This window comes from Enterococcus sp. ARL09-542, assembly GCF_005234805.1.
Taxonomy (GTDB): Bacteria; Bacillota; Bacilli; order Lactobacillales; family Enterococcaceae; genus Enterococcus_D; species Enterococcus_D gallinarum.
In genome coordinates this window covers 1-88,585 of sequence record NZ_QPQX01000013.1, presented here as the reverse complement: position 1 = coordinate 88,585, position 88,585 = coordinate 1, and the positions used below count along the sequence as shown (strand labels likewise).

At 39.1% G+C, this 88,585-nt stretch carries 78 protein-coding genes, 8 tRNA genes, 1 rRNA gene, 1 pseudogene and 1 riboswitch; of the genes and pseudogenes, 16 read left to right on the top strand and 72 right to left on the bottom strand.

The window, feature by feature from the left end:
* The 6 genes and pseudogenes from DVW06_RS13310 to DVW06_RS13285 form a co-directional block, all read right to left on the bottom strand.
* A pseudogene (locus DVW06_RS13310) lies at positions 1-632 on the bottom strand (hypothetical protein); the annotation flags it as partial.
* Between the two features lie 860 nt (positions 633-1,492).
* Positions 1,493-1,897, bottom strand: a complete 405-nt coding sequence (locus DVW06_RS13305; RefSeq protein WP_060814982.1) for a PTS sugar transporter subunit IIA — start codon at positions 1,895-1,897, stop codon at positions 1,493-1,495.
* Positions 1,898-1,911: 14 nt separating this feature from the next.
* Entirely contained in the window at positions 1,912-2,394 is a 483-nt protein-coding gene (locus DVW06_RS13300; protein WP_082709565.1) for a PTS system mannose/fructose/N-acetylgalactosamine-transporter subunit IIB, read from the bottom strand.
* A 19-nt stretch (positions 2,395-2,413) separates the two neighbouring features.
* A complete protein-coding gene (locus DVW06_RS13295; RefSeq protein ID WP_060815002.1) occupies positions 2,414-3,226 on the bottom strand; it encodes a PTS system mannose/fructose/sorbose family transporter subunit IID in 813 nt (270 codons plus the stop codon).
* A complete protein-coding gene (locus tag DVW06_RS13290) occupies positions 3,219-4,004 on the bottom strand; it encodes a PTS mannose/fructose/sorbose/N-acetylgalactosamine transporter subunit IIC (RefSeq protein ID WP_060814983.1) in 786 nt (261 codons plus the stop codon). Before DVW06_RS13290 ends, DVW06_RS13295 begins: the two co-directional genes overlap by 8 nt.
* Positions 4,004-6,079 carry a glycoside hydrolase family 31 protein gene (locus DVW06_RS13285; protein WP_060814984.1) on the bottom strand — a complete coding sequence of 692 codons (2,076 nt, stop codon included), beginning with the start codon at positions 6,077-6,079 and terminating at the stop codon, positions 4,004-4,006. The genes DVW06_RS13290 and DVW06_RS13285 overlap by 1 nt, the downstream gene beginning before the upstream one ends.
* A gap of 307 nt (positions 6,080-6,386) precedes the next feature.
* Between DVW06_RS13285 and DVW06_RS13280 the strand changes: the two genes are divergently transcribed.
* On the top strand, positions 6,387-7,553 hold the full coding sequence (locus DVW06_RS13280) for an ROK family transcriptional regulator (protein WP_060814985.1): 1,167 nt from the start codon (positions 6,387-6,389) through the stop codon (positions 7,551-7,553).
* Between the two features lie 591 nt (positions 7,554-8,144).
* On the opposite strand, the gene DVW06_RS13275 is transcribed toward DVW06_RS13280, so the two are convergent.
* From DVW06_RS13275 to DVW06_RS13265, 3 genes are read right to left on the bottom strand one after another with little or no spacing between them, the layout of a single operon-like run.
* On the bottom strand, positions 8,145-8,624 hold the full coding sequence (locus DVW06_RS13275; protein ID WP_060814986.1) for a PTS sugar transporter subunit IIA: 480 nt from the start codon (positions 8,622-8,624) through the stop codon (positions 8,145-8,147).
* Positions 8,625-8,635: 11 nt separating this feature from the next.
* A complete protein-coding gene (locus DVW06_RS13270; RefSeq protein ID WP_060814987.1) occupies positions 8,636-10,138 on the bottom strand; it encodes a PTS transporter subunit EIIC in 1,503 nt (500 codons plus the stop codon).
* Positions 10,131-10,838: an N-acetylmannosamine-6-phosphate 2-epimerase gene (locus DVW06_RS13265; protein ID WP_137264749.1), complete on the bottom strand. Its 708-nt coding sequence runs from the start codon at positions 10,836-10,838 to the stop codon at positions 10,131-10,133. Before DVW06_RS13265 ends, DVW06_RS13270 begins: the two co-directional genes overlap by 8 nt.
* Positions 10,839-11,001: 163 nt before the next feature.
* Here DVW06_RS13265 and DVW06_RS13260 point away from each other — a divergent pair, with 163 nt between their 5' ends.
* Entirely contained in the window at positions 11,002-11,820 is an 819-nt protein-coding gene (locus DVW06_RS13260) for a MurR/RpiR family transcriptional regulator (RefSeq protein ID WP_137264748.1), read from the top strand.
* Positions 11,821-13,228: 1,408 nt separating this feature from the next.
* Here the strand turns inward: DVW06_RS13260 and DVW06_RS13255 are convergent.
* The 4 genes from DVW06_RS13255 to DVW06_RS17240 all read right to left on the bottom strand — a co-directional run bounded on the left by DVW06_RS13255 (position 13,229) and on the right by DVW06_RS17240 (position 16,354).
* The gene (locus DVW06_RS13255; RefSeq protein WP_137264747.1) at positions 13,229-14,209 is read right to left on the bottom strand and encodes an ornithine cyclodeaminase family protein; all 981 of its coding nucleotides are present in this window, start codon (positions 14,207-14,209) and stop codon (positions 13,229-13,231) included.
* A gap of 12 nt (positions 14,210-14,221) precedes the next feature.
* On the bottom strand, positions 14,222-15,100 hold the full coding sequence (locus DVW06_RS13250) for a sulfite exporter TauE/SafE family protein (protein WP_137264746.1): 879 nt from the start codon (positions 15,098-15,100) through the stop codon (positions 14,222-14,224).
* Between the two features lie 15 nt (positions 15,101-15,115).
* A complete protein-coding gene (locus DVW06_RS13245; protein ID WP_137264745.1) occupies positions 15,116-15,916 on the bottom strand; it encodes a TrmB family transcriptional regulator in 801 nt (266 codons plus the stop codon).
* A gap of 285 nt (positions 15,917-16,201) precedes the next feature.
* The gene (locus DVW06_RS17240; protein WP_174784183.1) at positions 16,202-16,354 is read right to left on the bottom strand and encodes a hypothetical protein; all 153 of its coding nucleotides are present in this window, start codon (positions 16,352-16,354) and stop codon (positions 16,202-16,204) included.
* A 746-nt stretch (positions 16,355-17,100) separates the two neighbouring features.
* On the opposite strand from DVW06_RS17240, the gene DVW06_RS17705 reads away from it, so the two are divergent.
* The 3 genes from DVW06_RS17705 (at position 17,101) to DVW06_RS13225 (ending at position 19,743) form a co-directional block, all read left to right on the top strand.
* Entirely contained in the window at positions 17,101-17,235 is a 135-nt protein-coding gene (locus DVW06_RS17705; protein WP_274543595.1) for a hypothetical protein, read from the top strand.
* A gap of 1,051 nt (positions 17,236-18,286) precedes the next feature.
* On the top strand, positions 18,287-18,445 hold the full coding sequence (locus tag DVW06_RS13230) for a helix-turn-helix domain-containing protein (protein WP_137264744.1): 159 nt from the start codon (positions 18,287-18,289) through the stop codon (positions 18,443-18,445).
* 71 nt (positions 18,446-18,516) lie between these two features.
* Positions 18,517-19,743, top strand: a complete 1,227-nt coding sequence (locus DVW06_RS13225; protein WP_137264743.1) for a tyrosine-type recombinase/integrase — start codon at positions 18,517-18,519, stop codon at positions 19,741-19,743.
* Positions 19,744-19,830: 87 nt separating this feature from the next.
* On the opposite strand, the gene rpsI is transcribed toward DVW06_RS13225, so the two are convergent.
* Complete coding sequence (rpsI, locus tag DVW06_RS13220) at positions 19,831-20,223, bottom strand: 30S ribosomal protein S9 (RefSeq protein WP_003128901.1); 393 nt, start codon at positions 20,221-20,223, stop codon at positions 19,831-19,833.
* Between the two features lie 15 nt (positions 20,224-20,238).
* Positions 20,239-20,685, bottom strand: coding sequence for a 50S ribosomal protein L13 (gene rplM / locus DVW06_RS13215; RefSeq protein ID WP_301337271.1), 447 nt, complete (start codon positions 20,683-20,685; stop codon positions 20,239-20,241).
* Between the two features lie 399 nt (positions 20,686-21,084).
* On the opposite strand from rplM, the gene DVW06_RS13210 reads away from it, so the two are divergent.
* On the top strand, positions 21,085-22,299 hold the full coding sequence (locus DVW06_RS13210; protein WP_137264742.1) for an argininosuccinate synthase: 1,215 nt from the start codon (positions 21,085-21,087) through the stop codon (positions 22,297-22,299).
* A gap of 59 nt (positions 22,300-22,358) precedes the next feature.
* Entirely contained in the window at positions 22,359-23,738 is a 1,380-nt protein-coding gene (gene argH, locus DVW06_RS13205) for an argininosuccinate lyase (RefSeq protein ID WP_041120323.1), read from the top strand.
* Between the two features lie 44 nt (positions 23,739-23,782).
* Here argH and DVW06_RS13200 read toward each other — a convergent pair whose 3' ends face one another.
* Positions 23,783-24,271 (bottom strand): Dps family protein, encoded by a 489-nt coding sequence (locus DVW06_RS13200; protein WP_137264741.1) that lies wholly within the window; start codon positions 24,269-24,271, stop codon positions 23,783-23,785.
* A 140-nt stretch (positions 24,272-24,411) separates the two neighbouring features.
* On the opposite strand from DVW06_RS13200, the gene DVW06_RS13195 reads away from it, so the two are divergent.
* Complete coding sequence (locus DVW06_RS13195) at positions 24,412-25,062, top strand: hypothetical protein (protein WP_113850265.1); 651 nt, start codon at positions 24,412-24,414, stop codon at positions 25,060-25,062.
* A gap of 43 nt (positions 25,063-25,105) precedes the next feature.
* Here the strand turns inward: DVW06_RS13195 and rpoC are convergent, their stop codons facing one another.
* Together rpoC and rpoB are read right to left on the bottom strand one after the other, a co-directional pair.
* Positions 25,106-28,756, bottom strand: a complete 3,651-nt coding sequence (gene rpoC / locus DVW06_RS13190; protein ID WP_137264740.1) for a DNA-directed RNA polymerase subunit beta' — start codon at positions 28,754-28,756, stop codon at positions 25,106-25,108.
* Between the two features lie 93 nt (positions 28,757-28,849).
* On the bottom strand, positions 28,850-32,467 hold the full coding sequence (gene rpoB / locus DVW06_RS13185; RefSeq protein ID WP_005469779.1) for a DNA-directed RNA polymerase subunit beta: 3,618 nt from the start codon (positions 32,465-32,467) through the stop codon (positions 28,850-28,852).
* Between the two features lie 439 nt (positions 32,468-32,906).
* Between rpoB and DVW06_RS13180 the strand changes: the two genes are divergently transcribed.
* The gene (locus DVW06_RS13180; RefSeq protein ID WP_005469778.1) at positions 32,907-33,866 is read left to right on the top strand and encodes a biotin--[acetyl-CoA-carboxylase] ligase; all 960 of its coding nucleotides are present in this window, start codon (positions 32,907-32,909) and stop codon (positions 33,864-33,866) included.
* A gap of 100 nt (positions 33,867-33,966) precedes the next feature.
* On the opposite strand, the gene menA is transcribed toward DVW06_RS13180, so the two are convergent.
* The 3 genes from menA to pplA all read right to left on the bottom strand — a co-directional run bounded on the left by menA (position 33,967) and on the right by pplA (position 37,207).
* Positions 33,967-34,926: a 1,4-dihydroxy-2-naphthoate polyprenyltransferase gene (menA, locus tag DVW06_RS13175; protein ID WP_086268921.1), complete on the bottom strand. Its 960-nt coding sequence runs from the start codon at positions 34,924-34,926 to the stop codon at positions 33,967-33,969.
* Between the two features lie 13 nt (positions 34,927-34,939).
* Positions 34,940-36,016, bottom strand: coding sequence for an FAD:protein FMN transferase (locus tag DVW06_RS13170; protein WP_005469775.1), 1,077 nt, complete (start codon positions 36,014-36,016; stop codon positions 34,940-34,942).
* Between the two features lie 249 nt (positions 36,017-36,265).
* Complete coding sequence (pplA, locus tag DVW06_RS13165; RefSeq protein WP_003128866.1) at positions 36,266-37,207, bottom strand: extracellular electron transfer flavoprotein PplA; 942 nt, start codon at positions 37,205-37,207, stop codon at positions 36,266-36,268.
* A gap of 268 nt (positions 37,208-37,475) precedes the next feature.
* Between pplA and DVW06_RS13155 the strand changes: the two genes are divergently transcribed.
* From DVW06_RS13155 to DVW06_RS13140, 4 genes are all read left to right on the top strand, one after another.
* Positions 37,476-39,419, top strand: coding sequence for an NAD(P)/FAD-dependent oxidoreductase (locus DVW06_RS13155; RefSeq protein ID WP_003128862.1), 1,944 nt, complete (start codon positions 37,476-37,478; stop codon positions 39,417-39,419).
* Between the two features lie 165 nt (positions 39,420-39,584).
* Positions 39,585-40,001, top strand: a complete 417-nt coding sequence (locus DVW06_RS13150) for a NusG domain II-containing protein (protein ID WP_003128860.1) — start codon at positions 39,585-39,587, stop codon at positions 39,999-40,001.
* Positions 40,002-40,011: 10 nt separating this feature from the next.
* Positions 40,012-40,572: a Gx transporter family protein gene (locus DVW06_RS13145; RefSeq protein ID WP_003128859.1), complete on the top strand. Its 561-nt coding sequence runs from the start codon at positions 40,012-40,014 to the stop codon at positions 40,570-40,572.
* A gap of 11 nt (positions 40,573-40,583) precedes the next feature.
* Positions 40,584-41,570: a polyprenyl synthetase family protein gene (locus DVW06_RS13140; protein ID WP_003128857.1), complete on the top strand. Its 987-nt coding sequence runs from the start codon at positions 40,584-40,586 to the stop codon at positions 41,568-41,570.
* Positions 41,571-41,730: 160 nt separating this feature from the next.
* Here the strand turns inward: DVW06_RS13140 and gor are convergent, their stop codons facing one another.
* The 18 genes from gor to DVW06_RS13050 all read right to left on the bottom strand — a co-directional run bounded on the left by gor (position 41,731) and on the right by DVW06_RS13050 (position 61,918).
* Complete coding sequence (gene gor, locus DVW06_RS13135; protein WP_003128856.1) at positions 41,731-43,077, bottom strand: glutathione-disulfide reductase; 1,347 nt, start codon at positions 43,075-43,077, stop codon at positions 41,731-41,733.
* A 212-nt stretch (positions 43,078-43,289) separates the two neighbouring features.
* The gene (locus tag DVW06_RS13130) at positions 43,290-44,531 is read right to left on the bottom strand and encodes a peptidase U32 family protein (RefSeq protein WP_034705350.1); all 1,242 of its coding nucleotides are present in this window, start codon (positions 44,529-44,531) and stop codon (positions 43,290-43,292) included.
* 12 nt (positions 44,532-44,543) lie between these two features.
* Complete coding sequence (locus DVW06_RS13125; protein WP_003128854.1) at positions 44,544-45,464, bottom strand: peptidase U32 family protein; 921 nt, start codon at positions 45,462-45,464, stop codon at positions 44,544-44,546.
* 299 nt (positions 45,465-45,763) lie between these two features.
* Positions 45,764-48,238: an ATP-dependent Clp protease ATP-binding subunit gene (locus DVW06_RS13120; RefSeq protein ID WP_005469758.1), complete on the bottom strand. Its 2,475-nt coding sequence runs from the start codon at positions 48,236-48,238 to the stop codon at positions 45,764-45,766.
* 5 nt (positions 48,239-48,243) lie between these two features.
* A complete protein-coding gene (locus tag DVW06_RS13115; protein WP_003128852.1) occupies positions 48,244-48,711 on the bottom strand; it encodes a CtsR family transcriptional regulator in 468 nt (155 codons plus the stop codon).
* A gap of 239 nt (positions 48,712-48,950) precedes the next feature.
* Positions 48,951-50,942, bottom strand: coding sequence for a Stk1 family PASTA domain-containing Ser/Thr kinase (pknB, locus tag DVW06_RS13110; protein ID WP_137264739.1), 1,992 nt, complete (start codon positions 50,940-50,942; stop codon positions 48,951-48,953).
* Positions 50,935-51,678 carry a Stp1/IreP family PP2C-type Ser/Thr phosphatase gene (locus tag DVW06_RS13105; protein WP_003128850.1) on the bottom strand — a complete coding sequence of 248 codons (744 nt, stop codon included), beginning with the start codon at positions 51,676-51,678 and terminating at the stop codon, positions 50,935-50,937. The genes pknB and DVW06_RS13105 overlap by 8 nt, the downstream gene beginning before the upstream one ends.
* Before the next feature lie 15 nt (positions 51,679-51,693).
* Positions 51,694-53,052, bottom strand: a complete 1,359-nt coding sequence (gene rsmB / locus DVW06_RS13100; RefSeq protein ID WP_005469754.1) for a 16S rRNA (cytosine(967)-C(5))-methyltransferase RsmB — start codon at positions 53,050-53,052, stop codon at positions 51,694-51,696.
* Positions 53,042-53,995: a methionyl-tRNA formyltransferase gene (fmt, locus tag DVW06_RS13095; RefSeq protein WP_137264738.1), complete on the bottom strand. Its 954-nt coding sequence runs from the start codon at positions 53,993-53,995 to the stop codon at positions 53,042-53,044. Before fmt ends, rsmB begins: the two co-directional genes overlap by 11 nt.
* The gene (def, locus tag DVW06_RS13090) at positions 53,988-54,479 is read right to left on the bottom strand and encodes a peptide deformylase (protein ID WP_137264737.1); all 492 of its coding nucleotides are present in this window, start codon (positions 54,477-54,479) and stop codon (positions 53,988-53,990) included. Before def ends, fmt begins: the two co-directional genes overlap by 8 nt.
* Before the next feature lie 10 nt (positions 54,480-54,489).
* Complete coding sequence (priA, locus tag DVW06_RS13085) at positions 54,490-56,889, bottom strand: primosomal protein N' (RefSeq protein ID WP_003128844.1); 2,400 nt, start codon at positions 56,887-56,889, stop codon at positions 54,490-54,492.
* A 131-nt stretch (positions 56,890-57,020) separates the two neighbouring features.
* On the bottom strand, positions 57,021-57,326 hold the full coding sequence (gene rpoZ / locus DVW06_RS13080) for a DNA-directed RNA polymerase subunit omega (RefSeq protein WP_005469752.1): 306 nt from the start codon (positions 57,324-57,326) through the stop codon (positions 57,021-57,023).
* 5 nt (positions 57,327-57,331) lie between these two features.
* Positions 57,332-57,946, bottom strand: coding sequence for a guanylate kinase (gmk, locus tag DVW06_RS13075; protein ID WP_003128842.1), 615 nt, complete (start codon positions 57,944-57,946; stop codon positions 57,332-57,334).
* A gap of 119 nt (positions 57,947-58,065) precedes the next feature.
* Entirely contained in the window at positions 58,066-58,347 is a 282-nt protein-coding gene (locus DVW06_RS13070; protein ID WP_003128841.1) for a hypothetical protein, read from the bottom strand.
* A gap of 12 nt (positions 58,348-58,359) precedes the next feature.
* Entirely contained in the window at positions 58,360-59,244 is an 885-nt protein-coding gene (locus tag DVW06_RS13065; protein ID WP_003128840.1) for a YicC/YloC family endoribonuclease, read from the bottom strand.
* A 13-nt stretch (positions 59,245-59,257) separates the two neighbouring features.
* The gene (locus DVW06_RS13060; protein WP_003128839.1) at positions 59,258-59,473 is read right to left on the bottom strand and encodes a YdbC family protein; all 216 of its coding nucleotides are present in this window, start codon (positions 59,471-59,473) and stop codon (positions 59,258-59,260) included.
* Positions 59,466-61,124: a patatin-like phospholipase family protein gene (locus DVW06_RS13055; RefSeq protein ID WP_137264736.1), complete on the bottom strand. Its 1,659-nt coding sequence runs from the start codon at positions 61,122-61,124 to the stop codon at positions 59,466-59,468. Before DVW06_RS13055 ends, DVW06_RS13060 begins: the two co-directional genes overlap by 8 nt.
* 80 nt (positions 61,125-61,204) lie before the next feature.
* Positions 61,205-61,918, bottom strand: a complete 714-nt coding sequence (locus DVW06_RS13050) for a class A sortase (protein WP_003128837.1) — start codon at positions 61,916-61,918, stop codon at positions 61,205-61,207.
* A 229-nt stretch (positions 61,919-62,147) separates the two neighbouring features.
* Here DVW06_RS13050 and DVW06_RS13045 point away from each other — a divergent pair, with 229 nt between their 5' ends.
* Entirely contained in the window at positions 62,148-62,930 is a 783-nt protein-coding gene (locus DVW06_RS13045) for a hypothetical protein (protein WP_003128835.1), read from the top strand.
* A 39-nt stretch (positions 62,931-62,969) separates the two neighbouring features.
* Here the strand turns inward: DVW06_RS13045 and thiT are convergent, their stop codons facing one another.
* From thiT to ispE, 8 genes are all read right to left on the bottom strand, one after another.
* The gene (thiT, locus tag DVW06_RS13040) at positions 62,970-63,512 is read right to left on the bottom strand and encodes an energy-coupled thiamine transporter ThiT (protein WP_042620412.1); all 543 of its coding nucleotides are present in this window, start codon (positions 63,510-63,512) and stop codon (positions 62,970-62,972) included.
* Positions 63,513-63,604: 92 nt separating this feature from the next.
* Positions 63,605-63,706, bottom strand: a riboswitch (TPP riboswitch).
* Positions 63,707-63,848: 142 nt separating this feature from the next.
* Entirely contained in the window at positions 63,849-64,823 is a 975-nt protein-coding gene (locus DVW06_RS13035) for a ribose-phosphate diphosphokinase (RefSeq protein WP_003128833.1), read from the bottom strand.
* Positions 64,824-64,924: 101 nt separating this feature from the next.
* Entirely contained in the window at positions 64,925-66,313 is a 1,389-nt protein-coding gene (gene glmU / locus DVW06_RS13030; RefSeq protein ID WP_003128832.1) for a bifunctional UDP-N-acetylglucosamine diphosphorylase/glucosamine-1-phosphate N-acetyltransferase GlmU, read from the bottom strand.
* A gap of 125 nt (positions 66,314-66,438) precedes the next feature.
* On the bottom strand, positions 66,439-67,263 hold the full coding sequence (purR, locus tag DVW06_RS13025) for a pur operon repressor (RefSeq protein ID WP_003128831.1): 825 nt from the start codon (positions 67,261-67,263) through the stop codon (positions 66,439-66,441).
* 136 nt (positions 67,264-67,399) lie between these two features.
* Entirely contained in the window at positions 67,400-68,233 is an 834-nt protein-coding gene (locus tag DVW06_RS13020; protein ID WP_003128830.1) for a metal ABC transporter permease, read from the bottom strand.
* Positions 68,206-68,886 carry a metal ABC transporter ATP-binding protein gene (locus DVW06_RS13015; RefSeq protein ID WP_003128829.1) on the bottom strand — a complete coding sequence of 227 codons (681 nt, stop codon included), beginning with the start codon at positions 68,884-68,886 and terminating at the stop codon, positions 68,206-68,208. The genes DVW06_RS13020 and DVW06_RS13015 overlap by 28 nt, the downstream gene beginning before the upstream one ends.
* 12 nt (positions 68,887-68,898) lie before the next feature.
* Positions 68,899-69,843: a metal ABC transporter substrate-binding protein gene (locus tag DVW06_RS13010; protein WP_003128828.1), complete on the bottom strand. Its 945-nt coding sequence runs from the start codon at positions 69,841-69,843 to the stop codon at positions 68,899-68,901.
* A 235-nt stretch (positions 69,844-70,078) separates the two neighbouring features.
* Positions 70,079-70,930, bottom strand: a complete 852-nt coding sequence (gene ispE / locus DVW06_RS13005; protein WP_003128827.1) for a 4-(cytidine 5'-diphospho)-2-C-methyl-D-erythritol kinase — start codon at positions 70,928-70,930, stop codon at positions 70,079-70,081.
* 169 nt (positions 70,931-71,099) lie between these two features.
* Between ispE and DVW06_RS13000 the strand changes: the two genes are divergently transcribed.
* Positions 71,100-71,507 carry an Hsp20/alpha crystallin family protein gene (locus tag DVW06_RS13000; RefSeq protein ID WP_005469744.1) on the top strand — a complete coding sequence of 136 codons (408 nt, stop codon included), beginning with the start codon at positions 71,100-71,102 and terminating at the stop codon, positions 71,505-71,507.
* 68 nt (positions 71,508-71,575) lie between these two features.
* On the opposite strand, the gene DVW06_RS12995 is transcribed toward DVW06_RS13000, so the two are convergent.
* From DVW06_RS12995 to DVW06_RS12985, 3 genes are all read right to left on the bottom strand, one after another.
* Entirely contained in the window at positions 71,576-72,328 is a 753-nt protein-coding gene (locus DVW06_RS12995) for a DUF6681 family protein (protein WP_005469742.1), read from the bottom strand.
* 8 nt (positions 72,329-72,336) lie between these two features.
* Positions 72,337-72,762: a hypothetical protein gene (locus DVW06_RS12990; RefSeq protein WP_003128822.1), complete on the bottom strand. Its 426-nt coding sequence runs from the start codon at positions 72,760-72,762 to the stop codon at positions 72,337-72,339.
* A 169-nt stretch (positions 72,763-72,931) separates the two neighbouring features.
* Positions 72,932-73,483, bottom strand: a complete 552-nt coding sequence (locus tag DVW06_RS12985; protein ID WP_137264735.1) for a hypothetical protein — start codon at positions 73,481-73,483, stop codon at positions 72,932-72,934.
* Between the two features lie 126 nt (positions 73,484-73,609).
* Between DVW06_RS12985 and DVW06_RS12980 the strand changes: the two genes are divergently transcribed.
* Complete coding sequence (locus DVW06_RS12980; protein WP_029487366.1) at positions 73,610-74,131, top strand: type 1 glutamine amidotransferase domain-containing protein; 522 nt, start codon at positions 73,610-73,612, stop codon at positions 74,129-74,131.
* Between the two features lie 120 nt (positions 74,132-74,251).
* Here the strand turns inward: DVW06_RS12980 and DVW06_RS12975 are convergent, their stop codons facing one another.
* The 22 genes from DVW06_RS12975 to rrf form a co-directional block, all read right to left on the bottom strand.
* Positions 74,252-74,545, bottom strand: a complete 294-nt coding sequence (locus tag DVW06_RS12975; RefSeq protein WP_005469722.1) for a hypothetical protein — start codon at positions 74,543-74,545, stop codon at positions 74,252-74,254.
* Positions 74,546-74,677: 132 nt separating this feature from the next.
* Positions 74,678-75,826 carry a mannitol-1-phosphate 5-dehydrogenase gene (locus DVW06_RS12970; protein ID WP_003128816.1) on the bottom strand — a complete coding sequence of 383 codons (1,149 nt, stop codon included), beginning with the start codon at positions 75,824-75,826 and terminating at the stop codon, positions 74,678-74,680.
* 12 nt (positions 75,827-75,838) lie between these two features.
* Positions 75,839-76,276, bottom strand: a complete 438-nt coding sequence (locus DVW06_RS12965; protein ID WP_003128815.1) for a PTS sugar transporter subunit IIA — start codon at positions 76,274-76,276, stop codon at positions 75,839-75,841.
* Between the two features lie 12 nt (positions 76,277-76,288).
* Positions 76,289-78,052, bottom strand: coding sequence for a PTS mannitol transporter subunit IICBA (locus DVW06_RS12960; RefSeq protein ID WP_117474764.1), 1,764 nt, complete (start codon positions 78,050-78,052; stop codon positions 76,289-76,291).
* Positions 78,053-78,210: 158 nt separating this feature from the next.
* Positions 78,211-78,648 (bottom strand): PTS sugar transporter subunit IIA, encoded by a 438-nt coding sequence (locus DVW06_RS12955; RefSeq protein ID WP_029487365.1) that lies wholly within the window; start codon positions 78,646-78,648, stop codon positions 78,211-78,213.
* Positions 78,649-78,661: 13 nt separating this feature from the next.
* Positions 78,662-80,692, bottom strand: coding sequence for a BglG family transcription antiterminator (locus DVW06_RS12950; protein WP_005469717.1), 2,031 nt, complete (start codon positions 80,690-80,692; stop codon positions 78,662-78,664).
* On the bottom strand, positions 80,679-82,349 hold the full coding sequence (locus tag DVW06_RS12945; RefSeq protein ID WP_041120311.1) for a PTS transporter subunit EIIC: 1,671 nt from the start codon (positions 82,347-82,349) through the stop codon (positions 80,679-80,681). Before DVW06_RS12945 ends, DVW06_RS12950 begins: the two co-directional genes overlap by 14 nt.
* Before the next feature lie 144 nt (positions 82,350-82,493).
* On the bottom strand, positions 82,494-83,807 hold the full coding sequence (locus DVW06_RS12940; protein ID WP_081131188.1) for a C40 family peptidase: 1,314 nt from the start codon (positions 83,805-83,807) through the stop codon (positions 82,494-82,496).
* Between the two features lie 187 nt (positions 83,808-83,994).
* Positions 83,995-84,504 (bottom strand): rod shape-determining protein MreD, encoded by a 510-nt coding sequence (gene mreD / locus DVW06_RS12935; RefSeq protein ID WP_021150867.1) that lies wholly within the window; start codon positions 84,502-84,504, stop codon positions 83,995-83,997.
* Between the two features lie 2 nt (positions 84,505-84,506).
* The gene (gene mreC / locus DVW06_RS12930) at positions 84,507-85,364 is read right to left on the bottom strand and encodes a rod shape-determining protein MreC (RefSeq protein WP_005469711.1); all 858 of its coding nucleotides are present in this window, start codon (positions 85,362-85,364) and stop codon (positions 84,507-84,509) included.
* A 146-nt stretch (positions 85,365-85,510) separates the two neighbouring features.
* Positions 85,511-86,143: a thiamine diphosphokinase gene (locus tag DVW06_RS12925; RefSeq protein WP_003128805.1), complete on the bottom strand. Its 633-nt coding sequence runs from the start codon at positions 86,141-86,143 to the stop codon at positions 85,511-85,513.
* Between the two features lie 3 nt (positions 86,144-86,146).
* Positions 86,147-86,794: a ribulose-phosphate 3-epimerase gene (gene rpe, locus DVW06_RS12920; protein WP_034707063.1), complete on the bottom strand. Its 648-nt coding sequence runs from the start codon at positions 86,792-86,794 to the stop codon at positions 86,147-86,149.
* A gap of 14 nt (positions 86,795-86,808) precedes the next feature.
* Positions 86,809-87,693 (bottom strand): ribosome small subunit-dependent GTPase A, encoded by an 885-nt coding sequence (gene rsgA / locus DVW06_RS12915; protein ID WP_003128803.1) that lies wholly within the window; start codon positions 87,691-87,693, stop codon positions 86,809-86,811.
* 101 nt (positions 87,694-87,794) lie between these two features.
* Positions 87,795-87,868 (bottom strand) — tRNA-Pro (locus DVW06_RS12910).
* 30 nt (positions 87,869-87,898) lie between these two features.
* A tRNA-Arg gene (locus tag DVW06_RS12905) sits at positions 87,899-87,972 on the bottom strand.
* A gap of 11 nt (positions 87,973-87,983) precedes the next feature.
* Positions 87,984-88,069, bottom strand: a tRNA-Leu gene (locus DVW06_RS12900).
* Between the two features lie 16 nt (positions 88,070-88,085).
* Positions 88,086-88,157: transfer RNA gene (locus DVW06_RS12895), tRNA-Gly, on the bottom strand.
* Positions 88,158-88,167: 10 nt separating this feature from the next.
* Positions 88,168-88,240 (bottom strand) — tRNA-Thr (locus DVW06_RS12890).
* 7 nt (positions 88,241-88,247) lie between these two features.
* Positions 88,248-88,329: transfer RNA gene (locus DVW06_RS12885), tRNA-Leu, on the bottom strand.
* Positions 88,330-88,343: 14 nt separating this feature from the next.
* A tRNA-Lys gene (locus DVW06_RS12880) sits at positions 88,344-88,416 on the bottom strand.
* A 3-nt stretch (positions 88,417-88,419) separates the two neighbouring features.
* Positions 88,420-88,492, bottom strand: a tRNA-Val gene (locus DVW06_RS12875).
* Between the two features lie 16 nt (positions 88,493-88,508).
* A 5S ribosomal RNA gene (gene rrf / locus DVW06_RS17845) occupies positions 88,509-88,585 on the bottom strand; the annotation flags it as partial.

Here is an 88,585-nt window from a genome sequence, read left to right as displayed (position 1 = left end):
TCTCCACCAAGATCGTATCTTACTGTATAGCCATTTCTTACTCCGTCTGTTTCGATGCCATAATTTACTTCTTTTTTAATGCCATCTTGTTCGGTAAATGTTACCTCTCCGTTAGCATCTACCTGTTTCTTAAGTACTTCCGTTGATCCATCTGTTAAGTTTCTTAACCGTACTTCTTTTCCCGCTTCAAGTGGTAATCCATTTGTATAATGTGCTTTTACCTTTAAACTAAGTGATAACTTGGATCCTGGCAAATTCACTGTTATGTCCTTCTCTTTTTCTCCACCAAGATCGTATCTTACTGTATAGCCATTTCTTACTCCGTCTGTTTCGATGCCATAATTTACTTCTTTTTTGATGCCATCTTGTTCGGTAAATGTTACCTCTCCGTTAGCGTCTACCTGTTTCTTAAGTACTTCCGTTGATCCATCTGTTAAATTTCTTAACCGTACTTCTTTTCCCGCTTCAAGTGGTAATCCATTTGTGTAATGTGCTTTCACCTTTAAATTAAGCGGTACTATAATTTCTGCTGAATTTGTTAAACTTTCTGCACTAGTAATTTGTGGGGATTGTAGTGAAACGAAAGCTGTTGTAGATAGTAGCAAACCGCCAAGAATTATCTTTGATTTCATAATATCATTCTCCTTAAATTCTATTTATTAAGCTCAAAAAATAGTTTTTATGTTAATATTCTAGCTATTAAAATTCTTAATACTACAAAAGGAAACCATTGTTTTATTGAATAGAAACATGTCCCTATCTCCTCTCTAATTAGTTTTTATAAAACGTAACTATTACGTTTTATAAAAACGATTTTACAAATTTACTTAAAAAATGTCAATAAAAATGAAGGTTCATTTTTTATTGAAGTGCCAAAAATAGATTAATATAAAATTCAACTCGATTTTTTTCAGATAGTTAAAAATGCAACTTCAGCTTTATTAGCTAAAAAGTTGCATTTTCCCCGTATAATAAATTTTATAGTCTAAAGCATTTCTAGAATTTGATTGGACAACATTCATATATATATCAAAAAAACTTTAACACAACTATATAATATTTGCATATAGATCATATCCCACCGCTGTTAAGATTGTTACATCTAGAATTAGTACCTACTCTGGCACTAATTTCCTAACCGTCTCATTGAAAATACCACTTATACTTGAAAGCATCTTCAATCTTAGATTGTCCTCCAAATAGTACACTCGAACCATTATTGCTTTACTATTTAACTATTTGGTTTTTATAGCAGTTCAAGCACTAGCTATACCGTGCTATTCCAAAAAGAGCCCTTTTAACATTCCTCTATTTCGCTAGTATTAATTATTTAAGATTATAATGAAAAAAACATATTTCTTACTATGGCTTCGTATCTAATTTTGATATTATGTAGAAAACGAATCATATTAATATCGAAAATAGCTTTCCTTTTGTTTTGATTTAAACTTTTTCAATTGAGATTAACAGAACTATTCTTCCTTCATTATAATTACTCTTCTCCACCATCCATCTGTATCTCAGGTATTTTAATACTACTTTTACCTATTTCTATTAAATGCTCAGCAAGTTTTTCTTCATTAATTTTAAAGTATGATTCTAATACCATCCCTAGATTCATTCCAGTTACTACTTGAATTCTTTTATCCATACTTGCTTTCATCATAGCTACATTTGCAGGTGTTCCTCCCATTAGGTCTACTAATATAATAATATTTCGTATGTCACTTGTTTCTTCCAGTATTTTATTCAATTTATTTATTGTTCCTTCAATACCGTCATTTTGTGCCATAGAAACTACCGGATAATTAATCTGGTTTCCAAGTATCATTTTAGCTGAATTTAATATTTCCTCAGCCATTAAACCATGACTCATTAAAATTATTTCATTAGTCATCGCACTTATTCCCCTTATAAAATATCTTTTAAGTAAGTTTTTTTATCGTCTGGTGTCATAATTGTAGTAATTTCAACACCAAGATTTAATAGCTTCTCGAAGGCATTTCTTTCTTCATTAGTAACGCTAATATTAGGACGTAAAACCGTTGTTCCTTTTCGATTAGACATGTTGCCAACGTTAATCCTATCTATCTGTAAATCATTTTCGATAAACGATAATAAGTCTACTGGGGATTTGACTATTAAAAGCACATTTTGCCCTTCATATTTTCCATTTTTGATATTGGTAATCGCTTTCTCTTCAGTTATAATTGAAGAACTGATTCCTGCAGGGACTGCCATCCTTAGCACCTGTTTTTGTATATCATTATTTGCAACAGTATCATTTACAACCATCAAACGAGTCACACCTAATTTATTACTCCACATTGTAGCTACTTGACCATGAATTAATCGATCGTCAATTCTAATATTTTTTATACCCTTCATTTCCACAAAAATTTCCTCCTATCATTTATTTTAAAATGCCTAGAGTAGCTAAAACAATAGACAGAACCATCACACCAAGAATTAAATAAATAGGTTTTACATTTTTTTTCAAAGACCAGTAAACTAAACCAACTAAGAGTGCAGGTAATAATCCTGGCATTATTTGATCTAGTATTTCTTGCCCTCTCATAGAAAAATCACCTTGTTTAAAATCTAAGACTACATTTGTTTTAACAACAGATGGTATTAATGCTCCAACAACCATTAATCCTAAAATTGAAGTCGATTCAGTTAAAAGTTTTAAACTTTTTTCAATAGTAGTAATTAATTTCGTACCTGAAGTATAGCCTATGCGAAATAATGGTATACTTATCATCTTTAAAGCTACACTTACAGCAATCCATAAAATAATTCCTACTGGACTACCATCAATTGCCATATTTGCTGCAATAGCCCCAAATATAGTCCATGGAATAACTACAAATAGACTATCACCTAATCCAGCTACTGGCCCCATAAGTCCTGTCTTAATCGATGTCACTGCTTCTTCAGTATTTTCATCTGAATTTTCTTCCATAGCTATATTAATACCTAAAATATACGGTGCAACCCAAGGATTTGTATTGAAAAATTGTAAATGATTTAGTACTGCTTTTTGTAACGCTTCTGGTTTATTTTTATAAGTAACTTTTAAGAATGGTAATACAGCGTAACAATATGCTAGAGCTTGCATCTTTTCATAATTTGAAGAAACTGAGCTTGTAAAAAACCATCTCCATAATACACTCTTTTTAATTTTGGAATTAACACCAAGTTTTGTCGTCTCCAAGCTATTCATCCTCATCCATACCTCCTATTGTATTAACAACGGTATTATTAATTACATTCTGACTATTTTTTTTATAAATAATTAAAGCTATAGCAGCGCCTATTAATGCTACTCCTAATAATGGCATTTTTAAGTAAACAGACATTACAAAACCTATAACAAGATAACTGAAATATTCTTTTGCAGGTAAGTATCGAAGCAATAAACCAATACCAACAGCTGGTAATAATCCCCCAGCAACTGTTAACCCATTTGTTAACCATTCAGGAGTATGAGCAAGAATAGTATTAATTAAAGATGGTCCAAAAATTACTGCCAACGCAACCGGTATGCCCGTTGTTGCCGCCGTTAAGAATACTCCAAACATTTGCATCTTGGAGATCATACTATAATCTCCTCGCTTTACACCTGCTTCTGCTTTATGAACCATCCAAATACCAATTGTATTTCTAATAATATCTAATTGAACCATTAATAGTGCTACTGGTATACCAATAGAAATCCCTACCGAAGATTCCTGACCAGTTGTTATGGTGATAAAAGTTGCGACAATACTTGCAGTTTGATAGTCTGGTATAGAAGCTCCTCCAAAATTACTAATTCCTAAAGACAATAATTGTAAGGTTCCCCCAATAAAAAGCCCAGTTTTTATATCTCCAAGTATTAAACCAGTTACAAATCCCGCTGTTACAGGTTGGTAGGTTCCGAACATTGTTGAATTCTTCTCAAAATTAATAAAAAAACCATATAACACAATTAAACCAAGTTGAATAACACTTATCTCCATTAGATCTCCTCCTTAATTATACTTAATAGTTTTGAAAATTTATCTTTTTGATTTGTCTTTATAAAAACAGGTATCATACTAATATCTGCTTCAACATCCAACGTTTGTCCACCATCATATTCTTCACCTGTCCATATATTGGTCCAGTTTTCATTTATTGGTAAGTAAACTTCTCTTACTGTTTCCTTATAATTTACAATCGGTGCAATTAGGAACGTATCTCCAAATAAGTAAGTATCTTCTACAGCCCAAGTATTATTATCTGAAGGATATTCATAAAATAGCGTCCTCATGATCGGATCTCCGAATCTATGAGCTTTATCCATCAAAGTACTGATATACGGTTTCAACGCTTCACGTATTTTTATATACTTAGTTAATATCTGCTCAACTTCTATACCGTATGACCATATTTCATTTGGTGCACCAGTAACCATCGAACCTCCACCATGATCCGATAAGGGTTTACTATGGGGTAATCGGTCACCGTGCATTCTTAAAATTGGTGAAAAAGTAGCATATTGAAACCAACGAATTAGCAATTCTCTAAACTCCGGATCTTCTGGATTTCCGCCATGAAACCCACCTATGTCAGTTGTCCACCAGGGAATCCCTGCTAAACCTACATTTAGTCCAGTATTAACTTGATTTCTAAATGCTTCAAAACTAGAATCAATATCTCCAGACCACAATAATGCACCGAATCTTTGTGCTCCAGCCCATCCTCCTCTAACAAGAGTAATTACAGGCTGTTCATTACTTAATTCTTCATAAATCATTGAAAGATAATCGATTGGATATAAATTACCACTATATAAATCAGTCCCCTTTTTATAACGATAATTATCAAAGTCATAAACGGAATATCCCGGCTCAGCTACATCTAACCAGAAATAATTAATCCCTTTATCAACATAATTCTTTTTAATTAGACTCCAAACATATTTCCGAGCTTCACTATTTGTCATATCAATAAAAATAGTGTTTCCTTGAATTTGCATGGTTAATCGAACTCCACGATTAACTTTTACTAGATAACCATTTTCTAAATATTTTTCATAATTTTCTGCATCAGTTTGTACTGTAGGCCAAATTGAGATTATTGGTTCCACTCCGTAATCAGTTTTCAAAGTCTTTAAAAATTTTTCTGGATTAGGCCAGTATTCCTCATCAAAACAATATTCTCCTTGCTTTGGCCAGTGAAAATAATCAATAGCGATAGTTGAAAGCTTTATTCCACGTTTATGATACTTTTCTACTACATCCATCACTTCCTCTGGTGATCTATATCGTAATTTGCTCTGCCATAATCCTAATAAACTATCTGGCATTTTAGGGACTTTTCCAGTTAGATTACTATAGTTTCTAAGTATTTCCTTTGGTTCATTTCCTGAAATTATTACATAATCGATATAATCAGAAGAATACATTTTCCATCGAGTTATATTTTTAGCAAAAGAAACTTCTCCAATACCAGGATTATTCCATAAAAAACCGTATCCAAGACTAGATATATAGAATGGAATTGACACCTGTGAGTTTCTTTGCGCTAATTCTAAAACAGTGTTCTTCAAATCAAGATAAGAATGTTGATATTGACCCATTCCGAATATTTTTTCTTTTGGATCTGATTCAAATCTAGTAGTTACTTGAAATTTACCATCCATATTGGACCGATATTCTCTTGACTTTAATTTCAATGTAGAATTAAAATCCTTTGTAACTTCAACTGAACCAGCATCTTCACCACCATCATCATGTTTAACAGCTCTTAATCTAATATATTCTTTTAGTAAGACATCGTTTTTTTCATTATAAAAAGTTAAACGATCACGATGATCTAGTACCGCTCTTATTTTCCCGTTAATTAATTCTGTTTTATTTTCATATTGATTTATTATCACTTTATTTAGGGAATTAGGCTTATCAATTAAGGAGTTTTGTCGGTCTTCATAGTTCATGTCTACAAATGAACGTATTCTAATAGCATTTTCCCCCCATGCTTCAATAATCAGTAATTCATCATCAAATTTTCTTGAAAAATAATTTGATTCAATGTTTATCACTTCTTTCATCCCACTTTCCTTTTCTTCTTAATTAGTTAACTCTTATTACAACACTAGCAATTGTAATCGCATACATATACATATCAATTTAATTTAAGTATTTTGACTAGAATTCTGCTTTTTAATTTGTTTTCTCGATAAACTAATTATCAAAAAAAAAACTAATAACAAAAAACACTTAATTACTTGAACTAAAATTGTTTGTACGTTAAACTAATTAATAAATAAAATATAAAATAAGCTATTTAAAATGTCAACTGTAAACGCTATATTTTTTTTGCATAGGCTATTTTATTTTTAAATTGAGGAGAAATTAATGATTTCAAGTAAATATACAATTAGAGAACAAAACGAGGCAAAAATACTTAATCAAATAATTAGACATAAAGAAATATCTAGAGCTGAATTGAGTAAAATAACCTCTTTAAACAAAGCATCTGTATCTTCTATTATCAATAAATTGATCGATGACTCGCTTGTAATTGAAAATAGAATTGGAGAAGCAACAAATCGTGGCCGAAAACCCATTATGTTAACTTTTAATGGAGTATCTTCGGGCTTAGCAATTGCAATTGATCTAGGATATAATTACATTGATGGAATGGTAGCTTCATTAGATGGAAAAGAAATTGCAAGAATACAGCTTACTGATACTTATGTTAGTAAAGACAACATACAAATGTTAATTCGTAAAATTATAAAAAAACTCACCGATAATCTTCCTTATACGCGACATGGAATAATCGGTATGACAATTGCTGTTCAAGGACAAGTTCTAAATAATAAAGTACTTAGTACAACTTATAACGGTCTTGAGGAAATTGATTTAGTAAAATTATTAAATCAAGAGTATAGCTTTCCTGTTTTTTTACAAAATGAGGCAAACTTATCTGCATTAGGTGAATATACTTTTTCTTCTGATATCGAGAATTTAGTATCAATTAGTCTTCATAGTGGAATAGGCGTTGGAGTAGTAAAAAATGGTAAACTTGACATTGGTAATAAAGGATATGCTGGTCAGTTGGGACATACAATTCTATTTCCAAATGGCAGAAAATGTGAATGTGGTAATTATGGTTGTTTAGAAAAATATTGCTCTACTCAAGTAATTTACCAAGAGATTTCCAAAGAAAAAAAACTAGATAAAATTAATTCGGATATAGTGGAATATCTTTATAGCAACAAGGATCAAAAGGTTGTAGAGATGATTGAACTATATGCATACTATTTATCGATAGGAATTAACAATATAGTTATGCTCTATGCTCCTGAGTTAGTGATTTTTAACAGTCCTTTAACAAAAAAAATTCCGAACATAATTAATATAATCAAAAATTTTTTGAATAATCAATATACAAAAGAAATTCATATCATTAACAGTCCTATAGAGTGGAATCCTGTTCTTAGTGGAGCAATTTCGTTTTCAATTCAAAAATTTTTAAATATTGAAAAGTTGAAACTCAGCTCTTATGCAAAAAATTAATTTAATTTAGTGGAAACTAGTATGTGAAATGGAGAAATTTTAACATACTAGACGGCTCACCAGTACTCTCTCCTTAAAAAGAGCTTTTTATATAGTTATGAATTTCTCACCGCTCTACCTCTTTTTCAAGAGATAAAAAAATTAATACAATGCTTATTACTTAAACTATTTCTAACTCAATAATCTATCAAATATTCTCAATTTTTTTCAATTGTCTTTTTGTTTAATCAAAGCATGCTTGCATATTATCCATTTGGCCTATACTTTAGGGTAAAATTTTACAATTTCATCTAAATTATATACTAAACTTTTATCGCTATTAAAAGTAAAAACAGCTTCGCCCACGTATAGAAACGTATATCTTTTTGTTTCTACACGTGGGCGAGCTGACTAAAATCATATAATCAAAAACTTAATAAAACGAGGTTCACTCCAATCATATTTCATTTTTCAAAACTATCACATTAATCTCTTGTCAATCAAAATTATTATACATTGAGAAAGTTACAACTTATATACTACTTCTTTAAACCCTAAAACTTCACCAATGAGTTTCTAATAATTAGATCTTATTAATCTAACTATTAATCATTATGATAAATTTAAATACCCACAAAGAACACCATGTAAAACTCTTCCTGTATATAAATCGAGATTATCAATTTGACTAGATTCAGTAAAACAAATGATTACTGATGAGTCTTTTTTAGCCAATTCAAGCTGTTTAAAATCAACCTTAACTAGTGGATTTTCAGGTGTTATATATTCATTTTCATCAACAAGAATTGAAAAAGGTTTTCCTTCTAATTCTACTGTATCTATCCCAATATGAATCAAATAATCAATTCCTGAATTACTCTTTATACTAATAGCATGTTTTGTTGGAAAGATAGTTGTGACCTGACCAGCTAAAGGAGCATAAATTGTCTGCTCTTCTGGAATAACAGCAAAACCTTCCCCTAATAATTTTTGTGAAAAAACTGGATCATTTACTTCTGATATAGGAATAACTTTTCCCGAACATGGAGAAAATAGTTCCACTTGTTTTTTCTTTCTTAAAAACTTAATCATATAAATTCCTCCTAATTATCTCTTTTCAAAATTTGATTGATTTCTTGACTAAGTAAATCAGCTTTTCCTCCAAAAACTGCTTGAATCCCACCTTTTACCTCAAAAACTGCAGTAGCACCTAATTGTTTTATAGCTTGTTTGTCAACATTTTGTCCATTCTTCACAGCAACACGCAAGCGAGTTGCACAGGCTTCAACAGATTCAATATTCTCTTCACAGCCAAGTGCTTTTATAATCATTAAAGATTCTTCATGCAAAGAAGTATTTTTATTCAAGGTAATTTCAGAGACTACCTCTTTTTCTTCTATCATACCAGGGATCGCTACTTTGAATTTTTTTAAAAAGAAAGTAAAAACGATAAAGTAAATAATAGCCCAAGCAAGTCCAAAAGGAATCAATTTAAGCCAGTTAGTTTTGTCATTTCCTTGAAGTACACCAAATAATAGAAAATCAATTAGTCCACCTGAAAAAGAATTTCCTACTCGAATATTCAGGATATCCGCAAAATAAAAAGATAGGCCGTCTAAAAATGCATGGATGACATAAAGCCATGGAGCCACAAACAGAAACATATATTCTACAGGCTCAGTGATTCCTGTTAAAAATGAAGTTAATGCACCGCTGAAATAAAGACCGCCATTTTTCTTACGGTTTTTTTTAGGAATTGCACGATACATCGCATAACAAGCAGCAGGAAGGCCAAACATCATCGTGGCAAATCTTCCAGCAAAAAAACGAGTCCCATAAGTAAATAAGCCTGTGTGATTCGGATCAGCTAATTGAGCAAAGAAAATATTTTGTGCCCCAGAAACTGTAATTCCCGCTACACTCTCAGTTCCCCCTAACGAAGTGTACCAGAAAAGTGGATAAATTGTATGATGAAGACCAACAGCACCAGTTAAACGAAGTAAAAATCCATAAAGAAATGTTCCTAGACTCCCCATTTGAGCAATATGCTCTCCAGCAACAACTAATCCATTCTGAATCGGTGGCCAAATTAGATAAAAGAAGGAACCAATAATAATTGCAGCCAAACTAGAAATAATTGGAATAAAACGTGAACCACCAAAGAATCCTAAAAACTGCGGTAATTCTATTTTTCTATAGCGATTGTGTAAAAATGCGACAATTCCGCCAATGGCAATTGAACCTACAACTCCAGTATCAAGAGTTGCATCTTTGACAGAAAATAATTCAAGAAAACCACTAATTGTTGCTGTATAAACTAAGTAAGAAACACCACCAGCTAAACCAGCAGTTCCTTTGTCACCATTTGCAAGCCCCACTGCGATACCAATCGCAAATATCAATGCTAAATTAGCAAAAACGGCGTTACCAGCATAACTCATGATACTCAAAATCGTATGAAGCCACGGTTGAGCTAATATGGGATAAGCATTTATGGCGCTTTCATTTGTCAGTGCACCGCCAAGACCTAAAAGTAAACCAGCAACAGGTAAAATAGCGATCGGCAACATAAATGCCCGACCTAGTTGTGAAAATTTTTTAAACATTTTTCTCTTCCTCCTTCAATGCATTGACGAAACGTTCTGCAATTTCTTGTGGACGAGTGATCGCGCCACCAACTACGATTCCAGAAACACCTAATTCCCTAATTTTTTTTGCCTGCTCTGGGGTATGGATTTTTCCTTCTGCAATAACACAAATTTCTGCTTGAACGAGCTGTTTCATCAAGTCAATCGCTGGCCCTTCTTGCTTTCTACTTTCATTAGTATATCCGCATAACGTGGTTCCGACAAAATCAACGCCAGCTTCATAGGCATTTTTACCTTCTTCAAAGGTAGAGATGTCTGCCATTAATAATTGTTCAGGATACTTTTCTTTGATCTGAGTAATGAAAGTGTTGATAGACAAATTATCATGGCGTTTGCGCAGCGTGCAATCTAGCGCAATAACTTCTACACCAGTAGCAACTAATTCATCGACCTCACGCATCGTTGCGGTAATAAATGGTTCTTCAGGAGGATAATCTCGCTTAATTATCCCAATCATAGGTAGAGAAACTTTTTCTTTAATCTCTAAAATATCTCGAACAGAATTTGCTCGGATACCAACTGCACCAGCTCTTTCAGCAGCTAGAGCAAAATAGGACATAAGACCTCCTTCTTCTTTATAAAATGGTTCACCAGGTAATGCTTGACAAGAAACAATCAGTCCACCTGAAATTGCATCTAAAAATATTTGTTTCTCCATTCTCCTAAACACTCCACTTTAAATTAATTTTTCGGATAATAACTCCAAATAAAATATAGCACGCGCTTTCATTGATGTAAAGTATGAAAATGGATAAATTCGGAGATTTTTTTATTTTTTTGGAGTATAATGGAGTAAAAATTTTTACTTTAAAGGAGTTCATATGAATTACATCTATTTAATTAAAGAGCATTATCCTTTATTGACTAAATCTGAAAAAAAAGTAGCTGATTTAATCCTAGATTCTGGGAAAGCAATTATTTATAGTACAATGAGCAATATCAAAGAAAAAACCCAAGTTGGAGATGCAACGATTATTCGTTTTTGCCAAAAATTAGGGTTTTCAGGTTTCTCTGATTTGAAAATTGAAATTGCGAAAGAAGATTTCAGTAAAAAAAAAGAATGTCCGTCAAGCGAGAAATATTACGATATAATTGCCACTCATCTAACTGAGGCACTCTATTCTACAGCACATTTACTAGATGAAAAAAAACTAGATCAGGCAATCCAACTCATCAGTCAAGCAAAGAATCTTTATATATTTGGGGTGGGCTCTAGTGGAAACACAAGCCTTGATTTAGAAAGTATGTTCTTACGAGTAGGAGTTCAAGCTAAAGCTGTTCTGGATCCTCATTTTCAAGCTCAAGTAGCTTCTTTGATGGAAGAAGACGATGTAATTATTGCTTTTTCATTATCCGGAAAAACAAAAGATACCTTTGATTCTGTAGAAATTGCAAAAAAAAATGGTGCAAAGATCTTAGCAATTACCAATTACCTTCATTCTCCAATAGGGCAGACAGCAGATGTTATTTTGCAAACAGCAATCGAAGAATTTTTAAATGGTGGTTCTTTGGCAGGGAAGATCTCTCAATTGTACCTTTGTGATCTACTTGTACAAGGTTATGAACAAAAAAATAATATTAATGCAGTGGAATTGCGTGAAAGAGTATTACGCTCTATCTTAGATAAAAGCTTAGATTAACTATAGTATTAAATTCATATTGTATAATAATTCTAAATTTCATATCAAAGTATAAATTTTATTGCAATAATTAATATTCTAAAAGGGAAAATCTAATTAACTCGTACCTTTTTTAGTCTCATCTTGTCAGTTCTTTATCAACAAGAACTGACAAAATATGTAAAATATAAACTTATATAGAATGAGGTTTATTCTATATAAGCTCTTTTGTTGTTTTACTTTGATTAATCAAAAAGACTCTTGTTTTCAAATGATTATACGTTGTAGCATGCAAATTTTATTACAGGTATTGCTCGTTTTTATTTTTATATTTGAGTAAGGATAGCTCCTCACATTGATGATACGTTCTTCATAAATAAGTTCTTCTGTGTTTTTTGTCAGATTTATTTCATAATCTTTCTGGAAGTTCTAAATAAATCCTGACTCTTTGCCTCTAAATACTTTAACACACTTGTAAAAAAAGATACTTCCCCTCTAGAAATACGGGCAAATCAAGCAAACTATCTATCATTACTTTGACTTTGATAAAACATATTTTATGAACTGACAGTATATGAGGTTCGCGCATATAACTAAGAACTGTTTTTCAAAAACGGTTCAGTTTTATAACTAGGTTATTAGTTGAAACAATTTATATTCAGGTAAAATATCGATTAATTAGCGGGTCTCACAATTTTCACAAACAACCTCCATCTTGCCTTCAGATAAAGTATTAAAAAGAAAAGTATCAACCATCAATACTTTGGGAAAATTCTTTTTATAGGAATATGATTAGTAGCTTTCAATATACAATAATCATTATCGAAGATAACTGACAACTTTTAGCAATAAAATACAAAACATTTTTTTAGTCAGTATCTAAATATAACAAATCTATTTCATAAAGCAAAAAATAGCTAGACAAGAGAGATGTCTAGCCAGTTACATTTATCACCTATATCATTTAGTAAATAACGGATAGTAAAACCGAACCACGATAGAGAATAATTATTTTTCACTCATATATCGTAAGGAGTGTAAGAAATCATAGCAAAATACCTTTAGTTCACCAACATCATTAAAACAAGCTTTTTTACTTTTAATTTTTAGTGTTGCACTTAAATTATGCATTCTAGAGGTGTAGGAAATTTCTTTTCGAGAGATCAAGCTTTATGGAATAAAAATATTTATCACATTTTTTATTGTACGTTCCTTCAAATACCAGTGAAAAAGCTAAGGTGGTAAATACAACAAATACAATTATTACTCCTCTCTACTTAAAGTCAAAAGACAAGTGCCTTTAACTAATCCGATACAGTTATAACTATGATAATTTTCTCCCAAATAAAAAAGTCTGAAATCATAATTGATTACAGATTTTTTTAAACTATTTTTTATAAATTTACTGATAAAAGTTTTATTTTTTTACTCAGGAAATCAATTTTCCAAGATAATTTTTTTTAGATTTCTTAACGATTTCTGCCGCAACTACCACATCTAGCACAGCAGAGCCAACTGTTTTAAAAATCGTAATTTGTTCTTCACTTGTCCGACCGACCAATTCTTCATTGATCAATTGGCCTAGTTCTCCATGATAGCTGTCTCTTTGAATATATCCATCTTGTAACGGTGAAATGAAGTCCCCAGCTTCTTTTAAGACACCATCCATAGTATCAAAAATAACAACATCAGCGGCTTTGATTATTTCTCGTGGAATTTCACACATTTCCGGTGTGTAAGCACCCACTCCATTAATGTGTGCCCCTTTTTTAACCCACTCGGCAGAGAATGTCGCACATTTTGAAGTTGTTACACTTGTAATGATATCTGCACCTTCAACACATTCTTGACTGGTTTTTGTTGGGCGCATCGTTGCAGAAAATTGTTTCCTCATTTCTTCAGCAAATTGGCTGGCACGTTCAAAATCAATATCAAAAATCCGAACTTCTTCTAATTTACGAACGGTCAACATCGCTTCTAATTGCGACTGTGCTTGTCCGCCGGTTCCGATCAGTGCACCGATTTTAGAATCTTCTCTTGCCAGAAGTTCTGTTGCTGCTCCTTGAACAGCACCTGTTCTTAATTGTGTCAAATAAGTACCATCCAAACAAGCAGATACCATACCCGTTTCTGGATCCAATACGATCATCGTTGCTGGGACACTTGGTAAGTTTTTCTTGATATTTTCAGGATAGACGGAAACGATTTTGACACCTAACGCACCTTCCTCACCTTCTACATAAGCTGGCATATACAAGCTTTGTCCGTTGCTTTTTGACACATCGATATTGGTGCGTAGAGGCACGCTTGCCTTTCCTGCTGAATACAATGACAATGCTTTTTTGTCCGCATCGATGGCTTCTCTCATTGAAAAACTTTTGATAATATCTTCTTTTTTAAGAAATAACATTTGAATCGCTCCTTAATTAGTTGCTGAAACTTTTTTTATTTGACTGCCCAACATCGTATATGCACTATACAGCAAGACAAAGATTACGATCCATTTAAGTACATACGTGTCTAAAGATTTAACTAAAAATACTGCAACAAGTACACCAAATACACCAAAGGTTGAAGTGAAAAGCGTAATTTTTCTGCTGTATTCATTAAATTTAATAAATTGAACACTGCCGATCGGTACTGAGAAAGTACAAGCACCCATCATAATAGGAAATGCTGCAACTGGATTCAAGCCTAGCAAATAGACAGTTACCATTGTTAAAGCATAAGAACCAATACCGATATTGTTCAATGCGCCATAGACAAAGAGTAAAAATCCGGCCAAGATTAATTTTCCGCCATACAATTCACTGGCTGTTCCATTTGATGGTATCCAGTTCATTTGTCCTGCAAAAATCAAGAATGCAGCAATGACCAATCCTATGCCGACAAACAGTTTGATCGTTTTCTCTGGTAACTTCACAACAAATCTCGGACCTAAATATGCACCGATAATTTGGCAGATGATACAAACTGCTAATGTCTTGATCCCTACATTGATGGCAGTTATATAAGATAATGCCATGACGGCTACCGGTATGACACATTGGGTATTCAACGTTCCGGGTAATTTTTTCATGCTGACCCATTTCAGCTTTGGATAAAGAACGGTTCCGATAGCAAAATCGGAAACACCAAATGTTGAGAGAAAGAAGGTGATAAATGACGTGAACGGCAATAGACGTATATCCCCAGGTTCTTCTTTAAAATTTTGTTTGTTTTTGAAAAGGTCTCTTAGAAAGTAAATAATAAAATATAGATTGATTGCGACAATTAGTGTCAACAAAATACTCCGAATCATAAAAATTTCCTCCTACTAGTAAATCTTCCTGATTCCCTCAAAGTTCTCACCATATTTTACTTTAAGTTCTTCAGAAGATTCTGCAATCACTTTTAGTGTATATGCATCATGTTTGACATATTCTTTTGCTAGATTTACCATGGCATGGTTTTTTGTCCAAGTGACATCGGTTGATTGCAGCTCTTCGTTAATGGTACCAAATACGACTTCTTGCTCATCGGCAACGATGTTGATCCATTTTGCCCCAAAGTCAGCAAGTTTGGCTGTTTCAAAGCCATGAATGTAATACTTTTTTAAGGGAAGATCATATTCATGGGTAAAACTGAATAAAATCAGTACAAACTTATTAACTCTTTTTTCCGCTTGCTGCAGTGCCTTTAATAGTGAATCCGTGAGGTTCTCATGCCAAACTTGGATGAGCAAACTTTCTTTTGCGTTTTTCACTAAATGTTCCGCTTTGTCTTGAACATACTCGATACCATCAACTTTCCACAGCATTTCTTCTTCATCTTTTTCTTTGATCATCCCAAGATTTTGGGTAAGAAAAGAGAGATCATTTTTAACACTTTTTTCCAATTTCTCTAAAAACTCATTTGCCGAAATAGCATGATAAAGCTTAGGTTCTGATTTATTGACGACAATCAAATTCTTTTTTAATAGTTTTTCTAAAATGTTATATACTTTAGAGCGTGGCACACCTGAGACTTTACTTACTTCATATCCTGTAAGATTACCTTTTTCTAATAGTGTGGTATACACTCTTGTTTCCATCTCTGAAAAATCGTATTTCTTCATAATTTGAATAATCGTTTCCATTGGTTAGTCCTCACTTTACATCTAGTAGCTACTACGGTAACAACTATAAATCCTTTTTAATTATCTGTCAAGAAATAGTTCATTAAAACACATATAATAAATAGCTATAAAACAAACTATTAATTAAATTAAACTATTATTATATAAATGTTTGTGAAATAAATACTATAAATGAGATATTTATTTGCAACGAATTATATAAAAATAACCCCTTCAATAAAAAATTAACGATCGCTGATTACTTATAAATCTTTACGCTCTAGTTTCACAACAGTTCCATTCTTTCTAAAAAACATACTCATTTTTTTCTTTTCTAGAATTCATTTTTTGATTCTTTTCTTTTAGTTCTTGACCTTTTCCACCTTCAAAATATTTAAACAAACCTCTTTCAAAAGCATTTTTAGGTTTTGGACAATAAGGAATCCCTTTTTTCTTCATATAAACACCTCATTAAACTATTTAATCTATTTTACACCATTACATTATAAAAATAACAAATGTATTAAAAGATAAATTTTTATTAAAACCATCTTGACCTTTTAGGAGATTTCATTGTGATTTCTTTTTATTCTCCTGTATTTTCCTACTTTTTTTGTTGAACAATTTCATATACCCAATCTAAGTGACCATCGGTGAGGGTGCTTTTACAACGAAAGGCCAAACAATACAATAGGCGGAAAAACTTTTCCCTACAGTATCCCCTTGTTTTGTCCTAGCATACGTTATGATCCAAAATCACGTCGATGAACGCTTAGCTATACGAAAATGACTAACCAAAATAAAAATGAGATAAATAGAAACAACAAAATGAAATCTCTCAAAAGATCGCCCGCCTTAGAGACACTTGCTTCCTTTCTTCTTTTACTCTCCTATAGCTTAGCAATTAAGGGGGCCACTCGTGTCATCTTGCTAGCTAGTTATGAATGCCGTAATAAGCCTCCTAATATATAGGCAGACTGCCAATTATATCTGATTCAATCCACATTATGATAAAATCCCTCTTTTCGTTTCATATACGTTGAAATATCACATATGTCAAAAGTGCACGAGTCTTTGCATTCAGTTCTTTGTAAATACTCAAAATTATTCCTTTTCACTTTGAAAAAAGATAATTAGTACAAGATCAGAACAGAGGAAAGTATTCGAATGGACTAGAAAGAAGTTGTTGAATTTGTTGCAATAGAATGGTCATATATCATCAAAAACTAGGTGAAGTTTTATTCATCACTGTACCTACTGTTTCCCAGAGAATAAAATGTTTAGAAGATACTAGTCAGTTACTGTATTCTCAAGTGGCAATTGACCACGAACATGCTTAATTACTAGCCAAAGCGTTTATCTACCTGTTGATTAAATCAAAATCAAAAATCAGGTTTTACACTTTCATAAAAACAATCCCCAGTCTACTCGAACGTGACTGTATCATAGAGCCTTATTCGATGTTAATCAAAATAGTTCTTACTTCTACCGAATCATTGGACAGTTTTATCAATAATTTATTAAAGTTTAGACGAACCAACGCTAAAATCGTTTTCTCGACTCTTGTTTCCTTAAGGGGTTATCCGTTCTGGCATGCTTACCATGCGCTTTTATTAAAATAGAAAAAAATATTTTTTCATACGACAAAGCAGTGATCATTTACTGACACATGTAATCTTTGTCGATCTATTTTTTTTAAATACAATATAGTTTTGTTGGTATCTCATAAAATGTAAATTTATGGTGAATGAGTCTTGAGCAACCATATCACTAGAATAGCCCCTAGTATGACATAGTCTCCTGTAATTAAGTCAAACTCAATCACGTAAGATCTTTCTGAAATAAGAGCGTAGAAAACTTCTTTATCTTTTATTTACTCACATAAAAATTATCAAAATGAACTAGATACAAATGACTTTGATTGGCTCATTCTTTATTTAGTTTTGACCCAGAAATCTTTAAATACGTAGTCATAATTTATCTTAACAACCAAATAATTTTGCTTAGTATCATATTATCTATATTGAATTCTCTGAATCAAGATAAAGTTTTTTTCTATTTTTGTTTCTTTTTTTTTCTTCATCTTGTTATTAATAGTGATTAGGATGATATTCCTATATTGATCTTTGATAATTAGATATAATTTTTGAATAACGTTCCCTGCTATTCGAGCTAGAAATACAAGTACGCCATGACCTAGTTAGCGAAAACTACTTAGAGATTTCTTTTGTTCTGGGACGACAAAATGCCATGACAATAGCAGTAAATAATGATACTTCCGTAAGGCTCGCCGTAAACTGGGGAGAGGTGAAATTCCTATGTACTTACCCAAAGTAATTCAAAAATTCATATACTATTTGGGAGATGATTTTTATTAAGTCGAGAATGTACTTGAATAAAAAACAAACCTGTGAATTTCTTGGAATTGATAACAATACTTTAGATAAGTGGATTCGTGTATATAATTTTCCGATAATAAAAATTGACGGTGTAGTTCGCTTTGCTGTAGAGGATATCAAAGATTTCATGAATGCATTCAAAAAAATTTGAAATTTATTGATAGCTGCATATACTAATAATAGCGAAATATGCTGCCTTACTTTTTAAAGGAGTGAGGAAATTTGCCTACAAAACTTTCAAATGGGAAGTACAAAACCAATCTGAGGTATCCAAAAAAATTCAGAGAAATCACTGGAATAGCATCAGAAAAGTATCAAAAAGTATTCCCAACTAGGCAATCGGCTATTAAAGCCGAAAATGAAATGAAAAAGAAGATTGAAAGAGTCTTAAGAGAGGAGAATGCAAATTCATTTGAATTAAAAGGACAAATGAAGTTTAAGAATTTCTATGAATTAAAATGGCTTCCTAGATATGAACTAGGTCAAACCACTAGATCAAATAGGGCACCGAGTAATGTAACAATTAGTAATACTAAAGATATATTCCGTTTGCACATCCTTCCAATGTTTGGTGAATATCCAATGAATTATCTAAATGCAAATACTGAGATAATATCAGATGAATTAACGAAGAAATCAAAAGAATACGCAAATATAAAAATAATCAAAGGTTATGTTCGTTCTGTGTTCGATGTCGCAGAAATACTAAATTATATCGAGTTTAATCGAACTACTAAAATTATTCAATGTATTACCGCACCTAAAAAAGTTGCTTTAGAAGAAAAAAGGATACGGGACGGTAATCAAGCGTTATCATCAAAAGAGCTGACTGATTGGATGAAAGCAGTAAACACAGACTTGAGTAATAACTTACTTTCCCTTCACGACTATACACTTTTCATGCTTACTTTATATCTCGGTGATAGGAAAAGTGAAACTTATGCTCTGCAATGGAAGTATATTGATTTTAATAAACATACGGTTCGTCTCAAACATGCTTTAGATAAATACCAAAGAAAGACATATACAAAAGGCCGGAAAGATACCGTTATTCAAGTACCAGAAATTGTAATGACATTATTAAGTGAATGGAAATCGGCTCAGGCTGAACAATTGTTGGAACTAAAAATTATACAAACACCTGACCAGTATCTCTTTACTTACTCCAAACCTTCTGGAGAAGTAAATTGTCCTGTACACCCTGACTACCTAAACTATCGAATTAATTCAATAAAAAAAAGGCATCCTGAATTGGCTCACTTATCTCCACACAAACTTCGTCATACCTATGCAACTATAGCTAGGCAAGGCGGAGCAAATATGAATCAAATTTCTAATGCTTTAACGCACTCGGATATTTCTACTACAAAAATATACGTGAACACACCTGACGTAGTTGATAAATCCGTTTTTGAAGCATTCCAAAAAGGATTAAATAATTGTGATTAATGTGTGTTCTCAAATGTGTTCTTATTATAAAAAAGACACTTTCCAAATAATTGAAAAGTGTCCTGAAACATTGATATAAATAGAATACTAACGTTTTGAGAACTGTGAAGCTTTACGAGCTTTCTTAAGACCTGGTTTCTTACGTTCGACCATACGTGCGTCCCGAGTAAGTAAACCAGCGCGTTTAAGAGCTAGACGGAAATCAGGATCTACTTGTAGCAATGCACGTGCGATACCGTGACGGATTGCACCTGATTGTCCAGCATATCCACCACCATTTACGTTTACAAAAACATCATATGATCCTTTAGTTTCTGTAACGCCGAATGGTTGGTTGATTACTTCACGCAAGTCAGCGTGTGGAATGTATTCTTCAACATCTTTTTTGTTAACAGTAATTTTACCAGTACCTGGTACTAAACGTACGCGAGCTACTGCATTTTTACGACGGCCTGTGCCGATATATTGAGCTTGTGCCAATGAAATTCCCTCCTATTAGATTAAGTTTGTGATGTCCAATACTTCTGGTTGTTGTGCAGCATGTGGGTGTTCAGCGCCAGCATAAACATGAAGTTTCATTCCTTGTTTACGTCCTAAAGTGTTTTTAGGAAGCATGCCTTTAACAGAAGTTTCGATCAAACGACGAGAATTTTTAGCACGTAGTTCTCCCGCAGAGACTGATTTCAATCCGCCTGGGAAGTTTGAGTGACGGTAATAAATTTTATCGCTTGCTTTGTTACCTGTTAATTTGATTTTTTCTGCATTAATGACGATTACGAAATCACCTGTATCCACATGAGGTGTGAATGTTGGTTTATTTTTACCACGTAAGATAGATGCCACAACTGCTGAAAGACGTCCCATAGGAACATCCGTTGCATCTACTACGTACCATTTACGTTCTACTTCGCCTGGTTTGGCCATATATGTTGTACGCACGATTTTTTTCCTCCAATTCAATTTCACGAATGTTTGACATACACTTGAGTTTCCGGGGCTCTCGTGGGGCAAACAATACCATATAACATAATACCGTCTTAAGAGCCACATGTCAACGTGTTTCGCAGTTTTTTTGAAATTTCCCTTCAATTCTTTTCCGAAAACTTTCAGTTGTTATTCTGACCAAACAGCCTGCACTTTTATACACATTTTGCGCATAATTTGTATACTTCCTGCAATAAGTATCTCTGGTTTTTATTATTATATCAATCTGTATCTATATCCTTGCTAAACACAAGAAGAATTCATTGTATAAATATTTACTTTTTCTCTTGATTTCTTATTTTTATTCTGTTACGATAGCTTCATCTTACTTGAATTTAAGGATGGGAGTTAATCATTATGAAAGAAAAAGTAATTTTAGCGTATTCTGGTGGACTTGATACGTCTGTTTCGATTAAATGGCTGACAGATCAAGGATATGATGTGGTAGCGTGCTGTTTGGATATTGGCGAAGGCCGTGATACACAATCGATCAAAGACAAAGCACTCGCTGTGGGTGCCATCGAATCCTATGCGATTGATGCCCGAGAAGAGTTTGCTCAGGACTTTGCATTGATTGCCTTACAAGGGAATACCTTCTATGAGAACTCCTATCCGCTGGTCTCTGCCCTTTCTCGTCCGCTGATTGCCAAGAAACTAGTAGAATTAGCCATCGCTACAGGGGCGACTACCGTTGCTCATGGCTGTACTGGTAAAGGAAATGACCAAGTCCGGTTCGAGGTCGCGATTGCCGCATTAGCCCCTCACTTGAAAGTCATTGCTCCGGTTCGGGAATGGAAATGGTCCCGGGAAGAAGAGATTGCCTATGCCGCTGAAAAAGGGGTGCCGATTCCTGCCGATTTGGATAACCCTTATTCGATTGATCAAAATCTTTGGGGCCGGGCTTGCGAATGCGGGGTCTTAGAAGATCCATGGGCGACTCCCCCTAGAGGCGCTTATGCCATTACGCAAGAATTGGAAGATACTCCTGATGTACCGACGATCGTTGAGATTACTTTTGATCAAGGGATTCCTACCGCATTGGATGGCGAAACACTGAATCTGGCCGAATTGATTATGAAAATGAATCGTCTAGCCGGCGAACATGGTATTGGTCGGATCGACCACATCGAAAACCGTTTAGTGGGAATCAAATCTCGTGAAGTCTACGAATGTCCGGGAGCGATGGCTCTAATGACAGCTCATAAAGAATTAGAGGATTTGGTTTTTGTTCGCGAGTTGGCCCATTTCAAACCAATCATCGAGCAGCAACTGGCCCAAGTAATTTATGATGGCCTCTGGTTCAATCCCTTAACCGATGCCTTGATCGCTTTTCTAAAAAACACACAAGTCTATGTCAATGGGATCGTACGTTTGAAATTGTTCAAAGGCAATGTCATCTGTGAAGGACGTAAGTCAGAGAACAGTCTTTACGATGAAAACTTGGCGACTTATACGTCTGCCGATACCTTCGATCAACACGCGGCGATCGGATTCATCAAATTATGGGGACTGCCTAGCAAGGTCCACGCAGAGATTCAGGCACAACAGCAATTAACAGAAACACTGATTTAGTCAATAAGGTGACTTTTTCCTTTTGAGGGTGAAGTCAAGTTTCTTTCGAGGTGAGCAAAATGGCAAAATTATGGGGCGGTCGTTTCGACGGCAAAAATGAAGCATGGATCGATGCCTTTGGAGCGTCGATTCCTTTCGATCAATTATTGGCAAAACAGGACATCCAAGGCAGTTTGGCTCACGTCAAAATGCTGATCCACACGGGGATCATTGATGAAGCAGATGGCAACAAAATCATTCAAGGCTTGTTAGCGATCCAAGAAAAATTAGCGGATGGTGAACTGACCTTTTCGATTGAGAACGAAGATATTCATTTGAATATCGAGACCTTTTTACATGAAGAAATTGGACCCGTCGCTGGCAAATTGCATACGGCCCGGAGTCGGAATGATCAAGTTGCGACGGATATGCACTTGTACTTGAAGGATGTGGTAAAGGAAGTCATCGACTTGATTGCGGCGTTCCGTCACGTACTAGTGGAGCAAGCTGAAAGCAATATCTACACGATCATGCCCGGCTATACTCACCTGCAGCATGCACAGCCGATTTCTTTTGCCCATCACTTGTTAGCCTATTACAGCATGTTGACCCGCGATCAAGAACGGTTTACAGAAAGTCTCACTCGGATCGATATCATGCCTTTAGGCAGTGCTGCATTGGCTGGCACCACATTCCCTATCGACCGTGCCTATAGTGCGGAAGCATTAGGTTTTGGCTCGATTTACAGCAATAGTCTGGATGCCGTTAGTGACCGTGATTTTATTCTGGAATTTTTGAGTAATGCCGCGATTTTGATGATGCATCTTTCTCGTTTTTGTGAAGAGTTGATTCTTTGGTGCAGTCATGAGTTTCAATTCGTGGAATTGACGGATACTTTCTCTACAGGTAGTTCAATCATGCCGCAAAAAAAGAATCCTGACATGGCGGAATTGATCCGCGGCAAAACAGGACGTGTCTATGGCAACCTTTTTAGTTTATTGACGGTCATGAAAGGTCTGCCTTTGGCTTATAACAAAGATTTCCAAGAAGACAAAGAAGGCATGTTCGATACCACCGAAACCATTGTGAAAAGCTTGCAGATCATGACCGGAATGATCCAAACGATGCAAGTCAACCATGAGCGAATGAAACGTTCGACAGAAAAAGACTTTTCCAATGCCACTGAACTGGCGGATTATTTAGCAGGTAAAGGAATTCCTTTCCGACAAGCCCATGAAATCGTTGGTAAATTGGTGAGTGAGTGCCTCAGTAAAGGCATTTATCTACAGGATATCCCACTAGAAGAGTATCAAGCAGTCCAGCCAGTGATCGAAGCTGACATTTACGATAAACTGGACTCTTATACGGCAGTCAAGAACCGGCATTCTTACGGCGGTACCGGATTTGACCAAGTCAAACAACAGATCGAAGCCGCCAAGCAATCCCTGGCATTGGCATAAAAAAAAGCGAAGATTTAGGTCTTCGCTTTTTTATGCTCACTGAATCAATGACGCACACGTGATTTTGCTGGATCGATTTGAGGCGCTTCACCTAGGTGCGCTTGGATCATCCAGATACGTTTTTCAGTATCTGTTTTGAAGCCGATAAAGATATCTTGTGTTGAATCATCGCCTTCTTCACCACTGACTTCAATCCCTTTTTGGTATAAGTCAGCTAGATAACGATAACCTTCAACAAGTGTAGCTAAACGTTCTGGGATCGTACGGTCCCAGTTGCCGATTTCATCAGGGATTTGTGTATTGTCTGCCATTTCCCGTAATGTTGAGTAGGGTGAGCCATCTAATGTGATCAAGCGTTCAGAGATCACATCTAATTGGTCGTTCAAATCATCCATAAAATCATCCATCATTGGATGTAAAGTTAAAAAGCCAGGTCCTCGCATGTACCAGTGTGTTTGGTGAACGACCATTGCCATTTGACTTAAGTCAGCAACGAGTTGATTCAACACTTCTTTTGTTTGTTCAAATTTCATTACGATTCCTCCTTTAAATTCTCTATTTCAAGCATAGTATGAATCTAAAAAAAAGTACACCAAAACCTACTACTTGAGAAAATTTCTCAGCTTTTCACGTATTTCTTTATGAGGCAAAGGAGGAGGAGACAGTGTATCTGATGTGGGGGTATATTTTAGGTGCAGCGGTATATGCGTTTATTCAAACCATTTACTGGCAGGATGATCCAAGCAAATATTTTGATGATTTTCATAGAAAACCTCCTATTTTCTATTCCGTGGCCCAACAGCCATTTTTTCCTTTTATCAAGCATGCTCAAGTTTTATTGGATTGCACTGCTGCTAGTTTATTGGCAAAAAGCGTTTATGCTTGGCTGATCTGGCTTGCTTTCCTACAACCATCCGTAGGGGAGTGTTGGCTGGCGTTGGTCTGGTTGAACAGTGCTTACCTCCTCACTTTGACAGATCTCTACGATTATAGTGTCAAGGGAGAGATTCTCTATCCTTCTTTGTTTTTATTGGCTTTTACCAATCTCATGAACGCACAGCCTTTTCATTGGCAGAACTTCCTCCTGCTTCTGCCATTATTCTTTTTCGTTTGGCAAGAACAGCTGGGAGATGGCGACTTATTCTTGATTGGTGGTTGGGCGCCTTGGCTGTCTACTCACCAACTCCTGTGGCTGTTGATTATCGCTAGCTGCTGCGGGCTCTTGTTTTTTTCATTGCATAAGCTGTTTGTCAGAAACCAATTACGAATGCTGCCCTTTGTTCCTTGTTTGAGTTTAGCATTAGTCATCGTGCGTTTCCTTTAACAAAAAAGCCCGCTGTTTCATTAGCGAAACAGCGGGCTTTTGTTTAGTTTTGGTTGTTCAATGCATCTTCTGCAGCCATTTGCGCTTCAATGTCGGAAATACTATAGACATTTTCACTCGCAACAGTGACTTCTTTTGGTTCCATTTCACGGTAGCGAGCCATACCAGTACCTGCAGGAATAATCTTACCGATGATAACATTTTCCTTCAATCCTAGTAATGGATCTTTCTTCCCGCGGATCGCAGCATCTGTCAACACACGTGTTGTTTCTTGGAAGGATGCAGCAGATAAGAAGCTGTTTGTTTCCAAGGATGCTTTTGTGATACCAAGTAAGACTGGGCGGCTGGTAGCAGGAACCCCGCCGGCAACTAATGTGTTGTAGTTGCGGTCTTTAAAGTCAGCGATATCCATCAATGTTCCTGGCAAGATGTCTGAATCACCTGGATCCATGACACGAACTTTACGCAACATTTGACGAACCATTACTTCGATATGTTTGTCGCCGATTTCTACCCCTTGCATACGGTAAACGCGTTGTACTTCACGCAATAGATAGTTTTCAACAGACAAGACATCACGTACTTGCAACAATTGTTTTGGATCGATTGATCCTTCTGTCAATGGTGCACCACGATGGATAAAGTCTTCTTCAACCACTTTCATACGTGCGGTAAATGGTACAGTATAGGTCCGAGTATCAGTTTCCCCTTTGATCGTCACTTCTTTCGTACGAGTAGACGCATCTTCAGAGATATCGATTACTTCACCGGTAACTTCAGTGATGACCGCTTGACCTTTCGGATTACGGGCTTCAAAGATTTCTTGGACACGAGGCAGACCTTGAGTGATATCATCACCGGCTACCCCACCGGTATGGAATGTACGCATGGTCAACTGAGTACCTGGTTCACCGATTGATTGGGCAGCGATCGTACCAACTGCTTCACCAACTTCAACTTCTGAACCAGTTGCCAAGTTACGGCCATAACAATGTTTACATACACCATGTTTTGTATTACATGTAAAGACGGAACGGATCGAAACAGTTTCGATTCCTGCGTCAACGATTTCTTTGGCAAGGTCTTCAGTGATCAATTGATCTGGTCCGACAATGACTGCACCAGTCTCTGGATGGATCGCTGATTTACGTGTGTATCGTCCAATCAAGCGTTCTTCCAATGATTCGATGATTTCGTTACCTTCACGAATAGCTTGAATATCTAAACCACGGTCGGTTCCGCAATCTTCTTCACGAATGATGACATCTTGCGCCACGTCAACCAAACGACGAGTCAAGTAACCAGAATCGGCTGTCTTCAAGGCGGTATCGGTCATTCCTTTACGAGCCCCGTGAGTAGAGATAAACATTTCTAAGACAGAAAGTCCTTCACGGAAGTTTGAGATGATCGGCAATTCCATGATTTGTCCATTCGGCGCAGCCATCAATCCACGCATCCCAGCAAGCTGAGTAAAGTTGGAGATGTTACCACGGGCTCCAGAATCAGACATCATGAAGATTGGGTTTTTCGCTTCCAATGATTCCATCAGTTTCAATTGGATCTCATCTTTCGCGGCATTCCAGACACCGATTACGCGTTCATAACGTTCATCATCAGTGATCAAACCACGACGGAATTGTTTCGTGATCGTTTCAACTTGTTTGTGGGCATTTTCGATGATGTCATGTTTTTCATGCAAGTTCATGATATCTGCAATACCTACAGTGATACCGGCCATTGTAGAATGGCTATACCCTAAGTCTTTCATGCGGTCAAGCATCCGTGATGTTTCAGTGATGCGGAAACGTTTGAAGACTTCAGAAATAATATTTCCTAAGTTTTTCTTCTTGAATGGTCCGACTAGTTCTTGTTCTTTGATGAAAGCAGGAATATCTGTTCCAGCTTCGACAAAGTACTTATCTGGTGTTTGGACTGTCAAATTGAAATCTGTTGGTTCATTCAAGTAAGGGAATTCTGTTGGCATGATCGAGTTGAAGATCACTTTCCCAACAGTCGTTACCATCAAGCGTTCTTTTTGTTCTGCAGTAAATGGTTTGTCCCCTAATGTGTTTGGATTGATCGCAATACGGGTGTGTAAATGCACGTAACCATTGCGCCAAGCTGTTACTGCTTCGTCCATGTCGCGGAAGATCATGCCTTCCCCTTCGCGGCCTTCTTCTTCCATCGTCAAGTAGTAGTTCCCTAGGACCATATCTTGAGATGGTGTTACAACTGGCTTACCGTCTTTCGGATTCAAGATGTTTTGTGCTGCTAACATCAACATCCGTGCTTCGGCTTGCGCTTCTTCATTCAATGGCACGTGGACAGCCATTTGGTCTCCATCGAAATCGGCATTGTAGGCTTCACAGACTAGTGGGTGCAAACGAATCGCACGGCCTTCAACCAATACAGGTTCAAATGCTTGAATTCCAAGTCTGTGCAACGTAGGTGCCCGGTTCAAAAGAACAGGGTGTTCTTTGATGACGTCTTCTAGGACATCCCAAACTTCATCTTCTTGGCGCTCGATTTTACGTTTCGCATTTTTGATATTTGACGCGATTTCACGAGAAACCAATTCACGCATCACAAATGGTTTGAACAATTCGATCGCCATTTCTTTTGGCAATCCACATTGATACATTTTTAGGAATGGACCAACGACGATAACGGAACGACCAGAATAGTCAACACGTTTACCTAGTAAGTTTTGACGGAAACGACCTTGTTTCCCTTTCAACATATGAGAAAGAGATTTCAATGGACGGTTACCTGGTCCAGCAACTGGACGACCGCGACGACCATTATCGATCAAGGCATCCACTGCTTCTTGGAGCATCCGTTTTTCATTTTGAACAATAATATTCGGTGCATTTAAGTCTAATAGACGTTTCAACCGGTTGTTCCGGTTGATTACACGGCGATAAAGATCGTTCAAGTCACTTGTTGCGAAACGGCCACCTTCTAATTGGACCATTGGGCGCAAATCAGGCGGGATAACTGGAATAACATCCATGACCATCCAGCTTGGTTTGTTTCCTGAAGCACGGAAAGCTTCTAAGATATCTAAACGACGGATCGCACGTGTCCGTTTTTGTCCGGTCGCGTTTTTCAATTCTTCTTTTAGTTCAGCCACTTCGCCGTCTAGATCCACACCATCCAACAATTGTTTGATGGCTTCAGCACCCATCGCTGCTGAAAATTCTTGACCGTATTGGTCACGTTTTTCACGGTATTCCCGTTCAGTCAATAATTGTTTCTTCTCAAGACTAGTGTTTCCTGGCTCGATCACGACATAAGAAGCAAAATAAATGATTTCTTCCAAGGCACGTGGGCTCATGTCTAACACTAGACCCATCCGTGAAGGAATGCCTTTGAAGTACCAAATATGTGATACAGGTGCCGCTAATTCAATGTGACCCATCCGTTCACGACGAACTTTTGAGCGAGTGACTTCAACACCGCAACGGTCACAAACGATTCCTTTATAACGAATTCGTTTGTATTTTCCGCAGGCACATTCCCAGTCTTTGGTTGGGCCGAAAATACGCTCGTCAAACAACCCTTCGCGTTCAGGTTTCAACGTACGATAGTTAATGGTTTCAGGTTTTTTTACTTCACCGTAAGACCAGCTTCTGATTTTTTCAGGAGAAGCCAAACCGATTTGCATACTTTCGAATTTATTTACATCGATCAAAAAAGGTTCCCTCCATTTCATTTCATGGACATATCCGATAGAACACGAGGTTGAGACCTCCGTCTGATTTTGACGGGTGTCCCCTCGTTTCTATTATTGCAAGCGATCTTCTGCTGTCTCGATTTGTTGGTTCAAATCATCGGCGGCATTTTTAGCTTCTGTTTGTGCTTGTTGCTCAATTTCACGAGCATTTTGTTGTTCGGCAAATTTTGTTAAGGCGTCCACGGTGATCAAGTCATCATCGTCATCATCCATATCACGCAATTCAATCTCTGCATCATCAATGTCTAAGACACGCATGTCTAAACCAAGTGATTGCAATTCTTTGACTAATACGCGGAATGATTCTGGTACGCCTGGTTTTGGAATTGGTTCCCCTTTAACGATCGCTTCGTATGTCTTCACACGACCAACAACGTCATCTGACTTGTACGTCAAGATCTCTTGCAAGGTATAAGCAGCACCGTATGCTTCCAGTGCCCAAACTTCCATTTCCCCGAAACGTTGTCCACCAAATTGTGCTTTACCACCCAATGGTTGTTGCGTAACCAATGAGTATGGTCCAATTGAGCGGGCATGTAATTTATCATCGACCATGTGGGCCAATTTGATCATATACATGACACCTACGGAGATTCGACCATCAAATGGTTCTCCAGTACGGCCATCATACAAAACGGTTTTGGCGTCGCTAGCCATGCCGGCTTCTGCAACTGTTGCCCAGACATCTTCATCGCTGGCACCATCAAAGACTGGTGTAGCAACGTGGATTCCTAATTGGCGGGCAGCCATTCCTAAGTGTAATTCCAATACTTGTCCAATGTTCATCCGTGAAGGCACCCCTAATGGGTTCAACATGATATCAACTGGTGTACCGTCTGGTAAGAAAGGCATGTCTTCTTCTGGCATAATGCGAGAAACGACCCCTTTGTTTCCGTGACGGCCGGCCATTTTATCCCCTTCATGGATTTTCCGTTTTTGAACGATATACACGCGAACGAGCATATTGACACCTGGTGACAATTCATCGCCAGCTTCGCGGGTAAAGATTTTCACATCATGGACGATTCCACCACCACCGTGAGGTACGCGCAGAGAAGTATCGCGGACTTCGCGGGCTTTTTCACCAAAGATTGCATGAAGCAAGCGTTCTTCTGCAGATAGTTCCGTTACCCCTTTAGGCGTTACTTTACCAACCAACAGATCGCCATCTTTGACTTCCGCACCAATGCGGATGATACCCATTTCGTCTAGATCTTTCAATGCGTCTTCCCCGACATTCGGGATTTCACGAGTGATTTCTTCAGGTCCTAATTTTGTATCACGAGCTTCTGATTCATATTCTTCAATATGCACAGAAGTGTAGACATCATCTTTCACCAAACGGCGGCTCATGATGATGGCATCTTCATAGTTGTACCCTTCCCAAGTCATGAATGCGACTAGAACGTTTTGTCCTAATGCCATTTCACCATTTTCCATGGATGGGCCATCTGCAAGGATGTCGCCTTTTTCTACTTTTTCGCCAAGGGCTACAAGTGGGCGTTGGTTGTAACTTGTTCCTGAGTTAGAACGACGGAATTTCGTTACCGAATAAACATCTAATGCGCCATTGTCGCGACGAACGCGAATTTCAGCAGCATCCACATATTCGACGATTCCATCTTGTTTACACAATAATGCAGCACCTGAGTCATGGGCTGATTTGTATTCCATACCAGTACCAACCCATGGTGATTTAGGGTTGATCAATGGAACTGCTTGCCGCTGCATGTTGGCACCCATCAAGGCACGGTTGGAGTCATCGTTTTCCAAGAATGGGATACAAGCTGTTGCGACTGCGACTACTTGTTTAGGTGAAACGTCCATGTAGTCCACTTTGTCGATCGACACTTCTAAGTTTTCAGAAGTCGCACGAGCCATAACAACATCATTCACGAATGTACCGTCTTCATTCAGCAAACTGTTTGCTTGGGCAACGACGTAATGGTCTTCGATATCTGCAGTCAGATAGTCGATTTGATCTGTCACACGGCCAGTCTCCCGATCAACACGACGATAAGGGGTTTCGATAAAGCCATATTTATTGACTTTGGCATAAGACGCCAAGCTATTGATCAACCCGATGTTCGGTCCTTCAGGCGTTTCGATCGGACACATCCGGCCATAGTGGGAATAGTGAACGTCCCGTACTTCATATCCAGCACGGTCACGCGTCAAACCACCAGGTCCTAAGGCTGATAAACGACGTTTATGGGTCAACTCACCCAATGGGTTGGTCTGGTCCATGAACTGTGACAACTGAGAAGAACCAAAGAATTCTTTGATACTTGCTACAACAGGACGAATATTGATCAATTGTTGCGGTGTCAATGTTTCTGTGTCTTGGATTGACATCCGTTCACGAACGACACGTTCCATCCGAGCAAGTCCGATTCGGAATTGATTTTGCAATAATTCCCCAACTGAACGAATGCGGCGGTTTCCTAAGTGGTCGATATCATCAACATTGCCGATACCTTCCATTAAATTGAAGAAGTAGCTCATAGAAGCAATGATATCCGCTGGACGTACTGTACGAACGGTCGTATCTGGATAGCCATTACCGATAACATTCACTTCTTGTTCTGGATCTTTTGGTGAAAAGACTTTGATGACTTGAACAGTCATTGGTTCTGTAACAACACCGTCTTCTGATGGGTAGTAAGTAACACTATTTAAACCATTATCGATAAAGGCACCTAATGTTTCCATCACTTGGTGAGTCAACACAGTTCCTTTTTCGACGATGATTTCGCCAGTTTCAGGATCAACCAATGTTTCTGCTAATGTCAAATTCAATAGACGTGTTTTCAAGTCTAATTTTTTGTTTACTTTGTAACGACCAACATTTGCTAAGTCATAGCGTTTTGGATCGAAGAAGCGAGCATTCAACAAGCTGCGTGAGCTGTCAGCCGTTTTGGGTTCGCCTGGACGCAGACGTTCGTAAACATCTTTCAGTCCTTCTTCTGTCCGAGAGTCGCTTGCATTTTTGTGCAAGTCTTTTTCGATTGTGTTGCGTAACGAATCACTGTCTCCAAAAATTTCAAAGATCGTGTCATCTGAACCAAACCCTAAGGCACGCACTAACACAGTCAAAGGAATCTTCCGAGTACGGTCAATACGTACATAAGAGATGTCTTTCGCATCTGTCTCCATTTCTAACCACGCACCGCGGTTAGGGATCACAGTTGAGCCGAATCCTTCTTTTCCGTTCTTATCGACTTTCCCATGGAAATAAACACCTGGTGAACGGACTAACTGAGAAACGATGACCCGCTCTGCCCCATTGATGATAAACGTACCTTGTTCCGTCATTAATGGAAAATCGCCAAAGAAGACTTCTTGTGACTTGATTTCGCCAGTTTCACGGTTTGTTAAACGCAATGTGACATGCAAAGGTGCCGAATAGTTGGCATCATGTGCACGAGCTTCTTCCACTGTATACTTAGGTTCTTTCAATTCATAGTCTACAAATTCTAGGGACAAATTGCCGTTAAATCCTTCGATTGGCAAAATATCTTCAAACATTTCTCTTAGGCCCTCATCTAAGAACCATTGGTAAGAGTCGGTTTGAATTTCAATCAAATTCGGTAATTCTAATACTTCACTGATCCGTGCGAAACTTCTACGTTCGCGGTGCTTTCCGTATTTTACTACGTGTCCAGCCAAGCTCTTCACCTCTTCATAAAGTCTTTCAAAAAGGCTATCCGATTATTTACAAAACTGTAACAAATATTAAATATATATTACAGAAAGCATTTTTTGCGGCTTTTAGGCAAAAAAAAACCAAAAATAGAACAGATGCAATGGGCATTTTCTACTTTTGTTTCCTTATTCCCAAGCCGAAACGGACAATATTTCGTTTCTGCTTTTTTCTTTCAGATAGTTTTTGCAACTCCTTATTATACAGATGAAGCACATTGATGTCAAGCTTTCATTGAAAGTTGCAACGCTTTTCCGATGCATGCAAATTCTAAGTTTTCTTTAAGAAAGGATTTTCTAAAATTAGAAAAAATGACGAGAAATTTCTTTGCATTTTCTTGTTTTCTTGCTATGCTAGCAAAAAAAGCATGAGCGTTACACGTGAAACATTTTGAAAGGAGCAACTATGACAACTAGAGAAAAGATTTTGGCATTGTTGCAACAAGAAACCTCCGTTTTATCCGGAGAAAAAATTGCCCAAAAATTGGACATATCACGGACTGCCGTCTGGAAAGCGATTAAAGAATTAGAGAAAAAAGGCTACCGCTTTGAACATTCAGCCAGCGGCTATCGCTATTTATCAGCAGATCGTTACGAACAACGCACGTTACAGGAAGCACTGCCGATGGTAGCAACGATCCAGATCGCTGACCAAGTTGAGACCACGATGAAAGAAGCAAAGCTAGCTGCTTTATCTGAACTTTCGACTCCGGCTCTATTTTTAGCAGAAACACAGGTAGGCGGGCATGGTCGATTCAATCGTCCTTTCTTTTCACCCAAAGGAAAAGGAATCTATATGAGCTTATTGCTGAAGCCAAATCATACCTTCAGCGAGTTGCCTCAATACACATTATTGGCAGCGGTAGCTGTGGCACAAGCAATCGATGAGTTGACCGGCAAAGAAACACAAATCAAGTGGGTCAACGATATTTACTTAGAAGGAAAAAAAGTCTGCGGTATTTTATCTGAAGCCACTAGTGACTTTGAAAGTGGCCGCATCGCTTCGATCGTCATCGGCATAGGCATCAACTTTGCGATCCCTCAGACAGCTTTCCCAGAAGATATCCAGCAAAGGGCAACCTCTCTCTTTCCAACTGGGGAAGCTCCTGTCAATCGTGCGCGCTTGATCGCAGCAGTATGGACACGCTTCTTTGACTTGTTGGATCAATTACCGGCTGATGATTATCTAACTATTTATCGTCAGAAATCATTTGTTCTTGGTAAAACCGTTTGCTTCACACAACAAGGCATCCGCTATGAAGGAGTCGCAGAGTCCATCACTGCTACTGGTGAATTAGTGGTTCGGACAACAGATGATGTCAAAGTCCTTTCTTCTGGTGAAATCAGTCTGGAGAAATATTCTTAGCAGCATTTTTTTCAAAAAACCAAACAAAGACCCGTCAGATCAAGAAAGACTGCTCTTACGATGCAGCCATTCTTTGTCTGACGGGTTTTTGTCTTGCTATTTAGTGAACGAGCATTTGCCAGATCAGGCATAAAATTAGGCCTAGAGCATAGCTACTGTTAAATAAAATCATGTTTTTGATTGAATAACCAAAGCTTCTTGGGTGAGGCAAACTTGCTTGATGCTCTTTCAAGTTTTGGCGAATCTTCGGTAAGGTTAGAAAGACGAGTAAGATCGGCCACTGATAAAGACCAAACAAAAATCCGATCAAAATCGCACCGTAGGATGCCAGCATCAATCCTTGGAAAAGATGAATGCCGTTGGTCCGACCAATGTAATAAACCAATGTGTACCGGTGGTTCTCAATATCTGTTTCTAAATCACGCAAGTTATTTGCCAACATAATATTGGCAATCGTAAATACAAGGGGCAAGGATGCTAATACAATGGCACATACCGCCCACAGATGACCCACTAATCCGAAGGTTCCGGTCGCAAAATCAATGTCTAAATAAAAAACTTTTTGTGTGACAGTGTTCAGATAGATGGTGATGGCAAAAATACCTAATCCCATCGTCATTCCACTAAAGACTTCCCCCAATGGCATCCGAGATAAGGGAACCGGCCCAAAGGTATAAAACACCCCGATAAAGCATACGACTAATCCCATCAGCAATAAAAGCCAGCCTGTCATCCAAGTCAGATAAAGACCGATCAACAACGTTAGCGCCAACATGCCAAAAATCATGTTCCGTACAAGGGTTTCGGGAATCTTTTCCCGACCGATCACATTTTGTTCATACTTATAAACCTTAGACTTTGCTTTTTTGAAATCCATGTAGTTATTGATCGATGTTGTCGTTAAATCAAACAAGATCATCCCTACAAAAAATATAACGGTGTTCAATGGATGGAATTCATGGAAGTATACGAGAGAAAACAAGATTCCCATAATAAACGGAAAAATACTTGCAACCTTAGTCCGAATCTCAACAACTTCTAAAAATACTGCAAGAGACACAAGATCCCTCCTCTTATTTTAAATCGGCACGATCGCCCATCGTGTAACCTGATTCTTCAGACAGCTTAAAGGTATCTTTGATTCCATCCGTAACATAGACGATCCCTTCTTTCGTGATGAAGATCGCATCTGTTCCTTTGTCGGTGTGCTGCTCGATATATTCTAAACCAGCTTTGATCCCTTTATCAAAAACCACCGTCGTCAAACCATCGCCATCGATCGATTTATCTGTGATCACAGATACACTGGCAATGTCATTGTCATACGGATACCCTGTTTCTGAATCAAAGATATGGTGATAGGTTTTGCCGTCGACTTTCAAATAGCGTTCATAGATTCCTGAAGTGACCACCGTTTTGTTGGTTTCTTTGATACTGCCAATAATGGAACCGCGGGCTTCGTTGGGATCTTGGATCCCCACATTCCAAGGTTCGTCTTCACCACGATTGCTATGTCCTAACACATAGACATTGCCGCCTAAGTCAACGATTGCCGAGGTAACCCCTTGTTCCTTCAATACTTTGACTACTTCATCCGTGATATATCCTTTAGCGATCGCTCCTAAGTCAATGATCATATCTTTGTCTTTTAAATAGACGGTCTTCTCATCATCATTGAACTCAACTTTCCGATAATCGATATGTTTTAGTGCTTCATCAATTTCCGATTGTTCCGGTTTGCGAGCATCATCAAATCCAATCCGCCACAATTGGGTGATCGCACCGATAGCCATATTGAACCCGCCATTAGATTTTTTGCTATAGTCATAGGCATCCTTCAATAGAAAATAAATATCATCAGAAACTTTGACTGGTTTGATTCCAGCTTGGGCATTGATCTCGTCAACTTCTGATCCTGCTTGGTTGATCGTAATCTTGTCTCCCAATTCTTTGATGCGGGCAAACGCTGGTTTCATCGCAGATTCTTTGCCTTCATCGTAAATTCTGATGCGTGTATACGTGCCTAATAAAAATTCTTCTTGAAAATATGGTTCGTCTCTTAATTGAACAGTTTCTTTTTCACTGCCGCAAGCGGATAATATTGTGATAAAAAAAACAATCAATGCAAAAAACGGTAATTTCTTTTTCATGGTCTTCCTCTTTTCTGTTGTATTCAATTTTATTATAATAGCTTTTTTTTTCTAAAATGAAAAGGGTTGGCGCCAGAATCTTAGTTTCTTTTGCGATTCTTTAATCTCTTCTGTTTCTTTATCAGACAGAGGGAGTCCACGTAGGAAGGTTTTCTACTAGAATTTTTTTATTATTGGTAGGTTATTTAGCGCTTTTGAACATAAAAAAAGCGGTACTCTACATCAGAATACCGCTTGTTCATTTATGAATTATTCAGTGACGATGTTGTCCACTTGGATAGGTGTTTCGTCCCCTTTTTCTGCTGCGTTCAACAATTGTTGTGCATAGATCACGAAGCTGTGGAAGCTGTGTGTCGCACCAGAAACAACATCCATATCAGCAACTGAACCATCTTCAGCATTTACTGCTGTCACGAATGCTTCGTTGAAGTTTGGAATAAATTCTTCTGGGTTTGTACCAGATTTTGCTTTCATGTTTTCGTTGTATTCCGCATCATCTTTTTTAGATTTGCCATCTTCGTTAACATAGTCATAGTTAGATTCAGACACTTTGCCGTCTTTGACAGTGATTGAGAATGCTACACGGTAGCCATTTGAATAGTTCTTTTCTTCTAAGCTATACGTACCATCTTTCAAGTCTGCACCGTTGTCGATCTCGATTGTATCTGTGTTGCCTGCTTGAGCAGCTTGGATCAATTGTTGTGCATAGTTTTGGAATGAATCGAATGAGTGTGTCGCACCAGAAACAACTTCAATTGCTGAAGGGCTTTGTGCCGCAACCAATTCTTCATTGAATTTAGGAATAAATTCTTCTGGACTGATTCCTGCTTTGGCTTTCATGTTTTCGTTGTATTCCGCATTTTTTGTTTTTGATTCGCCGTCTGCATTGATGTTGTCATATTTAGATTCAGTGATTTTGCCATCTTTAACAGTGATTTCAAAAACTACGCGGTAATCGTTTGAATAATTTTTTTCTTCTAATTTATATGTGCCATCTTGCAATGGTGCTCCTGCGACTACTTTCGCTTCTGATTCAGAAGTTGCTGTTGCTGATTCGCTGCTAGCGACTTGTGAAGTACTTTCTTTTGTTGACGAAGAAGCTGACGTGTTGTTGTCAGATCCACAACCTGCTAATACTAACGCTGAGAATGAAAATACCGCCATACCTACCATTAATTTCTTTGCTTTCATAATGCTCCACCTTTTACTAATTATTTTCCCACAAAAAAAGTTTGTGATTCATCTAACATTTTAAAGTAAATTAGAAATATGTCAACCGCTTCCCTATAGCTTTTGTGAATATTTTTGAACTTTTTTTGATTTTCGCAAATTTTCACGAATTTCATGAAATATCGTATTTTCCTATCAGAAAAGTTAGACAAACGATGGATTTCTATATATAATAGGAACGATTGTGTATTTATTATCATAGATTATTTTTTTTAAGGAGAGATTTGCAATGGCAAAGAAAAGCATTGTCGTTGTCGGTGCAGGCTATGCCGGTGTTTCAGCAACCAAGTACATGGCAAAAAAATTGAAAAAAGACAATGATGTAGAAATAACATTGATCGATCGTCACTCTTATCACACCATGATGACCGAACTGCACGAGGTTGCCGGGGGACGTGTCGAGCCGACCGCAATCCAATATGACTTGCAACGTTTGTTTTCACGTAAGAAAAATGTTCGCTTAGTAACCGACACGGTAACTGCTATCGATAAAGAAAAGAAAGTCGTACAAACAAAACAAGGCAGCTATTCCTTTGATTACTTGATCTTAGGTATGGGTGGCGAACCAAATGACTTCGGCACTCCAGGAGTAAAAGAACACGGATTTACTCTATGGTCATTTGAAGATTCTGTTCGCATTCGTGAACACATCGAAAAAACTGTTGCTAAAGCAGCAATCGAGCCTGATGCAGCACTTCGTAAAGCAATGTTGACTTTCGTTGTCTGCGGTTCTGGCTTTACCGGTATTGAAATGATCGGTGAACTGATCGACTGGAAAGAGCGTTTGGCTGAAGACTACAAATTGGATCCAAGCGAAATCACGTTGAAAGTGGTCGAAGCAATGCCTACGATCCTTAACATGTTGGATCGTAACGATGCTGCCAAAGCAGAACGCTACTTGAAACAAAAAAATGTCGAATTAGTTCTGAACGCACCAATCGTTGAAGTGGCTGAAGATCACATCAAATTAAAAGATGGTTCAACGATCCCAACTTATACACTGATTTGGACAGCTGGTGTGAAAGGAACGAGCGACGCTGCAGACTTTGGTCTAGAAACTGCTCGCGGTTTCCGCCTTGTTGCTAACGAATATATGGAAGCAAAAGGTTATGAAGACAAAAATATCTATATCATTGGTGACTTGGTCTTCTATGAAGAATTTCCAAATACACCAACACCACAAATCGTTCAAGCCGCTGAACAAACTGGTCATACAGCTGCATCAAATATCGTCGCAGCGATCAAAGGTGGCGAAAAACACAAATTTAAAGGAAATTACCAAGGATTCATGGTGTCGATTGGCGCTAAATGGGGCGTAGCCAACTTATTCAATAAGATTCACCTTAGCGGTTTCTTAGCAATCATTATGAAACATATCGTCAACTTGAAATACTTCTTTGATATTCGTTCTGGCTACTACATGTTCCAATACTTGATGCATGAAATCTTCCATATCAAAGATGATCGGACAGTGGCGCGTGGTCATACTTCACGTTACGGAAACGTTCTTTGGAGTGTTCCACTGCGAATCTTCTACGGTCTGGTATGGTTCGTTGAAGCTTTCAAGAAAATTCTAGGTACAAATGGTGAAGTCTTTAAGCCAGGAACTTGGTTTGGCGAAGGTTCTTGGTTCCAAGGAAACAGCGTATTCCCTTGGACTTGGGAATATCAAACTGTTGCTGATGCAGCAAGCGGCGCGAGTGAAGCAGCTGACGCTGCCAGTGCGGCAAGCGGTGCAGGCGATGCTGCCGGCGCAGTAGCAACCCAAGCAGCTCACTTTGGTTTAAGTTATGCCTACGGCGAACAACCAATGGTCGTGATCGAAAAATCACCAGATTGGTTTACAAAAGTGATGCAATTTATTATGCCTAACAACGATGTAGCAATGTTCTTCCAAAAATTCATGGTCTTCTTTGAAATTGCTTTAGCTTTAGCATTGATGGCTGGTTTGTTTACTTGGTTAGTGAATGCAACGACAATTGTTTTAGTCTTGACATTCTGTATGTCAGGTATGTTCTATTGGGTTAACATTTGGTTCATCCCAGTAGCCTTTGCATTAATGAACGGTTCTGGCCGTGCCGTTGGTTTGGATCGTTGGGTGATCCCATGGTTACAACGTACACTTGGTAAATGGTGGTACGGTACACCGCGTTCCTTATACGGTAAAAAATAATCGCTTTTTAAACGAGACTGAGGCAGCCTGATCCTTTGATCAATGTCTCAGTCTCTTTCCAAGTTAAGCACTTTTTTATCTACTAGAAAAACCTTCTCTTAAAAGTAGTAGAAAACCAGCGGATTATGCTAGAATGAGACACAGAACTTCAAAGGAGTCTTTCTGATGAAAGTAAAAGAATTTATCCGTCGTGCCCACCTGAAGCCTTGGGACGGGGTCATCATTCTGGTACTGATACTTAGCTCGTTTTTACCAATTTTGATTTTTGGGCAATCACAAAGTACCCCTACTGCCGCCAAACAAGCTGTTTTGCGAGTTGATGGCAAGGAGATCAAAGAGTTTGATTTGATCGAAGGACAAGATAGCTACACGTATCGATACGAAGATCCAGATGGTGATTACAATCTCATTGAAATCGCTGGTGACCGCATCCGCATCAAAGAAGCTGACTGTGGCGATCAAATTTGCGTCCGCCGCGGCTGGGCCTCAAAAAATGGCGAAACAATCGTATGTTTGCCACATAAATTAGTGATCGAAGTTCGTGCAACAGATGGGAGTGAGACAGACGATCTAATCTACTGATCGTGATACTATGAGTCGTTTACAGAAAATCATTTTCATCTCATTATTAGTTGCTCAAGGAGTCGTTATCGGTTTGATTGAAAATATGATTCCGTATCCTTTTGCCTTTGCTCCCGGAGCTAAATTAGGTTTGGCCAATCTGATCACGATCATTGCTTTGTTCACTATGCCTAAACGAGACAGTTTTTTGCTGATATGGCTACGTTTAATCTTAACTACACTCTTAGGCGGAACTGTTTCAACATTCTTATATAGTATGAGTGGTTCACTTTTGAGCTATTTCGGTATGTTGCTAGTAAAACAACTAGGACCTAAGCGCGTCAGCATTATCGGGATCAGTGCAGCTGGTGGTTTTTTACACAATGTTGGCCAATTGGTCACAGCTTCTTGGATTGCTCAATCCTGGAGTGTCATGCTTTACCTACCCGTTCTCGCATTTTTCGGTATTCTATCAGGGATCGCCATCGGCATCGCCGCCAACTATCTTTTGCAAAGAGTAGACACATTACGGCGATTTCAGCTTGATTATGAACGGCAAACCAATGTCAAGTGGCGTTCTGATTCAAAATAAAGGAGTCATTTATGAAACTTCATCCAATGTGGCAAGCATATCCTGCGTTGCAAAACGATTTATCTGAATCGCTGCAATTAATGGAACAATCCTTGAAACTAAAAAATAAAGCAGTAGAACAAGCGATATTAGCGATGATCCATTCTGGCGGCAAGATGCTCCGCCCGGCCTATCAGTTGTTGTTCTCTGAATTCGGAGAAGAGAAAGATTCTCAAAAAGCAGTAGCACTATCCGCAGCGATCGAAATGCTCCATACTGCTTCACTGATTCATGATGATATTGTTGATCAAGCCGATACTCGGCGAAGCTTGCCTACTATCCGTGCACAATTCGGTAATGATGTCGCCGTTTACGCGGGTGATTATCTCTTTGTATGCTGTTTTAAACTACTGGCGGATTACGCTGGTTCTCTCAAAAGTCTGCAAATCAATTCTCGCAGCATGGAAACAATTTTAGCTGGAGAATTAGGACAAATGAGCAAACGCTACGACCTGAATGTGACGATTGAGGACTATCTGGAAAACATTTCTGGTAAAACAGCTGAACTGTTTGCTCTAAGCTGCTTTATCGGGGCTTATGAAAGTGGGGCTTCTCTACGTTTAGCCAATCAGGCAAAAACGATTGGTCAATCCATCGGGTTAGCATTTCAAATCATGGACGATATCCTTGATTACAGCCAAAGCGAAAGTGCCTTGGGTAAGCCTGTCCTTGAAGATGTCAAGCAGGGGGTCTACTCACTGCCGTTGTTGTTGGCACTGAAAAAAGAGCGGGCAGTGCTAACACCATTACTGGAGAAAAAAGCCGAGATGACCGATCAGGAAGCGCAGCAAGTCTACCAAATCGTTCACAACAGCCATAGCGTTGAAGAAGCACATCAATTAGCTGCTCGTTATACAAAAAAAGCCCTGCAAGGAATCAAGAAATTACCTGATCCTGGAAAAAATACCAAAGACTATTTGTATCAGATCACAAACCAAATCCTAGCTCGCACAAATTGAGTGGTTTTTCTATAAATAATAGTTTGATAAGTGATTTAGAGGTAGCTGCTTTCAACTAGCTGTCTTTCAGACAAAAAAGAACGATCTCCGATTGATTAGACGACACGTCTTCTATAATCGGAGATCGTTCTTTTTCTTTACTTCACTTTCTCTTGACTGTTTATCGCATTGTAACGAACTCTTCTGCTCCAGTCGGATGGATTGCAACGGTATTGTCGAAATCTGCCTTAGTTGCTCCCATTTTGATGGCGACGGCGAATCCTTGCAGCATTTCATCAACACCAATTCCAATACCGTGTAGACCAATGATCTTCTCTTCTTTTCCTAAACAAACAAGTTTCATTTCACATTTTTGACGATAGTCATTCAATGCAAAGTACATTGGTGTAAAGCGTGAATGATATACTTTGATTTCTTCTTCGCCATATTTTGCGATTGCAGCTTCCTCTGAAAGACCGATCGTTGCAATTGGTGGGTGCGTAAAAATGACTGTCGGCACCAGATCATAATCTAAATGTGCCTCAGTTTGACCATTGAACAATCGTTCAGACAAGCGACGACCCGCTGCAATCGCTACTGGCGTCAACTCTAATTTGCCGATCACATCTCCAACTGCAAAGATCGATTCAGCAGTCGTATTTTGGTACTTATCAACAATGACAAAGCCTTTTTCATCTAGAGAGACATCTGTATTTTCCAAACCAAGGTGTTGGGTATTGGGCACTCGTCCCCCAGCAAACAATACACAGTCCCCCGTCAGTGTTTGACCATTTTCAAAGAAAACCGTATATTGTCCATCACGTTCTTCGATCCTTTCAGCTACATAGCCGGAATAAAGGTCCATTCCTGCTTCTCGATAAATTTCTACTAAATTATCAGTTAACATATGATCAAACGCCCGTAATGGACGTTCTTTACGATAAGCCCAAGAAACGTGACTGCCAAATTGCTGACTCATTCCGCTAAGTTCTGCCGCAATGTACCCTGCTCCTAAGACGATCATTTCTTTAGGCACTTCTTCTAAGGCAAAAAAGCCATTGGAATCAATCGCATGTTCACCACCAGGAATTGACATGACACTAGGTTTTCCTCCTGTAGCAATTAAGATCTTTGGCGCTCTGTATTCTTGTCCATCGACCGTCACAGTATGGTTATCCACAAACTGTGCATAACCGTGGATAACTTCTACTCTGTTGCTATCTAAGCCTTTTTGATATGCTGTGTGTAAAAAATCAATATATTTTTCACGGTTATCCACAAGTTGCTTGAAATCAAATTTATCCACATGTGGATAAATACCATAGCTCGTGGCATCACGCTTAATCATTTCTAACATTTCACTTGCTTGCCACATCACTTTTTTGGGTACACAGCCCACATTGACACAAGTACCCCCCAGCTCATTGCCTTCAATCAATAAAACTTTGGCTCCATGCATTCCTGCACGGTTAGCAGAAGCAATCCCGCCACTGCCACCGCCAATCACTATGTAATCATACTCTTGCATTATTGGTCTCCTCCTTAGGAACAACTTCATTTTGGTGTATATCGAAGGATTTTTCAAATCTTACAAAAAAATGCGACAGAAAGCACCGAGTCAATGATAAAGGGAGAGGAACATAACATGTACGAAATTCAAACTCGCTTTTAGCACAGTGCGCTACCCCTCGAATCTCATTATTTTTCCTTTATCAGCCTTGGATACTTCTGTCACAGTTTTTATTTTTTCTTCCGGATCATGTCGCCAACCTGAACAGGTTCAGCGACGGGCATCGTTAGAAGCATCATCGGATTTGGTGCGCGATCGATCGATTCACCGTCTTCATTATACATGACTTCCACCTTTTGATGGAAATGATGGAATCCAGGTCCATAAAACTCGATCTCGTCCCCCACCGAAAACAAATTCCGCTGCCGGATCGTGGCCATCTTTGTTGCGTCATCATAGGCCATGACTTCCCCGATAAACTTGTATTGCGGGATTTTACGCCGAGGACCAAATAATTGCTCATTTTCACTCGGTGTATGGTAATAAAATCCGGTAGCTAGTTCTCTTTGCGCTACCTTCCATAATTCATCAATCCACTCTTGTTTGCAGACATAGTTCTCTGGATCTTCCATATAACTGTCAACTGCCGCTTTGTACACATTCGCAACAGTTGAAACATAGTGGATCGATTTCATCCGTCCTTCGATCTTAAAACTATCGACGCCGTTTTCAATCAAGTCAGGAATATGTTCGATCATGGACATGTCGACTGCACTCATTGAGAATTCTTCTTCGATCGTTCCATTCTTTGTCAAACTCTTTCTTTCTTGTGCAAAAGGCATATCAAAAAGATCATATTTCCAACGACAAGATTGTGAGCAACCACCACGATTGGCATCTCGCATCGACATGTGATTGGACAATGTACAACGTCCAGAATAAGAGATACACATCGCCCCATGAATAAAAGCTTCAATCTCCACACTCGTATTTTTGCGGATTTCGGCGACTTCTTCCATGGATACTTCTCGAGCCAAGACAACTCGCTCAAGCCCTTCTTCTCGCCAAAATTCTAGCGTTTCATAATTTGTCGCGGAAGCTTGCGTTGAAAGATGGATCGGCAATCCTGGTGCTTCTGTCGCACAGATCTCGATCAAAGCAGGATCAGACACGATCACCGCCGAAATTCCCACATTCCGCAATTGACGGAAAAATTCCCCAGCTCCTTCTTGATTGCCTTCATGGGTGACCATATTTGCTGCTACATATACTTTAGCATTATGAGCTTTAGCAAATGCAACCCCTTCAGCCATCTCTTCATAGGTAAAGTTTCCGGCACGACTTCGTAAGCCATAGGCGTTGCCGCCTATATAAACAGCATCCGCCCCGTAATGAATGGCTGTTTTTAATTTTTCTAATGTACCGGCTGGTGCCAATACTTCTGGCCGTTTCAATTTTTGTTTGACTGTCATTTCCATTGCTCCTTACTTGATATCCTCTGGATTGATCGCATAAAAACCGGTATCTAACCCCCGTTGAGCTGGATGTAGCTGACGTACTTGTTCACTCAAGCTAGCTGCTTGTTCAGCAGTCCATGTGCCTTCAGTAAGCAATTGCTTCGCCTGTGCAAAACAAGCTACGATCGAGACAAACGCTGTCCCTGGAGTAAATAAACCGTCTAACTTCCAAGTCTGGTACCCCGTTTCAAAAAGAGACTGCAATTCATTCATCAAATTGATGTCATTATTGGCGAAAATATGCGTGCCATGACTGTCTTCATAAATCGAGTAGTGGGTATCCTCCTTCTTGGGTTCTGATAAAAATAAACCTCGCTCACGAGATTTTTCATCTTCCTGTTGCGTATAATTATAATAATTTTGAAGCAATGGACGTTTCGACTGATGGATGCACGTTGCCCCATAGACAAGCACTTCCGCAGGAATCGTTAGCTGTGGTGCTAAAACTGTCATTTCTCCAAAGGGGACTTCTCTTGCTAAAACTGCTCCAATCGCCCCTTTTTGCCCCCAAAAATTGATTTGTCTAGCACTGGTGACCAGCGTCTCTCCATCGTATACAAACGGCAATGCCAATTCCGGATTCTTTTTCATACGATAAATGATTCCTGGATCGCCGATAGAAATTTTATCAACATGGTTGGCCTTCAAAAAAGCCAAGTATTCTGGAACTAGCGTCATTTTTTGCGGGTGCATGATGCCATTGACTGCCGCCATCGCTTGTTTTCCTTCTGCTTGCGCTAAGCGGATCAATTCGCTTTGTTCCTCTCGTGAGAAAGATGTCGGCAAACGCAAACCGAAAGTTTCTTCTCCGAAAAAAATAGTATCTACATAAGGTAAGAGCTGTTTTGCTTGTTCGATCGACTCCACCGTTGCGATAATCTCAACCATGATATTCCTCCTCTATAACTCACTAATAGTATCACAGGCAACACGGCTTTCCAAGACTTCCTTTTGAACTTTTTTCACTAAAAAAAGGAATACTCAGCGATGAGAACTGGTAATACAACTTTAACACTCTTTTAAATTTGTGAACTTTATGAGTTTTTATCTCCAGTTCAATTGTTCGAATTCCAACAAATACTATTTGCCCACAAAAAAACTATCCAAGCAGCAAACGATGGTTCAGCCTGCATTCTGCTGACCATCAGTCGTTTGCTAGTTAGATAGTTTTATTTTTCTTTATGAGCTTATACTTGTTGAAGAATACGAGATTGGCCTTCTCTTACATTCAATGTAATTGAGCCTTTCGATGCCCCAATCGTCACCCGGTCACCTAAATGGATTTGTCCCGACAATAGTGCCTCGCTTAAGCGGTCTTCGACCTCTTTTTGCAATGCTCGACGAATTGGGCGAGCCCCATATTCTGGATCAAAACCAGCTTTACCGATGACATCAATCGCTGCAGATGTGATCTTCAGTTGAATGTCTTGATCACTGAGACGTTTGATGATCGCTTTACTCATGATTTTAACGATTTCATGAATTTCATCTTCACCTAATGAACGGAAGACAACTGTTTCATCCACCCGATTCAAGAACTCAGGACGGAATGCTTTCTTGAGCTCTTCGAGAATCCGTTTTTGCATCGCTTGATGGTCTTTGCTAAGATCCACCACATTGAAACCTACATTCTTTTCTTCACGAATCTGTTGTGCGCCGATATTTGAGGTCATAATCAGGATTGTATTACGGAAATCGACTTTCCGCCCTTTGGCATCTGTCAAATGACCATCATCAAGGACTTGTAAGAGAATATTGAAGACATCTGGATGAGCTTTTTCCACTTCATCTAGTAAAATCACTGAATAAGGTTTTGAACGAATCTTTTCAGTTAATTGTCCACCCTCATCGTAACCAACATAACCAGGAGGGGAGCCAATCAAACGACTTGTACTGTATTTCTCCATAAACTCAGACATATCCACACGAACGAGTGAATCCTCACTGCCAAACATTGCTTCTGCCAAGGCTTTTGCCAGCTCTGTTTTTCCGACACCCGTAGGACCTAGGAACATGAATGAACCAATTGGACGATTCGGATCTTTTAGACCACTACGTGCTCGACGAATCGAACGTGCGACTGCTTTCACAGCTTCTTCTTGACCAACAACTCGCTGATGCAGGATTTTTTCTAGATCGAGAAGCCGTTCACTTTCTTTTTTCTCCATTTGCTGTAAAGGAACGCCCGTCCATTGCGACACGACTGCCGCAACATCTTCGCCAGTGACACTGTCTGCGTAGCCGGAAGCTTCTTTCACTTCCATGAATGCAACTTCAGTCAACTGCTGGGTCAATTTCTTCTCTTTGATGCGCAAACGAGCTGCAGCTTCAAAGTCTTGTTGGCGAATCGCTGCTTCTTTTTCTTCAATCAGATTGGCGATTTCATTTTGCAAATCGGCCAACTCAGAACTTTCGTCTGTTTTATCCAAGCGCACTTTTGCTGCCGATTCGTCCATCAAGTCAATGGCTTTGTCCGGCAACTGCCGTGAATTGATATAGCGTACCGACAATTGGACAGCGGCATGCAGGGCATCATCTGAAATCTCTACGCCGTGATGCTCTTCATAACGGGGACGTAATCCTCGTAAAATTTCTTCTGCTTCTTCTGGCGTTGGCTCATCCACTTGAACACGGGCAAACCGTCTTTCCAATGCAGAATCTTTTTCGATATACTTTTGATATTCATCTAAGGTCGTAGCACCAATTGTTTGTAATTCTCCGCGGGCTAATGCAGGTTTTAATATATTCGATGCATCGATAGCACCTTCCGCACCACCAGCACCAATCAGTGTATGCAGCTCATCAATAAATAAAATGATCTGTCCATCTTGGTAAATTTCGTCGATGATTTTCTTCATTCGATCTTCAAACTCACCGCGATATTTCGTGCCAGCTACTAAAGCACCCATATCTAACATCATTAAGCGTTTGTTCTGCATATCTTCTGGTACTTCACCGTGAATGATTTTTTGTGCCAATCCTTCAGCAATAGCTGTTTTACCAACCCCCGGTTCCCCTACTAAAACAGGGTTGTTTTTGGTCCGGCGGCTTAGGATTTGAATCAATCGTTTCACTTCTTTTGCTCGACCCACTACTGGATCTAAGCGTTTATCTCTTGCCAATTTTGTTAAATCTCGAGCTAGTGAGTCCAGCGTCGGCGTTCCTTGTGCTTTTCCTTGAGGACGACGACGACCCGCACCACCGGCATTTTTTGTGTCATTGATACCCATTTTTTTCTTTAATAACTGCCGCATTTTAGCCAAACTCAAACCTAAGTTCAACATGATTCTTGAGGCTAAAATATCTTCATCCCGAAGCAATCCTAACAAAAGATGCTCTGTGCCGATTTGAAGAGCGCCTAAACGCTTAGCTTCATCTCCAGCGTAAGCAAATGTTTGCTTCGCTCGTGGGGAATAGGCTAGATAGGCATTCTCTGGATATTGGCGAACAGTTCCGTAACCTGTTAAATGCTCGATTTCTTCGCGAATATCATTTTCAGTGATATTCATTTCCCGTAACGTTTTGCCGGCAATGCCATTTTGTTCAATGACTAAGGCAAGCAAGATGTGTTCTGAACCTACGGACTGATGTTTAAAGTACTTTGCTTCTTCCTGTGCGATCGTCAGCACAGCTTTCGCTCGTTGTGTAAATAGTTCATCCATCTCATTCACTTCCTGTCTTCATAACTTAAACGTTCTAAAATTGCATGGAGCAAGTCTGCTCGTGTTCGATTTTCATAAGGAGAACGTCCTAATACTGACTTCGCAATGACGGTCAACAATAAATTGCCCTCACGCTTCGACAGGATTCCTTCCTCATAAAGTTTTTGGATTATTGCATAAGCATCTTTTTCCGAGATGGTTTCATCAAATAATTGATTCATTTCTTCAAGGTAGTGGTGGTTATCCGTGATCTTTACTTTTTCGATACGGATATATCCTCCGCCTCCACGTTTGCTTTCAACAGTATACCCTCTTTGAATAGTGAAACGGGTATTGATCACATAATTTATTTGTGAAGGCACACAATTGAATAAATTCGCCATTTCAGCTCGGCGAATCTCGATTGTTTCGCTGTCTTCAAGAATTTTCTTCAAATATGCCTCAATCAAATCGGAAGTGTTATGATGATTCAATTCATTCCCTCCCTTGACTAATTCTGACCTTCATTATACCCAATTTTTGAAAACTTGAAAAGATGTACGCCTAGAGATGCGGAATTACTAAAAGAAACTTAAACAGCTAGCTCTTTTTTCGCATCACAAAAAAACTATCCGCATCTTCAAGTGGTTACTTCTACAGTCTTTGGTTGCCATCTCACTGCGACCTATAGAGTAAACTTAAAAATCATTCGGATAGTTTTTTCAGCTATTGATTAATCTTCAGAGCTCGTTGAACTCGTACTTGTTGATTCACTGCTAGCGGAGGATTCACTCGTAGAGGACTCTGATTTTGGTCCTTTAGAAATAGTAACATTTACTGAAGAACCAACAGCCACCGAAGTCCCTTCACCTGGCGAAACATCTGTGACTTCTCCAGCCGGAACAGAATCATTGTAGCCCGATTCTTCTTTGATCGAATATTTTAACCCAGCCTCATTTAGTGCTGCTACAGCATCATTTCGACTCTGTCCAATGATTCGTGGCACATTAACCATCTCTTGACCGCTGCTGACTGTCAGCGTGATAACAGTTTGAGAGGTAATGACTGATTCTCCTGCTCCTGGCGCTTGATTAATGACAGTCCCCACCGGTTCATCGCTTGGCGCTGATTGTTCATAAATATTTTCGGTTGGAACTCCTTTTGAGGTCAATGCCGCCCGTACATCTTCGATTCGCTGACCATAATAGTCTTCCATTGCAAACGATTCAGGTCCCGTGCTGACTACAAAAGTAATGTCATCCTCTTTCGGAGAAACTTTCTCGCCGACATCTGGTGATTGGCTAATGATCAGACCTTCTCCGATAGCATCACTGGATTTGGTCTCTTCTTTGATTTGGTCTTCTGAAAAACCTAACTTGATCAACTCGGCTTTTACATCTTCAAAATTTTTCTCTTCATAGTTTTTTAAGGTGATTTTTTCAGTCCCTGAGCTGATATACAAAGTGATCTCGCTATTTTTTTTGACTTCGGTTCCTTCTTGTGGATCCGTTTTAACGACATTGCCTTCTTCAATCTCATCGTCAGCAATTTCTTCGGTTTCATCAGCAACTTTTAATCCTGCTGCTTCCAGCTTTTCTCGAGCAACGGTCTCTGTGTCTCCGCTGACTTTAGGGATCTCAACATCGCCGCGCCCTCCGCCAAAAACAAAATAGCCGCCAATGACCAGCAGCGCTGCAATAACTAGTATTGGCAGGATCAGCCACCATTTCTTCCGCTTCTTCTTTGGTTTTTCTTGTTTCTGGTCTGCGGTCTCTTCTACTTCTGGCTCCGTCACTGCCGGTTCTGCAGGCTGTTCAGCTATCATTTCATCGGTAATAGGGGTCAGCGCTCGAGTTTCATCGTTTAGCGCATGTGGCTCCCACCTTGGTTCATTCAAGCGCTCAGGTGACAGGGCTGTTGAAAGATCTTCTCGCATTTCATCAGCGGTCTTATAACGATCGGCTTGCTCTTTCGCTGTTGCCTTTAATACGACATTCTCTAATGATTGAGGAACATTTTTATCATAGATACGAATAGAAGGGATCTCATCTTGAAAATGTTTTAAGGCAATTGTGACAGCGGACTCACCATCAAAAGGAACTTTCCCCGTCAGCATTTCATATAGGATGATTCCAATCGCATAGATATCAGATTGGTTAGTAGCCATACTTCCCCGTGCTTGCTCTGGCGATAAGTAGTGCACAGAGCCTAACATCGAGTTGGTTTGGGTGATCGATGTTTCCGATAAAGCAATCGCGATCCCGAAATCCGTGATCTTAACGACGCCTTCTTCATTGATCAGAATGTTTTGTGGTTTCAAGTCCCGATGAATGATTCGATGTTGGTGAGCCAATGCCACTGCTGACAAAATTTGTTGCACGATATCGACAATCTGTAGATAAGGAACTGGGTAATGGGTTTGAATATATCGCTTCAAGTCCATGCCTTTGACATATTCCATCACCAAAAACTGCATCCCATCTTCTTCGCCTACATCATACACTGTTACGATATTGGGATGAACCAACTCTGTGGCAGCCAATGCTTCACGCTGAAAGCGGCGAATCGCATTTTTATCATTTTGGAAGTCAAATCGCAATACTTTGACGGCAACTTCTCGATCAAGAATCAAATCATGAGCCAGAAATACATTTGCCATGCCGCCACTGCCGATATTGCCAATGATTTTATAGCGGCCATTTAACTTTTTCCCTATTTCAATCATGGGTAGTTCCTCCAACTTTGATCAGTAACACTGTGATATTATCGACTCCGCCTTGTTGATTGGCTGCATCGATCAACTGCTGAACCGCTTCTTTAAGGGACGACGCGCCTTCAATGATGGCTGCGATCTTTTCATCTGCCAACATGTTTGTCAGTCCGTCTGAGCAAAGAAGCAAGTAATCACTTTCAGCAAAATAATGAATCGCTACATCTACTTCTACTGTATTAGGCATTCCAACAGAACGAGTCAAAACATTTTTGCGTGGATGGTTCAGTGCCATTTCAGCAGTAATTTGGCCAGATTTCACCAATTCATTGACAAGAGAATGGTCTTCAGTAATTTGTATCAACTCATGATCCCGCAAAATATAGGCGCGGCTGTCGCCAACATTCGCAATCGTAAATTGATCCTCAAAGAGTGCTACAGCAATGATCGTTGTTCCCATGCCATTCAGCGCCTCATCCTCGATGCCTTTTTCATAGATCGAGACACTTTCTGCCTGGATTTTTTGGATCAGCCATTGAGCAGCCTTTTCACTATCTGTCAATTCTGTTTTTTCCCAAGCGGTTCCCAAGCCACTCACAGCCTGACGACTCGCTACATCACCTGCCCGATGTCCTCCCATCCCATCAGCTAAGATCGCCAATGTGATACTTTTTTTGTTGACATACACAGCAGCAAAGTCTTGGTTCGTATTCCGACGTTTACCAACATCTGTTTGAAAATGGATTTCCAACTTCTTTTCACCTCATTACTTTTTGCGAAGGCAGCTTATGAAAAAGCCATCTGTCATAAAATCTTGCGGATAAATCGTTAGCATCTGATCATTGATATTCGCAGCAATATCAGCATTTACCGATACATCGATTCGTTCGAATTCTGGATGATCCGCTAAGAATGCCTCCACTACTGCCTGATTTTCTTCTAGCATTATAGTGCATGTACTGTAGATCATTATACCCGAATTTTTTAGCGTTGGGGCGGCACTTTCTAAAATCGCTAACTGAATTTCGGGTAAACGCTCTAGATCAGCTGCCTGCTTGTTGTATTTGATGTCTGGTTTACGACGCATCAATCCTAGACCGGAGCAAGGAGCATCCACTAAGATTCGATCAAACTGTTGTTCCTCAAAATGTTGAGCGACTTCCCTTGCATCCATCACTTCCGCTTGAACCACCTCTGAGACCGCAAGTCTTTCAGCATTTTCAGTGATCAATTTAACTTTATGAGGATGAATATCCAATGCAGTGACTTTCCCACCTGCTTCTGCAGATAGAAAGGACGCGATATGGGTTGTTTTACCTCCAGGCGCTGCACAAGCATCCAATACTTGGTGCTCTGGTGCAATGTGCAGTGCCGGTGCTACTAACATCGAACTTTCATCTTGTATTGTCAATAATCCGTCATGATATAAAGAAGAGCCGGCTAAAAATCCTTTATCAGCCACAATCCCATACGGAGATAGTTGGCTTTCTCGAGCTTCGATTCCTTCTTCCTGTAGTTGAAGGATGGCTTCGTTGCGAGTAATTCTTTGTAGATCAAGGCGTCCACTAGCATGGCTAGGTACTAGTAAAGACAGCCCTAACTCCCGGGTTTTATCGCTGCCGATCTGCGCTACGAATCTTTCAGTTAGCCATAATGGCATACTGATTTCTATAGCTAACCGCTCCAAGGGATCTTTGATTTGATCAAGTGCCGGCACACCCTCTCTTTGAATCGTACGCAACACGCCGTTAACAAATTTTCCGATTCCTGGATTTCCTTTTGCTTTCGCGATTTCCACGGCCTCATTTAAAATAGCATGATTAGGTACTTTGTCCAAGTACAGCATTTGGTAAAGAGAAAGACGCAATAATGATCTGACCCATGGATCGACTTTTTTTGCATTCTTGATAAAGTTCGCTAAATAATAATCCAATAGCAGCTGCCGACTAATGGTTCCATAGACCATTTCTGTCAATAAACGTCCATCTTTATCATTTAAACGGCCTTGATTCATCAGTTCTCTCAATAATAAGTTCGAATAGGCACCGCCTCTTTCGATACGAACTAAGGCCTCTAATGCAACAAAGCGAACAGTATATTGGATTTTTCCTATTTTACGCTTCATGAGTACCAACCTTATCACCTAGTTGAATGTGTTGCCCAGTGCCATTTAGAAAAGCCGCAATGGATTGACGACCTTTTCCAGCTGGTTGTAGCTCTTCTAAAGCTAAAACTGTCTGTTGACCACAAGCGATCCATAGCGCCTTTTTCGTTCGTTGTATGATGGTTCCTGGCGCGGCATCTGTTGTTTCATCGACTACTGCTACTGACCAAATCTTCCAACGGCTCCCTTGGTAAGTCGTGAAAGCAATTGGCCACGGTCGCATCCCTCGGACCTGATTGTCGATCTCCTGTGCTGTCTTTGTCCAATCAATTGCTTCTTGTTCTTGCGTAATATTGGGGGAGAATGTTGCCTGCTCTTCAGCTTGAGGCATTGGTTTCAGTTCTCCTGATAGGATCTTAGGTAATGTTTTCAGCAGTAATTCTTTACCCAATAAACTTAATTTCTCAAACATAGTCCCCACATCGTCTTGATTAGTGATCGGCAGTTTAGCTTGAGAAAAAATACCCCCAGCATCCATTTTTTTAATCATTTCCATGATGGTGACACCTGTTTCCGGTTCGCCTTTCATGATGGCATAGTGCACTGGGGCACCACCCCGATACTTTGGTAATAAGGAGGCATGGACATTGATCGCTCCAAATTTTGGTACTTGCAACAGCTTTTCCGGTAAAAATTGGCCAAAGGCCGCAGTGACTAAAATGTCTGGTGCTAATTCTTTGATCGTTTCCATTTCAGGTGAACCGCTGATTTTTTCTGGTTGCAAAACCAACAATTGGTGCTTCAATGCTGCTTCTTTGACAGGCGTTGGCGTGATTACTCGTTTTCGACCTACGGGCCGATCCGGTTGGGTCACTACCGCTGCAATTTCATAGCCTTCTGCCAGCAATCCTTCTAAGATTGGTACAGAAAACGCGGGGGTTCCCATAAAGACAACTTTAGTCATTTTCGTGTTCCTCCATATATTGTTCTAGTTCAGATTCTGGGATCTTATCGATCATTTTATCAATAAATAAGACACCATTCAGATGATCAATCTCATGCTGGACAGCCCGAGCCAAGTAGCCAAAAGCTTGAACCTCCATTTCTTCTCCTTCACGGTCAAAGTAGCGAACCGTAATCTCATCTGCTCGCTTGACCGTACCATAGGTATGAGGAATACTCAAGCACCCTTCTACATCAACAGATTCTCCTGATGACTCGATGATTTCTGGATTAATCAGTTCGAAACGATCCTCTTCATCTACTTCAACGATTGCCACTTGCAGGTTTTTACCAATCTGAGGGGCCGCAATACCTACGCCGTCATGCGCCACCATTGTTTCATACATGTCTTCTAGTAGTTGTACCAGCTCATCTGTAATCATAGATACCGGTTTTGGTTTTCGACGAAGCTGATCGTCGGGATGAATAATAATCGGATAGCGCATAATATCTCCTTTAAATAAAATTCAACGGTTCTTGGTCAATGGAAACATAGAGTCCTTTTCGCTGATCGATCTGACTTTGTTCCAATAACCGGGTCAACAGTTCAGGCAAATGTGGTTCATTTTTGTATTTAATAATCAGTTGGTAGTAATAGCGATTTTTGACACGCATGATCGCGCTAGGTGCCGGTCCAAGCAAAATACTTTGACCCGATAATTCTTTTTGTACTTCTTGGTAAATGGCAAACATCTTTTGGGCAGCTGCCTGCTCTTCGAGATGACTGCAGGTAATTTTTACCGTGTAGTAATAAGGGGGATATCCGCTTTGATGCCGAACCCACATTTCTTGTTGGTAAAAAGCTTCATAGTTTTGGGTTTGTGCTAGCTGAATCGCATAGTGTTCCGGATTAAATGTCTGAATGATTACTTCGCCGGCTTTCTCCGCCCGGCCAGCTCGGCCGCTTACTTGTGTCAGCAATTGAAATGTTCGTTCACTAGAACGAAAATCTGGCAGATTCAATGCTGTGTCAGCATTTAAGACCCCTACCAATGTAATATCCGGAAAGTCTAACCCTTTGGCAATCATTTGTGTTCCTAGTAAAATGTCTGCTTTCTTTTCGCCAAATAAAGTAAGTATTTTTTCATGTGCTCCTTTTTTGCGGGTAGTATCCACATCCATCCGCAATACCCGTGCTTCTGGAAATCTAGCAATTAGTTCTTCTTCAACTTTCTGCGTACCTGTTCCATAGTAACGGATCTTATCTGCATGACAACTAGGACAGCGGTGAGGGATCTTTTCTTCATGCCCGCAATAATGACAGCGCATCGTCTTGGTATCCATATGAAGCGTCAAAGAAATATCACAGTTCGGACAAGGCAGAACATACCCGCAATCACGACACATAACAAAAGAAGAATACCCGCGTCTATTCAGCAGCAAAACGATTTGTTCTTGTTTATCTAAGCGATCTTGAATTTTTTCCTGTAATTGGCGAGAAAAGGTCTGGTAGTTTTTGTTGGCAAATTCTTCCCGCATATCTACTACATTGATCTGCGGCAAACGAGCACTGAGTTTTGCTCGTTGATTCAAACGCAACAATTGATAAACGCCTTTTTGCGCCCGAGCCCGTGACTCGAGAGAGGGAGTGGCACTCCCCAAAACAACAGGACAATGATGATATCCTCCGCGCCATATCGCTAAATCACGCGCATGATATCTTGGTGCCTCCTCCTGCTTATAGCTTGCTTCATGTTCCTCATCGACAATAATGACGCCAATGTTTTTTAAAGGAGCAAAAATAGCTGAACGTGCGCCGACTACTACTTGGGCTTCTCCCCGTTCAATTTTTCGCCATTCATCATATTTTTCCCCTTGTGACAGTCCACTGTGAAGCACAGCCACAGCGTTACCTAAGCGGCTCTTGAATCGTTCCACCATTTGTGGGGTTAAAGCAATCTCTGGCACCAGCATAATGGCAGTCTTTTTTTGTTCCAACAGCTCAGCGATCGTTTGAAGATAGACTTCTGTCTTCCCACTGCCAGTGATGCCTTCTAAAAGAAAGGTTTGTGCCTCTTGTCTTTTTGCTGCTGACAGAATTTTTGAAACCGCATCGGTTTGTTCTTCGTTCAATGCTAATGCTGCAGTTTGGGGAAATGATCGATCTTTGAAGGGGTCCCGATATGTCTCAACCTCATGAAATTCAAGCCAGCCTAATGCTTGCCCTTGATTCAAGACAGCTGTCGAAATGCCTGCTTCTGCAAAAAATGAAACAGGAAGCTGATCAGATTCTTGTAAGACTGTCAATAGTTGTTGTTGCCGTTTAGCCCCTTTCCTGATTTGCTTCATTGCCTCTGGAATTGCTTCTGGAGAGATCAGGCGTTTCACCATACGGATTTTCTTGGCTTTATTTTTATTTTTTACCACATATTGCAATTCAACGACTGCTTCTTCACGCAATACTTTCAATTGCGACAATAATCCCGCTTCCTCAGCAGCTTGCCAGCTCAGGCTATTCGTCTCAGGAAAATGCGCTTTTATTGGGTGCGTATCATCCAATAAAAGAATATTCTTCTGGTATTCTGCTTTCATCACACTAGGCAACATGGTCTGCAAGCAGGTAATCTTAAAAGCAAATGTCGTTTTTTTCATGTAATCAGCTAACTGTAATAATTCTTCATTCACCACAGGAGAAAGATCCAGCAAGCGAAGAATAGGTTTCAATGGTTGACCTGGCGGTGTATCCGTCAATCCTACGATAAAGCCTTGGATATGCCGATCCCCATTACCAAATGGCACTTCGACTCGCATGCCAGTCTCTGCTACAGCGCGCAAATATTCAGGTATTTCATATGTAAAAGGTTGATCTGTCTGCATCGTTGGTACATCCACGATCACTTCTGCTGCATAGGTCATCTTCTCTCCTCCTCCAGGCTTTATTTTACTAAAATGACAGACATTTGTCTGTAAACCTTACGAAAATTTAACGGCTATCGACTCAAAAGAAAAAGCCAGAACACGCATTGTGCTCTAGCTTTTTTAATTGTCTACAGATTCTGTTCGTCACGAATCCGGGCTTCCAGTTCTTTTTGCTCTTGGTCTTTTTGCGCTTTGCGCTCTTCTTGTTCCATTTTCAAGCGAGCACGTTTGATTTCTGGATGCGGATCATTAACAACAAGCTCTGCTTCGATTTCTTCCAATGCTTGTCCTACGCTTTTCACCGAATCAAATTGTTCCAATGTTGCTTGGGCGCCTGCATCTAGTTCATGCGCGCGTTTGCTGGCTAAAATCACAAGGGAATACTTTGAGTTCACACGATCCAATAATGAATCGATTGAAGGTTTTAACATCATTCGTTTTACAGCTCCTCTAACATTTTGATATACTTGCCGATTACTCGATCAACGCGAAAATGTTCACTTGATATAATTTCTCGAATCCGTTGTACTGCTTTAGATACTTCATCATTTACGACTGCGTAGTCATATAAAGCCATCATTTCGATTTCTTCTCTGGCAACACGCATTCGTTCATCGATCACTTCAGCAGAATCTGTCCCCCTGCCAGTGATACGTGAGCGTAGCTCTGCTAAATCAGGTGGGGTAAGAAAAATAAAGACCCCATCAGGCACTTTTTCTTTGACTTGTTTAGCTCCTTGAACTTCGATTTCCAAGAAAACATCTTTCCCTTGGTCCAATGTTTTTTGAACATAAGACAACGGGGTGCCGTAGTAATTGCCAACGTATTCTGCATATTCCAACATTTCGCCTGCTTCGATCAAGGCTTCAAATTCCTCACGGGTGCGGAAATAATAATCAACGCCTTCGATCTCACCTTCACGCTTGTTGCGTGTTGTCATCGAAACAGAATATTGAAAATCGTTGTCATCACTTTCAAAAATTGCTTTTCGCACAGTGCCCTTGCCTACACCGGAAGGTCCTGATAAAACTATTAGTAATCCTCGCTCTGACATAATGACGTCCTTTCACTGACTTTTGCTTAACGTCTATTTTGCACTTTTTTTCAGCAACTTTCAAGAACTACTTTATTATAATGGGAAATTCATGAAATTACTACTCATCTCTCCTACTTTTAGAACCCCATGTTGCTTAGCGTATTGATCACACCTGCCAACTCATCTTTTGTCGTGATAGCTTTCTCCGTAGGATCTTCTACTTCCTGGCAATCAATCCGAACGATATACCGACGATTCAACGATACCGCATTTCCATTGACCAAAATTTGCAAGAACTCTTGATCAATCGCGACACAAGCATCTTGCCAAGCATCAAAGTTTGCTTTATCTGATGGGACGCTCCGCTTGATGACGTTTTTTCCGCTTAATTCATGAAAAGTAATATCATAGTATTTCATTGTTGATCACTCCTATTCGATATTTTGGACTTGTTCTCTTATTTTTTCAATAATCGTCTTCATCTGTACTACACTATTCTTGATTTCAATTGGGCTTGACTTGGAACCTATGGTATTTACTTCTCGGTTCATTTCTTGAATCAAAAAATCCAGCTCCCGGCCGATCGGCGATTTTGCCTCTAACAAAGTAGTCATAGAATCTAAATGAATCATCATTCGATCCAACTCTTCATGAATATCTCCCCGCTCCAACAGGATGGCCATCTCGGTCAACAAACGTTCTTGATCTACTTGCTCGCCTAAATATTCCGTCAGCTTTTTCTCAAAACGTTGGCGATGATCGGCTTCATAAACGGCAATAAACGTCTGTAATTCCATGATTTTACCAAGTAATTGCTGCTGATTTTCTTTTAACACTTGATAAATCCCTTGTCCTTCAATTTCACGGCTTTGATCGATAGCTGTTAGAGCCTGAGACAAAGCATCTAACACACCTTGCTCTAACTGGGTATCTTCTTGTTGTTTTTCTCGGATATCAAGAAATGCTTCATGGACGATTAATTTTTCCAAAAGATTTTTTTTCGACAGCTCTTTTATATCCAACCTTTGAGCAGCTTCTTCTTCGACCTGCTTCAAAAAAGGCACCAATAAATCCCATTGGACTATAACTTCTTTATGAGCCGCATTCTTTTCGTTCAATGTCAGATAAAGCTCCACCCGACCACGCTGTAATACTTTTTTGACTTCTTGTCGAATTAGTGCTTCCAAATCATTCAATTGTTTGGGCATGCGCAACTGCAAATCCATAAATCGCTGATTGACACTTTTAATCTCAATCTCTATTTGATAATCAGCTGTTTCTCCATTCCCTTTTCCAAAACCTGTCATGCTTTTCATTCATTTCTTCCTTTCACATAGAAAGCAGTGCTTTTTTTAATTCGGTGAATTCTTCATTTGATAACGTTAAGCCTTTACCCATTTTTTCATGTCCTGGACTCCAGTCACGCAAGTCAAACTTAGGCGGGCGACCATTCCAGCTGACTAAATTAAGCTCTTTACGCCACCCTTTAGGATTTTCCGAAAGAACGGCGATCTCCTCTACGATCTCATAAGAAAAATTATCCATTGTGTTCCTCTCCTTTTAAAAAATAAGCCAGATAGGCTGACAGCACAGCCAATTCTGGATACCGCGCACGAATCTGCTGAAATGCCGGTGTTTCAATTTGTTGGGTTCGATAGAAAAACAAGAACCGTTTTTGTTCAGATAACAAAAAGAACTGTTCGCGATAGTAATACAACCATTCTGACACTGACCATACTTCTGTTTCTTTCGTTGGTTCTGTCATGATTTTCTCACGTATCGCTTGCAGGAAAGATTCCTTTGTATAAATGACGGTCGGTGTAAGATGTAGTAATCTGCCTATGCATTCAAAAAAGACGCGCCCACAAATTTCCAAGGGGACCTCTTGCTGATATAACTTACGCACTTTCTTCCAAAATTCCTTTTTTTTCATAAATGCGTACAATCGCGGTGCATCTTGTCGAAGCAAATGAACGAATGGCTTCCACGAATCGTTGAAGACCTCTTCATCAAAAGTATACCAATAGCCACTGAACTTGCCAAAGTATTTCATCGTTTCTAAATACCCAAGAGTCATGTTTTCTAGAGAACGTTTGGCATCAAAAATCAAAAAACTACCTAGAGTCCAAGGTGAAGCAATTTGAATCTGCGCAATTGATTCTGAGACCTGAACCTTCTTATTGATTCCAGGCCCTTGGACATCGACGGCAATGACTTCTGTAGCGCCTCGCTCAATGGCTACATCAATTGGCAGATTGTTGCGGTACCCTCCATCAATATAATAGATCCCATCAATCAATTGTGCCTGCATTGCTGGATAAAAAGACGCTGATGCTAGCAACCATTGCAAACTATAATCAATTTTGCTGGAATCAAACTGATAAACAACCTCTTTGAAATCCGGCAGACGAGTCGTACAAAGTAAGAGCTGGCTTTTGCTGGCATTAAATTTTTCTGCATCAAAAGTCGCTGCTAACAGCTGTGCTAATGGTTTTGTACTCGCACCATTGTCTTTAAGTGCTGTCTTTACGAGTGAGCGTAATTGCTCCATCATATCTAATAAGGTTTCTTTTTTAGCAGCAGCTTTTGGGTATTGGAGGACCTGTTCACTAGAAATATTCGTCCATAATTGCTCAGCAGCTTCAATATCGTCCATTAAAACCAATGCACCATTCAATGCACCAACTGACGTCCCCGCTACCCACTCAAATATGATTCCATGTTTTTTCAGCGCTTGCCATACGCCAATTTGATAGGCGCCATGGGCGCCTCCTCCACCTAGGACGAAAGCTGTATGGTAGTCCAGTTGCTTGTGGTACCCCTGTGTCACCCTACCATATCCACGTCCCACAAACCACTGATCCATGATGGGGTTTCTTGTCATTTCCCAAACTATCTGGTCTACGAAACGGCTTCTAGCAAAACTCTCAGTCATCGAAACAAGTGTCTCCCAAGTAAATGCATCACTTGGCACCTGCAACAAATTCTGAATGGTCAGAAGCGGCCCTTCATGGACACAAGACAGATAGACTTTGCCGTGTTGATTCGTCAATCGCCACCCCTGTTCGTTGACCACTGATTGAAAAGCGGCTCGCGCCTCCAAATGACTAGAAAAAAAAGGGAAAACTAGTCGGCTTTGTTGAAACACATCTTGGGATACATATAAATCAGAAAAATAAATTTTTGTTGTCTTCATCCGACTCCTCCTCAAATGCAAAAAAGAAACCACGGATGATCAATGAAAATTTCTGACATCATTCGTGGTATTCTTATCATTTAAAAAGTCCGCTGTTCCATATTGAATGCGGCCCGCATCTCGTCTGTCGCATCAGCAACTGGTGTAACCGATTCAAGATCACCCTGAACCACACGTCTGGTTACTCCACCCATTTCACCACATGTAATTAATGTGATCATTTTTCTCCCTGCTACTTCATCCAATAAATAAACATCTGTTGGTTGAACCCGCACGGTTGAAGTTGCTGTATATGTATAAATATTTTCTAAATCCGTAATATAAATTGTTGCGCCAATAGCCACATCATCTAAAGGTGTGAACAAAAGGTCTGGCGACTGCGCACGATGGCTAGCTAGTGCATAATTTCCTTCGCCCATTTTTTGTGTTGGGCTAAGAGTTCCTGCTCCATATAGCAAAGCTTCATTCGATAACCCCTTAAAAATCGGCAAATTAATCGCTACGCTAGGTATCGCAACACCACCGATCACTGGTAATGTGCTGTTACTTAGTTGCGCTTTAAGAACTGCTTCTGAGCTGGCCGGTTCAACGGCATCAAAATCAAAAGTAGTGTCTGCCTCCATATTTTTTTTGACATCGGCTCTAGAGATCTCGGAAACTGCGTAAGCATCTCCGTTGTGTTTGATCAGAAAATTTTTGATTTGATTATTAAAAATCAAAGCAAGACCAATCAATAACAAAAGGACCAAAAATAGATTCGAGAGCCAATGGAACAAAGTTCGTTTCTTTTTCATCGTTTTTCGTCTCCAATTTTTATTACTCCTATCATAACAAAATCATTGCAGAAGCGCCAATTTTGGATTTTTTTTAATAAAAAAGCAAAGTTTTTTGCTTCATAAAAAAACGTAATCTTAAAAATTGTTTTTTCCGTTATTTTGTAATATAACTTTAAACGAAAAGATACAAGCAATTTGATACACTTTATTGTAGAATGAACTTATTATCAGGGAGGGATTAATTGGCATGTCGAACACGATTTATGTACATATTGATACAACCAGCAATGCCGTTTCGACTCGCGGAGTGGATGCTCAAGATTTCAACAAGAGCATCGTTCACCAGCCAAAAAATCTGTTGTTGCTTGATCCCTCTAGTGAATTTGGTGAATTTGAGTCGCATACAGGGCTAAAGATTATCCGAGGCATTGAAGATGTCCACCTTTTCTTTCAACAACTCAACCGCGGACGGATCACAGAAGAAATCAAATGGATCGACTTTAATGATTTAGAAATGGTAAAGGAGCTAACACCGCTAGAAATTTCAGAATTGTTATATTTTGGGCATATGAAAACGCATCTTCATTCTCCGTTTTTCTACAAACTGCAAAACAACTTTGTTTATTTCGACCTCAAAGATCAGCGTTCCCGTGTTTACTACCGCTACCTGGAAGAATATTACCGAATTTTAGCTGACAAAATCACGCACATCGTTCTAGAAAAAATAAATGATCGACTTTCTTTCTTCAAAAAGCCTACTCCGGTCTCTAAACTTGATTTAAATCTTCTCAAAGACTTGCGGGGGGTCATGCAGGAAGGAATCATCTTATGTTTCCATCAAGAACAATTGGTCGATAAAACCTACACAATCCCGATTTACTTAGTCGAGGAATCTGGGCTCAAAAATAGTCACCTCTCTCTGAAAGAAGACTATCAAGTGGCAACGCTTCGCTACTTTGCAAATAAAAAAGAATGGCAGTTGGAATTGGATCAAGATGATCTAGCTTTTGGTTTTATCGATAAAAAATGACTTGCTCTCCTATTTTGATTTTGGAGAACAAGTCTTTTTTTACGCAGTCCGATTTAAATAATCGTCCTTAGGTACAAATACCTCTGGGGATGTTCGATAAGCAATTAGTAAGATAATTGCCGTGACGATTGCCGTAGCAAGTCCGCTGGCGGTATTCATTACCAGAGAGAAAAGCCAAGGTTTCATCCCCCAGAGAGCATATGCGCCCCAGTAAACCCAACCGGCAAGGAAATGCCAAAAATAACGAGCAAATGCGCCTGTGAATGTTGCTTGTACAAGTAGTCGTTGCACGCTACCCTTCGAACCATTTCTAATCGCCAAATGAATTTTATTTGCATAAAGTCCGGCAAAACCAACAAATGTAAAAGCAAATGGGTACTCAATCAATACTTGAAGAACACTCAAAAACCAGACTTTACCTAATGGGAAATGCAGCAATCCCCAAACCAATCCGGCCATTAATCCTGGCTTCCAGCCTCTACGGATAGCAAATATTGTTAATGGAATCTGTCCTAAAGAAATTGAAAAACTACTTCCAAAGTCTAAAGGAATCAGCGATAGTACCATCGCCAGTGCCGCCATAATCGTTCCCTCTATCCAAATTTTTGTACCATTTCCCACAAAAAAACTCCTCCTTTAGAATCATCACAATTCACAAAGGAGAAGTGTTAGACACTTCAACTCGTCACAATTCCTACGTTCGCATGATCGAAACAGGTACGAAGGGTTTAGAGTACTCTCATTCTCAGCCTTTTCAGACTCCCCTTTGTGATTAGATTCTATTTTATTTTGCTTGCACTGCTGCAAGTCATCTTCAAGAATACCACAAAATAAAAAAAAGAAAAGAAAACTCGCTCTGATAAAAAAAGAAACATCTCAACCGCGTCTAGACGAGATGCTTCTTTTGGGTTATCATTTTTAAATCGATAATTTTGATTCAAACAGTGGACTAACAGGTTTATTCTCATGGATTCGTTTGATTGCTTCTCCCATCAATGCACTAACACTGATTTCGTCAATTTTTTCAGATTTACGATCTTCTGGCAAGAAAATTGAATCAGTAACTACTAAGTGCTCGATAGCTGAATCTTCGATCCGTTGCAAAGCAGGTCCTGATAAAACAGGATGAGTACATGAAGCATAAACACTTTTTGCACCAGCTTGTTTTAATGCGTTCGCTGCTAGAGTAATTGTTCCGGCCGTATCGATCATGTCGTCGATCAAGACACACGTTTTGCCTTCTACGTGACCAATGATATTCATTACTTCAGCAACATTTGCTTTTGGACGTCGTTTATCAATGATCGCAATTGGTGATTTCAAGAATTCTGCTAATTTACGCGCACGAGTCACTCCGCCGTGGTCTGGTGAAACGACTACAACGTCATCTCCTTGAATATCTCTTTCCAAGAAATAATTAGCAATCAATGGTGCACCCATCAAGTGATCTACAGGAATATCAAAAAAACCTTGGATTTGTGAAGCATGTAGATCTAAGGTAACCATACGATTTGCGCCAGCTTTTTCGATCATGTTCGCCACCAATTTAGCAGTGATTGGTTCGCGGGAACGAGCTTTACGGTCTTGTCTCGCATAACCATAGTAAGGCATCACTACATTGATTGTTTTCGCACTTGCACGTTTCAAGGCATCAATCATGATCAGTAGCTCCATTAGGTTATCGTTTACTGGACTGCTTGTGGATTGAATAACATAGACATGTGAACCACGGATACTTTCTTCAATGTTAACTTGAATCTCGCCATCGCTAAATTGGTTCACTGAACACTTACCTAATTCCACACCTACTGCAGCTGCGATTTTTTCAGCTAACGGACGATTAGAATTCAGCGAAAAAATCTTCAATCTTGGATCAAAATAATGATTTGACATGAGAACCTCCACTTTCTTTGCGTTCATCTGGCAAAAAGACTACTAGTTCACCAGAATCTTCTTCCTAGTAAATAGTAGTCATTTTTGCTAAATAAATCAAGTCATTTCGCAGTTTCTTCATTCAAATAAGGCAATTTTTTTGCATAGCCTTCTTTGTTTTCCTGCCTTGCTCGGGCAATCGCCATGCTATGTTTAGGAATATCTTTTGTGATTGTAGAGCCAGCAGCGATCATGGTTTCTTCCTCAATCTGCAATGGCGCCACTAAATTCGAACCAGAGCCGATAAAACAATTGTCTCCGACAACTGTCTTGAATTTATTTTTGCCATCATAATTTACAAAGACGACGCCGCAACCAACATTGATATTTTTCCCTAGCGTTGCATCTCCGACATAAGAGAGATGCCCTACTTTTGTTCCCTCACCGATCGTTGCATTTTTTATTTCTACGAAATTACCAATATGGGCTCTTTCTTTAATGTCTGCTTTTGGACGCAGATGTGCATTTGGTCCGACATCTGCCCCGTTGTAGATTCGACTTTCTTCCACCACAGATGCCTTGATCGTTACATCATCACCGATTTGACTGTCTATGATTTGAGAAGATGCAGTGATGACACAGTCTTCACCAATTTTCGTTGCACCTTTGATGACGACACCAGCTTCAATCAGTGTGTCTGCTCCAATTTCCACGCCATCATCAATATAAGTAGTATCAGGGTCAATCAATGTCACACCATTGCGCATATGCTGCTGATTGATACGCTTGCGCATCAAACGATTCGCTTCTGCCAGCGCTAATCGATCATTGACTCCTAACGACTCATTGAAATCATCCGTTTGATAAGCAGCTACAATCTTCCCTTCTGCTTTCAAGATCTCAATAATATCTGTTAGATAATATTCCCCTTGTGCATTATCGGTATCTAATTTTGCCAATGCATCAAATAATAATTCATTGTCAAAACAATACGTTCCCGTATTGATTTCTTGGATCATCGCCTCTTCCACAGAGGCATCTTTTTGTTCCACGATTTTTTCTACGACACCCATTTGATTGCGTACAATCCGACCATATCCGGTCGGATCTTCAGCTTGCGCAGTTAAAATCGTTGCTGAGGCTTTTTGTTCCTGATGGAACTCAAAAAGATTATTCAATGTCTCAGTCGTTAACAAAGGGGTGTCTCCACTGATTACTAACGTTGTTCCCCGTTTTTCTCTTAAGAAAGGCTCTGCTTGAACAACTGCATGGCCAGTTCCTAACTGTTCTGCTTGTAAAGCATACTCACTGCGGTCCCCTAATTGTTGCTTGACCATTTCTGCTCCATGTCCGACGATTGTTACGATTGCATCAGGTTCTGTCTCCACTACGCGATTCATGATATGTTCTACCATAGGTTTTCCGCAAACGGGATGCAAAACCTTGTATAACTTGGATTTCATTCTAGTACCTTTGCCTGCGGCAAGTATAATTGCAAAACGTGATTCCACGTGTTCCACTCCTATCGATTCCGACTGATTGATTTCTGTATATGTCCAGTTTAGCCCAACTAAGGATGGTTTTCAATATATAAGGAAAAACACAACTAGACCAATTAAAAAAGACTGATTCAAAATCAGTCTTTTGTTTCAAAATAATTCCCCGGCACGACCGAGATCGTTTTCGTCTGAGTATCAACGTCTTCAACAAACAGCAGCGAACTATAATCAGAAATAGCACGTTTTCCTTTGAATTTAGCTTCCGCAAAAACCGTTATGCCAACAAGTTCAGCTTCAAATTCTTCGATCAAGCTCTTCATACCGTTCACAGTGCCGCCGCCTTTCATAAAGTCATCTACGACTAAGACTTTGGAACCGCGTTTTAAGCTACGCTTTGATAATTCCATTTTCTCGATTCGTTCAGATGACCCAGAAACATAGTTCACGCTGACTGTTGACCCTTCCGTAATTTTAGAATCTCGCCGAACGATCACAAAGGGAACATTTAAATAATAAGATACCGCTTGTGCGATTGGCACTCCTTTAGTAGCAACAGTCATGACTGCATCAATTTGTTTATCCAGATACTTCGAAGCAATGATACGGCCTACTTGCCGCAGTAGCTCAGGTTCTCCAAGCAAATCCGAGAGATAAACGTAACCACCAGGCAGCAGTCGATCTTGCTCAGAAAGGCGTTCCGCTAACCCTTCAACATAGGCATAGGCTTCTTCTTTTGAAATCTCAGGCACAAAAAAAACACCGCCAGCTGCACCTGGAATTGTATCGAGAGTTCCCGTACCACGTTCTTTGAAGGTCTTTTTGATAATCGCTAGATCTTCACTGATCGATGATTTAGCAGAAGCATAGCGTTTTGAAAAAAATGACAATGAAATCAATTCATGCGGATGATTCAATAAATAATGTGTCATATCTATCAATCGTTCACTTCGACGAATTTTCACACATGCCCACTCCTTTAATTTATTCGTCTTATTATAAGGCTTTTTGCGTATAAATGCGAGCATTATCTTGAAAATCTAAAGAATTGTTCGCTTTTCATTCAATCAAAGAAAAAAAGAAACGAAAAATTTTCGTTTCTTATCGTTTTAACCGTTGTTTTCGTTGGAAAAGAATGACAATACGCTTGACCACATTGATGACTAAAAACAAACCGATAAATACTAATGTGATCGTAGCGCCTGGAGGTGTATCGAGATAAAAAGAGCTAGTCAATCCCGACAGCATACCGAATAGACCAATCAAGACACTGATCAAAATCACCGCATTAAAACTCTTGCCTAAACGCATACTGATTGCAGCTGGCAATACCATAATCGCAGAAATCAGTAACGCACCAGCGATGGGAATCATCATAGCGATAGCAATCCCTGTCAAAACATTAAAAAGCATCGACATTATCCGCACTGGCAAACGGTCTACATGAGCCGTATCCTCGTCAAAAGTCAGGACATACATCGGACGTTTGAATAGAAAGAAGAGAACGAATACAGCTAAAAATAAAAAGCCTAGAAACCAAACTTGATCCTGAGTAATGGTCACGATGGAACCAAAGAGATAGGATTGGATACTGGTCGCTGAGTTTCCTCCACTCAGATTCATAAGGACCAATGCTAATGCCAAACCGCCTGACATCAAAATCGCAATTGAGATCTCTGAATAACTCCGATAAAGTGTTCGTAAATATTCCAAAATGACCGCGGCGATGATTACGATTAATAAGGTCGTGAGATCTGGATTCAAATTAAGAAAAAAGCCTAATGCTACACCAGCTAATGAAACATGTGAGAGTGTATCGGCCATCAAAGACTGTCTTCGGATCACAAGAAACACACCTAGCATCGGTGCGATTCCGGCAATAAAAATTGCAGCCAAAAAAGCACGCCTCATGAATTCATATGAAAGCAACGCCATGGTGAATCCTCCTTTCGAACCAACCGAATTTGTCGATCCGCATACTCCTTAATATCTTCGTGATCGTGGGTGATCATCAAAATCGATTTCCCATGATCGTGTGCATTGTGACGCAGTAATTCATAAAATAAATTTCGTGATTGCTCATCCATCCCTGTCGTTGGTTCATCCAAAATAAATAAATCTGGATCAGTCGCAAAGATACGTGCTAAACTGATTCGCTGTTTTTGCCCTCCGGACAGTTCGCCAATCCGTTTTTTGCGCATTTCCCACATACCTACTGCATCCAATGCTCGCCGAACATGTTCATGATCCCGCTTTGTCAGCTTCTTAAACCATCGGTCTTTCGGATAACGGCCAGATTGGACCAATTCTAAGACTGTACTTGGAAAGCCTACATTGAACGAGGCAATCTGTTGTGGAATATAGCCTACACTTAGCTTTTGTCCTTCTCTGTTTTTGGTAGCCAGTATTACTTCTCCCTTTGATGGTTTCAACAACCCTAATGTTGCTTTAATCAAGGTAGATTTTGCAGCCCCATTTTCTCCTGTTAGAATGACGAATTCCCCATCTTCAACAAAATAAGAGATATCCTCTAATACAGGCTCATCATCATAATAAAACGTTAGTCCTTTTACATCGATATAACGCACAGATGTGCCTCCTTACTTGATACTTTTTTGTAAAGCTTGCAGATTTTCCTTCATTACTGTGAGATATGTTTCTCCATCACTAATCTGTTTTTCCGTCAAACTTTCTAACGGATTCAATACAGCCAATTCAACCCCAGTCTCATTCGCTAAAGTTTCCGCGACTTTAGAAGAAGCATTTTCTTCAAAATAGATAACTTTGACTTGATGATCCTCAACATATTCTTTTAGCTCTGCTAACCGACTAGGAGTTGGTTCTTGATCTGGAGATAATCCAGCAATCGATTCTTGGACTAGATCATATTGTTTTGCCAAATATCCAAAAGCGGCATGTTGTGTGACAAATGTTCGATTGACCGCATCTTTCAAAGCAGCAGTGTACTCTTGATCCAATGCGTTCAATTGCTCAATATAAGCAGCGGCATTCTTTTTAAATGTAGCTGCTTTCGTTGGAAATTTCTCGCTTAACTGATCTCGAATCGTTTCAACTTCTTTGATTGCCATTACTGGATCTGTCCACACATGCGGATCTAATTCATGGGTATGGGCGTCTGTCCCATGTTCTGCTTCTGCTTCCGTTTCTCCATGATCTTCATTTTCAGCTAAATCAATCTCTTTGGCCGCTTCGATCACAACTGTTTTGTCAGTATCGATCGAATCTGTCATTGTTGGCACCCATGTTTCCAATTCCGGACTATTGTACACAAAAGCATCTGCATCCATAATTTTTGCCATATCTTTCGCACTAGGTTCATAATCATGGGGTTCTGTGCCCGCCGGTATAAGCAAAGATACTTTACCTGTATCTCCAACAACCTCTTTGGTAAACTCATACATTGGATAAAAAGTCGTAATAACCTGCAAATCCTGACTTTCTTCTGCGACTTGTTCTGATCCTTTTCCGCAAGCCCCTAATAAAACAGTACTGGTAAGCAAAAATAGAGCTAGTAATTTTTTCATGATGATTCCTCTTTTCTTATTAAAACGGAACTAATCCGATTTATCAGCAAAAATTACTCTACCAAAGGAAACCTCATTCGTCAAGACAAATCGTATGTTTTCCGATTTAGAGCGTTCCTCTGCCAGTAAATCGGAAAACATGGGAAAATTGATTCATATATCCGCTAAGCAAAAAACAGATGTCACATTTTTTGAATGTGTGCATCTGCTTTTTAATTTGTCCTTTTGTTTCCTACTATTTTAATGTGCGAACTAGATAAACCTCTTCACAAAAACCTTTTAAAGCATTATACACTCGCTGAGCCCGTGAGTATTTCTGGCACAAGGCAAAAACAGTCGGTCCACTTCCAGTCATCAGTGCCACATCCGCACCATATTTCATCATTCGTTCCTTGATTTGTTGTACGACTGGATGCTTAGGAATCGTGATCGATTCCAAACTATTTCCCATTGCAGCAATCATTCGTTGATAATCTTCAGCAAGAATTGCATCAGAAAGTTCTTGAATATCTGGATGATGCAACTGATCTAGATCAACTTCTTGAAAAATTTTACCTGTTGAAACACTTAGTCGGGGCTTGACTAAGACCACCCAGCACTGCGGCATCGGGCGCAACGGCGTGACTTTCTCTCCTTTACCAGAGATGAACGCAGTCGTCCCATAAATGCAATAAGGGACATCAGTACCTACTTCCATTCCTATATCGATCAATTCCGGCATCGTCAGACCTAATTGCCATAAGCGGTCCATCCCCCTTAGCGCTGCTGCACAATCTGTACTGCCACCGCCAAGGCCTGCTGCTACAGGGATATTTTTCGTGATCCGAATCAAGATACCTTTATTGATACCATAGCGTTTTTTGACAATACTGGCTGCTTGATATACATTATTGCGTTTATCGATCGGCAAGAAGGCCTTATTGGTTTCGATAATGATTTTATCTTCTTCTAGCTCTTCCATTATCAGACGGTCGGCTAGATCAACACTGGACATCACCATTTCCAATTCATGGTAACCGTCTGCTCGCTTACCCAAAACATCAAGTCCTAGATTTATCTTAGCAGGCGCTTTTTCAATAATTTCCATCTTATTCACCCAATCATCTGATAGTTAACTAGTTCTATCATAGCAGATTCTTTAGAGATAGTTGAGATATTTCTCCTGTTTTTGATCTTTATCAGCTTTTGGGTTGCTCTTTGAAATCGTTCCTCGTAAAATAAGAGTAACAAATTTGATCAAGAAGGCAGGGGAAATTATGGCAAATCTAATTCCTAGAGATCTACCTGGTGGAGAAGAACTATTAGGCAAATTGATGAACAGTTTCTGGCAAGAACGACAAATGAATACAGATATTAAAGAATATGAAGATCATTATGTAGTCAAAGCTGATCTTCCTGGTATAAAAAAAGAAAATATCCGTGTTAGTTTCGTGAATGATACTCTAACAATTTCTGCTTCCCAAATTGAAGAAAGCGAAGAGAAAGATGATCTTGGTCACTACTTGCGTAAAGAACGATCTAGCAGTGCTTATCAACGTGCATTCACTATACCTGACATTGATGAAGAAGCGATCAAAGCACGGTTCGAAGATGGTGTCCTTTCCTTGAATTTACCAAAGGCAAGTTACAAAGACGCGCCAGGTAAGCATATTCCAATCGAATAATTGAATTATCGCAAAAAGTAAAAAAGACTTCAGAAATATCAGTTTCTGAAGTCTTTTTTGTTGTATTTCTACCTTGCCTTACCAGTTTGACGATAAGCTTGTCGAGTTGTTGCTGTGGGTATTTCTTCTTTTTTGACATAAAGCTTCAAACTATAAGGTTCATGATATTTTACATCATTTTTGACAAAATCTCCGCCAGTAATGAACAACCCAACTGGTTCCAAAGCTTTTTCCCCGTTCCAATAAATACGGCCAATTGTTGTTAAGTCACTATAGCTCGTACCAATTTGCAACGAGTATTCAGAATCTGACCGTTGTTTGACAAAGTAGTAGGGATAAAGGGTATTTTTAGGAATCACAAATCCTTGTGCGATAGCATTCGTTGCTAATTCATCTTTTGAAATGAGTTTCTGTAAATAGTCAGCCAATACCAGTTGATAGTCTTCTTCAAAATCAATAACTGCTTTCTCTGTTGATAAACGATCGATTTGTGTGGTGCTAATTTTTTCTCCTTCAATATTGAATACTTCATCAGGTAAATACTTCACAAAAAGCTGAGTAATATCTACCTTAAGATTTTTATCAAAAAAGTAATAAAAAATATTTAGAACCCAGAAATAGAGCAACACGCAGAATCCTATCCCGTATAAAGCCATCTGTAAATAATTTTGATTGAGATAGAGACCATAAACAATACGCAGAATATAAGCCGTTGGAATCAAACTAAGTAATGTATAGGCCCGATTCAAGTATTTAGGACTAATATCCAGATAACCTAAGAACTTATGAATCCCATTGATCATATCTAATAAAAAAGTCATTTATTCACCTACTCATTTTCTTGATCCTCATTGATGACTGCTTCTTGGTCAGCCGCATTCTGATCCTGACTTGACGGCGTCGTTTCCTCGCTTTGCCCGTTCTCTGAAGAAGGGACATCTGTAGCTGGTGGTGTAGAGCTATCCTCTATCGAAGATGAAGGAACAGTTCGCTGATTATTTGTTGTGGAAGATGTAGTGCCTCCATGATCTTCAGCTGATGTTGAAGGTTCTGTGCTTTCAGACACAGGTTGACTGTCTACCGATTGCGAGTGACTAACATCGCTGGTTTCGGTCGTTTCAGTAATCTCAGTCGAGTGACTAGTTCCATTTGACTGCCGATAGCTACTGGAATTCACAACACCAGTTGCAGTAGCGATGATGGTTGAAATGGTCAAGAGAGCAATTGGTTTCAAAATAGGAGGTACTTTTCGCATAATTTTCCATCCTTGTCTTGATTCTTATCTTTTTTGCACTCATTGAGTACTTACTTTCTTTATAGTTCTTTCCTTGGAAATGGTCAAGACTACGAAGGATTAACGGAACAGATTTAAAAAAAAGTAAAAATGTTTTCGGTTACAAACAAAAACTAGCTTCTGCTAGGCTCTAAATAAGAAATTCGTAAAACTTTTGTACAGAACGAGTTAACGCAGAGTGATAATCCACTATCAGCTCTTTTAATAAGATCGATTCTTGTAGCTCAAATGGCTCAGTCAATTCTAAAGTGATCCGAGTACCGTCGATGAAATAAGCATAGGACAGTTCATCATCAGACAATTCGGCTAGTTGATTGCTCCACTCTTCGAAGAATTTCTCCGCGAGCACATCTCCAACTTCCTCAAGAACAGGTTGGAGAGTCTCTTCTACTTGATAAAAAGGTCGTGACAAAATAGATGCCGTTGTCTTTGAGTGGGTTGTATTTTGAAAATCCAAATAAAGCAAGTCAATGTAGTCTTCTTCTTCACCTGTTTCTTCCAGCCATAGAATGCCTTGCTTGACCAATGAGACACATGTAGATTCTACTTCCTTTGATAATTCTATAGTAGCATCTTTGAACCTCAGATTCTTTTCGACTATTTGCTCTTCACCCATAAATTGCAAGACAGCTTTTTCAAAAACGAGCGGCTCATCTGTAATAAATAATTGAATTGTTGCCATTTTTTTCTCTCTTTCTTTTTTATCTAATTTATTTTTGCTCTAAACAGATTATTTGTCAGCGGTATGAATCTTCGTTAGCATAGAAATTGAAGATGAATAAAAGCTAATTTTTAAGGAGGAGATTTGATGAGTAAAATTGCCACTATCATTACCGATCTAGTTGAAGATATTGAAGTAACCTCACCAAAAGAAGCACTGGAAAATGCTGGACATGAAGTTGTCATTATCAGTAATGAAGGCGTGGACACTGTCACAGGAAAAAAAGGAACCACTTTTGCAGTTGACGCGTCTATTGATACAATCAATTTTTCCGATTTTGATGCTTTGTTGATTCCTGGTGGCTTTTCTCCAGACCAATTACGTACAGATGAACGCTATGTCACTTTGACCAAAGAGTTTCTGACATCTGAAAAACCAGTTTTTGCTATCTGTCATGGACCTCAACTCTTTATTCAAACCGGATTGACAAAAGAATTAACATTGACTGGCTATGATTCCATTCGTCCAGATTTAACATATGCAGGTGCTACTGTCAAAGATGAGCCTGTGGTGATTGACGACACGCATCATTTGATCACTAGTCGTAATCCTGATGATTTGGATGCATTTAATCAAGCCATTACAACAGCACTTGAAGGCAACAAATAAAGCCTAAATTTTAAACGAAGAACTCACAAATAGGGTGTACGAATATCGTACTCCCTATTTTTCTATCCTTTAGCGATTTTACCTGCTGTTTTTGTTCGCAAGTTCTTTTAATTAATATTTCTATTCATCCATAGAAATGTCAAAACCATCAAATGTCTCACCATCATAATATTTAAGTAATTCATCGAGTGATAGCAAAGAAGAAGTCATCTCCTCTTCTTCCGTTTGTTGGTGTTTTTCCCAATAGATCTGATAGGCTTCCGCCAATTGTCGATAGACATCTTTCCGTGAACCACCTTCTGCCTGCAGCATTGGCAATTCTCGAATAAACGCACTATAACAAGGACGACCATCTTGCCAACTGATAGGTAATTCAATCACATGTAGTTGGGCTTCTTCAAACCATCTCTCCATCCCGATCCCTCATTTCTCCCTTTATTATCACGTGAATGATTCAGAAGGTCAAACTTCCTGTCAAAATAGACTAAAAAACACTGGCTACCGATGGCTTATCCATGATTTGGAATAGCAATCGGCAGCCAATGATCATGCAGCTACATAAGCATATTTTTCAATGTTTTGTTTGATCTTCTCAATGATTCTCTGATCCTCTACACCTGTGACTTCTGTGATCACTTGAGAAAGATTAGCTGCTTCCAATAACTCTCTCAATTGTTGACTTTGCTCGTCCTCAGGATCATGATAGTTGAAAATCATACCAATCGTTTCATAGAGATGGAACGGTTGCACATTTCTCATTTGCAATTCAAGGACGGGGCGGATAAATCGTTCTTGTGCGCTTAATTTTCGCAAAGGGGTGCGGGCTACTCGAGCAATAGCATCCGAAATGTAGTTATTTTTGAATCGTTGAATAATTTTTTCAATATACTGTTCATGTTCATCAGGATCAAAATCCCATTTGGCGACTAAAAGTTGACCAGTTTCTTCTAGAACGGATTTCAGCTGAATCACAACTAGATGGTCACGCATGGCTTCATCGATGGTCTCATAGCCTTGTAGAGCTCCTGTATAAGCTACTGTAGCATGACCTGTGTTCACACTAAACAATTTACGCTCGATATAAGGTTTCAGATCTGGTACGTATTGTACGCCTTGTAGACGAAGCACTGATTTCATTGCTGTTTCTTGAACTACCCACTCACAAAATGGTTCTACTTGAACCAACAAAGGATCATCATGTTGTTGCATCGGAACAATGCGATCCACTGCTGCATCTGGAAAACCAACACTATTCTCCAGGTAAGCGAGTTGTTGGCTATACTTTTCTACTTCCTCTTTTAGAAAAGTGGATCCACCGATCATATTTTCGCAAGCGATGACATCAATTGCTTGCTCCTTTTTCTTGATTGCTCGCTGATCCAGCCCTTTTGCAATGAGCGGTGCAATGCGAGGCAATACTGCAGGACCAATGGCAGTGGTTAAAATATCGGCTTCGACAATTGCTTGAACAACCGCATCCGGTTCTTTTGCGTTATTGATTCCTGTCACGTGTTCAATAAAAATCTGTTCGCGGTTCTCATCTGCTAATTCAATTGTATAGGATTTACGTTGCTGAAGCGCAGCAATAATCGTTTCATTTACATCAACAAAGGTTATTTCAAAACCGTTTGCTGCCAAAATCTCTCCGATAAACCCTCGACCAATATTCCCTGCACCAAAATGAACTGCTCTCATCTTTTTCCCCTCCTATGCCACTGTTAGATTAGCGGCGACTTCTTCTTTGCTCAAAGCATCCGCTAATTCGACCACATTATCGATATCGCTACAGAAGAGAGCGATTTGTTGTACCAACTGCAAATGATCTTCACCTATTCCAGCAATGCCAAATAATACCGTAACGATTTTTTCATCCTCATCTGTCCCGAAATTTACGCCTTCAGGCACTTGAACAATGCAGATACCAGATTTTTTGACATATTTTTTTGCTTCATCTGTCCCGTGTGGTATAGCTATGAAATTCCCCATGTAGACAGATAACATTGCATCTCGTTCGATCATAGCGTTGACGTATTCCGGATCAACATATCCGGCCTCAACAAGTTTTTTCCCACAATAACGAATCGCTTCTTCTTTGTTCGCAAACTGTTGATTCAGCTCAATCATTTCTTTTTCTAATAGTTTCATTTTTCTTCCTCCTTAAAGAGCTTCTTTAAGTGTTGTGATTACACGCTGGTAGTTTGACGTTCGCATCAAATTGCTGACAGATAGATGGACTGCATCTGGTGCTAGCGACCGCGCTTGCTTTGTCAGCTCTTCTTTGGTAATTACCAATGATGAAGCATCCGCTTTTAGATTATCGATATGAACCTTTTTAAGTGATAAAGAGAGAGATTCTTTCGCTAATAAGTCTTGAAAAACCTTTCTCGCCATGGTCGCTGAGCCTTCACGATCGTCATGGGCAAGAATAACTTCATGAATGCCCTTTAATTCCTCTAGAGGCAGTGGCTTATAATTTACTGCTTTCGTTTTTTTCTCTTCCTCAACTCCTGAGCCTGACAATGTGGCCACGATCTCATTATATTTAGGAGAATTCAAAAAATTTTCTACAGCAACAAATGTTGCATTTGGTGCTTTTAATTTTGCCCGCTCTTGTAACTCTTTTTGTGTCACAATCAATGTATGCACATCATCTGTCAGATTATTGATTGCTTGATTAGTGACTTGTTGAGCCAAACCAGCATCTTTAACTTTCTTACGCAAAATGGAAGCCCCCATTGCACTTGAACCCATACCAGCATCGCAGGCAAAAATAATCTTCTGAATGCCTGTTAACGATTCTAGAGCCACTCCTTTTGAACGCTGTTTTGCTTGGTGTATTTCCTGTACCTTCTCATCAAAATTATCTACAGTGTCTTTGGCATCGGCTTTTAGAATTGCTGCCGCTACAAGAAACGATATGGTTGCTCCAACAGCAATCCCTGCTAAAACAGAGACGACACTCATCACCGAATTCAACGGTGTCATCGCTAAAATAGCAATAATCGAACCTGGAGAAGCTGGTGCCCTTAAACCTGCACCTAATAATTGAAAAGTGAAACTCCCAGAAACACCTCCTGCAATAACAGCTAAAAACATTAATGGCTTCATCATCACATATGGGAAATAGATTTCATGAATACCACCTATAAAGTGGATAATGATTGCTCCTGGAGCAGATGATTTTGCCGCGCCTTTGCCAAAGAAAGTGAATGCTAATAAAACACCTAATCCAGGCCCTGGGTTTGCCTCTAATAAATATAGAATTGATTTACCAAACTCGCTTACTTGTTCCGTACCTAATGGAGTCAGAATTCCGTGATTGATGGCATTATTCAAAAATAGGATTTTGGCAGGTTCAATAAAAATATTTGCTAATGGAATCAGATGTGCATTGACAATCACTGCAACGCCTGCTGCCATTACTTCTGTCAATGTGTTTACAACAGGTCCAATGACAACAAAGCCTAACAGAGCCAAAGCAAAACCTAGAAGACCCGCAGAAAAATTATTGACTAGCATCTCAAAGCCTGCCCGCACTTTATCTTGAAAAAATTCATCGAACTTCTTAATCGTATATCCGCCTAATGGCCCCATAATCATTGCACCTAAAAGCATTGGGATGTCTGTTCCCACAATGACCCCCATTGTAGCGATTGCCCCAACAACTGCGCCCCGATCTCCAGCAATTACTTTCCCGCCCGTGTATCCAATCAGTATCGGTATTAGATAAGTCAGCATCGGACCGACCATTGAAGCAAAGGATTCATTTGGCAGATAGCCATCTGGAATAAAGAGAGCCGTTAACACGCCCCATGCAATCAATGCGCCAATATTGGGCATTACCATACTCGACAATGTACTACCTAGTTTTTGGACCCTCGACTTTAAAGACGCATTCCTGTCTGCTTGTACTTGTTCCATCTTCATTCTCCTCCCAACTTGTTTTTACACCTTGATTGTAGGCGCTTTCCGAAAGCTTCGAAAGTCGTACTTTGTCACAGGAAACTGTGCCAAAATTTGTCTCTTATCTACAAAAAAAAGCCATGCATAATGCATGACTAATCAATAAATGCCCTTTTCTACTCTTCTAGCGATAGTATTTTTTGGATTTCCTCTATTGTAGCGGCGTCGCTTAATAGTTTTACATTTTGGATATCTGAACAAAAAAAAGCAATTTCTTGCAAGCATGACAACTGCTTTTCTTTGAGAACAACCACAAACAGAATCGTAGTAACCTTTGATTCTTTTGCATCGCCAAAATCGACACCGTCTGGTACTTGAACAAGACAAATCCCTTCTTCATTAATCCATTTGTCTGCCTCTTCTTCTCCGTGAGGCAAGGCTACAAAGTTTCCTATATAAACACCATATTTTTTGTGTCGCTGAATTAAACTGTTTATATACTGAGGTTGAACCATTTTTTGGTCTACTAAGAATGTACCTATCTCATGCAATGCTTCTTCTGCACTTTGGAATCGCTGATCTAACAAAATATGTGTTGCTGGAATATCCACTATTTTCTCCTCCCCATTATTGTTTGATTTCTTCAATCAAAAGCGTAGCAAGCAATTGATAAATGATGGAAAAATTTCCTGAATTAAATATTTCTGTATTGAGATCATTCATAATGATGGAACCGCTAATCCTCCCTAAGATTTTACTGCTTTGCTCATCGATTGGATAAGGAGCGAGCATAACTAACAAGCGAGTTACGTTAATCTCTTGTTTATCCATCGCATAAAGTGATAGTCCTTGTGATAAATCAAAGATTTTGAAAACTGGTTGCAAAATTTCTGTACTTGACGCATGAAAAAGGGCAAAGTGAGTCTTCGGTATTCCAACAGGGGCTTGTAAATAGCGCTTCACTAATTTATTGGCTACTTTTTTTCTGTCTTGCACTAACGCTTTGGAAAAATGTTTCATCACTTCAGATAATGTTTCTTCTAAGTTGGGGCCATTGTCAATCGTTTGAAGAGTAAACAATTCTAATAAGCGGTTAATCTCCTCAATAAATGCTAGAACATCTTCATAGGTATCTTCCCTAGTAGAAACTGGCGTAGGTATTGCATGAGAAAGTCTCTTTTTCTGACTAAGCAGACGAAATTCTTCTTTTAGTTCCTGAATGTCTTCTTCCAATAAAATAGGAGATACTAGCTTATATTTTCCTCGATAACCTGGCAACAAAGATGTGGAAATCACCAAGTCGTAGTTGCCCTCAATTTTATCCTGTTCGATATCCCCCACACGGAAAAAAGTAATTTTATTGATAAATGGAAATTGCTTTCTTAGCTGCATCTCTAACAAACTAATTGAAGCCAGTCCGCTTGGTGATACACCTGCAATATTGACTTCCATCACTTTAGGATTCTTTTCTAATGAGTTTGCGAAGTGCAATACCATATAGGCAATTTCTTCTGTTGAAAACTGCTGTTGTGGGAAAACAAGCGGTAAGCTTAAACGGATTGCTTCTGCAATTTCCTCATATTGTTTCATTATTTTTTCTAAAATTGGATTGTTTAGATGGTTCTCTTCCAAAATCGCTCGGGTCATTACCCCAGAAATATGTGTTAGCAACATTTTATATAAAATTTCATCTTCAAAAAAATCAACCTCAGTGTGCTGGCTAATCAGTTCGATCAACCGTTTTACCTGATATGCCAAAGTTGTATCAAAATTCTCTTCAAAAAAATCGCGGTCAAAAGAATTAGAAAAATCCCCTAATAAAATCGCAAAAAAAACTATTTCATTAACCGAATACAACCGCTTCGTTTGTTCAGCAACTTGAGCAAAAATCTGTTTAGCTACCTTTAGCAAATCTTTGTTGATTTGACTTGGATAACTTTCTTCCTCTACTGAGAATCCTGTTGCTACTCGCTCCATGGCTAAAGCAAGCATAATACCAATAAAAGCCAACTTGCGATCACTTAACTCAGGATATTTAGATTCAACCACTTCTCTTATAAGATCTTGCGCTAAAATCAAGTACTGTTTTTCAATAAACTCAAATAAAAAATGCGCCGTTTGTTCTGCTTCAGGAAAATGAAAAAACTGGTATTCATTTATTTCCATCATCAACGTATTCGCTGCTACTAAACGTCGATGTTTTTCTGGTCCTTTGAGCTCATATCCTTGATTACGGACAATTGTCAACGGAAGGCGCGCCAAACTTTCTTCTAATTGTTTAATATCAGAAAAAAAAGTAGTATTACTGATTTGATAGAGCTCTAAAAAACGATGGCTACTAATCGGCTTAGCAGTAGTTGCTAATTGCAGCAAAATCCTATGTTGTCGCTCTATTGACGCAAACTCTTGGGATGGATCAGACATAATTGCTTCTTGCAGCTGAGTGATACTATTCCCGACAATGACTCGAAAATGTCCACGACCTTCTTTTTCTAAGGATGCCCCTACAGTACGCAACGAATTCTCTAAATTGGCTAATTCGCGGTAGACAGTCCGCTTACTTACTTTCAAAAGCTGCATCATTCGGTCCATAGAAACAGGACCGTTACTGTTCATTAGCTCAGTCAACAAAATAGTTTCACGCTTAGTCAAGAACATAGGCGACTCCTTCTGTCATCAATTGACGATATTTGGAAGTTGTCACTAAATCATCGACAACTAAGTGGGTGACATTTGTTAATGCAGCCATTTGCTGAAAATCTTTTTGAACGATATATAATGCCTCTGGATTAAACTGGGTTGTCTCAATATCTTCTTTCTTTACCTCAATAGGTATGGCTAATTCATTGGCAATTTTACGAACGATTGCAACAGCCATCGTTTGAGCGCCTCTTTTCTTGCCTTCATACAAAAAAATCAATGTTGGGATTTTTTCCCCAACTTTAAAAGAAACATTTGCTACCGTTTCTTGCTCTTGCTTTAAAAGTTTAACTAGTGTTTCATACTCTGATTCCGCTAAAAAGTTACTCAAGAAGTAATGTTGTGCTTGAGGTGTCTTTGTTTGAGCTAAAGCACCAAGCCCTGATTGGGTAATAACTAAAAGATCTTCTCCATCCTTCAACTGATAAATTGAATTATAATCGACAGGTATGGAAATGGCTGCTTCTTCTAAATGTTTAGTTAATAAACTTGCCCCAATTGCGCTAGATCCCATCCCCGCGTCGCATGCAACGATAATTCTCTTTACTTTATCCATACATATTGTTCCTTCCGTACTTTTTTCATTCACTGAGTGATAGGTCAAAACAAAATAGGCAACAAAAAAAGAAACAAGCGTGCTTACCAATACTCCAGCTAATACGCCTGACCACATGTGATTTGGCGTATTTGTTAAGATAGCCAAAATAGAACCTGGTGAAGCCGGTGATCGTAAGCCAACTTTACTCAATTGAAAAATAAATGTACCAGTAGCTCCACCTAAAATCGGTGCGATAATCAATAATGGGTTCATTAAAATAAATGGGAAATAAACTTCATGAATACCTCCTATTGCTTGCACAAATGCAGCAGCAGTCGCCCCATTTCTTGCTTTTTTAGAACCATACCTCATACATGCAAACAAGACGCCTAAACCAGGACCAGGATTGGCTTCAAGCAGAAATAAAATCGACGTTCCATGAATACTGGCGCCTTCAACACCCAACGGCGTAAATAGACCATGATTGATAATATTATTAAAAAAAAGAACCTTTAGTGGCTCCAGAAAAAGATGAATAGCAGGAAATAAATTCTGCTTGAGAAAAAAATCAACTAAATGATAACTTTGTTGACTAAGCTGATCGAGCAAAGGGCCAAATACAAAAAAGTTACATAAAAATAGAAGACCTCCAATTAAGCCTGCAGAAAAATTACGAAAGAGCATCTCATAGCCAGTCTTTACTTTTCGAGAAAAGATATGATCAAAGAATCGAAGCATACCACCCGTTAGCGGACCGATAATCATTGCTCCAAAAACTTGTGGAAATTGAGAGGTTAAAATCATCCCTAAAATTGCAATTGCTCCTGAAACTCCACCTCTTATTGGTTCAACCATTTTTCCGCCAGTGTAAGCAAGCAATATTGGTAAGAGAAAATGTAAAATAGCTTCTTCTGACTTGATCAAACCCCCCTGATCCGCATGTAGTACGGGTACGGCAAACGCAATGACTGCCCATGCAATAAAAATACTTACATTTGGCATCATCATATCAGAAAAATAATGAGTATAGAGTTTTAAAAATTGAATTGTTTGTCCTCTGTCTTTTATTCCCTTCATCCTCCTCACCTACCTAACACTAGTATAATTTGGTTTTCTCTAAAAAGGAATAACCATAGATTATGCTTCCTCCTTTTGAATGTACCAAAAAAGCTGACGAAAAACGTCAGCTCAAGTTATTGCCTTATTTTTACCATTTTTTATTTAATTAACACGCACAGCAAAACTTGGTGCGTAATAAGAGTAGCTGCTAACTGAAACGCTTTGTCCAGTGGTAGGTGCATGAATGTATTGTCCCCCACCAAGTGCAATAGCCACGTGGTGCGTACTTCCGCGCGATCCCCAAAATAATAGGTCACCAGCTTTTGCTTCATTGATTGAGATAACCGTGCCAGAATACTCTTGATCATAGGTCACACGAGGTAATGAAATTCCTACTTTTGCAAACACATATTGAGTAAAACCAGAACAATCGAATCCGTTCGGTGTCGTTCCGCCCCAGACATATGGTGTACCAAGATATTTCATTGCTTCTGAAACAATTGCTGACCCGTTTACAGATTGTGAAGGAACGTTTGTATTGTTTTCTGGTTTATTTTCAGGCTTATTTACAATTGTTTCTTGTTTTGGTGTATCATTTTCTACTGAGTCACTTGTTCCGGTACTGTTAGTACTGGAAGATTCATTTGTTGAGCTTGATTCATTTGAGCTTGACTCATTCGACGAAGTTGATTCGCCTGTTTTTGTTGTACTACTTGTGCTTGATTCGGCTTGCGCAGCTTCTTCACGTTCTCGAGCTGCTTTTGCCGCTTCTTTTGCGGCAGCAATTCGTGCCTGTTCAGCCTGATAGCTTTCCTTTTGTTTTTCTAGGTCGGCTTTTTCATCTTCTTTAGATGATTGTTGCAAAGCAAGATCTGCTTGCAAAACATTCAAGTCTGCTTGCTTCGATTGAAGTGCTCCTACTTGTTTCTCAAGTTCAAGTTGATTTGCTTCAATTTCTTTTAGTTTTTTATCATTTTCATTTTTTTTCGTTTTAACCGTTTCTTGATCCGCTTTTTGTTGTTGAACCAATTCGTTATTAGCACTAACAATCGTCGTCATAGCTTGAACGCGACCGATAGCATCCGTTAAAGAATCTGCTTCAAGAACGGCATCGATAAAATTGGTGCTTTGTCCATTCACTTGGACATCTCTTGCTTGTTCTTGAATCGCTTTTTCCCGTTTTTCAATACGAACATTCAAGTCGTCGATTTCTTTTTGTAATTTTTCTGAATCAGCATGTAAAGTAGATTGTTGCGTCAATAATGCTTCAGCTTTTTCATTGATAGCTGCAACATCATTTTCCAATGCTTTGATTTGTGCTTGAGCATCAGCTTGTTGATTTTTTAGGTTACTGATTTCTTGATCTTTTTGTTCGATTTTGCTATCAAAGTCGTCTGCCGCGACAAGTGTTGGTGCTACAACTGAAGTAAGCGCAATGGAACTCACTAATATTACTGATAGAATACGTTTTTTCACCCTTCATTCCTCCGCCTGACTTTTCATTGAAAGTTTAAGTTAATTTTAAAATATATAAGAATATCTAAAGTCTTTTTACGATAAAGCGATTGTAACATAGATACATGTCAAGCAGATAAAAAGAATGTTACAAACAGATTTCAAATAATCTACCAGATTCGATACAAAACATAACAAAAAAATGAAGCTATTCTTCTTTGAATAGCTTCATGAATGGAATAACTAAAATAACAAATAAAATAATATTTAATAGCAGTGTCGGTGCTAAGAAACGAGAGACAAAAAATGAAGTATTGACTGTTGCTATTTTAAATAACAACTGTATCCCCAAAGTTACCATTTCAAGACCCGTAACGAAAATAATCATTCCAAAAAACATGGTGAATATGTTTTGGTATAGCGTTTTATTTAAAATATACATGATCCACACAATCATCGGGAATGCGACAGCATAAATACCAATTATGCCAATATAGTAAAGATCATACAAGCATCCAATGATCAATGCGGTTATAATCAAGTAGTTTTTAGGCAAATATCTGGCACTACATAGGAAGGCAATCAATAGTAAATGTGCACTCGCTATATAATTATCTTGCGTCCAGCGCTCAAGTAAACGGGTTAATTGTCCATCTAACAACATCATCAAGAAAAAAAATGCTCCGGCAAAGTACTTTAAATACGTATTTTTTTTCATGCCTATTTGTCACCCGCCAAACGTTTGATAATAGTAACTGCTTGAATATCATACATTTGTGCATAAGGTTTTACATATACTTTTGTATCTAATCCAAATTCATCTTTGGTGGTACTAACAACTGTCCCAACAGCAAGGTCGGCTGGAGAATTCCCTCCTAATCCCGAGGTTTGTACAACATCGCCTTCTTTCAATTGTGTACTTCCAGTCAATTGACTGATAACCAAGGACTTCTCTTTTTGATCATAACTACTTAGAATTCCAAAAGTTTCGCCGTCTTTCCCGCTGATTCGAACAGGAAAATGATTTGAATTTTGATTTTCAGAAGTCAACAATTCGATTTTTGAAGATGCTGCATTCACTTCAATCACACGCCCAATCAAACCTTTTTGGGACATAACCGCCATATTTACTTCGACACCATCTTTCGTGCCACGATCCACAACAAGCATGTCTTGCCATGTATCTGGTGAACGATTAATAACATTGGCAGTAATTTTTTCATAGTTAGTCAATGTTTCGTTTAACTCAAGCTCTTCTTTCAATGATTCGATTTCTCGCTTGTAATTTTCATTTGATCGAGCAATCTCATCATAACTATCGATTTTCTCTTTTAAACGTTCGTTTTCTTCATACGTGACAAAAAGTTTCTTTACAGAGTTTGCACCGGTTTCGATCCACCGTACTGGAGCTGTAATCACCTTGTCCACGATACCAATCGTGTCGTTGACTGCCGATTGCACAAAACTGGATGAATTCCCAACTGCTCTTCTAGCAATCGTCACACTCAACACAGAAACAACTAAAATCACAATAATTAACGTGATTATGATATTTTTATTAGGATTAAACTTTTTCACAAAGACACCTCAATGAGTTCCAAACTGATAGCCTTAATTTTACCACTAAAACGATGTAAACAAAAGTTAAGTTGTACGTCTTAATGCTTTTTTTGTAATTAGCTTTCTGAAATTTTCAAAAATAAAAAAAGAGACTTGACTGTCTCTTAATCTTTGCTTTGAATAACAGCAATAATTCCCGTTTCAAATATAAAGGATGCTTCATCCGTTATGAATTCATTACTAGCAAATGATGTAGGATGTTCAACCTTCACATTTTCCAATAGGTATTTGCTTTCCATTAATGAAAGATTGTCAATGGGAGTCAGACAACAATATGCCAGATATTTCATGCCCTTTTCTTTACGTATGGAATACTTCCCTGGCAAAAAGAACCGAATGACATTTTGCTTATCTAATAGACTAATATTATGAGCGAAAGGCTGAAACCGTTTCTCCAGTACAATCCATAAATTTGCTAAAAAATGATCGATTCTTCCACCAGTTGCACCGATAATATCAATCTTTGCATTGGGAAAATGCTCAATAGCCATCAATAATGCGAGTTGCGTATCCGTATCGTCTTTTTCTGCCGGAGCTTGAAAAAAATTTTTTGCATTCTGTCGCACTCGTTCTCTTTCTTCAGAAGAAAGAGAGTCAAAATCACCAATCGCAAAATCTAAAGGCAAATCCTCCTCAAGCAGATAAAATGATCCCCGATCAATACCAATGTATTTATCATACTTCTTTAGAGACGGCCAAGTTTGCTTTTTGCCACCTGCAACTAGAAGAATATTCATTTATTACAACACTTCTTTCAATGCTTTGATTTGATCAGCAGGACTGTCCGCGTCATAGATGTAGCTACCAGCAACAAACACATTGGCACCAGCTTCTAAACAGATCCGAGCTGTTTTTGGAACGATTCCACCATCTACTTCGATATCATAGTGATACCCATTTTTCTCTTTCAATTGTGCTAGTTCCTTGATTTTAGCAACTGTTTCTTCGATAAAAGATTGTCCACCGAATCCAGGGTTCACAGTCATTACCAATACTTGATCACACATGGATAGTACATGTTGAATAGCGGCTACTGGCGTACCAGGGTTGATAACAATTTCCGCCTTTACATTTTCATTTAAAATCATTTGAATTGCGCGATGAATGTGGGGAGTAGCTTCGGCATGAACTCCAATTATATCGGCACCAGCTTCGGCAAACGCATGAATATAATTTTCTGGTTGAGTAATCATCAAATGAACATCCAGTGGCAACTTAGTTATCGGACGAATAGCTTTGACAACATTTGGTCCTAAAGTAATATTAGGAACAAATTGGCCATCCATTACATCTATATGGATGTAATCCGCGCCGTTTTTTTCTACAAGTTCAATGTCCCGTTGCAGATTCGCAAAATCCGCACTTAAAATTGATGGTGCTAGTTTAATCATATTCGTTTCCCTCACTTATTTTTCTTTTTATAAATTGGACGACGATTTTCAATCTCCTCTAAAAATTGAACATAGTTTTTATACCGGGTAAGTGCAACTGTTTGCTGTTCAACTGCTTCTTTTACAGCACAATTTGGCTCATTTAAATGCATACACTCACGAAAACGACATTGGTGTGCCAATGCTAAAAATTCTGGAAACTGTTTGGGCAATTGTCCACTATCGATTTCCAAAAAATCGATTGAGCTGAATCCAGGGGTATCAGCCACTAACCCATCATATAATGTCAATAATTCTACATGTCGCGTTGTATGTTTCCCTCGACCTAATGACTCAGAAATTTCGGCCGTTTCCAAATCTAGCTCTGGGACTATTCGGTTAAGCAATGTGGATTTTCCTGCGCCAGATTGTCCCATAAAAACTGTCAGTCGTTCCGGGAAAATTCTTTGTAACTCCAGAAGATCGCTATTATCTGCTTTTGAAACAATGACTTGGTAACCAATTTGTTGGTACAAAGCGGCAATTTTTTGAACCTCACTTTGATCACTCACTAAGTCTGTTTTACTCAAAAAGATAATTGGTTCAATCTCTTTATACTCCAGTGTAACTAAAAACCGATCTAATAGATTAAATGAGAAATTAGGCTGGATCAAACTTGTCACCACTACACCTTGATCCACATTGGCCACTGGTGGACGTATCAATTCATTTTTTCTCGGCAGTATCTCTAACAAGTATCCATCAGTTGGATTACTACTTTCAAAAATAACTTCATCCCCAACAAGCGGCGTGATTTTTCTGTTTCTGAAGTTTCCTCTTGCTCGAGTTTGAAAGATAGTATCTTCAGACTCTACATAATAGAATCCACTAAGAGCTTTGATTATTTGTCCTTTCAAAAATTCTCCTCCTCATTTCTTTTTATTGTAACATATTTATAACTCATGAATAAATTTCTCACCAATAAAAAAAGCCTGAAGAAGACTCTTCAGACAAAAAATCGGGAAGACAGGATTCGAACCTGCGACCCCTTGGTCCCAAACCAAGTGCTCTACCAAGCTGAGCTACTTCCCGATAATAGATATTAAAAAAATAAAAAGACTACGCGCCCAAGAGGAGTCGAACCCCTAACCTTTTGATCCGTAGTCAAACACTCTATCCAATTGAGCTATGGGCGCATATTAAGAAATGCCGAGGACCGGAATCGAACCGGTACGGTGATCACTCACCGCAGGATTTTAAGTCCTGTGCGTCTGCCAGTTCCGCCACCCCGGCTGATTGCGATGGCAAAAGCGGAAAACGGGGTTCGAACCCGCGACCCCCACCTTGGCAAGGTGGTGCTCTACCACTGAGCTATTTCCGCGTATTCCTGATGCCGGCTAAAGGACTTGAACCCTCGACCCTCTGATTACAAATCAGATGCTCTACCAACTGAGCTAAGCCGGCAATGAAGTGCGGGTGAAGGGACTTGAACCCCCACGCCCGAAGGCGCTAGATCCTAAATCTAGTGCGTCTGCCAATTCCGCCACACCCGCATAGGTTATTACTATGAGCCGTACAGGGCTCGAACCTGTGACCCTCTGATTAAAAGTCAGATGCTCTACCAACTGAGCTAACGGCTCATATGGGGGTTAACGGGTTCGAACCGCTGACCCTCTGCTTGTAAGGCAGATGCTCTCCCAGCTGAGCTAAACCCCCATAATTTAAAAAAAACGCGTGGCGACGTCCTACTCTCACAAAGGGAAACCCTTCACTACAATCGGCGCTAAGAAGCTTAACTTCTGTGTTCGG

What these genes read in the sequence shown, in the direction of transcription:
- DVW06_RS13255 (WP_137264747.1), bottom strand. Translation starts at nt 14,209, where the DNA reads ATGTTATTTCTTAAAAAAGAAGATATTATCAAAAGTTTTTCAATGAGA.
- DVW06_RS13070 (WP_003128841.1), bottom strand. Translation starts at nt 58,347, where the DNA reads ATGAAATACTATGATATTACTTTTCATGAATTAAGCGGAAAAAACGTC.
- DVW06_RS13295 (WP_060815002.1), bottom strand. Translation starts at nt 3,226, where the DNA reads ATGAATAGCTTGGAGACGACAAAACTTGGTGTTAATTCCAAAATTAAA.
- DVW06_RS13275 (WP_060814986.1), bottom strand. Translation starts at nt 8,624, where the DNA reads ATGATTAAGTTTTTAAGAAAGAAAAAACAAGTGGAACTATTTTCTCCA.
- DVW06_RS12965 (WP_003128815.1), bottom strand. Translation starts at nt 76,276, where the DNA reads ATGAAACTATTAGAAAAAGAAATGATTGAGCTGAATCAACAGTTTGCG.
- DVW06_RS13120 (WP_005469758.1), bottom strand. Translation starts at nt 48,238, where the DNA reads ATGGATGAACTATTTACACAACGAGCGAAAGCTGTGCTGACGATCGCA.
- DVW06_RS13155 (WP_003128862.1), top strand. Translation starts at nt 37,476, where the DNA reads ATGGCAAAGAAAAGCATTGTCGTTGTCGGTGCAGGCTATGCCGGTGTT.
- DVW06_RS13125 (WP_003128854.1), bottom strand. Translation starts at nt 45,464, where the DNA reads ATGGTTGAGATTATCGCAACGGTGGAGTCGATCGAACAAGCAAAACAG.
- DVW06_RS12950 (WP_005469717.1), bottom strand. Translation starts at nt 80,692, where the DNA reads ATGTTCTTGACTAAGCGTGAAACTATTTTGTTGACTGAGCTAATGAAC.
- gmk (WP_003128842.1), bottom strand. Translation starts at nt 57,946, where the DNA reads ATGTCAGAGCGAGGATTACTAATAGTTTTATCAGGACCTTCCGGTGTA.
- DVW06_RS13170 (WP_005469775.1), bottom strand. Translation starts at nt 36,016, where the DNA reads ATGAAAAAGAAATTACCGTTTTTTGCATTGATTGTTTTTTTTATCACA.
- DVW06_RS13290 (WP_060814983.1), bottom strand. Translation starts at nt 4,004, where the DNA reads ATGGAGATAAGTGTTATTCAACTTGGTTTAATTGTGTTATATGGTTTT.
- DVW06_RS13195 (WP_113850265.1), top strand. Translation starts at nt 24,412, where the DNA reads ATGTGGGGGTATATTTTAGGTGCAGCGGTATATGCGTTTATTCAAACC.
- DVW06_RS12970 (WP_003128816.1), bottom strand. Translation starts at nt 75,826, where the DNA reads ATGAGAGCAGTTCATTTTGGTGCAGGGAATATTGGTCGAGGGTTTATC.
- DVW06_RS13250 (WP_137264746.1), bottom strand. Translation starts at nt 15,100, where the DNA reads ATGATTCGGAGTATTTTGTTGACACTAATTGTCGCAATCAATCTATAT.
- priA (WP_003128844.1), bottom strand. Translation starts at nt 56,889, where the DNA reads ATGACCTATGCAGCAGAAGTGATCGTGGATGTACCAACGATGCAGACA.
- def (WP_137264737.1), bottom strand. Translation starts at nt 54,479, where the DNA reads ATGCGCTATCCGATTATTATTCATCCCGACGATCAGCTTCGTCGAAAA.
- DVW06_RS17240 (WP_174784183.1), bottom strand. Translation starts at nt 16,354, where the DNA reads ATGAAGAAAAAAGGGATTCCTTATTGTCCAAAACCTAAAAATGCTTTT.
- DVW06_RS12945 (WP_041120311.1), bottom strand. Translation starts at nt 82,349, where the DNA reads ATGAAGGGAATAAAAGACAGAGGACAAACAATTCAATTTTTAAAACTC.
- DVW06_RS13285 (WP_060814984.1), bottom strand. Translation starts at nt 6,079, where the DNA reads ATGAAAGAAGTGATAAACATTGAATCAAATTATTTTTCAAGAAAATTT.
- DVW06_RS13020 (WP_003128830.1), bottom strand. Translation starts at nt 68,233, where the DNA reads ATGGCGTTGCTTTCATATGAATTCATGAGGCGTGCTTTTTTGGCTGCA.
- DVW06_RS13055 (WP_137264736.1), bottom strand. Translation starts at nt 61,124, where the DNA reads ATGAAGACAACAAAAATTTATTTTTCTGATTTATATGTATCCCAAGAT.
- gor (WP_003128856.1), bottom strand. Translation starts at nt 43,077, where the DNA reads ATGCAAGAGTATGATTACATAGTGATTGGCGGTGGCAGTGGCGGGATT.
- pplA (WP_003128866.1), bottom strand. Translation starts at nt 37,207, where the DNA reads ATGAAAGCAAAGAAATTAATGGTAGGTATGGCGGTATTTTCATTCTCA.
- DVW06_RS13280 (WP_060814985.1), top strand. Translation starts at nt 6,387, where the DNA reads ATGATTTCAAGTAAATATACAATTAGAGAACAAAACGAGGCAAAAATA.
- fmt (WP_137264738.1), bottom strand. Translation starts at nt 53,995, where the DNA reads ATGACTAAAGTTGTCTTTATGGGAACCCCCGCGTTTTCTGTACCAATC.
- DVW06_RS17705 (WP_274543595.1), top strand. Translation starts at nt 17,101, where the DNA reads ATGGTCATATATCATCAAAAACTAGGTGAAGTTTTATTCATCACTGTA.
- DVW06_RS13210 (WP_137264742.1), top strand. Translation starts at nt 21,085, where the DNA reads ATGAAAGAAAAAGTAATTTTAGCGTATTCTGGTGGACTTGATACGTCT.
- DVW06_RS13065 (WP_003128840.1), bottom strand. Translation starts at nt 59,244, where the DNA reads ATGAAAAGCATGACAGGTTTTGGAAAAGGGAATGGAGAAACAGCTGAT.
- DVW06_RS13305 (WP_060814982.1), bottom strand. Translation starts at nt 1,897, where the DNA reads ATGACTAATGAAATAATTTTAATGAGTCATGGTTTAATGGCTGAGGAA.
- DVW06_RS13265 (WP_137264749.1), bottom strand. Translation starts at nt 10,838, where the DNA reads ATGGAGAAACAAATATTTTTAGATGCAATTTCAGGTGGACTGATTGTT.
- argH (WP_041120323.1), top strand. Translation starts at nt 22,359, where the DNA reads ATGGCAAAATTATGGGGCGGTCGTTTCGACGGCAAAAATGAAGCATGG.
- DVW06_RS12960 (WP_117474764.1), bottom strand. Translation starts at nt 78,052, where the DNA reads ATGGAACAAGTACAAGCAGACAGGAATGCGTCTTTAAAGTCGAGGGTC.
- DVW06_RS12995 (WP_005469742.1), bottom strand. Translation starts at nt 72,328, where the DNA reads ATGACTTTTTTATTAGATATGATCAATGGGATTCATAAGTTCTTAGGT.
- mreD (WP_021150867.1), bottom strand. Translation starts at nt 84,504, where the DNA reads ATGAAAAAAAATACGTATTTAAAGTACTTTGCCGGAGCATTTTTTTTC.
- DVW06_RS13140 (WP_003128857.1), top strand. Translation starts at nt 40,584, where the DNA reads ATGAAACTTCATCCAATGTGGCAAGCATATCCTGCGTTGCAAAACGAT.
- DVW06_RS12985 (WP_137264735.1), bottom strand. Translation starts at nt 73,483, where the DNA reads ATGGCAACAATTCAATTATTTATTACAGATGAGCCGCTCGTTTTTGAA.
- thiT (WP_042620412.1), bottom strand. Translation starts at nt 63,512, where the DNA reads ATGGCGGCACTGGCGATGGTACTATCGCTGATTCCTTTAGACTTTGGA.
- ispE (WP_003128827.1), bottom strand. Translation starts at nt 70,930, where the DNA reads ATGGAAATTATTGAAAAAGCGCCTGCTAAGATAAATCTAGGACTTGAT.
- pknB (WP_137264739.1), bottom strand. Translation starts at nt 50,942, where the DNA reads ATGATTGAAATAGGGAAAAAGTTAAATGGCCGCTATAAAATCATTGGC.
- DVW06_RS13200 (WP_137264741.1), bottom strand. Translation starts at nt 24,271, where the DNA reads ATGAAATTTGAACAAACAAAAGAAGTGTTGAATCAACTCGTTGCTGAC.
- rsmB (WP_005469754.1), bottom strand. Translation starts at nt 53,052, where the DNA reads ATGAAGCGTAAAATAGGAAAAATCCAATATACTGTTCGCTTTGTTGCA.
- rpoZ (WP_005469752.1), bottom strand. Translation starts at nt 57,326, where the DNA reads ATGATGTTAAAACCTTCAATCGATTCATTATTGGATCGTGTGAACTCA.
- DVW06_RS12990 (WP_003128822.1), bottom strand. Translation starts at nt 72,762, where the DNA reads ATGCGAAAAGTACCTCCTATTTTGAAACCAATTGCTCTCTTGACCATT.
- DVW06_RS13130 (WP_034705350.1), bottom strand. Translation starts at nt 44,531, where the DNA reads ATGACAGTCAAACAAAAATTGAAACGGCCAGAAGTATTGGCACCAGCC.
- DVW06_RS13050 (WP_003128837.1), bottom strand. Translation starts at nt 61,918, where the DNA reads ATGAAAAAGAAACGAACTTTGTTCCATTGGCTCTCGAATCTATTTTTG.
- DVW06_RS13245 (WP_137264745.1), bottom strand. Translation starts at nt 15,916, where the DNA reads ATGGAAACGATTATTCAAATTATGAAGAAATACGATTTTTCAGAGATG.
- DVW06_RS13060 (WP_003128839.1), bottom strand. Translation starts at nt 59,473, where the DNA reads ATGGATAATTTTTCTTATGAGATCGTAGAGGAGATCGCCGTTCTTTCG.
- DVW06_RS12925 (WP_003128805.1), bottom strand. Translation starts at nt 86,143, where the DNA reads ATGAATATTCTTCTAGTTGCAGGTGGCAAAAAGCAAACTTGGCCGTCT.
- DVW06_RS12980 (WP_029487366.1), top strand. Translation starts at nt 73,610, where the DNA reads ATGAGTAAAATTGCCACTATCATTACCGATCTAGTTGAAGATATTGAA.
- DVW06_RS13000 (WP_005469744.1), top strand. Translation starts at nt 71,100, where the DNA reads ATGGCAAATCTAATTCCTAGAGATCTACCTGGTGGAGAAGAACTATTA.
- DVW06_RS12975 (WP_005469722.1), bottom strand. Translation starts at nt 74,545, where the DNA reads ATGGAGAGATGGTTTGAAGAAGCCCAACTACATGTGATTGAATTACCT.
- DVW06_RS13010 (WP_003128828.1), bottom strand. Translation starts at nt 69,843, where the DNA reads ATGAAAAAATTACTAGCTCTATTTTTGCTTACCAGTACTGTTTTATTA.
- DVW06_RS13260 (WP_137264748.1), top strand. Translation starts at nt 11,002, where the DNA reads ATGAATTACATCTATTTAATTAAAGAGCATTATCCTTTATTGACTAAA.
- DVW06_RS13045 (WP_003128835.1), top strand. Translation starts at nt 62,148, where the DNA reads ATGTCGAACACGATTTATGTACATATTGATACAACCAGCAATGCCGTT.
- DVW06_RS13035 (WP_003128833.1), bottom strand. Translation starts at nt 64,823, where the DNA reads ATGTCAAATCATTATTTTGATCCAAGATTGAAGATTTTTTCGCTGAAT.
- DVW06_RS13180 (WP_005469778.1), top strand. Translation starts at nt 32,907, where the DNA reads ATGACAACTAGAGAAAAGATTTTGGCATTGTTGCAACAAGAAACCTCC.
- DVW06_RS13150 (WP_003128860.1), top strand. Translation starts at nt 39,585, where the DNA reads ATGAAAGTAAAAGAATTTATCCGTCGTGCCCACCTGAAGCCTTGGGAC.
- DVW06_RS13270 (WP_060814987.1), bottom strand. Translation starts at nt 10,138, where the DNA reads ATGTTTAAAAAATTTTCACAACTAGGTCGGGCATTTATGTTGCCGATC.
- DVW06_RS13145 (WP_003128859.1), top strand. Translation starts at nt 40,012, where the DNA reads ATGAGTCGTTTACAGAAAATCATTTTCATCTCATTATTAGTTGCTCAA.